The organism is Nitratireductor sp. ATLC21 (assembly GCF_057196525.1).
Map to the genome: position 1 here is coordinate 166,833 of NZ_JBXUOU010000003.1, position 112,789 is coordinate 279,621.

Below are 112,789 nucleotides of genomic sequence, written 5' to 3' on the forward strand. Positions count from 1 at the left end.
GCGGCCCTTTGCAGCGGCCTCGCCAAGAAGCAGCGCCGTGCCGGAGGGGGCATCGACCTTGTGACGGTGGTGCATTTCCAGCACCTCGATGTCGAAATCGGAGGCCTCCAGCGCGCGGGCGGCTTTTTCAACCAGAACGGCGAGAAGGTTCACGCCGAGGCTCATATTGCCTGATTTCACGATGGTGGCGTGATGCGCGGCGGCCTTGATCTTCGCTTCGTGTTCCGGTGCAAAGCCGGTGGTGCCGATCACGTGAACAATCTGCGCCTGGGCGGCATAGCCGGCAAACTCCACGCTGGAGTCCGGCGCGGTGAAATCCAGCACGCCATCGGCCTTCGCGAAGGCTGCCAGCGGGTCATCGGTAATGGCGACATTGATTGTGCCGATGCCCGCAAGCTCGCCCGCATCGCGGCCAAGAAAGGAAGAGCCCGGACGCTCCACGGCGGCTGCCACACGCAATCCGTCCATGGCATGCACGGTGCGGATGAGCGTCTGCCCCATGCGACCGGCCGCGCCGACGATGACAAGCCCCATATCGCTCATGTGTTCTGCTCCTGCGGCTCTGATGCGGTGGTGTTGGCGAGCAGATTCTCGCCCTTCTGGCTCTGCATCCGGTGGAAGCGTGCATAGATGCCATGTGGCTTGGCGAGAAGGCTCTCATGGGTGCCTTCCTCAACCAGATGCCCTTCTTCAAGCACGATGATGCGGTCCGAGTTAACGACAGTGGAAAGGCGGTGAGCGATGACCAGCGTGGTGCGGCTTTCCATGATGCCTTCCAGCGCCTGCTGGACACGTGCCTCGGACTCGTTGTCGAGTGCGGAGGTCGCCTCGTCGAGGAGAAGGATCGGCGCGTCGCGCACGATGGCCCGGGCAATGGAGATGCGCTGGCGCTGGCCGCCGGAAAGATTGGCGCCATTCTCGCCCACGAGCGTGTCATAGCCCTTTGCCTGCTGGCGGATGAACTCGTCGGCAAAGGCAAGTCTTGCTGCTTCCTCCACCTCCGCGTCGGTTGCGTCCGGGCGGCCATAACGGATGTTGTCGCGGATTGTGCCCTCGAACAGATAGGGCTGCTGCGACACATAGGCGATGGCATTGCGCAGCGAGCTCTTGGTGACGGCCGAAATATCCTGCCCGTCAATCTCGATCTTGCCGCCATCGAGATCGTAGAAGCGCTGGAGAAGCGCAAAGAGCGTGGACTTGCCGGCACCCGACGGGCCCACGATGGCCGTGGTTTCACCCGCCTTTGCAACAAAGCTGACGCCGTGCAGAACGGGCAGATCGTCACCGTAGGAAAAGGCGACCTTATCGAAGGTGACCGTGCCCTCACTGACCGAAAGCGTGCCTGCCCCCGGCGCATCGCGTTGCTGCGGCTCGGTGTCGAGAATCTCGTATATCATGCGCGCATTGACCAGCGCGCGCTCGAGATTGACCTGCACGCGGGCAAGCTTGCGCACGGGGTCATAGGCCAGAAGCAGAGCGGTGATGAAGGCGAAAACGGAGCCCGGCGGCTGCGCGCTGACGGATGCACGCCAAGCCGCGTAGCCTATCACGCCAGCAATCGCGAGGCCGGCCAGAAGCTCGGTGATGGGGCCAAGCCGCTCGGAGACGCGGGCGATCTTGTTGGAGCGGTCCTCGGCATAGGAAATCAGCCCTGACATTTTGTCCGAAAGCTGCTTCTCCATGGTGAAGGCCTTGATGATGGCGATGCCCTGAACCGATTCCTGCATGGCTCCCAGCAAGCGGGAGTTCACATCGACGGCCTCACGCGTGACGCGGCGCAGACGGCGCATCAGATAATTGACCGAATAGATGAGCGGCGGGCCAATGACCAAAGCGATGACCGAGAGCAGGGGGTCCTGCATCACCATGACAGCCACGAGGCCGATGAGCGTGACCAGATCTCGGGCAATGGAAGCGACGGTCATGTTGAGCAGGTCGCGGATGCCCGTCACGTTCTGGCTGATCTGAGCGGCAAGCTGGCCGGAACGCGTGGTGGTGAAATAGTCGATGCCAAGCCGCATGAGATGATCGAACATGCGCTGCTGGTAGCGGGCGACGATGTTGTTGCCGATCTTTGCCAGCATGACCGACTGGCCATAGGTGGCGAAACCGCGGATGGCGAAGGCAGCCACGATGGCGCCGCAAATCCAGCCGACCAGTTCCCAGCGCTGGCGATAGAACACCTCGTCGATGATGTCGCGCATGATCCACGCGCTGAAAGCGGTGGTCGCGGCGATGGCCAACATGCAGGCAATCGCGATCGCATAATGGCCGATATAGTCGCGACCGTTTTCCGCGAAGATGCGGCGAATGACAGGAAGAACGTCTCCCACATCCGCCTTGTTCTTTCCAAGCTTCAAAACATCCGTTCCTGTTCAGCCAAGCGGCCGGGCGTGAGCGGCCGCACTTTTTCAGCAACAGGCTATGCCCGTTCGACCGCACTCATGCAACGGTGAATCCTGCCCCGGTAGCCGCTTTCATGCGGTCTTCCAGCGCCGCCCCTGGGTTTCGATTCCGAAACGAACGGGTGTGCGGGCATAGGCGGCGAGGCCAACAAGAGCAGCTTTTGGGTGCGTGATGACGTAGACAGGAATGTCCTTTACCAGAGCTCCGTGTGGTGCCTTGTCTTCGAAAGCCGCTCGGAAATGGCCGTTCTTGAGCGTCGGAACGATTTTCTGCGCGATGCCGCCGCTCAGATACACGCCGCCCCGCGCCATGAAGATGAGCGCCATGTCGCCGGCAAGCCGCCCCAGATAGGTGACAAAGAGATCAAGCGTCTCGACCGCCACGGGATCGGACCCGTCGAGACCGGCGCTGCTGATCTCCGCAGGCGTCTCGTGAACCGGCTTCTTGCCGTCGGCAGCATTGATTGCACGGTAGAGATTCACCATGCCGCGCCCGCACAGGATCTGCTCAGCGGCAACGCGACCCTCAATACGCTCCAGATGCGGAAAAATCTCGAGATCGCGCTCGGAGCGCGGACCCATATCGACGTGCCCGCCTTCGCCCGGCACCGGAAACCAGGTGTGCTGCGCGTGAACCAGGCCGGCCATGCCAAGCCCTGTTCCGGGTCCAAGGACCACGCGACTGCCGGTGGCTTCCGACCTCCCGGGACAGACCATTTCCAGATTGTCGTCGTCGAGCGCAACGACAGCCAGCGCCTGGGCTTCGAAATCATTGATGACGATGATGTCGCTAAAACCCATCGTCTCCATCATCTTCCGCGGACGCACGACCCAGTCGCAGTTGGTCAGGTCGATCTCATCGCCCTCGACCGGACCAGCCACCGCCAGCACCGCCGATTGCGGGATGATCGAAGTACGATCAAGGATGGCGCTCTGGATGGCTTCGTCGATGGTCGCAAAGTCCGCGGTTTGCACCACCGGAAATGTTTTCGGCTCGGCGTTGGAGTCCACCAGAATGGCGAAGCGCGCATTGGTGCCGCCGATGTCGCCGATCAGGACGGGAAATCGCAGGGCTGTATCGTTCTCATTCTTGAAATGCATGGCACAGACTCTGACGATTTGCCGCTTCAAAGATAGGGGTTAAAGCGGAATTAAATCGGTTAAAGACGGAACGCAAGCGCGCCGACAGCAAAAAGTCTGCGCGCCTGCCGCATCCGTGCCGATTGGTTTTACTGAAACCCGGGCCTATTGGTCGGTCGGGGAACCCGTGCGGGCGGCATCGCCGAGAGGACACTGGCAGGGCTGGCGGGCTGGTAGCCGAGTACAGGCAGATCAGCCGCTGCAGCCTGCGGAACTCCCCCCTGACCGGCCACCGTCACCGCAGCTTCGGAATCCGGACTGGGCGCATCGAGAACAGCCCGACAGGCGGAGGGCAGAGCCGCCATGGTCATCACGTCCCGGGCTTTGGGCTTGGCGGGGCCCTTCGCCGGCCTCCATGGTTCATCTGTGAACCACCATGCAAGTGAATCATCGCACCCTTCGCTGCGAGGGGGCGGGCTTTGCGGTTTGCAGCCGGTAGAGCCAGCCGGGCAACCGATGCGGACATGAAAATGGTAGTGATGCCCCCAGAATGGCCTGATCTTGCTCAGCCAGGAGCGATCACCGCGCACGGTATCGCAAAGCTTCTTCTTGATACCCGGATGAACGAGAATTCGCTCGACTTCGGAATAACTTGCCGCGCGACGCAAAACCGCTTCGTGGGCGGGAGACCATTTTTTGTCGTCGACGTAGAGGGAATCGTTCTTCAGCATCGAGACGGCGCTGATGCGTTCGCGATCCGTCACACTCATGCGCTGGGCTGGCATCGGGGTGAACCAGATATCGGCATCCAGCCCGATCTGATGCGACGCATGACCGGAAAGCATGGGACCGCCGCGCGGCTGCGAAATGTCCCCGACGAGAAGCCCGCGCCAGCCGTCCTGCGCGGCTTCTCTCGACAAACGCTCCAGCAGTGAGATCAAGGCAGGATGCCCCCAACGACGGTTGCGCGAGAGGCGCATGGCCTGCCAGTGCGGCCCATCAGGTGCAATTGCAACGCCGCCCGAAAAACAGCCCTTGGAGTAAAAACCATAGGCTGCCGGCCGTGTGGCGGCCGGGAGTTTCTTGGCTCCAAAAAGCTCCTTGGCGAGAGGTTCGGCCTGAACGGAGGCAATTGTGGTGCAAAGGCCAAGCATGGCCAGGGCCACCAATTTGAAAGTCCGTTGGAATCGCATCGCTTCCTCGTTGTCAGCCCACCCGCGCGATCATCGAATCATAACATGCTTGCCATTCGCTTACCGCATTCGTTTACGAATCCGCTTCACGCCAGCTTCCGTCTGCCCACATGGTTTCGAGCGCGGCGCGATACTCGGGATGCCGCATCCGGTAGCCCGTGCCTTTGAGCCGTGCATTGGAGACACGTTTGCACTCGCCATAGAATGACCGCCCCATGGGAGAGAGGTCCGCGTCTTCGAATGATACTTCCGGCGGCGGCTCGCGGCCTGCCAGAGCGGCAGCATGGGCCACCACATCCTGTGGAGGCGATGGCGCATCATCGGTCACATTGAAGATGCCCGTTTCGAAACGGCGTGCAAGATGCGCCGTTGCGCCGGCGATGTCGTCCACGTGAATGCGATTGAACACCTGGCCCGGTTTGACGATGCGGTGTGCCTTTCCCGCCTCGAGACTGCAGAACGCATTGCGCCCCGGCCCGTAAATCCCGGACAGGCGGATGATGGCGACGGGCAGATTGAGCTCTGCGCCAAGTCTCATCCAGTCTTTCTCTGCGACCAGCCTCTGCTTCGAACGGTCGGAGACCGGGTCGCAGGCTGCGGTTTCATCCACCCATGCTCCGCCATGATCTCCATATACGCCGACTGTGGAGAGATAGCCGATCCATTTGAGCGAAGGCATCGCGTTGGAGATCAACTCGCGCCCGGCAGCCAGTACGGGATCGCCTTCAGCGTCCGGTGCTATGCTGACGATGAGATGCGTGGTGGAGGCCAGCGCATCTTTCGCTTCGGCAGGAATGGTGCCCTGAAACAAGTAGGGCACGATGCCCGCGCGCTTCAGGCTCTCGGCTTTATCGGCACTTCGCGTGGTACCGGCCACGAAGGCCGCTTCACCAGACACCTCGCGGGCGATGGCCCGACCGGAATAGCCTGCGCCGAAGATGAAGAATCGCTTGGTCATGATCGCCCGTCCCATTCAGCCTGTACCTGCGTGTCGCTCTCCTGCGGGCGCAAACGCGTTTCAATCGCCGTGAATGCCTCTTCATCAAGCAGTCGAGACAGCGCCCAGACGGCCGCTCCGCGCACCAGCGGTGAGCCATCTTCTGCGAGGCGCCTGCACTGGTCAACAAGACTGGCTTCGCCGGAATTGCCTGCCGCAATCAACACGTTTCGGATAAAGCGGTCGCGGCCGATGCGCTTGACCGGCGAGCCGGAGAAGAAGGCGCGAAAGCCGGCATCGTCCAGCTCGAGAAGCGTGGACAGCGGCGGCTCCTTCAGATCCTCGCGGGCCTGAAGCTTCGCCTCGGCGGCGCCTTGAGCAAACTTGTTCCACGGGCAGGCGGCCAGACAATCGTCGCAGCCATAGATGCGGTTGCCCATGGGGATGCGGAATTCGCGCGGGATCGGCCCCTTGTTCTCGATGGTGAGATAGGAGATGCAGCGCCGCGCATCGATCTGGTAGGGCGCGGGAAACGCGCTGGTCGGGCAGATGTCGAGGCAGGCACGGCAGGAGCCGCAATGGTCGCGCTCCGGCGCATCCGGGGCAAGCTCTGCGGTGGTGAAGACGGAACCGAGAAACAGCCACGAACCGAATTCACGGCTCACCAGATTGGTGTGCTTGCCCTGCCAACCAAGGCCGGCCTCGCGAGCCAGCGGCTTCTCCATCACCGGCGCGGTGTCGACGAAAACCTTCACATCCTCGCCAGTGCGGGCAGCGAGTTTGCCGGCAAGCTGTTTCAGCCGGCCCTTGATGACATCGTGGTAATCGCGGTTGCGTGCATAAACGGAGATCGCCGCCCGGTCCCGACGCTCCAGGATCTCAAGCGGGTTTTCGTCCGGGCCGTAGTTCATGCCCAGCATGATGACAGAGCGCGCCTGCGGCCACAGATCGCGCGGATGGGCGCGGCGGTCCGCCGTTTCCTCCATCCATTGCATGCTGCCGTGCCGGCCTTCCTTGAGGAAATGGCCAAGCTCGGCCGCCCGCGAGGGGGCACGCTCCGCCGAGGCCACGGCGACGGCATCGAAGCCCAGCGCGCGCGCCTCCCTTTCGACGAACGCGCGAAGCCTGTCGGCCTGCGCGGGTTTCATCAGAAATCCAGATCCGCGTAGTGAGAGACGGGGGAAAGCCCGCGCACGCGGTCAGCCAGAATGGAGCGGAAAGAGGGGCGCGATTTCATGCGGGTGTACCAGTCGCGCGCTGCCGGATAATCATTCCATTCGATCTCACCCAGATAATCCAGAACCGAGATCGTGGCGCCTGCCGCGAGGTCAGCATAGGAGAGACGTTTGCCGGCCATCCAGTCGCGTGTACCGGCCAGCCAGTTGGTGTATTTCATGTGCTGGCGCACATTGGTGCGGGCGGCTCGGATGGCTGCCGAATCCGGCGAACCGCCACCTTCCGAGCCAGCCATCTGCGGCTTGAGGGCGCGCTCGCGCACCAGATGCCGGGTCACATCAGCGTCGGCCTTGACGAGATACCAGTCAACCAGACGGCGAATTTCCGCGCGGTCGACAGAATCTTCCGCCATCAACCGCTTTTCGCGCTTCAGCGCCCCACGTGTCTCGTCGAGATACTCGGCGATGACCGTGGCGCCAACGATGGGATGATCGCCCTCCGCCAGAAGTACAGGAATGGTTCCGGCCGGATTGAGCGTGAGAAACTCCTCGCGCCGCGTCCATGGGCGTTCCTCGATGAGGGCGAGTTCCTCGCCATATTCGCCAAAGGAAAGCCGGATGAAACGGCAGGAAGCGTAGAGGGGATGATGAAACAGGGTCAGCATGCGGTCGCTTCTAACGGAAGGCTCTGGCCATTTCATGGCCTTGGCGGTAATTCTTCGATTACCTGATTCTGCAAGTACTCCCTTCTGCTATAGGGGGAGACGTATCTGCTGACAAGCAAGCCATGATTGAGGAGCTAACATGACGGATCAGACCATCGTGGGGGCCCTCCTTCTTGGCGTCCTCGAAGGACTGACGGAGTTCATTCCCGTCTCCTCGACCGGGCACATCCTTCTCGCCGGCCATTTCCTCGGTTTTGAATCCACCGGCAAGGCCTTCGAGGTTCTGATCCAGCTCGGCGCCATTCTGGCGATCCTCAGCGTCTATGCGGCGCGGCTCTGGCAGATGCTGATCGACCTGCCGCGCGATCCGGCCACGCGGCGCTTCGTCATCGGCATTCTGATCGCCTTTCTGCCGGCTGCAGTGATTGGCGTTCTGGCCTACAAGATCATCAAGACCGTGTTCTTTGAAACACCGCTTCTGATCTGCGTGATGCTGATTCTGGGCGGCTTTGTGTTGCTTTGGGTGGATCGCCGGGCAACGAAACCGCGCTATCACGACATCACGAAATTCCCGCTCTCCATGTATCTTGGCATCGGTCTGTTCCAGTGCCTTTCAATGATCCCGGGCACCTCGCGCTCGGGTGCGACGATCGTCGGCGGGCTGCTTATGGGAGCGGACAAGCGGTCGGCGGCGGAGTTTTCCTTCTTCCTCGCCATGCCGACCATGACCGGCGCTTTCGCCTATGATCTTTACAAGAATTACGATCTTCTCTCGGCAGCCGATGTGAAGATCATCGCCATCGGCTTCATCGCCGCCTTCTTTGCCGCGCTTATGGTGGTGCGCTGGCTGCTTGGCTACGTATCGCGGCGCGGCTATGCGCTGTTTGGCTGGTGGCGGCTGCTCGTGGGCAGTGTCGGGCTGATCGCACTGCTTGTGTGGGGTTGAGCCTGCCGAAATCGAAGTGTGGAATCCGGTTTTCAGATTGTTCCGCCTCGATTTTATGGCAGCGGTGTGGTGCGTGGTTCGACAAGCTCACCATGAGGGAAGTGGAGCATCGCGGAAAAGCCTGCTTCGGTGAGGTTACGGACGGGAACTGCAATCATCTACCTCCCTCATGGTGAGCTTGTCGAACCACGCACCCCATCAATGCCATGGCGGCGCATCCACATGAACACAGATCACCCATCCAACAAAAAAAACCCGGCGCGAGGCCGGGTTTTTCATGTCTGTGCAGACGGCGTATTAAGCAACGGCACCGTTGATCCAGGCCGAAAGCGCCGTCTTCGGTGCGGCGCCTACCTTCATGTCTGCCACTTCGCCGCCCTTGAACATCATGAGCGTCGGGATCGAGCGAACGCCATACTGCGCGGCGAGTTCCGGGTTCTCGTCAATGTTCACCTTGGCGATCTTGACCTTGCCACCAAGCTCGGCAGCGATCTCGTCCAGCGCGGGCGCGATCATCTTGCACGGGCCGCACCACTCGGCCCAGAAGTCGACAACCACGGGCTCGGACGCCTGCAGCACGTCGGACTGGAAATTGTTCTTGTCCGCCTTCACGGTGGCCATGGGAATTCTCCTTATCGGCAAATCTGTTCCACTAGATGTGGGGGTCGCGCGGGCACGCGTCAAGCTCTGTTGTGTCACGCCCGCGTGAGTCGTTCAAGCGCGTCTGCCAGACGATCCTCGGGCACCGGCAGCAGGGCCGGCGTTTCCGTGAACAGAAGCGCGGCCTCGACCCTGCGACCGGGATAAAGCGGTTTCAGGAGCTCCGCATAGAGCGCAAGCTGCGCGACATAGGCTGCGGGGGCTTCTTCCAGCGATGTTGGCGCGGGCCGGTTGGTCTTGTAATCGACGATGAGGACCGCATCATCGGTCACGGCCAGACGATCGATCTTGCCGGAAACGGCGTGGCGGCGTTTGCCAAGCGCGAGCTCGCCCATGACGGAAACTTCGGCGCGGGACCCGGGCGCAAAGATGGGCGCGAAGCGCGTATCCTCGAGGATCGCGCGCACCGAGTGCCGGACGGCCTCCCGCTGGGTATCACTCCATAAGCTGCCGACGCGATCGAGATAGCGGCCCGTTGCGGCCTCACGCTCTTCCTGCGGGCATTCGGGCAACAATTGCAAAAGCTTGTGAACCGCCAGACCGCGCTGGATGGCAAAGCCCGGCTTGCGCGCCTCATCGAGAACGGGAGAAAGAGGTGAAGAAACCGGCTCGTAATCTGCTTCGATCAGAGCGCCAGCACGCGACGGCGAGAGCGGGCGCGGCAGGTCGGCCGGCATGGGCGGCGGCGTGAGCAGGGCTTCGGGAAGCGCGGTTTTGGGCGCGGTCTCAGCGGGTTTCTCCGCTTCGGGCTTTACCGCCGGGGCATCGCTCACACGATAGCGATAGACCGGTGCGCAGATGGCGGGGCTCGCCCGTTCCTCCACCTGGTCGGCCCCGGAAAGCGCGGCGCGCACGACATTGAGCCAGGTCAATTCCTGGGGCTCGCGCTGGCCGTGATAGCCGCAGACGATCAGCCGGTCCTCGGCGCGCGTCATGCCCACATAGAGAAGGCGGCGGTATTCCTCCTCCGCCTTGATCTTCGCGTCGGCTTCAAAGGTGGCGGCCACCGTGTTGGAAACATCCTTGCCGGCGCGCCAGAGGAAACCCTTGCCCTGCCAGCCTTCGCCGCGCGGCGCGAAGGGCATGAGCTTGGGCAGATGCTGGGAGACGAAGGGCGCGCTGCCCGGATCGACCAGGAAAACCACCGGAGCCTCAAGACCCTTGGCGGCATGGACCGTCATGATGCGCAGCTCGTCTCGCGTCTGGTCCATCTCGCGCTTGATTTCCGGCGCCTGCCCTTCAAGTGCCGAAAGCAGCGCTTCGAGCCCGTTCAGCCCCGCCCGCTCTCCGGCGAGTGCGAAGGAGAGGAACTCGTCGAGAATGTCGTTTGCCTCATGGCCGAGCCGGGCAACGAAAAGCCGGCGCGCGCCCTCCCGCTCGCGTGTGCCCGTTAGAAGGCTCGCATAAAACTCGAAAGCCGGCTTGAACGCCGCCTCGTTCTGCCAGTTTTGCAGGGTCTCGACCATGCCGGCCACGACCGGATCTTCCAGCGCTTGCGCGCGCATGGCATCGAACAGCGGTACGGCGCGCCCGCGGTTCCAGGCCAGGCGGAAGAGGCGTTCCTCATCCATGCCGAAGAGCGGGCTTTTCAGCACCGCTGCCAGCGAGAGGTCGTCATGCGGCTGGAGCAGGAAACGGCCAAGGGCAATCAGGTCCTGCACGGCGATGTGTGCGGTGAGCCGCAGGCGGTCCGCGCCGGCGACATCTATGTGACGGTTTTTCAGGCTGCGCGAGAGCGCATGCACGAAACGGTCGCGCTTGCGCACGAGCACCAGCACATCGCCCGCCGTGAGGCGCTTGCCCGTGCCTTCGATGATCTCGCCATTGCGGATCCAGTCCTCGACGGTCTGTGCGATGGTTTCGGCCAGCCGCACGGCGGGTGCGGAGGCGTGGTCGATGGCTTCCGTCCAGTCTTCCGGCTCGTCCACCGCGACCGGCGCGATGGGCGACCAGACTTCCACATAGCCGGGCTGGCCCGCGCGAACCGCCAGATGCTCGATCGGCTCGGGATCGTGCGTCAGCCCCTGGGCCACATCGGCTTTCGAGAACACGAGATCGGCGGCGCGCAGCACATCCTCCGTGGAGCGGAAGGAATAGCGCAGGCGCAGGCGCTCGAAGCGGCGCTCGACCTCGCGCACCTTTTTCTCGAAAGCGCGGCCGCTCTCGCCGAAGGCAGCCGGCTCCGCACCCTGAAATGAATAGATGGACTGTTTTTCATCGCCCACGGCGAAGATGGTGCGCAGGAGGCCTTCGCGCGCACTTTCGCCGGCAAAAAACTCTTCCGCCAAAAGGCGCACGATCTGCCACTGCTCGGGGCTCGTGTCCTGCGCTTCGTCTATCAGCACATGGTCGATGCCCTTGTCGAGCTTGTACTGAACCCATGGCCCGGCATCGGCACGGGCCAGAAGGCGGATGGTGCGCATGATGAGATCGTTGAAATCGAGAAAGCCGCGCGCGCGTTTCAGACGCTCATAGCGGGCGATCATGCTATCAGCGATGACGAGGGCCGCACGCGTTGCCTCCAGCATGCGGAAGAGCGCCACGCGGTCGGCGGCATTGCGGATTGCCTCCGCCGCCTCGCCATAGCGCTCCACAATGCCCGGCAGGGCAGTGCGCAGCGCCTTTTTGAACGTGCTCTCGCCATAGACGCCGCCATCGGCCTTCAAAAAGCCCTTGCGCAGATGGTCGAGCCGGCGCAGCGGGTCCGCCTCCTCGAAGGCGCGGCTGGCATCGGGCACGATGCTCTTTAAAACCGTTTTGGCGTCGACGGCCTCAGCCTCGGCCACGAAGGCACGAAACGCACCGGCATCGAAGCCCGGAAGCGGCCAGATGGAGGCGGCAATCGATGCTGCCGTGTCATCGGGTGCGAAATCGAATTCCTCGAACAGGGCGCTGTAGGGCACCGGGTCGTTGCCGATTTCATCAATGAAGGCGCGCAAGCCATCGCGGCGGGCGATGATCTCCGACAAGAGCTCCTGCAAGCCGCTCTCGCCGCCGCGCTCCAGCACCTCGGCAAAGGCTTCGGCCAGCGCGCCATCCTCGCCGGCCGCACCGGACAGAAGATCGCGCCGCGCCTCGGCGAGAAGCGCCTCCTCCATCTGCGTGTCGAGCAGTTCGAAATGACCGGCAATGTTTGCCTCCAGCGGGAACTGGTGCAGGATCGCCTCGCAGAAGGCGTGGATCGTCTGGATTTTCAGACCGCCCGGCGTTTCCAGCGCGCGGGCGAAAAGCCGCCGCGCGCGGGCAAGCTTTTCACGGTTGGGCGCCTTGCCCTCCATCTTTGCGATCACATCGGACAGCGCTTCGTCGGGCAGGAGGCTCCAGCCGGCAAGATCGCGGAAGACGCGGTTGGCCATGTTGGCGGCGGCAGCGCGCGTGTAGGTGAGGCAGAGGATCTTGGAAGGGTCCGCCCCCTGCAAGAGAAGCCGGATCACGCGCTGGGCAAGCACATGGGTCTTGCCGGAGCCGGCATTGGCCGAGACCCAGGCCGATGTGGCGGGATCGGCTGCAAGCGACTGCGCCTTTATCGTGTCCTCGGGGATCAAGGGAAACTTTTTCATTCGTCCCCTCCGCTATCGCCCGCATCGCCACCGGCAGACCATTCGAGCACGCGCGCCAGATGATCGTAATCGCCATCCACATCGCCCTCGCGGAAGGGCAGGACGCGCGAGCGATAGCCCGTTTCAGGCTTGTGATAATGGGCGAGAAGCTGCCCCAGCCGCTCCCATGCCTCTTCGGCCATGCCGGGTGCAGTCTTGTCGCTGTCCTTCACGCGAAGGATTGATTCAGGCACCACCTCGCCATTGGCCTTGAGCCGCACATAGGCGAGGTCGCCAGGCTCGGCGGGACCGATATCGGCGAACGCGCCGCGCTGAAGCAGCGCCGCTTCCAGCGCAAGCTGCGGGGAAAGAAGCGTGTGCGCCTGCCGGCGCGACGGCGAGGCGCCGGTCTTGTAATCGAGGATTTCGGCGCTGCCATCGGCGCGGATGTCGATGCGGTCGGCGCGGCCTGAAAGGGTGAGGCCGAGCTTTGCCACCTCGATGGCCGAGGCGCGGATTTCTGCATGGCGCTTTGCGATGCCTTCGGCGCGACCGCGCTCCCACTCGATGACGGAGGCTGCCGTGCGCTCGAAGCGCGGCCACCAGACCGTTGCCACATCCTGCGGGAGACCGGCTTCGGCAAAAAGCTCGCGGCCAATGGCGATCAACCTGTCGAGCGCGTCGGGGGCCGTCGGATCCTCCACCTCCTTGATGAAGCGCTCCAGAACATCGTGAAAGAGATTGCCGCGTTCTGCGGCACCCGGATCGCGGATCAGCGGGTCAAGCGCGACAAGCGCCAATATGCGTTTTGCATAGACGGCATAGGGGTCACGCCGCAGCGTCTCGATCTCGGTGATGGAGAAGCGCGTGGGACGCGCCTCGACAGGTGGCGCTGGCTCGGGCCGGGGGGCGAAATCCTCGTCCGGCCTGTCGTCCAGAAGGCGCGCCCATGCGACCAGCTCCCGGCCGCGGGCACGCATGGTTTCGGCGACTTCTTTGCCAGCAAAAGCCGTGAGGCGCTGCAGCCAGCGCGAAGCGACAGCCGGCGCATCGCCGGCGCGGGCGGCGCGTGTCAGCACCACATTCTTCGTGCCCATCGCCATCATGAAATCATGCGCGGCCTGGCCGATGCGGCGCTCCGGCGGCTCCAGCGAAAGCTCGGCCTTCATCAGGCGCGACATGAAGCGGTCGGAGGAGGGAATGGCAGGCCAGGTGCCTTCATTCATGCCGCCCAGAACCATCGTGTCGACATGCAGAAGCCGCGCTTCGAGCGTGCCCCAGATGGCCACGCGCCTGTCTGCGCCCATGGTGGGTTTGACCACCTCGGTGGCGATCAGCGCGGCAAAGACCGCCGGCCACTCGGCGGCGTCGAAGGGCAGGGTGGTTTGCGAACCCACCAGACCGCGCAGGAAGGCGGCCATGGCCTGTCCGCGCTCGCCGTCATAGTAGTTGGTGAGGCTGCCATCTTCGGACCGGCCCAGCGCTTCGAGAGCCTCGACTGTCTCGCGCGCCATCTCGGGCACGCCGATGCCCGATTGCCCGCGAAGCGCAACCAGTGGGCGCAGCGCTTCGACCAGAGCACCGAGCACGGCGCGCGCTTCTGCCAGTGCGGCGTCGTTGACACGCGGGAACCAGAAGGGTTTGCGCGTGTCACGTTCCATCGCTTCCCAGCGGGCTTCAAAGAGCGCATCGAGCGTGGCGATGTCAGGCCGGCCCGTGCCACCGCGCAGCGCCACGAGCTCGATGGTCTCGGCGGCGCGGCGCACGCTGGCCCGCTTCAGCCCAAGCCGCAGCAAGGGATGTTTGAGCAGGGCCACCATGGCGATAGGCTCGCCGGGGCGGAATGCGGTTTCGAGCAGCAGCCGCGCAAGCGTTGCCGGCGGGGTATCGGCGAGCGGCGTGCCGCCGGAATCATCCGCCTCGATGCCGAAGCGACGCAACTCCACCGCGACACGCCGCGCCAGACCGCGATCGGGTGTGACGAGTGCCGCCGTTGCGTTCTCGTCGGTCAGCGCCAGACGCAGCGCAACGGCAATCGACAGCGCTTCCTCACGCTCGTTTGCGGTCTCCACCAAAGTCACGCCGGAAAGCGCATTCCCTTCCGTTGCATCGGCTGCAAGCGCCTGATTTTCGAGCCAGGCATCCGTGGTTTCGGCCGGGCGCAGGGTTTCGCTGACCAGTGCGCGGCGCAGGGCAAGCGGTGGGGCAGGCTCGCCAAGCTCGACCACCTCATCACGGGTGATGCCGATGGCGGAAAGCAGCTTCTTCAAGCCGGCCTGCGGATGGCCAAAGGCGGATGGCTCGTCCGCATCGCCCACCGCCTCCCAGGCCCGTGCGTCGAGCCGCGTGTCCAGACCAGGCAGGACCACGGCACCGTTTTCCAACCCGGCGATTGTCGCCAGCAACCGGGCCGTGGCGGGAATGGAACCGGTGGAACCGGCAGCGATGACCGGGCCTTTGTGCGCATGGGCCTTGAGGCGTGCGGCTTCTGCTGCCAGCATGGCATTGCGGTGTGCGGCGGGGTTGGAGCGGTCGAGCTCTTCAAGCAGTTTTGGCCAATGGGCGGTGACGATCTGAAGGAATTCGAGCGTCACCTGCCACCAATGCGCCAGCGCATCGGGCGCGAGGCTGGCAAGCTTCGTCCAGTCGGCTTCCTCGGTTTCGATCTCGTCCATCAAACCGGCGAGATCACGCGCGAGCCAGATGGAATCCGACGCCGAAGCCGGCACCACAACACCTTCCTCGAAAAGGGCGGCCACGTGGCCGGGCAGCCGCGCCTTCCACGCCTGCACCAGCGGTGCGAGCAGCAAGATGCGATCCAGCGCCTCTATCGGCGGGGCGAGATCGAGCGCGGTGGCACCCTCCGTATCGAACAGCGCGGCCTCCTCGTCGAACTCGCCCAGCGGGCGAATGACGGGAAGGATGGCGGATTGACCATCGAGCTTTCGCAGCAGGACATCGCGCAGGGCGCGGGCGGCACGGCGGGTTGGCAGATAGATGGTGACATCGGCCAGCGCCAGCGGATCGCCCGTGTGGCGAAAGCCCGGCACGAGCTTTCCACCGAACAGAGCTTCGACAAGCGTCTCCAGAAAGCCGACGCCGGGGGGAATGGAAAAGACGCGGCTTCTATCTTCAGCCAACATCGCTCTTCTCGGTGTGCATCGCCACCACAGCCTCGGCGGGCGCGATAGCGTCCGGCGTGCCGACGGTGATCCACGCGCCGTCCATTCTCATGCCGAAAAGCCGGCCCTTGGCTTCGGCGGCATCGAAATAGGCATTGAGAGACTGCGGCTCGTTGCCAGCACCGGCAAAGATGCGCGGGTGAAGCACGATCGCGCCGGCATAGATGACGCCGCCTTCCACGCCGCGATCACGGGTGAGGCGGCCTTGTGCATCCATGCTGTAATCGGTCGAGCCGGAATGACCCGTCGCCTGATCGGTGTCTGCAACCATGAGGAGAATATCCATGGTCTCAGGCTCCCAGGCAAGGGCCATGCGCTCGAGATTGGACGTGCCAGATTCAAGCCAGAACGTATCGGCATTGAGAATGAAGAAGGGCGCATCACCAAGATGCGGGAGGGCGCGGATGACGCCACCGGCCGAATCCAGAAGCTGTGTGCGCTCATCGGAAATGACGATCTTCGGCGCGGTGCGGCCTGCCAGATGCGCTTCCATATGGTCAGCGAGGTAGTGCACGTTCACCACGGCCGTCTCGACCCCGACACGCTCCAGCATGTCGAGCGCCCGGTCGATCAGCGTGCGTCCGGCGACCTTCACCAGCGGTTTGGGCATGGTGTCGGTGATGGGGCGCATGCGCTTGCCGAGCCCGGCGGCCAGAACCATCGCCTTCTTCGGGACTGTTCCGCTCATGCCTCGTCTCCGCTCAGGAAACCGGCTTCTTCATAGAATGTGCGCAGCTCGTCCAGCACGGGATGGCGCATTGCACGGCGAAGATAGGCGCGGATGCGCGGCAGGTGCTTGATGTAGAAAGGCTTGTGGTCGCGCTGCTCCAGCCGCACGAAGGTGCCGAGCAGCTTGGAGTTGCGCTGGGTGGCGCAGATCGCATAGGCCTCGTCGAAAGCTTCGCGATCGAACGGCCCCTGCTCGGCGCGGGCAGCGCAATAAGCCTCCACCACAGCGCGTTCCAGCGCCTCGGGCATGGTCACGCGGGCATCGAGCGCCAATGAGGCGACGTCATAGGCTGCCGGCCCGCACACCGCATCCTGCAAATCGATCAGCCCCAGCCGGTCGAAGCCTTCGCGCTCCGCCCGCCAGATCAGGTTTGGCGAATGAAAATCGCGCAGGACGAGATTTTTTTCGAAATGCTCAAGGCGCGCGAAGAGCCGGTTCCAGTGCTCCATATAGCCCGCGCGCTCCGCATCGTTTGCGGGGCGCCCGGCCATGAAGGGCATGTACCAGTCGGTCAGGAGGCTCACCTCGATGCCAAGCGCCTCGCGGTCATAGGGCGGCAGTTCATGGACAAGCTGATCGTTGACCGGCATCTCTTTTGGCCATGCGTCGCGGTGAAGAGCGGCGAGGAGGCGCGCAGCCTCCACATAGCGCTCAGTGACCGGCTCGCCTTCGGGCGAAAGAAACGGTGTCTCGCCGAGATGTTCGGTCAGGAGAAGCCCGGTTTCCAGATCCTGCGCATAGACCTGATAGGCCGAGAAACCGCGCGCACGAATGGCATTTGCCGTGGCCACGGAAGCGGCGACCGACTGCGCCAGGTGCGCGACCTGGCTATAGGGCCGCCCGCACTCAAGCAGCGGCTCATCACGGCGCTCCGGCGCATTCATCAGGATACGGCGAGCGCCGGTGCGTGTCGTCACCGTCTCGTAGGCACGCAGGGAGGCATCGCCCAGAAGGAATGCACGATGGGCGCGCGGCTCGCCGGCATTGTTGAGGAAATCACGGATGGCGAAGCTGCGCTCCAGCCGAAGCATCGCTTCCTCGGGCCCCGCCACCACCGCAAGCCGCCCTTCACCGCTGTCGTGCAGCTCAATGCGGATCGCATCGGCAAAACGCCCGCCCGCGCGCTCCGGCCATTCGACAAGCGCAACGCCATCGTCCGCCATCTCGAACAGGCCGAGCTCTTCCAGCTCGTCGGGGTCGGCCAGCCGATAGAGATCGAAATGATGCACGGGGATGCGCGCTTCATAGCTTTGCACCAGCGTGAAGGTGGGGCTTGGCACCTCCAGCTCCGGATTGTCGGCCAAGGCGCGGATGATGGAGCGGGCAAGTGTCGTCTTGCCGGCACCGAGATCGCCCTTCAGGGCCAGAATATCGCCGGCGCGCAAGGCCACGGCGATATCCTCGCCGAAAAGCGTGGTTGCGTCTTCATCCGGCAGGAAGCGTTCCAGAACGCGTGCTGTCATACGGTTTGGCTACTCTGCGGCGACCCGCGCCTGTGTCGGCGCGGAGGGGAACCGGCAGGTTACCGTGGTTCCGCGCCCTTCGCCCGTGTCGATGTGGACCGAGCCGCCATGCAGCTCAACGAAGCTCTTGACGATGGAGAGGCCAAGCCCCGCACCACGCCTGCGCCCGCCATTAACATGCGGCTCGAAACGTTTGAAGATGGTTTCCAGCACATCGGGTGCCATGCCCGGCCCATCATCATGCACGCTGAATTCCACCGCATCGTCATATTGCCGCGCAGAAAGCCGGATCGTGCTGTGCTCGGGCGCATAATTGGCCGCATTGGAAAGCAGATTGAAGAGCACCTGACGCACGCGGTTTTCGTCTGCATGGAAAACGAGCGCGGCATCGTCCATTTGCACGTCGAGCCGGATCTGGTGTTCGCGCAGGCGCTCCGATATGAGCCCGGCCGCAGCCTCGACCATGTCGCCGACCCTTACCTCGCCGATTTCCAGTTCCATGATGCCGGCGTCAACCGTCGCAAGGTCGAGAATGTCATTCACGACAGTGAGAAGCACGGAGGAGGAGGACCCTATGTGATCCAGGTACTCACGCTGCTTGTGATTGAGCGGACCCGTTTCCGGAAGGTTCAGGAGCTCGGTAAAGCCAATAATGTTCGTCAGCGGTGAACGCAGCTCATAGGAGACATGCTGCACGAAATCGTTCTTGAGCTTGTCTGCCTTCTGCAGCGCATCGTTCTTCTCTTTCAATGCGCGTTCCACGTTCACGCTGTCGGTCATGTCGACAAAGGTGATCATCACCTGGCCGTTGGGCAGCGGAATCGTGGCATGGCTCAATACCGACCCGTTAGAGAGCTCCACCTGACCATGCTGGCTGCGCCGCTCGTCATCGAAGCCAGTGACAGAGGCAACAAAATTGTGCCACGGGCTGTCCTTGGCCAGTGGGTCGCACACCGCACGGATGTCGGCAATATGTGCCTCGGGCGTGACAAGCTGGTCAGGCAGGTTCCAGATGCGCTGGAAAGCCGGATTGGACAAGCGCAGGCGTCCATCCGGGCCAAACACCGCGACGCCCTCGGTGAGATTGTCCAACGTTTCGCCTTGAACGCGCATCGCCGCATTGTAGCGGCTCTCGAGATCGAACTTCTCCGTCAAATTCTCGAAAACCCAGGTCACGCCACCCTTGGGCTGCGGATTGGCGATTACGCGGATCGTGCGTCCGTCGGGCAGGTGCCACCAGTGTTCCTGCGGCTTCATGCTGCGATAGGCGGACAGGAGCCCTTCCTTCCAGCGCCGCCATTCGGGCTGTTCGGCCAGCGTACCTTCGCTGCGTAGCCGGTCGAGCAGCAGAGCATTGTCGGGTCTGCTTTCGAGGAAAGGGGTATCGAGATCCCAAAGCTTCTGGAACGACTGGTTGAAGAAGCGCAGCTTCTGGTTCTCGTCGAAGATCGCCACCGCCGTTGTGAGCTGGTCGAGTGTGTCGGAATGACTCTGGACCGTGCTTTCAAATTCCCGGCGGATCGTTTCCACTTCGCTGATGTCCGCCGCGATGCCTGCCGAGCCATGACCGCCAGCATAATCGGTAACCGCAAAAACGCGCCGCTCGCCATGAACAACGGCGGACAGGGATTGCCGGAACACCTCATTGGCTTCGCGATGACGGCTGATGATTTCCTCCCGCGCCGACATGGGCAGGAACTCGACCTGTTCGCGCAGAACGGCATCGCTCGTGGAGGCATCCACCGCACCGGTGAACGCACGGTTGACCCAGGCCAGTTGTCCGGCCTTGTCGCGGAGCCAGAACGGCATGTCGAGCGCGTCGAGCAGGCCCAGAAGCGTGGCACGCTCAGACAAGAGATTGTCCTGCTCAAGCTGAAGACGTGCATGTTCTTCACGCACGCCGGCAAGCGAGACGAACCGTAGAACCGTGTGCTGGGCAGATTTCCGCCCCTGAGCCTCCAGCATCGTGCCGGATCTTGTTTCGATGGTCAGGTCGAAATTCTCTCCGGTCTCGCGCAGGGTGGCGAGTGCGCGGTCGAGAGCGGAGGCGGACCGCGGCATCATCCAACGTCCAAATGCCAGGAACGCGGAGCGCTCATCCGGCGCACCGCACCCAGGCGCAAGATCGCCCACAATCGCCGGCTTGTCCGAGCCGCCGCCCCAGACGACCGCGCGTTGATCCTTCAGATTGAGAAGAGCCTCGGAGCGGCCGAGTGCCCCGCTCAGCTCTGCGATCCGTGCACGGAGTTCAAGATTTTCAGAAGCAATGCGGGCGCGCTGACGGATCAACCAGATGGCAGAGAGAAATGCTGCGCCCATGACACCGGCAAAGACGGCGATCTGAATGACTTCGAGAGCGGTGACCGAAACGCCTGGCGCAAGCTGCGCAGCCGCCTGCGCGGCGGCCACGGTTGGCACGGCCACGCCCGTCGTCAGCGTCAGCAACCGCATCAGTCCCCGCACGATGCCCACTTTGCGCTGTCGGCCCTTAGGGCCCGTAGATCCGCCGTTCAGCGGGTCCAGCCCCGGCATGTCTTGTTCCTTCTCCGCCGCATGATCTGGCAAGACCGCCCCTTCCTTTCGCCAGGCCCACAGCCCGGAAGGTCAGCCGCCTCGCGAATCACAGCACTGTACCGCGTGAGCGAATCGCCGTGAAGAAGGGCGCGCGACAAAAATAATACCGGGCCAAAAGTCAATGGCCCGGTATCAATATATTGTGCCTTAGTTAATTTTACTTAATAGCGGTAGTGTTCCGGCTTGAACGGCCCCTGCGGCGTAACACCGATATAGGAGGCCTGTTCTTCCGAAAGCGTGGTCAGTTGAGCGCCCAGCTTGTCGAGATGCAGGCGCGCGACCTTCTCGTCGAGATGCTTCGGCAGAACGTAGACCTCGTTCTTGTACTGGTCGCCACGGACAAAAAGCTCAATCTGCGCCAGCACCTGATTGGTGAAAGATGCGGACATGACGAAGCTCGGATGGCCCGTGGCGTTGCCAAGATTGAGGAGGCGGCCTTCGGACAGGAGGATCATCCGCTTGTTGTCCGGGAAGGTGATCATGTCCACCTGCGGCTTGATGTTCGTCCATTTGAGATTGCGCAGGGCTGCAACCTGAATCTCGTTGTCGAAATGGCCGATATTGCCGACGATCGCCATGTCCTTCATCTTGCGCATGTGATCGATGGTGATGACATCCTTGTTGCCGGTCGTCGTGATAACGATGTCGGCGGTGGGAGCGGCGTCATCAAGCGTGACCACTTCGAAACCATCCATGGCGGCCTGAAGCGCGCAGATCGGATCGACTTCCGTGACCTTCACGCGGGCACCAGCGCCGGCGAGCGATTGGGCCGAGCCCTTGCCGACATCGCCATAGCCACAAACCACGGCCACCTTGCCGGCCATCATCACGTCAGTTGCACGGCGAATGCCATCCACCAGCGATTCCTTACAGCCATATTTGTTGTCGAATTTCGACTTGGTCACGGAATCGTTGACGTTGATCGCCGGGAAGGGGAGGAGGCCCTTCTTCTGGAGCTGATAGAGGCGGTTCACACCGGTCGTGGTCTCTTCCGTCACGCCCTTGATGGCTGCCTTCTGGCGCGCGAAGAAGCCCGGGGTCTCAGCCATGCGCTTCCTGATCTGCGCGAACAGGACTTCTTCTTCCTCGCTGCCCGGGTTGGACAGAACGTCCTCACCGGCCTCGGCGCGGGCGCCGATGAGGATGTACATGGTGGCGTCGCCGCCATCATCGAGGATCATGTTGGAGGGTTCACCATCGCTCCACTGGAAGATCTGGTCCGTATAGGTCCAGTACTCCTCAAGCGTCTCGCCTTTCACGGCGAACACAGGTGTGCCGCTCTCTGCAATGGCTGCAGCGGCATGGTCCTGCGTGGAGAAGATGTTGCAGGAGGCCCAGCGCACATCCGCACCCAGCGCCTTCAGCGTCTCAATAAGAACAGCGGTCTGGATGGTCATGTGCAAAGAACCGGAGATGCGCGCGCCCTTCAGCGGCTGCTCCTTGCCGAATTCCTCACGGCAGGCCATCAGGCCCGGCATTTCCGTCTCGGCGATCTCGATCTCCTTGCGGCCCCAGTCGGCCAGAGAAATGTCAGCGACCACATAATCCTTGTCAGCGCTCATTGGCGTACTCTCCGATTTTCATGAATCCGGGCGCCACGAACAGCAGGCCGGGCGCGAATGCTGGTGTCTGACTACCAGATCATGACGCCGCTCACAATGGATATAAAGAAATCTTTATTCGTGCATGTGTGAACCTAAATAGGGCTCAGCACTCTTCACCGAAGCGCTCTGCAATGAGGGTCTGCAGGGCGTCGAGCAATGCTTCCGCCTCCGGGCCGCTGGCGCTCACGCGGATCTTGCAGCCCGGACTCGCGGCGAGCATCATCAGCCCCATGATGGAGGTTCCGCCGACAGTAATGCCATCCTTCTCGACCTCGACGTCAGCATCGTGGCTTTCGACCATCTGCACGAACTTGGCCGAGGCTCGCGCATGAAGGCCGCGCTGGTTGACGATGCTGAACTCACGCGTCAACACTTCCGAAGACCGCGCCCGCGCAGAGATATCGTTTGTCTGGGCCTCGGTCATTTTCCGCTCAGCACCTGGCTTGCAACATTGATGTATTTGCGACCAGCGGCCTGCGCCTCCTCGAGTGCCTGCGCCATGTCGTCATTGGCGCGTGCGGAAGAAAGCTTGATGAGCATGGGCAGATTTACACCCGCGATCACCTCGACACGGCCAGCGTCCATCACCGAAATCGCGAGATTGGACGGGGTGCCACCGAACATGTCCGTGAGGATGATCACGCCTGAACCGGTGTCGGCACGCGCAACCGCGTCAACAATATCGCGACGGCGTTGCTCCATGTCGTCCTCAGCACCAATGGAAACCGTTTCCAGGTTTTCCTGATGGCCCACCACGTGTTCCACTGCGTGGCGGAATTCCTCGGCCAACTGGCCATGCGTCACCAAGACGAGCCCGATCATCGGCACATCATCCGAATGCTTGGTTTTGCGCTCGAGCCTGTCACGCGTTTACTCCATCCACTGGCTTCACGGGTCTGCCCGTTTATCCGGTTTTTCTTCACTTAGTGTTCAGACCTTGTCGGTCCACCCTTGTTGGAAGCAGGTCCGGAGACGCCCCAGTCCCGTCCTGCCCCAAAGCAAGAGCGCTATCTTGTCAACGCACAGGCCGTTGACAAGCCCAAAACTGCGGCGATTCGCCTAAATAAAGTTCAAACGGCGGCGCGACCCGGACCAAAAGGCGGCAATTGCAGGGTTGCGGCGATGGCGTGGACCGCCCTTCGTGCCTGTCGTTGCGGCAATACCACGCACGGAATCGCAATGTCCTCGCGGACAATCTCCGTTTCCTCGGAGATGCGAGGCGCCTTTCGCTCGTCGACCAGAATAATGGCAAGGTCGATCACCGTGGCAGGGACATGGTCCAGCTTTGCCGGTCCCAGGCCGCGCGCTTCGGCCAAACCGGCGATGGAAGAAGGGGCTCTTGCAATCAAGCGCCCCTCTCTTGTCGAGAGGCAGACCTGATCGTCTGAAACAAAGGCTGCAAAGATGCCTGCCGCCTGGAAAAAAGCGAGGGCCTCCAGAGCGAGCATCGTCTTGCCGCTGCCTGAGTGACCCTCGACCAATATTCCGGATCCGGCGACAACAATGGCGGTGGCGTGGCAGTTGGGCATTTCGGTCAGGCCTCGGCGGGCAGAGCCACAATGAAGCGGGCGCCCTTGATGTCACCAGGCTTCGCCCCGGCGATGTTCTCCGCCGTCAACGTGCCGCCGTGGGCCTCGATAATCTGGCGACTGATTGAAAGGCCAAGGCCGGAGTTTTGGCCGAACGCTTCGCCAGCGGGTCGATCCGTGTAAAACCGCTCAAAAATCCGATCGATATTCTCCACGCGAATCCCCGGCCCGTTGTCTTCCACGGTGAGGATGATGCGCTTGCCGGCGCGCGACAGGCGTACATCGATCCGTCCCGTTTTTTCCGGAACGAAAGAACGGGCATTCTCGATGAGATTCGTGATCACCTGCCCCAAACGCAAATCGTGTCCCTGGATGAAATAGGCCGCCGCTTCGCTTTCACCCTTCGGTTCGGCGGTGAAGGTGATCTCCACGGGCTTCTTCGTCGAACCTGCCTCCCGGATCGCTCCGACCAGATCGCCAACGAACCGCTTCAGTTCCACACGGTCTGCATCCTCGCGGGAAAGCTCCGCATCGAGCCGGGAGGCGTCGGAAATGTCAGTGATCAGTCGATCCAGCCGCCGCACATCGTGCTGGATGATTTCCAGAAGCCGTTCGCGTGAGCGCTCGTCTTTGGCAAGCGGAAGCGTTTCAACGGCGCTGCCCAATGAGGTCAACGGATTTTTCAGCTCATGGGCCACGTCGGCAGCGAAGCTTTCGATGGCATCAATGCGCGCATAGAGCGCCTTGGTCATATCGCGCAGAGCCGAGGACAAATTGCCGATCTCATCCTGGCGATGGGAAAAATCGGGAATTTCCTCTCGTGACCGTGCACCACGACGCACCCGCACCGCTGCCGCAGAGAGCCGCCGCAGCGGGTTCGCAATGGTGGAGGCAAGAAGCAGAGAGAGGATGGCCGTCACCAGAGCAGCGACAAAGAAAACGCGCAGAATGGCTTTGCGCTCGGCAGCCACGATCTTGTCGATGTCGCCACCCTGCGTCGACAGAAGCAATACGCCGAGGACAGCCCGGAAGCGCTGAATCGGTACTGCAACGGAGACAATCTGCTCGCCCTGTTCGCTGACGCGCACCACGTGGTTGGTGGTGCCGGTGAGTGCCCGCATCACCTCGGGATAGGCCACGCCGCTGCCTCCCGGCTGCTCTTTATAAACCGGCAGATCCCTGCGTCGGAAAATCTCTTTCATCCGCTGCCAGACCTGATCGAAAATGCTCGCATCGTCATCTTCAATGGACGGCAATTCGTAGCGAAGAACCTGTCCGAGATACTGAGAATCCAGCAGCAGGTTGGCGTCCGGATCATAGATGCGGGCGCGGGTGCGGGTTTGCGGTATGAGCCTTCGCAGAAGAGGGGCTACACGCTCCGGATTGATCGGGAAATCAAGGCTCTCCAACTGGTCGCCTCGCGGCGGAAGGCTTTGCCCCGCCTGCAGCTCGAGCAGCTTGTCCGGATCAACAAGGATGGAGTCGGTTTCCACCTCGGCGGAACTCGCTATGGCGCCAGCAATAATTTCGCCCTGAGTCATCAGGCTCTCAACGCGGGCGCTGATCAGCTCTTCGCGAAACTCGTTCAGATAGAGAACCCCGACAACCAGAACGCCGAGACCAGCAAGGTTGAGAAACAGGATACGCCGTGTGAGGCTCGAAAATACATAGTGGCCAAAAAGACGGCGCAGCGGCACGGCAAGCCGACCCAGAAAGGGCTGACCTGCTGGACGTGCGGTCTTCGAGGACCGCCGCTCCGTCTTTTCAGTTTCTGCACTCATCGCTACTGTCTTGCCGACGCGCGCGCCGGGCAACCGCATCTCCGGGATGACCCCAAGGTCTAGATCTCGCGGAAGCGATAGCCTACGCCATAGAGCGTTTCGATCATGTCGAACTCGCCGTCAACCGCCTTGAACTTCTTGCGCAGGCGCTTGATGTGGCTGTCGATGGTGCGGTCGTCCACATACACCTGCTCGTCGTAGGCCGAATCCATCAGGGCATCGCGGCTCTTCACCACGCCGGGACGCTGCGCCAGCGAATGCAGGATCAGGAATTCGGTGACAGTCAGCGTGACAGGCTGCCCCTTCCAGGTGCAGGTATGGCGTTCCTGGTCCATGACGAGCTGCCCGCGTTCCAGCGATTGCGACTGCTTGCCCGGGGTCTTTGCAGCGGTTTCTCGATTGCTCGCGCGGCGCAGAACGGCCCGGACACGCTCGACCAGAAGGCGCTGCGAGAACGGTTTGCGGACGAAATCGTCAGCGCCCATCTTCAGACCGAAGAGTTCGTCGATCTCGTCGTCCTTGGAGGTCAGGAAGATGACCGGGACATCGCTTTTCTGGCGCAGTCGGCGCAACAGCTCCATGCCATCCATCCGCGGCATCTTGATGTCGAGGATTGCAAGATTGGGCGGTCGGGCTCCAAGTCCCTCCAACGCCGAAACGCCGTCCGTATAGGTTTCGACCCGATAGCCTTCCGATTCCAGTGCTATGGAAACGGAGGTGAGAATGTTGCGGTCGTCATCGACAAGCGCGATTGTTGCCATATCCAGCGGCTCCCTCATGGGCATGTCGTCCCTATCTGCATCGATCGGCTGTGCAGATGCAGGACAAATTGGGTACAAAATGTGGCATATAAAGCCCCCCGTGTCACACGGGTGCTTCTCATGACACCTCCCGGCGCTGCGAAGCTGTGCAAATACTGGTCGAATCCAACCCGATTTAAACGATTTAAACGATTTTAAAAAATTTAAATCGATTAATGGTTTGATATCCCTCGCTTATTTGTGTTTTCAGCTTGGATCGCCTGCGCGGACAGGCATCTCAAGGGAAATCTGGTGGTTACGATGAACGAAACCGGCATGCGCAACCCGGCTTGCGGGATCGACAGCAATGGTCTGAAAACGACGGGCGCCGTCCATTATAATTTTCAGCCGGCTGCGCTTTATGAGGAGGCGATCCGTCGCGGGGAGGCGAAACTCACCGCAGATGGTGCACTGGTGGCCGAAACCGGCCAGCACACGGGCCGCTCCGCCAAGGACAAGTTCGTCGTGCGTACCGCCGAAACGGAGGATGCGGTCTGGTGGGACAACAACAAGCCCATCTCCTCCGAGCATTTCGAGACACTTCACGCCGATTTCATCGCCCATGCAGCTGACCGGGATCTGTTTGTGCAGGATCTTGTCGGCGGAGCCGATCCCGAAAACAGCCTGCCCGTGCGCGTCATCACGGAATATGCCTGGCATTCGCTGTTCATCCGCAATCTGCTCCTGCGGCCCGAGGTGGAGGCGCTTGCCTCCTTCGTGCCGGAGATGACGATCATCGACCTGCCATCCTTCCGCGCCGATCCCGCGCGCCACGGCTGCCGCACCGAAACCGTCATCGCTGTGGATCTGACGCGCAATATCGTTCTGATCGGCGGCACCTCCTATGCCGGCGAAATGAAAAAGTCGGTCTTCACCGCCCTCAACTACATTCTGCCGGCTAAGGGCGTGATGCCGATGCACTGCTCGGCCAATGTCGGGCCAGATGGCGATGCAGCTGTGTTCTTCGGCCTGTCGGGCACCGGCAAGACCACGCTTTCGGCGGATCCGTCCCGGACGCTGATCGGCGACGACGAGCATGGCTGGGGCGAGACCGGTCTCTTCAATTTCGAGGGTGGCTGCTACGCAAAGACGATACGCCTTTCTGAAGAGGCCGAACCGGAAATCTTTGCCACCACGCGCCGTTTCGGCACAGTTTTGGAGAATGTGGTTCTTGATGCAGAGCGCCGCCCGGATTTTGACGATGGCAGTCTGACCGAGAACACGCGCTGCGCCTATCCCCTGCATTTCATCCCGAACGCAAGCGAAACCGGTCGCAGCGGTCATCCGAACAACATTATCATGCTAACCGCGGATGCTTTCGGTGTTCTGCCGCCCATCGCAAAGCTCACACCGGCTCAGGCCATGTATCACTTCCTCTCGGGATACACAGCCAAAGTGGCCGGAACCGAAAAGGGCGTGACGGAACCCGAGGCCACCTTCTCCACCTGCTTCGGCGCGCCCTTCATGCCGCGCCATCCCTCGGAATACGGAAATCTGCTGCGCGACCTGATCGCCCGTCACGGTGTCGACTGCTGGCTGGTCAACACCGGCTGGACCGGCGGGGCCTATGGTGTCGGCAGCCGCATGCCCATCAAGGTGACGCGGGGCCTGCTCAACGCGGCCTTGAGCGGTGAGTTGAACGACGCGGAGTTCCGCACCGACCCGCATTTTGGCTTCGCCGTGCCGGTGGCGGTACCTGGGATCGAGAGCAGCGTTCTGGATCCGCGCTCCACCTGGTCTGACAAAGCAGCCTATGATGCGCAGGCTCGCCGGCTCGTCGGCATGTTTATCGACAATTTTGAGAAGTTCGAAACGCATGTGGATGCCACCGTGCGCGAAGCTGCGCCACAGATGGCGCAAGCTGCCGAATAACCCGGCCCACTTGCATCCCGCTTGCTGAATGCGCATGTTCAGGCCCGGTCGTTGAGACCGGGCCTTTTCATTATAGCGGACAGGAGCTATGGCCGAGGACGACCTCAACATCAGGGATGGCGTGACCGTTTTCGAGGACGAGTTGCAGGAGCAATTCATCCGGTCCTCCGGTCCCGGCGGTCAAAATGTCAACAAGGTAGCGACCGCGGTGCAACTGAGGTTCAACGCAAGGACAGCACGCGGCCTGCCGCAGCGCGTGCGTGAAAGGGTTCTGGAGCTTGCAGGAAGCCGTGCCACGAAAGAGGGCGAGATCGTCATTGAGGCAGGCCGCTACCGCACCCAGGAACTGAATCGCGCCGACGCACGCGACCGGCTCGCCCAACTCCTGACCCGCGCCGCCGAACCGCCGCCCAGACCCCGCAAGAAAACCAAACCCTCTCGTTCCGCGATAGAACGCCGGTTGAAGGCCAAAGCCGGTCGTTCATCGGTGAAGAAACTACGTGGGAAAATCAGTTTCGATTGAAATCGACATAGTCCCACCGTCGAATTCGCTACCGTAACTTTTGCCCAGCAACTGTTTTGCAGTTGAAATTTTGAGCTGATACACGTCAAATATCAGCGAATTCTAACTGGAGACATTTCCATGGGCATTTTCGATTTTGTCAAATCAGTCGGCAAAAAGCTCGGCATGGTGGACGAAGAGCCGCCGGCAGCAGACCAACTGAAGCAGGAACTCGATTCCCACAAGCTCGGCACCGACAAGGTCGATGTGGTCGTAGAAGGTGACAAGGTTGTTCTCAAAGGCGAGGTGGCTGACCAGTCGGCGTTTGAAAAGGCTGTCGTTGCGGTCGGCAACACGCTCGGCATTTCCAAGGTGGAGGCCGGCGAGCTCAAGGTCGCTTCAGCCGAAGCCAAGGCACCGGTCTTCTACACCGTGAAAAAAGGCGACAATCTCTGGAAGATTGCCGAGGCCAATTACGGCAAGGGCAAAGGTGCGAAATACACCGTCATCTTCGAGGCCAACAAGCCCATGCTTGACGATCCGGACAAAATCTATCCCGGCCAGGTGCTGCGTATTCCCGATCTCGCCGAGGCGTGATCGCAACTGTCATGATCTGGCATGAGACGGCGGCTTTCGGGTCGCCGTTTTTTGTTTGCAGGCGTAAGCTTCCTGAGTGAGGCTGTCTGTGTGATGCGTGGTTCGACAAGCTCACCATGAGGAGCGGGATTGGCTGCAAACCCCTCCATCATGTTCATGAACAGGCTTGCCCGACACCACCTTCCTCAAGGTGAGCTTGTCGAACCACGCACTCCATCAATGCAACGGTGCATCATGCACCTTACTCGGTTTAAGGAGATTTGATTGCCCACCCTGACCGAAGGCGTGATCCACCTGCCCGAATATCTCGACCGCCCGGCGCAGGAGGCGCTGCTCGGCGAGATACGCGCCGTGGTGCGCGAGGCGCCGCTGTTCGTGCCTGCCATGCCGCGGACCGGCAAGGAAATGAGTGTCCGCATGACCAATTGCGGCGCTCTCGGCTGGGTTACGGACAAGGAACGCGGATACCGGTATCAGGAGACGCACCCCGTCACCGGGAAGCCCTGGCCTGCCATCCCTGAAAGCCTTCTAGCCCTTTGGAATGAGGTGGCGGATTTCCCCGCTCCACCTCAAGCCTGCCTCGTCAACCACTATACCGATGGGGCAAAGATGGGCCTGCATCAGGATCGCGATGAAGAGGCCTTTGCCGCGCCTGTGGTCTCAGTATCGCTCGGCGATGCCTGCCTCTTTCGTGTCGGCGGCACGAAACGCAGCGACAAAACCTTGTCTGTCAGGCTCCAGTCCGGCGATGTGGTGGTGCTCGGCGGGGCAGGGCGACTTGCCTTTCACGGGGTCGACCGCATCTATCCGGGCACGTCGACGCTGCTCTCCGCTCCCGGCCGCATCAATCTGACCCTGCGGCGCGTCACAGCTTCCTGAGCGCGACCTCTTCGGTCAGGTGGTTGGCGCCTTTGCGCAGGATCAGGTCGGCGCGCGGCCTCGTCGGAAGAATGTTTTCACGCAGATTCTTGAGATTAATATTTTCCCAGAGTTGCTCGGCGATCGCGAGGGCGGCACTTGGTTTCAGTGTCGCATAACGATGGAAAAAGGACTCTGGGTTCTGGAACGCGGTCTCACGCAGCCGCATGAATCGGTCGACATACCATTGATGGATGAGATCTTCCGGCGCATCGATGTAAATCGAGAAATCAAAAAAGTCCGAAACAACCGGAACCGCTGTTCCATCCTGCGGCAGATCACGTGTCTGCAGCACATTGATGCCTTCGAAAATCAGAATATCCGGCCGGTCGATGGTGCGATATTCACCCGGCAGGACATCATAGGTAAGGTGCGAATAGAGCGGCGCCTGAACATTTGGCAGGCCGGCCTTGATGGCAGACAGAAACCGCAGCACCGCGCCGAGGTCGTAGCTTTCGGGGAACCCCTTGCGCTCCATAAGATTGTCACGCCGCAGAATCTCGTTGGGATAGAGAAAGCCATCCGTTGTCACCAGATCCACTTTCGGGCTGGAAGGCCAGCGGGCGAGCAGCTCCTTGAGCACGCGCGCAGTTGTGGACTTGCCGACCGCCACCGAACCGGCGATGCCGATGATGAAGGGTGATTTCACAACATCCTGGCTGTCGAAAAACGCCTGTCTTTGGCGAAACAGAAGCTGCGTGGCCTCCACATGAGCCGAAAGAAGCCGCGACATGGACAGATATATCCGGCGCACTTCTTCAAGATCGACGGGGTCGTTCAGCGAACGCAGTCGCCGAACCTCATCCTCGGTCAGGGTGAGTGGCGTGTCGGCGCGAAACTTCGCCCATTTCTCCGCCGTAAAAATGCGATAGGGGGAGTACTTCTCCCCTGAGACAAGCTGGTCCATGAAGTTCGCGGCCCCCTTCCTCGCCGCCATGGCTGTCGTCGCCTTCCGGGATCTCTGGCTATCGCTCATGCGCCAGATGATGCCATCCCGCGCAGAAACGATCTATCCCTTTCGCGATGCCTTTTCTTCCATCCCCGAGCGCGTGGTGCGTCGCTCGAGCTCGGACATCACCTCATCAAGCGTGACGCCCTCAAGAGCCAGGACCACCAACCAATGATAAAGAAGATCGGCGCTTTCGGAAATCAGCTCCTGCCTGTCGCGCGAGACAGCGGCGATCACCGTTTCAACGGCTTCTTCGCCCAGCTTCTGCGCGGCCTTGGGCGTGCCCTTTGCAAACAGCCTGGCCGTCCATGAGTTTTCGTCCCCCGAGCGCGCGCGCTCGGCGATGATGGCTTCCAGTCGGGTGAGGTCGAACTGGCTCATGCCTGCTCCGGGGTCTGCGCGGGGTCGAGCCGCATGGGAATGCCCGTCGAGGCCATATATGCCTTGGCCTCGCCGATCGTATGAGTGCCGAAGTGAAAGATCGAGGCGGCCAACACGGCACTGGCATGGCCCTCGCGCACGCCTTCGACGAGGTGATCGAGTGTACCGACGCCGCCGGAAGCGATCACCGGCGCACGCACCGCATCGGCTACGGCGCGGGTCAGAGGAATGTTGTATCCCGCCTTGGTGCCATCGCGGTCCATCGAGGTCAGCAGGATTTCGCCGGCGCCGAGATCGACCACCTTGCGGGCGAACTCCACCGCATCGATGCCGGTTGGCGTGCGCCCGCCATGGGTGAAGATTTCCCAGCGCAGCGGTTCGCCTTCGCCCGACACCTGCTTGGCGTCTATCGCCACGACGATGCACTGATCGCCGAATTTGTCGGCCGCGCGCGCCACCAGTTCCGGGTCCTTCACAGCTGCCGTGTTGATCGACACCTTGTCGGCTCCGGCGAGCAGAAGTTTGCGGATGTCGGAAACCTCGCGCACGCCACCGCCCACCGTCAGCGGCATGAAGCACTGTTCGGCAGTGCGCGCCACGACATCGAAGATCGTCTCGCGGTTGTCGCTGGAGGCGGTGATGTCGAGAAAGCAGAGCTCGTCTGCCCCGGCGGCATCATAGGCCTTCGCCGCTTCCACCGGATCGCCGGCATCGATCAGATCGACGAAATTGATGCCTTTGACGACGCGACCGTCTTTCACATCGAGACAGGGGATGACGCGGGCTTTGAGGGTCATGTGGTCTCCCCCCGCAACAGTTTCAGCGCCTCCGCCGGATCGATCCGCCCGTCATAAAGGGCGCGGCCGGAAATGGCGCCTTCGAGCTTCGCCGCTTCGGGCATGGTCATGCGCACGATATCGGCAATGGAGGCGAGGCCGCCCGAGGCGATCACGGGGATGGAGACCGCATCGGCGAGCTCTATGGTCGATTCCCAATTGATGCCGGTCAGAACACCGTCCCGGTCGATATCCGTGTAGATGATGGCGGCCACGCCCGCGCCTTCGAACCGGCGAGCCAGATCGATGGCTGAAAGATCGGAGGTTTCCGCCCAGCCTTCCACTGCCACCTTGCCGCCGCGCGCATCGATGCCAACGGCGATCTTACCCGGAAAGGCCCTGCAGGCTTCCTTCACCAGATCGGGATCGCGCACCGCCACGGTACCGAGGATCACGCGCGAGAGGCCCTTCTCGAGCCAGGCCTCGATATGAGCAAGCGTGCGGATGCCGCCGCCAAGCTGCACCGGGTTTTTCGTCGCTTTCAGGATCGCTTCGACGGCATCGCCATTGACACTCGCGCCGGCGAAGGCTCCGTTCAGGTCAACCACATGAAGCCATTCGAAGCCCTGCTCTTCAAAGCTGCGGGCCTGCGCGGCGGGATCCGCGTTGTAGACCGTTGCCTCGTCCATATCGCCCAGCTTGAGCCGAACGCACTGGCCGTCTTTCAGGTCGATGGCGGGAAAAAGGATCATATGTCAGACGCCCTCGATAATGCTGAGTCTGGCTTTGGAAACGGGTTGCCGGAACGTGATGGCATGCTGGTATTCCGGCGAGTGGTAGCAGGCGAGCGCCTGCTCATAGGATGAAAACTCGATGACCACCTGACGGTCGCCGGCCGGTTCCTCCGGCGCGACCGACTGTCCGCCCCGCACCAGAAATTTTGCGCCATATTTCTCAAAGGCCGCAGCGTTGGCTTCGATATATTTCCTGTAGCCCTCGAAATCGATGATCTCGACCTGCGCGATCCAGTAGCCTTTTTTGTCCGCTCCACTCATCACGGCCTCCAGCGAAGGAAATTGGCGATCAGGGCCAGGCCAAGCGCCTGGCTCTTTTCCGGGTGGAACTGCGTGCCCACCAGATTGTCCCGCGCGACCGCGGCAGTGATCGGCCCGCCATAGTCAGCGGTGGCGAGGACCTCCGCCTCATTGCGGGCCGCGAAGTGATAGGAATGCACGAAATAGGCGTGCAGACCGTCGGCTCCGGTGGGGATGCCGTCAAAGATCGGGTGCGAATGTTTCACGTGAATCGTGTTCCAGCCGATCTGCGGGATCTTCAGCTCCGGGTCGGACGGTGTCATCTCGACCACATCTCCGGCAATCCAGCCGAGCCCTTCCGTGACCGACTTTTCCAGCCCGCGTTCGCTCATGAGCTGCATACCGACGCAGATGCCGAGAAAGGGCCGCGCCTGTTGAATGGCAACATCCGTGATCGCCTCGACCATGCCCGGCACGGCATCAAGCCCCCGCCGGCAGTCGGCATAGGCACCGACACCCGGCAGAACAACCCTGTCGGCGGTGCGGACGGCATCGGCGTCTGCCGTCACGTTGATTTCGGCTGCGATGCCGTTCTCACGCGCAGCACGCTCGAAGGCCTTTGCGGCCGAGCGCAGATTGCCCGAACCGTAATCGATGATCGCAACCTTCATGGTCAACGCGCTCCAGGATAGGTGAAGAGACCAAGCGCCGGTTCGCTGGCACGGCCTGCAATCCTTGCCGGTCCCGGCGTTTCACGGAGAGCGGGAAGTGGTGTTTCCCTGCGGGCTTCCGGCTCGTCGGACAAGAGCCCGGCCATATAGCGGGTCTCGGCCTCGTCACGGTTTGCCGCATCAACCACTCCCCATTCACGCCAACCGCGCCGGGACAACATGGCAACACGCAAATTGCGCGCCTCGAGGGCAAGAAAAAGCGAGAGGCACAGCGAAGCGACCGTGGCAGGCGCAGACCAGCCTTCGAACGTCCCCATAGCGCCGATCAGAAGTGTAGCGGCAAGGGCTGCCAGTGCCTCCAGCCACATGCGGTGCCAGAGAAACCAGAGAAAGGGCATGATGAAAGCCAGCAGGGCAAAACCATCGCGCACCAGAATTGCTTGTTCCGGTCCCCCCTCGGGCGGCTCCATCACCACATAGCTTGCCATCGGCCTATCCCTTCAGGCTGCCCTTGGTGGAGGGTACGGCGTTGCCCTGGCGTGGATCTGCCTCACAGGCGGTGCGCAGCACACGCGCCACCGCCTTGAAACAGGTCTCGGCAATATGGTGACTGTTGGCGCCGTAATGGTTGGTCACGTGCAGGGTGATGCCGGCGTTTTGCGCCAGCGCCTGAAAGAACTCACGCACCAGCTCGGTGTCAAACGTGCCGATCTTCTGGGTCGGAAACGCCACCTCCCAGACAAGGAAAGGACGCCCCGAAACATCGATTGCAGCGCGTGTCAGGCATTCATCCATGGCAAGGTCGAGCGAAGCATAGCGGGTGATGCCACGCCGCTCGCCAAGCGCATCGGAGATCGCCTTGCCCAGCGCGATGCCGCAATCCTCGACCGTGTGGTGATCGTCGATGTGCAGATCGCCCTCAGCCTTGACCGCCATATCGATCAGGGAATGGCGGGAAAGCTGCTCCAGCATATGGTCGAAAAAGCCTACGCCGGTGGCCACATCAAAGCGGCCCTCGCCATCGATACTTACCTTGACTGAGATGGCTGTCTCGTTGGTCTTGCGGCTGACTTCGGCGGTGCGTTTGTTGCTGGAAGCCATGCTCTGTCCCTTTGCGCTGCGTGAAGGCCAGCCTTCTAGCAGCATGTTCGGGCAGCGCCAAGCACTCTCGCCAATCTCGGCTCTCGCGTTTGCATTCCACGATGTTCAACTTACATATTCGCTCTGACGGTGCCGTGCCTTTTCGGGCGGCACGAAAAGGAGTGTGCGATGAGCAACGAGAATTCCATGCACGCCACGACGATCGTCACTGTGCGCAAAGGCGGCAAGGTGGTGATCGCCGGAGACGGGCAGGTCAGCCTGGGCAACACCGTGATGAAGGGCAATGCGCGCAAGGTGCGCCGCATCGGCAAGGGCAATGTGATTGCCGGCTTTGCCGGGGCGACGGCCGATGCCTTCACCCTTCTCGAGCGGCTGGAGGCCAAGCTGGAACAATATCCCGAGCAGCTGATGCGCGCCTGTGTCGAACTGGCCAAGGACTGGCGTACGGACCGCTATCTGCGTCGCCTTGAGGCGATGATGCTTGTGGCCGATAAAAACATCACCCTGGCGCTGACAGGCAATGGCGATGTGCTGGAGCCGGAACAGGGCATCATGGCTATCGGTTCGGGCGGCAACTATGCGCTTGCGGCGGCGCGGGCGCTCTCCGACACCGACAAGGACGCCGAAGAAATCGCCCGCAAGGCAATGGAGATTGCGGCGTCCATCTGCATCTACACCAATGACAATGTCGTGGTGGAAACACTCGATGCCGGGTGATCCGGGGCAGATCGACTTCACCCCGGTCACGGCCGAGCATTATCCGCTCCTGCTTGACTGGCTCCACCGGCCGCATGTGCGGCGATGGTGGGGAGAACCTGAGACGGAGCTGGGATATATCCGCGATATGGTGGAAGGGCGTGATAGCTCCCGACCATTTCTGATCCTTCTGGATGGGGACCCGATTGGCTACATCCAGTACTGGTTTGTAGCCGACAACAGGGACCCGGAAATCCTCGCGGATGAGCCCTGGGTGGCCGAGTTGCCGCACGATGCCGTGGGCGTCGATTTGTCAATCGGCGAAGAAGCGCTTCTTTCACGAGGCATCGGCAGCCGCTCGGTGAACCAGATGGTCCAACGGCTTCTGGACGAGGGATACACCAACATCGTGATCGACCCGGAGCGTGAAAATAGCCGTGCCGTGCGTGCCTATGAGAAAGCGGGCTTTCGCCCGATTCCTCATCTCGAAGGACGCTCCGGAAGCGCTCTCATCATGCAATACGACAAGAAGAACGAGACGGACACATGACCACATTTTCCCCGCGCGAGATCGTTTCCGAACTCGATCGCTACATCATCGGCCAGAAGGATGCCAAGCGCGCCGTGGCTATTGCACTGCGCAATCGCTGGCGCCGGCAGCAGCTCGAACCCAAGCTGCGCGAAGAGGTGATGCCCAAGAACATCCTGATGATCGGCCCGACAGGTGTCGGCAAGACCGAAATTTCCAGACGTCTGGCCAAGCTCGCCGGTGCGCCCTTTGTGAAGGTGGAGGCCACCAAGTTCACCGAGGTCGGCTATGTGGGGCGCGATGTGGAACAGATCATCCGCGATCTGGTCGAAGTGTCCATCGGGCTGACGCGCGAAAAAATGCGCGAGAACGTCAAGGCGCGGGCTCATATGAACGCCGAAGAGCGGGTTCTTGAAGCGCTGGTTGGCAAAACGGCAAGCCCCGCCACGAAAGACAGTTTCCGCAAGAAGCTGCGCAACGGCGAACTGGACGACAAGGAAATCGAGGTGGAGGTCTCCGATTCCGGCGGCGGCATGCCCGGTTTTGAACTGCCTGGAATGCCCGGGGCCAATATTGGGGTTCTGAACATCAACGACATGCTGCAGAAAGCCATGGGCGGCCAGCAGACCAAAAAGCGCAAGACGACGGTCAAGGAATCCTACGAACTCCTGATCGCCGATGAATCCGACAAGCTTCTCGACCAGGACGAGGTGACCCAGCGGGCGCTGGAATCGGCGCAGAACGATGGCATCGTCTTTCTCGACGAGATCGACAAGATCGCCACAAGGGAAGGTGGCGTCGGAGCCGGCGTCTCGCGCGAAGGCGTGCAGCGCGACCTGCTTCCACTGGTGGAGGGCACGACCGTCGCAACGAAATACGGGCCGGTGAAGACCGACCATATTCTCTTCATCGCCTCCGGTGCGTTCCATGTCTCAAAACCCTCGGACCTGCTGCCCGAGCTGCAGGGTCGGCTCCCGATCCGCGTGGAATTGCGAGCGCTGGAGAAGGACGATTTCCGCCGCATTCTCACGGAAACCGAAGCGAGCCTCATAAAGCAGTATGTGGCGCTGATGGAGACGGAAGGCGTGACGCTGGAGTTCACCGACGATGCTATCGACCGGCTGGCGGCCATCGCTGTGGACCTCAACGCCACCGTGGAGAACATCGGGGCTCGCCGGTTGCAGACAGTGATGGAACGTGTGCTCGACGAGATATCTTTCGATGCTCCCGACCGGTCAGGCAGCGCGCTGAAGATCGATGCGGATTATGTCGATGAAAATGTCGGGGATCTGGCCAGAAATACGGATCTGTCCCGCTTCATACTTTAGGGTCAATCGAAATCATGGCCTTGCCTGGCAGGGCCATGAAGCCGGCTTCTCAAGTGTGACATCTCTGCCGCGGTCACGATGTCATCGCGCGCGGCCCACGAATGTCTCTCGACTTGCTGACAGGCTTTGCCTAACTTGCGCCCCATCCAAAAAAAGAATGCACCGGGGGCGCAAGCGGCGCGACATGGCATCACGGGCTCGATTGGTTATCGGCATTTGCGCCGGCTTGATGGGTGCTGGCGTTTTGCCCATCGCAGCGGCAAACCTGGTGCCGGAGGGCAATCGCAATACCGAGCAGCCCCCCATACCCGGCGTTTCGGCAAAACGCACCAAATCCGCGCAAACCACTTATGATGCCAAATATGGCAAGGTCTATCAGCTACTGAAGAACGATAGCGGACTGGTTTCGAAGATCCGCTCCATTTCCGCCCGATATCAGATCGACCCCGTTCACATGGTGGGCGCTATCGTCGGCGAACACACCTACAATGTGGATGCGTATGACCGCCTGCAGACCTACTATGTAAAAGCCATTTCCTACCTGAAGAGTGATTTCTCCTTCTCCCATGGCGGCGAAACCGTTGGGCAGTTCATCAACCGACCCGAATTCGCCGAATGCGAGAAGGAAAAAGGCAGCTACGAGCTATGGAGCTGCCGCGAGGCGGTTTGGGACAAAACGTTCCGCGGAAAGAGCGTGGACGGGAAAAAATGGCCCAACGATCGTTTCGGTGCGGTGTTCTTCCAGCCCTTTTATGCCGGGCAGACCTTTGGTATCGGCCAGCTCAACCCACTGACCGCACTCAAAATGACTGACATGGTGCACAAGGTATCCGGGTTCAGACGGATCAGCCATGACAACCCGCAGGAAGTTTACCAGACCATCATGGATCCGGATAAGTCGCTCGCCTATGTCGCAGCGACCGTGAAAAAGTCTATCTCCGCCTATAAGCGTATTGCCGATTTCGACATTTCCGGAAATCCCGGCATTACGGCGACGCTCTACAATCTCGGCAATCCCGAGGCGCGCGCCGCGCGGCTTGCTGCCGAAAATCGCGTGCGCAGGGCAAAAGGCCAGAAGATAAAATTTCCTGAAGAAAACTATTATGGCTGGCTGGTGAACGACAAACTGGACGAGCTGAAGGCGCTCTTCCAAGATTCCTGACGGCTTCTATTTTTTGCCGACCGCGCGGTCCCCGGTGATATCACGCAACTGCTTCAGCAACAGATCTATCTCGGCGTTCTTCAAAGAACCGATATGAGCCGCCAGAAGGTTGGCGAGTTCGGTGGCGTTGGGTGAAAGTCTTGCCGTGTCTACCACAACACGCGGGTGGGAAAGCTCCGCGATGCGCTGCATCTCGTCTGCGTCGTCCCATATCACATTAAAATAGCCTATGATCTTTTGAACCATCGCCCAATTGGGCGGGCTGGCGCGGCCATGTTCCAAAGACGAGAGATAGGCAGCGCTTACGCCAATGGCTGCTGCCATTTCCTTCTGACTAACCCCGCGCTCCCTGCGAAGCTGGCGGATTTTCTCACCAAGCGGTGTCACATCCCGCTCCCGTGTTTCCGCTTCAGGCGAACATAAAACGCACCGCCTCCACCATGCCGGCGACTGGCCTCATCAATGCCGCTCACAAGCGAGGAAAACGGCGGCGTTGCAAGCCACTGCGGAACGGCACGCCGCAACACGCCATCACTTCCGAAAGAAGCTCCCTTTCCGGTGATGACCAACACATGGCGCACACCATCCGCATGGGCGCGGCTGAGGAATGAAAGAAGAAGGCTATGTGCTTCGGGTTGCGTGAGCCCGTGGAGATCGACGCGGCCTTCCAAGGCAAGCCGGCCCCGTGCAAGCTTTGTATGGGTAGGCTTGTCTATTCGCCGTGTCGGATGGGCTTTCGGCGCAGGGGCCTCCTTGAGAACTGGCTTGAGAGAATTCTTACTGCCGGTGTTCTTTGCCACCAGGCGGGAAAGCTCTGCCATGGTTTCGTCGGTCGGCTCCGGCGCCTCTTCCAGCATCTTTCCCTTCAGCGGCTCGGTTGACCGCGCCACCCGGTTCCAAAGGATGCGGTCTTCCATGCTCAGGCGCTTGGGCGTGTGGCTGCTCATGGATCAGCCTCCCAGGAGCGTGCGTGGAACCAGTGCATAGAAATCCGCTTTGTGGCGGATGCCGCCAGCGATCTCTCCGGCCGCAGTTCCGCTACCGATGAAAAGATCGGCGCGTGCCTGACCTGTAATTGCCGAACCTGTGTCCTGTGCGATCATCAAGCGGCGAAACGGGCCATTATCCACTGCATGAAGATCCGGCGCGTCAATGAAAAAGGGGGTGCCAAATGTGTGAAGGAGGCGATCAACCGCGATCGAGCGACCGGGTGCCAGCTGAACCTTCGCGGCAGCGACCGGGCCCAATTCGCGATCACCCATTTCTGTTTCCCGAAAAAAGATGAACGAGCGATTCTGCCATAGAATCTCGTCGATCCGGTTCGGATTCTCCGAAAACCACGCGCGAATACTCTGCATTGTGACCGCATCTGGAGAAAGTTCGCCGCGTTCGATGAGCACCCTGCCTGCACCCGTGAAATGATGACCGGATTTGGCGGCGTAAGTGACACGCATCGCCGATCCGTCCTGGAGACGCAGGCGAGCAGCACCCTGGACATGGATGAAATAGGCATCGACCCTGTCATCCAACCAGACAAGCTCCAACCCGCGGCCCGTCAAGGCACCGCGATCGATTTCGCCGCGATCGTGAAAGGCGACAAGTCCGCGGTCCGTCTCCCTGGCAAACGCGAAATAGGGGTCCAGATCCGGCGGCCTGTTGCTGTCGTCGACATCAACCAGATCGTCCGGGCGCCGGTAAAGCGGGACATGGAAACGCTCGGTTTTGACGCGTGAAGCTTCGACTTCAGGTTCATAATAACCCGTCACAAAGCCTGGGCCGCCATCCTCCGACTTGATACGGCAGGGAATGAAATGACTTTCAAAAAAGGCGCGCGCTGACCGCTCATCGATATCCGGCATGGCGCGCGCTGCCGTGTACGCAGGGGCAAAGGCAGAAAGGACAATACCGAGAGAGCCCGAGCGATATGGCTTTGTCTCGACTTGGGTCGCCGAACGGGCAAAGGCACGAAAAGCCTCGAGAAGGGTATCCTGCCGCCATCCGGGCACATCGTCGAAGGAGCAGCGCTCAATGCCTGGCGAAAGCGCCGCAAAAGATGCGGCCGTGCACGACGCTTCGCCCGACAAGGATCAATCCTCGGCTTCGGTGGCGACAAGCTTCCAGTTAGGGTCGCGGGAACGCGTATCACGCGCGAAAGTCCAGACGTCCTTGACCTCAGCCACGGTCTCCGGATCACCGTCGATCACCTCGCCGGCGCTGTCGCGCGTGGCAGAGATGAGTTCGCTGACAATGCGCAAAGTGACATGTGCTTCGGAACCCTTCATCTCGGCTGCGATGATCGTCATGTCGTCAATGCCGACAAACGAGGATTCGATCTTCTCCTTGCGCTTCTCGCGTTCGTCGATGGCAGAGACAAAACCCTCGTATACCTCACGGGAGAGCAGGTTTTTCAGCGTACGACGATCACCATCGGCGAAAGCCATAACGATCATTTCGTAGGCCATTTTTGCGCCGTCAACGAAGCTCTTGGGCGCAAAGGAGGGATCCGCATCCCGGATGGCGCGCATTCCTTTGTTCAATTCGGTGCCAGGTTTTGCAACCTTGTCGATATCGGCGTAGATCTGATCGGGTTCCGCGGCACCCTTGCGACGGGGCAACGACACCACATTCTCCCCGTTGGCGCCCTGTTCTTTCCGGGATCCGTTGCGACCGGCCGTGTAGGGATCGAACGGTGGACGCTCATTGCCCGTGCGCCGGCCCAGCACATTGCGCAACTGGAAAAAGATCACCACAGCGGCAATCAGGAAGAAAATCGTGCCGAAATCGAAGAATTCCATAACGTCCAGCCAAACGAGCCACTGTGTTCCACAGCACCTGCCGGCTCGGGGCAGGCGCAGAGGCGACGGCATCCCGTCCCTAACGGAAATCATATAGAACGCAGAGAGCCATCATTCAAATTTCCGGTCAGAATACCTATGTTTTCTCAACTGGCCAGCATGGAACGGTCAGAATCGGCTGAAACACGCAACAAGGCTAACAGGTTCGTGCGCTTTTCCATCGTCCCCTTCCTGCTTCTCGCCATTCCGCTCGCTGAAATCGCGACTTTCGTCGTCGTCGGCAGCCAGATTGGCGTCTTCCCCACGCTCGGCCTGGTCGTTGTTACGGCTATTGCCGGCTCCATCCTGCTCCGGGTTCAAGGGTTTGGCGTTGTTCGTCGGATTCAGGAAACGATGAATGACGGCGGGGTGCCTGGCCGCGATCTTGTTCACGGCATGATGATCATGGTTGCCGGCGTGTTGCTGCTGACCCCGGGCTTTGTCACGGACACGCTGGGTTTCCTGCTCTTCGTTCCGGCTATCCGGGACGCGGGTTGGTCATTCCTGCGCAACCGCATCGTGATTTTGGGTGGTCCAGCATCTCCCCGCACGGATCGCGCCTCGGGCCGTCGGCGCGACCCCGATCCCCAGACAATCGATCTCACAGCGGACGATTACAGCGATACTGGAAACGACCGGTCACCATGGCGTAAACCCGATCAGGACTAGTTTCCGGACCCGGCGCCGCCTTGTCATGCGCCAATGCCCATGCTAGCGAGCAGGCAAATTCAAAAAAGGGGAGCCGTGGCGGCTGCCGAACCACGCTTGAGGAATAAACGCATGGCGAAAAAACCAGAAGAAAAGACCGAAGCTGCCAAGGCAGGCAATGGTGCTCAGCCCTCTCTCAATGTACTGACGCAGTATGTGAAGGATCTGTCCTTTGAGAGTCCAGGTGCCCCCCACTCCCTCCGCGGTCGTTCCGAGGCTCCAGCGATCAACATCAACGTCAATGTCAACGCCAACCCGCTTGGCGACACGGACTATGATGTGGTGCTGACGCTCAATGCCAAGGCCGAGGCAGAAGGCAAAGTCCTGTTCAATGTCGAGTTGATCTACGGCGGTGTCTTCCGGGTGGCCGGATTCCCTCAAGAGCACATGCTCCCGGTTCTCTTCATCGAGTGCCCGCGTCTGCTGTTCCCGTTTGCCCGCCAGGTCATTGCCGATACGACGCGTGCCGGCGGCTTCCCTCCGCTGATGATCGATCCGATCGATTTTGCCCGCATGTTCCAGCAGCGCGTTGCCGAGGAACAGGCGAAGGGGCAGGTTCAGGTTTCCTGAAGCAGAAAAATCCATGGTTTCAGACGGGGCGGTGCTTTCGAGTGCCGCCCCGTTTTGTTTTGAGAAGATTACTCTGGGCAGTACCCACCACCTTGCATATTGAGGCGGCGGTGTTCAGCTGCGCAAAGTGTGCCAGAGGGACTTTTCACCGAGCTTCTCGACCAGTGCCTCATGCGCTGCCCGCTCGGCTTCGCTGATCCTGGGGGGTAGGGGTACAGGTCTTGCTGAAACTCTGATCGAGCTATGGTTCGCATCCCGTCCCGCATCATGGCCACCGGATGAAACCTCAAGCCCCAGCGCAGCCTGCTTTCCACCGATAAGCTCGATGTAGACCTCGGCAAGAAGCTCGGCGTCGAGCAAAGCGCCGTGCTTGGTGCGGTGGCTGTTGTCGATCCCATAGCGGCGGCAGAGCGCATCGAGCGAATTCGGGCCCATCGGATGTTTGCGCCGTGCTATTGCCAATGTATCAACGACCAGCCCCGGATCCACAGGTGGCACGCCGAGGCGGTCAAATTCGGCATTGATAAAGCCGATGTCGAAATTGGCGTTGTGCGCGACGAGCTTTGCACCATCGATAAATTCCAGAAATTCATCGAGAATTGCCCCGAACACCGGTTTATCAGCCAGATCCGCATCGGAAATGCCGTGAACCGCCTGGGCTTCGGGGTGAACGGAGCGCCCCTGTGCATTGATGAAATGATGAAGTGAGCGGCCCGTCGGAAACCGGTTGTCCAGTTCGACACAGCCAAGCTCAATCACCCGGTCCTCATTGGGATCAAGGCCTGTGGTTTCTGTATCAAAAACGATTTCGCGCATTCCTACACTCCGAAGGTCGGACTAGATCAACATGCGCATCCGCCACGAAAGACGCAAGGCGGCGGTCAGGTTGGAACCTCATCCGCTGGGGAAAGTTCGCGTATCACGGCCCTCACAGCCTGTCGCGCCGGTTCCATACCCTCGCCCGTGTCGATAATGAAATCCGCGCGCCTGCGCTTTTCCGCATCGGGCACCTGTCGTGCGAGGATTGCCGCAAACTTTTCCTCCGTCATCCCGGGCCGGGCGAGGACACGTCTGCGTTGCTCTTCCGCAGAGGCAGTTACCACGACGATGCGGTCGACACGATCTTCCCCGCCGGTCTCGAAAAGAAGCGGTATATCGAGCACGACGATTGGTGTGGCATTCTCCCGGTGGCCGGCGACGAAATCATCGGCATCCTGACGCACAAGGGGATGGACGATCTCTTCCAGCGCTTTGAAGGCTTCCGGCTTGCCCATCACCGCTTCGGCAAGGCGGGCCCGGTCGACCGTGCCCTCGATCACGGTTCCGGGAAAGCGCGCCTCGATCAGCGGCGCGGCGACGCCAGTGTATAGACGATGCACCGCCGCATCGGCATCGTGAACCGGGATACCTTCGTCCATGAACATCTTGCCCGTGGTCGACTTTCCCATACCGATGGAGCCGGTCAGGCCGAGAACAACGGTCATGATGTCTCTCCGCCCGCTAGCACGTGCGTACGCAGTGCCTCCGTCACGCTCGGTCTAACACCGAACCAGCGCTCGAATCCGGGCACGGCTTGATGCAACAACATGCCGAGCCCGTCGATCGCTTTCAGCCCACGCTGTTCAGCTGCAGCGAGAAGATCGGTCTTCAGCGGGGCATATACAATATCGCTGATTATTGCGCTGCCCGGCAAAGGCTCGAGCGAAATATCCAGCACAGGCTGGCCGGTCATGCCGAGCGCGCTCGTGTTGACCAGAAGATCTGCATTGCGAAGGAGCGCAGGTATTTCCGCCCAGCCGTGAGCGCTGACGCCTGTGCCGAAGCGGGTCGAGAGTTCCTGCGCACGGGCAAGTGTGCGATTCACGATGCAGATTCTCTTGTAGCCGGCTTTTTGTATGGCATGAACGATGGCTCGGGCCGCGCCGCCAGCACCAAGCACAATTGCTGCTTCACCATCTTTCCAGCCCGGGGCGCCGGCGCTCAAATGTGCGGCAAAGCCGTAGGCATCCGTGTTTCCACCAATCAATTTGCCGGATTCAAACCAAAGCGTGTTGACCGCTCCAATCATCTCCGCCGCTTCATCGCGCCGGTGAACCGCGGCAAAAGCCGCTTCCTTGTGGGGCAGCGTGACGTTGCCGCCGGCATACCCAGAAGCCGGCAAATTCCTGAGAAAGGTAGCGAAATCAAGCGGAGCGACGTCCAGCTTTTCATAGCTGCCGTCGATGCCATGCTCGGCAAGCCAGAACCCGTGAATGAGCGGCGAACGGGAATGGGCGATCGGGTGCCCACAGACGAATGCGCGGATCTCAGCCATCAATGGCACCCAGGCTGCGAAGCTCGGCCAGCAGCGGCAACAGCGGAAGGCCAACTATGGTGAACGTGTCGCCTTCGATCTTCTCAAACAGCTGAATGCCTTCTCCTTCGATCTGGTAAGCACCCACACTCGAAAGTGCCTTTTCTCCCACACTGGAAAGGTGGCGACCAATGAAGCCGGGATCGAGATCACGCATGGTGAGACGCGCAACACCCACATGCCGCCAGATCACCTCACCGTCCCGCGCGATGACCACAGCGCTGTTAAGCTGATGCGTTCGGCCGGATAGTTTTAGAAGATGGCGGCGCGCGCCCTCCATATCAGCCGGCTTGTGAAAGACTTCATCACCCAGCGAAAGTGTCTGATCCGCGCCAATCACCAGCGCGCCCGGCTCACGTTCGGAGACATCGACGGCCTTGGCTTCCGCGAGGATCTGAGCCACTGTCTCGGGATCGGCACCGCTGCCCTCAAGAGTATTTTCCACGGCGCGCTCATCGATTTCCGCGCGTTCAACACGGAAGGCCACACCGGCATCGCGCAGCATTTTCTGGCGAAAGACACTGCCGGACGCCAGAATGATGTCGGTGTTGTCGGTCATGTCGTCACCCTCTGTTCTCCTTCGACTTCGCATATAATGCGAGAATGGCAGCAGCGGTTTCCTCGATCGAGCGGCGGGTTACATCTATCACCGGCCAGCCATGGCGTGCGCAGAGCTGGCGCGCATAGGCGATCTCCCGGGAAATGGTCACCCGGTCGGTATAGGGATTAAACGCGTTTTCATCCACCGATCCCAGAATCCGGTTCTGACGGATTTGCGAAATGCGTTCCGCAGATGCGACCAGCCCCACGATCAAAGGCCGCTTCGCATTGGAAAGCTGCTCCGGCAGCTTCATGTCCAGAACGATGGGCACATTTGCGGTCTTTACGCCCCTGTTAGCCAGATAGATGCTGGTTGGCGTCTTTGATGTACGGGAGATGCCCACCAGGATGACGTCGGCTTCCTCCACATCGAGTGGCAGTTGTCCATCATCATGATCCATTGTGAAGTTCAGCGCATCGATGCGATGAAAATATTGGGCGTCGAGCACGTGCTGAGCTCCCATGCGCCTTCCCGCCGGCGTGCCGAGATAAGACTGAAAGACCATCAGAACCGGCTCGAGCACGGATACACAGGGCAGGCCGAGCGCAGCGCAACCTTCATCCACCTGGCGGGCAAGCTTCTGGTCCACCACCGTATACAGCACGATGCCGGGCTCGCGCTCCACCTCGTCAAGCACACGAGCGAGCTGCTTCTCATTTCGAATCAGCGGGTAGATGTGCTCGATCGCCCGCGCGTCCTTGTATTGCGCGGCTGCGGCGCGTCCTGCGGCCAGCAGAGTCTCACCGGTCGCATCAGAAATCATGTGAAGATGGAAGAAGCGCTGTGGCTGTTGCACGGATTTTTGCCCCGCCATGTGGATGCCTGTTGATAACGCGGGCCCGAAAAAATGGCGAGGCCACACCCTTTGATAACTCCACCTGTTCTTCCACAGACAGGCCTCGTGTGAATTGAGATCGTCCCATGTGGAGAACAATCGACAATTCCTGAACCTTCCTTCACTGTCCACCGGGCGAGGTCAACCCAAATTGCTGCAGCCTATTGAATCTGTGTGCTGAATCCGCATTATCCCCGTTCTTCTGAAGATGTGCGTTTCTGTGAGGCGCGGCAATAAGACCGGGCTCGCGATGCGCAAAACCGTGGACAGATTTGAATCCACATTACAAACAGAGTCTAAGAATCAGAAGAATCTTCAGATCTGTAATTATCTTTTGAATCCTGACTGTGGAGCAGCCTGATGGGGCAGCGGAAAATCCTCGATGTGCTTAGAGGCGAGACGGTGTTTCCGCCTCCCGTCTGGATGATGCGCCAGGCCGGACGATATTTGCCGGAATACCGGGAAGTCCGGAAGCAGGCAGGGAGCTTTCTCGATCTCTGTTACAACCCCGATCTGGCAGTGGAAGTGACATTGCAGCCGATCCGTCGTTTCGGGTTTGATGCATCGATCCTCTTTTCCGACATTCTCGTCGTGCCGCATGCGCTCGGCCGCGACCTGCGCTTCGAGGAGGGCAGAGGTCCGCTTCTGACGCCAATCGATGCTAGCGGTATCGCAAAACTTGAGACATCGGGTTTTCACGATCATCTGGCGCCGGTCTACGAAACGGTGCGGCGGCTTCGCAGGGAGCTTCCCGATGAAACGACACTGCTCGGATTCTGCGGAGCGCCCTGGACGGTGGCGACCTACATGATTGCCGGGCATGGCACACCGGACCAGGCACCGGCCCGCATGTTCGCGCTTGAGCAGCCGGAGGCCTTTTCCACGCTGATCGACTGCCTTGCAGACTGTTCCGCCGAATATCTGATCCGCCAGATCGACGCCGGCGCTGATGCGGTACAGATTTTCGATTCCTGGGCGGGCGTTCTCGATGAACTGTCTTTCGAGCGGTGGTGCGTGAAGCCGGTGGCACGGATGGTGGCCAAGGTGCGGGAAAAGCATCCAGACACACCGATCATCGGCTTTCCTAAGGGAGCAGGCACGCTTTACGCAGGCTATCGCCGGGAGACGGGCGTGACGGCACTCGGGCTCGACTGGACGGTTCCTCTGGGCACAGCGCGCCGCCTGCAGGCCGAGGGGGCGGTTCAGGGCAATCTGGACCCTCTGAGGCTGATTGCCGGCGGAGAGGCGCTCCACGAGGGCGTGGACGCGATTGTGGAGGCGCTGCGGCATGGCCCGTTCATCTTCAACCTTGGGCACGGCATCACGCCGAAGACGCCCATTGAGCATGTGGAAGCAATGCTGAAACAGATTCGGGAGGCCGATTGATGGCTGCGAGCGATACAAGCGGCAAGAAGGCTGCAGGCCGGGCTTTCGCGGCGCTGGCGATCTTCATCGGTCTGACAGCGCTTCTGTTTTTCTATAATCCGTCCGGTTTCTATCCCTGGGCCAAGGCCATTCATGTGATCGCGGTGATCGCCTGGATGGCGGGTATGCTCTACCTGCCGCGTCTCTTCGTTTATCACGCGGATGCCGCGCCGGGATCGGAGACATCAGAAACTTTCAAGATCATGGAGGGGCGCCTCTTACGGCTGATCATCAACCCGGCGATGATGGTCACCTGGGTACTGGGTCTGTGGCTTGCCTGGAACGGCTTCGGCTTATCCGGTGGGTGGCTGCATGCCAAGATCGGGCTGGTGGTCGCTATGTCCGGTGTGCACGGTTATTTCTCGGCATCTGTTCGCCGGTTTGCCGCCGACCAGAACACGAAGCCGGCGCGTCATTGGCGTATAATGAACGAAGTGCCGACGGTTCTGATGATCGTCATCGTTATCCTTGTTATCGTCAAACCCTTCTGATACGGGTTTTTGAAAGACCGCCCGTGAGATGAAACCGGGAAAGCCGTCTTGCCCTTTGGCATAGACGGCGGTAAGAGATGGTTCCTTCCTTTTTGTCCGGTTCCACGAATATCTTCCGTTTCGAGTGAAGCCGGCCGGCACCAAATACGCCTACCTCCACCTTTTCCGTTGCCTTTCCAGAGTCCGCACATGCAGGAAATGAAACTCCAAGAGCTGAAAAGCAAATCGCCAACCGATCTCATTGCGTTCGCAGAATCGCTCGAGGTCGAAAACGCCAGCATCATGCGCAAGCAGGAGCTGATGTTCGCGATCTTAAAGAAGCTCTCCACCCAGGATATCGAGATTATCGGTGAGGGTGTTGTCGAAGTGCTGCAGGATGGCTTCGGCTTTCTCCGCTCGGCAACAGCCAACTACCTGCCCGGTCCCGACGATATCTACATCTCCCCCTCGCAGATCCGCCGTTTCTCGCTGAAAACCGGCGATACGGTCGAGGGTCCGATCCGCAGCCCCAAGGAAGGCGAGCGCTACTTCGCCCTTCTCAAGGTCAACACGATCAATTTCGAGGATCCGGAAAAGATCCGCCACAAGATCCATTTCGATAACCTCACTCCGCTCTATCCCGATGAGCGGCTGAACATGGAAATCGAAGATCCGACAAAGAAAGACCTGTCGGCGCGTGTGATCGATCTGGTGGCGCCGCTCGGCAAGGGGCAGCGTGGCCTGATCGTCGCGCCGCCGCGCACGGGTAAGACGGTTCTTCTGCAGAACATCGCCCATTCGATCACGTCCAATCACCCGGAATGCTTCCTGATCGTGCTTCTGATCGACGAGCGTCCGGAAGAAGTGACCGACATGCAGCGCTCGGTGAACGGTGAAGTGATTTCCTCCACCTTTGACGAGCCGGCCTCGCGCCATGTGCAGGTTGCCGAAATGGTCATCGAGAAGGCGAAGCGTCTGGTCGAGCATGGCCGCGACGTGGTTATCCTGCTCGATTCGATCACCCGCCTCGGCCGTGCCTACAACACGGTGGTGCCGTCCTCAGGCAAGGTGCTGACGGGTGGTGTTGATGCCAACGCGCTACAGCGACCGAAGCGCTTCTTCGGTGCAGCGCGCAACATCGAAGAGGGCGGTTCGCTGACGATCATCGCAACCGCGCTGATCGATACGGGCAGCCGCATGGACGAAGTGATCTTCGAAGAGTTCAAGGGAACGGGCAATTCCGAAATCGTTCTCGATCGCAAGGTTGCAGACAAGCGCATCTTCCCGGCTATCGACATTCTCAAGTCTGGTACCCGAAAGGAAGACCTGCTCATTCCGCGGCAGGACCTGCAGAAAATTTTCGTTCTGCGCCGCATTCTGGCGCCGATGGGCACCACGGATGCCATTGAATTTTTGAACGACAAATTGAAGCAAACCAAGACGAATTCTGAGTTCTTCGATTCCATGAACACTTGATCGGTTTGCGCTTTTCGCAGATCGTTTTGAGAAGTGTAAGGCGGCGCTGCTGTGCCGCCTTTACTGTTTGTTCACCAAGAAGTCGGTGCCTGGCTGGCTTGGCGCAGGGCGGCGTCTAACGCCTCAGGCGTCTCAAAGGGCGGCAGGCAGACTTTCCCGATGCAGAGATAGGCCGCTCTCTTTTCAGCGTTGATGCTCATGCCGTCTGGTAGGCTTTGAGGACGGTCATCGGTGATGACAATGTCGAACCGGGATGGATCCAGGTATCGATTCGCTACCGGAACGAAAACGCGCTGATTGTCAGGCTCAACCATAAGAAGCTTTTTGGACATCTCAACCAGTGCCGAGGCGTAGACGACGCCCGCCTGGCCATAGGCTTGTCTGACTGTTCGGCCCAGAGCAGACTCTGCCACGTCTGAAACATGGTTGTTAAGCGTTTCGTGGGAAAGCATTGAGAGGGCCAGGAGGGCCTCAATGATCTGGCTGGTAGCGGATGGTATGGCTTCATCCACGTCTCCGCGTATCCGCATAGGCAGGTCCGCTGCATCGCTCGCCGTAAGATAATAGCCTGTTCCGCTCTCATCGAGGTACCAAGAGCGAAGTTTGTCAGCCCAATCATTTGCCTGTTCGAGAAAATCTTGCTCTCCGGTTGATTGAAAAAGCGATGCCGCGGCGGAAATCACGCAGGCGTAATCGCTCGAGAGACCAGGAAAAACCGCTTTTCCCCCGCGTAGGCTGTGCGGAAGACGCCCATCTCGCATCGATTCGCTTACGAAACGAAAAGCCTGTCGCGCGGCGTTCAACCAATCTGGGCGTTGGAGCAGACGTGCTGCCTCTGCAAGTGCACTGATCGTGAGACCATTCCAATCAACAAGGACTTTATCGTCGCGGCCGGGTTGGTCACGCTTCTGTCTTGCAGTGAGAAGCTTATCCAGCATGGATCGCAGCTGCGTTTCCCGTACCGCGCCGAGATATTGAGGTTGATGGCGGCGGTGAAGGATCGGATCTCCCTCCCAATGCTCTGGACTGGCCAAAGAGAAGGTTTCGAAGAAGACGTGCGCCTGATTGCCCAGGACGTCCGCAATCTGCGCTTTCGTCCAAAGATAGGTTTTTCCTTCAACACCACGAGTATCGGCATCAAGACTGGAGGCGAAGGCGCCACTCTCCAAACGCATCTCGCGCAGCAGCCAGGCAACAGTCTCTTCGATTCGGATGCGGAACAACTCGTTCGCTGTTTCGCTATAAGCCCAGCAAAGCAGGCGCAGGAGCTGAGCATTGTCGTACAGCATCTTCTCGAAATGGGGAACAAGCCAGCGCTCGTCAGTCGAGTAGCGTGCCAGCCCACCGCCGACATGATCGTAAATCCCGCCAGCCAGCATCGCTGTGAGACTTTCGATCACGGCGGATCTATGGTCATCAGCCCGGCTCAGCCACAGCGTGCGCATGAACGGGGCGTTGGGAAACTTGGGAGCACCACGCAAGCCGCCCAGATCCTTATCGATCATCGAATGGATCTTGGCGGCAAGCGACTCAAGTGCTGTGCGCGGCGAAACGGGACCTCGTGCATCGGATGCAAGTTGCGCTTTCACGTGAGCGCTGAGTACGCTGGCACTTTTCAAAAGCTCGCTTTGCTTGTTCTGCCAGGCTTCATTCACCGCGTGCAGAACTTGCTGGAAACCTGGCCGTCCATACTGCTGCCTTGGAGGGAAATATGTGCCGCCCCAAAAAGGCTGTGCGTCGAAATCGAGGAACATCGTCAACGGCCAGCCGCCTTGCTCTCCCATCGCGGAAAGCGAAGCCATGTAGATCTGGTCGATCTCCGGCCGCTCTTCCCTATCAACCTTGATGTTGACGAAATAGCGGTTCATCACCTCTGCGACTTGGGGATCTTCAAAAGACTCATGTGCCATCACGTGGCACCAGTGACAGGCCGCGTAGCCAACGGAAAGCAGAATTGGCTTGCCTGTTTCCCGTGCCTCCCGTAGGGCATTTGCGGTCCAGGGCCTCCAGTGAACGGGATTATCCTTGTGCTGGAGCAGATACGGACTTGTCTCGTCCGCCAGAAGATTTTTTGCGGGCAGCGGCATGGCGGCTCCTTGCACATCGAACGGTTATGGAAAATATCTAGCCCTGACTTCAGCGCCACGGTAAGGCGCTTTCCACGCGAGAGCAAACGACATGAGAGAAACCATATTCGCACTCTCGAGCGGTGTTTTGCCATCAGGCGTCGCCGTCGTGCGATTGTCGGGCCCAGGTGCAGCCGATGCGCTCGTATCGTTGGCAGGTGAGAGGCCTCACCCGCGTCGTGCTACGCTAAAAACCTTGCGAGATCAGGACGGCGTTGTTCTGGACAAGTCTCTTATTCTGTTCTTTCCGGGGCCACACAGTTTTACCGGTGAGGATTGTGTTGAGCTGCATCTTCATGGCGGGCGCGCAGTCGTGAGAGCTGTGCTGGAGACGCTCTCTCGCCGAAAAAACTTCCGAATGGCAGACGCCGGTGAATTTACGCGGCGCGCTTTTCTGAACGGGAAGTTCAATCTCACGGAGGCCGAAGCACTTTCGGATCTGATCGCCGCGGAGACAGAAACACAGCGCCGCTTCGCCCTGTCTAACTCGGAGAATCGCCATAGGGCTCTCTATGATGGATGGCGGAGAACGCTCATTCAGACCCGGGCGATGATCGAAGCGGAGCTGGATTTTTCGGACGAGGAAGATGTTCCGGGCTCCGTTGCCGATCAAGTGTGGAAAGAGGTCGACACTCTGCGAAATTCGCTGAAGCGACATGCAGCCGGTTATCGCACCGCTGAGATCATCAGAGAGGGGTTTCGTGTGGTTATTCTCGGCGCTCCGAATGCCGGAAAATCGAGTCTGCTGAATACCCTCGCGCGCCGTGACATAGCCATTGTCACAGAGGAACCAGGCACCACGCGTGATGTTCTCGAGGCCAGTCTGGACATTAACGGCATCAAAGTCATCGTCACGGACACAGCCGGGATTCGCGCGAATCCCGGCAGGGTAGAAGCCATGGGTATCGATCGCGCGATTGATCGCGCACGCGAAGCCGACCTTCTCTTGCTGCTGGAAGATTGCAATGAGCCCGTTCCGGTGGAGATCCCTCATGTGACTTCAAGCTTGAGAGTAGGAAACAAGATCGATCTGGCTTCCGATGTCCCGCTCAAAGGCCGGTATGATTTCGTTATCTCGGCACGCACAGGCGAGGGGATTGATAAACTTCTGGACAAGGTGCGTTCTCTCGCGACATCGGCAACCGAACGGGCGGGGGAGACACTTCCCTTCCGCGAGCGGCACGTGCAGCTGATCCTGGATGCGGCAACGCACGTTGAACGCGCGGCGGAAGGGCAGGATCTGCCACTCGAGCTTCGCGCTGAGGAGTTGAGACTGGCCGCCGACTCGCTTGGACGTATTACCGGTGCGATTGATGTGGAAGATCTACTCGATACGATCTTCTCGCAGTTTTGCATCGGCAAGTGATTCACGTGAAACAAGTCAGGTTCTGATCTTCGGATGACTCACGTGAAACAATAGAGAGCAGCCACGGTGTGACTCACGTGAAACATTCGCCACCCATCTTCAGTTCTGCGAAACAATGTTTCACGTGAAACGAGCGCATTTCGCAAGTGGCTTGACTGCGTGGGCAGAAAGAGACATGTCTGCCCTCCTCATTCCTGAAGAGTCCGGTGGGAGAGTCCGGGGCCTTGCGGGCCTTTCACAATGCCCTGGACGGCCGTTTGGAACCGCACAATGACGAACAGCAAATATGATGTAATTGTTATCGGAGGTGGACACGCTGGTACCGAAGCGGCGTCTGCTGCAGCGCGATCCGGTGCCAGGACCGCGTTGGTCACGCTGCATTTCGATACGATCGGGGCGATGTCCTGCAACCCGGCTATCGGAGGGTTGGGTAAAGGCCATCTCGTGCGGGAGGTGGATGCACTTGACGGTATTATGGGCCGCGCGGCAGATGAAGCAGGAATTCAGTTTCGACTGCTCAATCGCCGCAAGGGCCCCGCTGTGCGCGGACCGCGGACGCAGGCGGACCGAAAACTCTATCGAAACGCCGTCCAGAAAGCGATCAAGGCAACCCCCAATCTCGACGTCATTGAAGGGGAAGCGTTGGAGCTTCAGATCAGCGCGGGCCGGATTACCGGGCTTGTGGTGTCCGGTGAACGCCATTTGATCTGTGGCGCTGTGGTTCTGACGACAGGAACTTTCCTGCGCGGTCTTATCCACATCGGGGAGAAGACTTTCCCTGCGGGGCGTATGAATGAACAGGCAGCTCAGCGTCTTTCGATTTCCATGGAAGCAGCAGGCTTTCGTCTGGGCCGCCTGAAAACCGGGACACCTCCGAGACTCGATGGACGGACCATCGATTGGGCGTCGCTTGATATGCAGCCGGCGGATGACGAGCCCACACCTTTCTCCTTGCTGACGGAACGGATCTCCAATCGTCAAATCGAATGCGGCATCACGCGTACGACCAACGAGACTCACGCGGTTATCCGCGCGCATCTTCATCGCTCTGCTATGTACTCTGGTGCCATTGATGGCATAGGGCCGCGTTATTGCCCCTCAATTGAAGACAAGATCGTCAAATTTGGTGATCGGGAGGGGCATCAGATATTTCTCGAGCCGGAGGGGCTCGGTGACCATGTCGTGTATCCCAACGGTATCTCCACATCTCTGCCGGAGGATGCGCAGCTCGCTCTACTGAAAACGATCCCGGGGCTGGAACATGCGGTCATGCTGCAGCCCGGTTACGCCATCGAGTATGATCATGTGGATCCACGCGATCTGGAGCCCACGCTCGAGACGCGACGGGTTCGTGGCCTTTTCCTGGCGGGCCAGATCAACGGTACAACAGGTTATGAGGAGGCCGCGGCGCAAGGGATACTCGCAGGCCTCAACGCCGCGCGTTTTGCATCAGATGGGCAGATGATCACACTCGGGCGGGCCGATGCTTATATCGGGGTTCTGGTCGATGATCTGGTGACTCGCGGGGTGAGCGAACCCTATCGCATGTTCACGTCGCGAGCAGAGTTTCGCCTGTCCCTGCGCGCTGACAATGCAGATACACGCCTGACGCCGCTGGCAATTCGCCTCGGTATTGCCTCTCAGGAGCGGACGAAGAAATTCGAAGCGCTGGAAGGGGCTTTGTCTATGACACGTGAACTTCTTCAAAGCCGGGATATCAGCCCCAATGAAGCGGCGCGACACAGCATCAATCTCAATAAGGACGGGGTGCGTCGCTCGGCCTACGAGCTCTTATCCTATCCGGATATGAGCATAAGCCGGCTTATAAAAATATGGCCGGACTTCTCAAGTATCTCCTCGGATCTCGTGGAAAGAATTGAAACGGAAGCACGGTATGCGGTCTATCTTGACCGGCAGGGCGCCGACGCGGCCATGTTGCGCCGCGAGGAGGCACGCTTGATTCCGCCAGAGTTGATGTTTGATTCCATCGCAGGGCTTTCGAATGAGCTCAAACAGAAGCTCAGGGAGCGACGACCCAGGAGCATCGCTGATGCTCAGCGGATCGATGGCATGACTCCGGCTGCATTGGCGCTGATACTTGCCAGTTTGCGTCAGTTTGAGAACCGCCGGGGCGCAGCCTGATGGAATCAGCGCAATTTTCGCGACTATCGGAGGTGGCAGGGCCGGTTTCACGTGAAACATATGAACGGCTGGTCGCGTTTGAAAGCGTTTTCCGACGTTGGTCAAGGCGAATCAATCTGGCTGCGCCGTCGACGTTGAACGATCTTTGGGAGCGGCATATCCTCGATAGCGCGCAGTTGCTTCGCCTCGCACCTGAGGCACTGCGTTGGCTGGATGTGGGCTCGGGCGGCGGCTTTCCGGGGGCGGTGATGGCCATTCTGCTGGCGGACAAGCCGGGTGCGGAGGTGCATCTGGTTGAAAGCAACAGAAAAAAAGCTGCGTTCCTGATCGCAGCCCTTAATGAAGTGGGTGTTTTCCCCCGTGTTCATGCAAAACGAATCGAAGACTGCTACGACGTTGTTCCGACGCCGCAAATAGTTACAGCACGGGCCCTGGCGTCGTTGCCGCTGCTGATCGAGCTGACGGAGCCCTGGCTAAGAACTGGAGCAAGAGCTCTCTTTCACAAAGGCCGGGATTACCAGCGAGAAGTCGAAGAAAGCGGTAACACGTGGCGATTCGATCTGATAGAACATGAGGATAAGGTTGATGCGGCAGCCATCATTCTCGAGGTGAGCAACCCGGTTCGGCGATAGCCGGCTTTGCCGTAGGGCCTTTCAGTAGGATCAGATCGGGGTAGCAGCAGCGATGAACAGCGGTACGCGAATCATCACAGTCGCAAACCAGAAGGGTGGGGTCGGCAAAACGACAACGGCCATCAATCTCGCTACGGCGCTGGCCGCGATCGGCGAGAATGTTCTCGTGGTTGATCTTGATCCTCAGGGTAATGCCAGCACGGGATTGGGTATTGACCGTCAACAGAGGCTGATGTCTTCCTACGATGTCCTGACGGGCAATGCGGGCGTTCTCGAAGCTGCCATGGAAACCGCAGTTCCTGGTCTTTCTATTGTGGCATCCACTCTTGATCTTCTCGGTATCGAGATGGAGATATCCAGTGCCCCGGATCGCGTCCTCAAATTGCGCAACGCGCTGAATGCCGATGGCATTCCTTATTCCTACGTTCTGATCGACTGCCCGCCATCGCTCAATCTCCTCACGTTGAACGCCATGGCGGCGGCAGATTCCATCCTGGTGCCGCTGCAGTGTGAATTCTTTGCGCTGGAAGGGTTGAGCCAGTTGCTTGAGACAGTCGAACAGGTGCGCGGATCGATCAACCCGCATCTTGGCATTCAGGGGATCGTTCTTACCATGTTCGATCGGCGCAACAACCTTGCCAATCAGGTGGTGGAGGATGTGCGCGCGCATATGGGCGACACGGTCTATGACACGATCATCCCGCGCAACGTCCGGGTTTCTGAGGCGCCGTCCTATGGAAAACCGGCAATTCTTTATGATCTGAAGTGCTCAGGTAGTCAGGCTTATCTGCAGCTTGCGTCTGAAGTGATCCGACGGGAGCGCCGTCTGCGCGCTGCGTAGGTCGGATGCGGAGACGTTCGCAGGAAAACTGAGTTATTGGTTGATGGTGTTGTGACATGAACGAAGATCCCTCACGCAAGCGCCTGGGGCGCGGTTTGGCCGCGTTGATTGGCGAGATGGACAAGCCGGAAACCGAGCAGAAGGAGGCTGTACGGGCCGATCGCTCTGTTCCGATCGAATTCATTTCTCCCAACCCGCGTAACCCGCGCCGGCAGTTTGCGGAGAGTGATCTGAGTGATCTTGCGCAGTCGATCCGCGAACATGGCATCGTGCAGCCGGTGGTTGTCCGTTCCGGGGATGCCCCAGGCCGTTTCGAGATCATCGCTGGTGAGCGTCGCTGGCGGGCTGCGCAGCGCGCCGGCCTCACGGAAGTGCCGGTGATTTTGCGTGAGGTGGACGACAAGGCAGCGCTGGAACTTGCCATCATCGAGAATGTTCAGCGTGCGGATCTCAACCCTTTGGAAGAGGCCCGGGGCTATCAGCAGCTTATCGATGAGCATAACTACACGCAGGCTGATCTTGGTCAGGTGATCGGCAAGAGCCGCAGCCACGTCGCCAACACATTGCGCCTTTTGAAGCTGCCGGACGCGATTGGTGACCTGATTGTGGACGGATCCCTGTCGGCCGGCCATGCACGCACATTGGTCACGGCGGAAGACCCTGTCGCTCTAGCGCAGCGCATTGTTGAGGACGGACTTTCCGTCCGACAGGCGGAAGCGTTGGCGGCCGCCCCACATGGCGAGGAGAAGACGCCTCGGTCCCCCAAGAAGGACAAGGATGCCGATACGCTGGCGCTGCAGAAACTTCTGAGCGATCGGACCGGGCTCAAAGTCGTGATCAATCATAACGAGCGAGGAGGCGAAATGCGGATTGCCTATCGTTCTCTCGAGCAATTAGACGAGTTGTGTCGGCTTCTTCAGCAATGAACTTCGGGGCATCCTCCGTCGGGTAGATACGCTTAGCGCCCGAATAAATGCGAAAACGAGAAGAGGCCGAGTTCAGGGCGTTTCCATGAAACGCTGAGCAGTTCCGCATGTGCGGAGAAGGGAACCTGGTCCGTCCCCTTGACGCTGCCTTCCGAACACGCCGGAAAGCATCTCGGGAATAAACTTTCGTTATCGTTCAGTATTTTACATGGTTATCAATGCGTTAACGACGGGCTCGGGCGCCCTCCACCGTGAGGGCAAGCAGTGCTTGGCGGGTGATTGACCCGGCAAGTGAGGGTTTTTGACGCGTGCGCAAGATCGTCGCCTGCAGCCGCTCAGCCGCATTCTGCAATGCGATGCCGCTCCAGCGAGCAAGCGCATTCTCGACGGTCTTTCGTCGTGAGAAGAAGATTGGAGGGCGAGCTCCGGCCACCGCAGCACTGGCAGTCACGCCCTTGGTGTCCATCGCTTGGCGCATGATCTGCAGGGCATGTATCTGTCGGAGCGTGGCAGAAAGTACAAGAAAAGGTGGGTTGCCGGCGGCGAGAAAGCGCTGAAAGGCGATGTCAAACGCCTGGAAGCGGCCGGAAATAACCGCGTCAACGGCCTCATCCGCACTTAGACCGGCCACATCCCCAATGAGAAGCCGAATATCCTCGGGGTTTACCTCTTTGGCGGCAGCACAATAGAGGGTCAGCTTTTCCAGCTCACCACGGGTCGCGAGACGGTCGCCGCCGAGGTTGGCTTTCAACAGCTGGCGCGCTTCCAGCGAAATCGTGAGTCCTGCAGCACCAAGAGTTTCATCGATCACGGTGTCGATACCGCGGCCATCGTCTGCGTAGCAGGGCAATGCCATGGCGCTTGCGCCCCGCTCCACTGCCGAACGCAGAGAGGAACCTTTGCGAAGATCGCCGGCCTCAATGAGAATAGTACAATCGGTTGGGGGTTCCGAGATGAGTGTGGTGACGTCGCTCACCAAAGCCTTCTGGTTTCCTGCGCCTTTTACCCAAATCAGACGCTGGTCGGAAAACATCGGCACCGTTTGGGCTTCATCGGCAAGCCGGCCGGGCTGTTGCTCTACCTCACTTGCCTCCATACGCACGACAGTGAAAGGGTCATCCAGCGGCAGACCCGACCCTGTGGCGAAGCGTTTTGCACGCTCACTGACGAGCCCGCGATCCGGCCCGTATATCAAAACGATCCGGTAGACCTGCTCGGGCCTTGCCAGCCAGCGATCGACTTCATGCGCTTTCTTCTGTCCCATCTCGGCTGAATACCACAGCAGACCGCCAAGAGCATCAGCGAAAAGGGAGCGATTGTCGTCGCGTTGTGCGTGGTTCCGCGCCGAGCTTCTTCCTCTCGAGGGGGCTACTGAAACGCTGGAAGCCCATTCATTTCGTATGCATTTGAAACCTTTACCACATACATCGGATCGCGCGACAGGTGTCGGATTGATGGGGTCTCATTGTTTAACTTACAGGGATACAGCTCGCCTGGTGTGGCTGTCCGTTCTTTGCGGAGGTGGTCAATCCCCTCGAAGATATTTGCATATGCATTCTTTTTCAGTTAGACCATACTGGGCCGCGTGTGATGTTCTGCAGCGGTCCCAAACGTTTTTGGGAGGAGACCTATGAGCCAGTCCATTATGAGCGAATTTGCGGACCAGTTGCTGTCAGGCAAAGTCGAGGTTGTCGACCTTTCGGCGGTGTTGGGCCCCAACACACCCCTTCTAAAGCTTCCACCGGAGCTTGCTGTTGATACGCCCAAGATCGAGATCCACAAGATCTCTGCTTACGACGATAATGGTCCCTGGTGGGCCTGGAACTGGCTCAAGCTTGGCGAACATTCGGGCACGCATTTCGATGCCCCGATCCATTGGATTACCGGACGCGATCATCCGGATGGCTCCACGGACACGATTGACCCCAAGAATTTTGTAGCGCCGGTTAATGTCATCGATTGTTCCAAGGAAACGGCGGAGAATCCCGATTTTCTTCTGACAGCGGATCACATCAAGGCCTGGGAGGCCGAACATGGTGAAATTCAGAAGGGTGAATGGGTGGTGTTGCGCAGTGACTGGTACAAGCGCAATGGCTCGGAAGAAAGCTTTTTGAACGCGGATGAAACAGGCCCGCATTCACCGGGACCAACACCCGAAGCGATCACCTACCTGCTTGACAAGGGGATCATCGGCTGGGGCAGCGAGACGATCGGCACCGATGCCGGCCAGGCCGGTGGAATGGAGCCTCCATTCCCCGCGCACAACCTTCTACACATGGCCAATCGCTATGGTCTTGCCAGTCTCGCCAATCTGGACAAATTGCCGCCGAAAGGAGCGATTCTCATAGCAGCACCACTTAAAATCGAGCATGGCACGGGAAGTCCCTGTCGGGTGCTGGCGCTCGTGGCGCGCAGCTAGGTTCGCGCTTTCGTGCTGAGTCTTCACAACATGATCACGGGCAGCGGTATTACGCGCTGCCCGCCTCTGCGAGGGAGCCTTCAGGCTGGTCGGACTATCCTATTCCGATGTCATGGAGTTTAGGTCGGCATTTCAGCCTTCCTGTCGGCGGAGAGACTTTGATGGACGAACGCTTGGATAGCAGGAATTCGAGAATTGAAACGCTGGGCCAAATGGGGCTCCAGCAATTCGCGCCCTATCTGATGAACCGCATTATGGGTCGCTACAATGCGACCCTGCGGCAGGATTTGCGCCGACAGGGATTGACGGTGCCGCAAGTCCGGGCGCTCGCAGTTCTTGCGGTCGGCGATGGCATGTCGATCAACGAGCTCTCTGTCTACACAGTGATTGAACAATCGACCATGAGCCGTACGCTTGATGCGTTGGAGGCGCAGGGTTTGGTCCGCCGCGAGGCCTGCCAGGACGATAGCCGTACACGAAATATCTTCCTCACAGACAAAGGGCGGGAAGAGTTCAATCGGGCTTGGCCGGCCATGCACAACGCGTTCTCCGAGATGTTCAGGGACATTGATGACGCGGAATATGCAGCCTTCGTTGCAACGCTTCAGAAAATCCTGGGCAACATCAGAAAGCACAATTTTTAGCAAGCTTGAACGCGGCACTGAGCTGCGCCGCTAGCGACGGGAGACTGGATTATGGCTGAACGTTCGTTTGTGAAGGAGGTCCAGAAGCTTAGGCTTGGGGCCGGCGAGACCTTTCACGGCGAAGGCATTCTCGCCATCACCAAGGCGCTTTTGCAATGCGGTGTGGGCTATGTGGGCGGCTATCAGGGCGCGCCGATCAGTCATTTGATGGACGTTCTGGCCGATGCACAGGACATTCTGGGCGAGCTCGGCGTCCATTTCGAGGCCAGCGCCTCGGAGGCGACGGCAACCGCCATGCTGGCGGCTTCGGTGCATTATCCCATTCGCGGCGCTTGCACGTTCAAATCGGCTGTTGGTCTCAATGTAGCGTCGGACGCCCTTGCCAATCTTGCTTCAGGCGGTGTGACCGGCGGTGCGCTCATCATCGTTGGCGAGGATTATGGTGAAGGCTCTTCCATCATGCAGGAGCGTAGCCATCCCTTCGCCATGAAGAGCCAGGTCTGGCTGCTCGACCCGCGACCCAACCTGCCCTCCATCGTCAAGGCCGTGGAGGACGGCTTCGAGCTGTCAGAGGTGTCAAACACGCCGGTCATGCTGATGGTGCGCATTCGCAGCTGCCATGTGACCGGCAGTTTCGAGACGAAAGACAACAAGCGCCCAGAGATGACGGTGGCGGATGCGCTGGAAAATCCGCGGCGCGACACCAACCGCATCGTCCTGCCGCCCGCCTCCTTCCTGCATGAGAAGGAGAAGGTGGAGAAGCGCATGCCTGCGGCAGTCGATTTCATCCGCTCGCGCAAGATCAACGAATTTTTCGGGCCAGAGCGGGGCAAGGCCGGCATCATCCTGCAGGGCGGCATGTACAACAGCGTCATCCGGGCGCTGCAGCGCATCGGCCTTGCCGATGTCTATGGCGAGACGGATGTGCCGCTCTATGTGCTCAACGCCGTTTATCCGCTCATCGATGACGAGGTGATCGACTTCTGCGAGGACAAGGACTCCGTCCTGATCGTGGAGGAGGGGCAGCCCAACTATCTTGAGCAGGCCATCGCCTCAATGATGCACAAGAAGGGCGTCGATACCCGCATTCTTGGCAAGGACATTCTCCCCATGGCGGGTGAATATACCGGCCAGGTGATGCTGGATGGCATCAGCGCCTATCTGCGTGCCAATGCACCGGAATTGCTGACCGCGCAGGTTCTGGCCCCCAATGCGCCGGGCGAAAACACCCTGGCAGCGGATCTCGCCAAGGTGGTTCCGGGCCGGCCGCCGGGGTTTTGCACGGGCTGTCCCGAGCGCCCGATCTTCGCCGCCACCAAGCTGATCGAACAGGAGCTCGGACCGCACCACATCTCTTCGGATATCGGCTGCCATCTGTTCTCGATCATGCCGCCCTTTGAGCTTGGCGCGACAACGATGGGCTATGGACTCGGGCCGGCTTCTGCATCTGCGTTCAATTCGCCGGACGCGAAACGGCGCTCGATCTCCTTCGTCGGCGATGGGGGTTTCTGGCACAACGGGTTGACGTCATCCATCGGCAATGCGGTCTTCAACGAGAATGACGGTGTCATCGTCGTGGTCGACAACTTCTATTCGGCGGCGACTGGCGGGCAGGACATTCTCTCTTCCCGTGCCAACAACCCCACCAAGTCGACGAAACATCCGATCACCGATGCGGTGAAGGGGATGGGCGTGAAATGGGTTCGGCATATCGACCGCACCTATGATGTGACCAAGGTGCGAGCGGCGCTGCGCGAGGCGCTGACGACAAAGGAGAAGGGGCCAAAGGTGATCGTGGCCTCCTCCGAATGCATGCTCAACCGCCAGCGCCGGGAAAAGCCCCTCACCGCAAAGGCGATCTCCGGCGGCGAGCGGGTGGTGAAGCCGCGTTTCGGCGTCGACGAGGATGTCTGCACCGGCGATCACGCCTGTATGCGGCTTTCGGGCTGTCCGTCGCTTTCGGTCAAGAAGCTGGATGATCCGTTGCGTGACGACCCGGTGGCCTCGATCGATCACACCTGCGTGGGCTGCGGCAATTGCGGTGAGGTGGCCGATGCGGCCGTTCTCTGTCCGTCCTTCTATCGTGCGGATGTGGTGCACAATCCCGGCTGGTGGGATCGTTTCGCCAACAGGGTGCGCAGCACGGTGACCGGCTTTCTGCAAACCCGCCGCGAAAAGCGGCGCCTGACATTCGCAGACGCTTGAGGGAACGACCATGGCCAAGCGTATGAAAGCAAAAGAAGAGCAGAAAATCATCAAGCTCGCCATCCTTGCCGTGGGCGGGCAGGGCGGCGGTGTTCTCACCAACTGGATCACCGATGTGGCCGAGCGCAACGGCTACCTCGCACAGGCAACATCCGTTGCCGGCGTGGCTCAGCGCACCGGGGCGACGATCTATTATGTGGAGATGTGTCAGGATACCGGTCGCCGGCCGGTTTTCTCGCTGGCGCCGGCGCAGGGCGACATCGACATTCTGATTGCTGCCGAGCTGATGGAGGCGGGGCGTGCGGTGATGCGCGGCTTCGTGACGCCCGACCGCACCACGCTGATTGCCTCAGCGCACCGCATCGCAGCCGTTTCAGAGAAGATCGAACCCGGTGACGGGCGCGCGGATTCGCCCACCGTTCACCGGAATGCGCGCGAAGCGGCGAACCGCTATATCTGTTTCGACATGGAGAAGGTGGCTGTCGAAGCCGGCTCAGTGATCTCATCGAGCCTGTTTGGCGCACTCGCGGGCTCGGGCGCGCTGCCATTTCCGCGCGACAGTTATGAAGAGACCATCGCAGCGTCAGGGCGTGGTGTGAAAGCCAGCCTTGCCGCATTCGGCAAGGCGTTCGACCTCACGGTATCCGGTGCCGGTGTGGAAGAAGGCCCCCCGGATGCCGCACCCGCTTCGAAGCAAATCGCCGTGGATGGACCGCAGAAGCTTGTGGCGCGGTGGAAAGCGCTTGCTGCCCGTGCGGGGGCGTATCCCGAACCAGTGAGGGCCATGGCGCTCGCCGGGCTGCGCAAGGTCGTTGATTACCAGGATCTTGCCTATGGCGCGGAATATCTCGATCGGCTCGATGAGGCCTTGGCGCTGGACAGCGCGGAAAAGGGTTTTGCGTTGGGAGAGGCTGCGGCAAAGCATGTGGCAAACGCCATGTGCTATGACGACATTCTGCGCGTGGCCGATCTCAAAACGCGAACTGCGCGCGCTGAGCGCATTCGCAAGGAGATGAAAGTCGGCGAGGCGCATGTTCTGCAGGTGACGGAGTTCTTTCACCCGCGCGTGGAAGAATTCTGTGGCACGCTGCCGGCGGGGCTTGGCCGCTTCATCGAAAACAGGCCGGGACTTGCCCGCTGGGTCGACCGGCGCATCAATCGCGGAAGGCGGATCCGGACCGACAGCCTGTTCGGCTTCGGCTCTCTCTGGCTGATCGGCACACTGCGGCCATGGCGCCGCTCGCTGCTGCGTCATCAGGTGGAGAAAGCGCATCTGGAGCGCTGGTATGCGCTGGCGCTCGACACGGCGCAGCGCGACTATGCGCTTGCGGTGGAAATTCTCAACTGCCGACGGCTCATCAAGGGTTACAGCGACACCCATGTGCGCGCGCATTCCAAGTTCGACCGCGTGCTCTCAGGTCTGCCCTTGCTGGAGGGCCGTGAGGACGCGGCAGACTGGCTGCGGCGGCTGCGCGAAGCTGCGCTCAAGGACGAAAAAGGCGAGATGCTCGACGGGGCGCTCAAGACGGTGGCGACGCTGGAAGCGGCCTGAGCACATTCTGCGTGGGGGGGCGGGGCCATGCCGGAAACGGCGTGGCCTCTTTCATGTGCTGGCACTGGCATTTGCGGGGACTGGTCTTGCCCGCGCCGCCATTCCTGATATTAGTCGCCTCGACTTCCAAGGCTCCGGTGTGCGGAGCCGGCCGGCCATGCCGTACCTCTCATACCGGGAAAGACCATGACGAAACTCAAAGACGTGAAAAAGGTGGTGCTTGCCTATTCGGGCGGCCTCGATACCTCGATCATCCTCAAATGGCTGCAGACGGAGCTAGGCGCGGAAGTGGTGACCTTCACCGCCGATCTTGGCCAAGGGGATGAGCTGGAGCCGGCGCGCAAGAAGGCGGAGATGCTCGGCATCAAGGAAATCTACATCGAGGATGTGCGCGAGGAATTCGTGCGCGATTTCGTGTTCCCCATGTTCCGCGCCAATGCAGTCTATGAGGGCGTCTATCTGCTGGGCACGTCGATTGCACGCCCGCTGATCTCCAAGCGTCTGGTGGAAATCGCGGCCGAAACCGGGGCTGACGCCATTGCCCACGGTGCGACCGGCAAGGGCAACGACCAGGTGCGCTTTGAGCTTTCCGCCTACGCGCTAAATCCAGACATCAAGGTGATCGCGCCGTGGCGCGACTGGGAATTCAAGTCCCGCACCGATCTCATCAACTTTGCCGAGGCGCATCAGATTCCGGTGCCGAAGGACAAGCAGGGCGAGGCACCGTTCTCCGTCGATGCAAATCTTCTGCACTCCTCCTCGGAAGGCAAGGTGCTTGAAGATCCGTGGATCGAGCCACCGGAGTATGTTCACCAGCGCAGCGTTTCGCCGATGGATGCGCCCGACGAGCCGACGGAAATCACCATCTCCTTCAAGGCGGGTGACGCTGTTGCCATCAATGGCGAGGCGCTTTCGCCGGCAACGCTGCTCAAGGCGCTGAACGATCTTGGCCGCGACAATGGCATTGGCCGCCTCGACCTCGTTGAAAACCGCTTTGTGGGCATGAAGTCTCGCGGTGTCTATGAGACGCCCGGCGGCACCATTCTTCTGGCTGCGCACCGGGCCATGGAGTCCGTCACGCTCGACCGTGGTGCAGCGCATCTGAAGGATGAGCTGATGCCGCGTTATGCGGAGCTGATCTACAATGGCTTCTGGTTCTCGCCCGAGCGCGAGATGCTGCAGGCCGCCATCGACAAGAGCCAGGAGGACGTGGAAGGCGAAGTGCGCCTGAAACTCTACAAGGGCAATGTGATCGTGACCGGACGCAAGTCCGACAAGTCGCTCTATTCCGACGCTCTCGTCACCTTTGAGGACGATCAGGGCGCTTACGACCAGAAGGATGCTGCCGGCTTCATCAAGCTGAATGCCTTGCGCCTGCGTACGCTGGCCGCAAGGAAGCGGGGCCGTTGATCGTTCCAGCATTTGGATAATGAAAAAGCCGGCTGTGAGGCCGGCTTTTTTGTGTGTTTAGCAGCAGGCGGCAGGGTTTGGCATCTGCCGGCCCTTCGCTATTGCTCCGGGCGTTCGTCGCTCAAAAAGCCAAATCGCTAGATTTTTTGCCCGCTACGCGGGACGCTCCTCACCCATCGATTTCCTTGGCCATGATGGCGATGGCCTGCTGGTAGACGCTCGCCGCGTTCCAGCCCTGAATGGCGCGGAAGTTCGGCTGTCCCGGCTGATAGCCGGCACCGCGCTGCCAGCCATGAGCCCGCAGAAAGTTTGCGGTGGAGGCGAGCGCGTCAGCGCTGGAACGGATCATGTCAACTCGGCCATTGCCGTCACCATCGACGCCATATTTCAAAGCGTTGCCCGGCAGGAACTGGGTCTGGCCGATCTCGCCATGGGCGGCGCCCCGTGCGTCAGGGTGTAGCATTCCACGGTCTACCATGGTCAATGCGCCATAGAGATGGCCTGTAAAGAAGTCGGAACGACGGCAGTCATAGGCGAGCGTGGCAACCGCTGAAACGATATTCTGATTTCCGAGAAAGCCACCAAAGCCCGTTTCCATGCCCCATATCGCGATCAGCGGGCCGGCAGGAACACCGTAGCGCTTCTCGATATTGGCGAAGAGACGAGCATATTTCTTCTTCATCCCCTTGCCGCGCGATATGATTGCGTTCGAACCCCGCTTCTGCATGAACGAATTCAGCGATAGCTTGAAGCTCTTCTGTCCGCGATCCGCAGCGATGGTCTTGCTGGCATACCGGGTCTTCGCCAGCGCATTGAGGCCGCGCTGGCCGATACCGCGTGACGCCGCTTCCTGGCTGAACTGCGCCTTCCAGGCCTCAAAGCCCCCAGCGTTGTTGCCACACTGTGCGGCGGAGGCATGCCCCGCCATGAGAAGTGAGGCGCTAACCGCAGCGGCCAGGACCACCGCTCTTCCCCCGAAAGCCATGTTGCTCTCCTTAAGATAAATGATGGCTATATAATGTGATGCTGCCAGCGATTACACAACATGTCGGCGGTCGCAAGCGTTGAGTTTCCTAGCATAGCGGTCATTACCGAACCCTTTCGCGACAAAAATCGTCTCATTTGTGGTTGTCCTTTGCGGAACTGATCGCGGTCCGGTCCGTTTTGAGCCCCAGTTGAAACCGACTGGAGATGAGTCATGAATACGATGCTTCTCAAAAGTACAGCTGCTGGTGCAGCTCTTCTGGCCTTGACCGGTGTTGCCGGTGCCGAGGTGCTTGCCAGAGCAACGGCCGACCTCAACATTCGCTCAGGACCGGGCCCGCAATATCCCATCGTTGGCGTTATTGGCGTGAATGAGGAAGCCGAAATCGAAGGTTGTCGGGAAGGCAGCAAATGGTGCGCAGTCAACCATGCCGGTGTGGATGGCTGGGCTTACTCGGACTATCTGACAGCGCCATTCGAGGGCGGTGAGGACTATGTGGTGGTGACCGAACGTCCAGCCGAGGCGTTGCCCTCGGTCTCCTTTGAAGCGACCTCGAGTGTGGAAGTCGAACCTGTTCGTGGAGAACTGATTGGCCGTAAAACGGCTATCGGCACCGTGGAACCTATCGCCCCACCTCCAGCAGAAGTCGCAACTTACATTCAAAGCAACCAGGTTGAACCTGTCTATCTGGAAGGCGAGGCAGTGGTCGGAGCCGTTGTTCCGGAAACGGTGGAGGTGCGTGAGATCCCCGACTACGAATACCGCTATGTCTATGTGAACCAGCAGCCGGTCCTGATCGAGCCGGAGACGCGTCGCATCGTCTATGTCGTGCGGTAACCGGTAGATTCGGCACCTAATTGATTAATCGGCTAATTGTAACGCGCTGCGGCGATATTCTCGCCGCAGCGCTTTCTTGATTGATCTTTTGCGGACACTTGACGCAAGGCACCAAAAGCGGCAATTTAACACTTATTATTAGCCAGCTAATTTATAACCTTCTCCCGATCTGGCACCACTCGTTGGCTTTTCGCCATGAATGTCTGTTTTCCGGCGGGGTCTGCGTGTGAGGGTGCTGCGTTCATGCGGGATTATTTCAAGAACAGGAATTTCTATGAAAGCTCAAGACGGAGTTAGACCGGCAGGCGCCTCTCTATTGACGATCATCATGGCTGCCATCATCGTTTATTCGTTCTCCCGCCCGGCTGAGGCGGCCCATCAGGATAGCTACAGCCTTCTGTCACCTCCATTGTCCGCTGACCCTCACGGCGCATGGGTGGTGACTGCACCTGGTACTGCGAGCAGCGCGCCTCTGCCCGCGCAACATCCTCTCCTTACCACCGCTGAGCCGATCGAGCGTCAGGTTGCATCCAGCTGGTTCATTGTCTGGCTGGCTGCGCGATACTATCCTGGCTTCTGCGAGGACCTTCCCACTCATCTCCTGGAGATGTGTGGGGAAGAGAAACGAAAAGCAGAACTGGAGAGACGCCATCCCTTGGAAGCAAGACACTGAGAGCCTTGGTCTGCCGACCGCAACGAGAGGCAAACAACGCTTTTTCTTGACTCCGGAGACGATTTCCTGTCTACAAGCGCGAAATTCCGCGACGAGTGACAACTCCGAGCAGCCGACCAGGGCACCTTTCGATAGAAAGTAGCGATCCTGGAGGTCAACACCCGGCAGCGCGATGCGCCCCCGGGTGCTTTTCGGCTTTGCGCGATATTTGAAGCTCAGGCGCGGATGCATTACCTCTCGCATGACCACGAAAGATGCGAGACATGAGGAACGCGGATGTTTGAATCGCTTCAGGAACGCCTTGGTTCCATCCTGAATGGCCTGACGGGCCGCGGTGCGCTGTCGGAGGCGGATGTCTCTGCGGCCCTGCGCGAGGTGCGCCGTGCGCTGATCGAGGCGGATGTGGCGCTCGATGTTGTGCGTTCCTTCACCGACCGGGTGCGCGAGAAGGCTGTCGGCGCCGAGGTTCTGAAATCGATCAAACCCGGCCAGATGGTCGTCAAGATCGTTCATGACGAACTGGTCGAGATGCTGGGCACCGAGGGCGAGACCATCGACCTCAACGCACCGGCACCGGTTGTCATCATGATGGTCGGTCTGCAGGGCTCCGGTAAAACCACCACCACCGGCAAGATTGCCAAACGCCTGACCGAGAAGCAGGGCAAGAAGGTGTTGATGGCGTCGCTCGACACGCGCCGCCCCGCCGCCCAGGAACAGCTCAAGCAGATCGGCGAGCAGACCGGTGTCGCGACGCTGCCGATCGTTGCCGGCCAGACGCCGGTGGAAATCGCCAAACGCGCCACGCAGGCGGCCCGCCTCGGCGGCCATGATGTGGTTATCCTCGATACGGCCGGTCGTACGCATATCGACGAGCCGCTGATGGTCGAGATGTCGGACATCAAGAGCGCGTCGAACCCGCACGAGATCCTTCTGGTGGCCGACTCGCTCACCGGTCAGGATGCCGTCAATCTCGCCAACAACTTTAACGACCGTGTCGGCATCACCGGCCTCGTCCTGACCCGTATGGACGGTGACGGGCGCGGTGGTGCGGCGCTCTCCATGCGCGCTGTCACCGGCAAGCCCATCAAGCTGATCGGTGTTGGTGAAAAGATGGATGCGCTCGAGGAGTTCTATCCCAAGCGCATCGCCGACCGCATTCTGGGCATGGGCGATATCGTTTCGCTGGTCGAGAAGGCCTCCGAGACCATCGATGCGGAAAAGGCCGCGGCGATGGCCAAGAAGATGCAGGCCGGCAAGTTCGACCTGAACGATCTCGCCGAGCAGCTGCGCCAGATGCAGAACATGGGTGGCATGGGCGGCATCATGGGCATGATGCCGGGCATGGGGAAGATGAAGGACCAGATGGCCGCCGCCGGTCTCGACGACAAGATGTTCGGCCGTCAGATCGCCATCATCCAGTCGATGACGCCGAAGGAGCGCGCCAATCCTGAGCTGCTCAAGCACAGCCGCAAGAAGCGCATTGCCGCCGGCTCCGGCACGGATTCGGCGCAGATCAACAAGCTTTTGAAGATGCACCGCCAGATGGCCGACATGATGAAGGCCATGGGTGGCAAGGGCCGCAAGGGCGGCATGATGCGTGGCCTCATGGGCGGCATGGCGCAGAAGATGGGGCTCGGTGGCATGCCGGGTGGTCTTGGGGGAGGTATGCCCGATCTGTCCAAGATGGATCCGAAGCAGCTTGAGGCTCTGCAGAAGCAGGCAGAAGCCGCGGGCCTTGGCGGCGGTCTGCCCAAGGGCGGTTTGCCGAAGGGCCTTCCGGGAATGCCGGGTGGCGGCTTGCCGGGTCTGCCTGGCGGTCTGCCCGGACTGCCGAAGAAGAAGTAAGGGAATCCGATGAGCGACAACACGGATCAGGCCATGGCAAAGCTTCTCGAGCTGCGCGCTTCCATCGACAACATCGATGCCGCACTCGTTCACATGCTGGCGGAGCGCTTTCGCTGCACCCAGGCTGTCGGGCATCTTAAGGCCGTTCACGATCTGCCGCCGGCGGATCCAGCGCGTGAGGAGCGTCAGATCGCGCGCCTGCGCCGTCTTGCCGATGACGCCAATCTCGATCCGGATTTTGCGGAAAAGTTTCTCAACTTCATCATCCGCGAGGTGATCCGCCATCACGAGGCGATTGCCGAGGAGCATGGCAACGGTTCAAAGGGCGATGGGAACGCTTGAGCATGACACCGGTCCTTGAAAGCGAGCGCTTGATCCTGCGCGGCTGGCAGCGGGACGATTTCCCTGCGTATGCGGCCTTTTGCGCGGATCCTGAGCGTACACGCCATATTGGGGGGCCGAAAAACGGGTTTGAGTCGTGGACAAGCTTTTCATCCATGGCCGGTGCTTGGGCGCTGAACGGCTATGGCATGTTCGCTGTTCAGGTGAAAGACACGGATGCGGTGGCCGGCTGTGTGGGTTTGTGGCACCCACCACTGCTTGATGAGCCTGAGCTGGCATGGAGCCTTTATGCCGGTTTCGAGGGCAAGGGTTACGCGGTTGAGGCGGCCCGCCGTGTGCAGGTCTGGGCGGCTGAAGACCTGAAACTGCCGCCGCTTATGAGCTTCGTCCATCCGGACAATCTGGCCTCACAGGCCGTTGCCAAGAGGCTGGGTGCCGAGCCCATGTCTCCCACTGAACTGCGCGGCGAGCCGCGCCTGAGATTCCGGCACGTGTTGCCGGCTTGAAAGCCATTATCGAAAGGAAGAAACCATGGCACTGAAAATTCGTCTGGCCCGTGCGGGCTCCAAGAAGCGTCCTTACTATCATGTGGTTATCGCCGATGTGCGCAGCCCGCGTGACGGCCGCTTCATCGAGAAAGTCGGCTCCTGGAACCCGATGCTCCCCAAGGATGGTGAGCGCGTCGTTCTCAACGAAGAGCGCATCAAGCATTGGCTCGCAAACGGAGCCCTGCCCACCGACCGTGTTCTTCGCTTCCTCGATCAGGCTGGCATCGCCAAGCGTCCGGAGCGCAGCAACCCGAACAAGGCGAAGCCCGGCAAGAAGGCACAGGAGCGTCTTGACGCCGCCAAGCAGGCCGAGGAAGACGCAAAGGCAGCTGCAGCCGAGGCTGAAGCCGCCGCCGAGGCACCGGCTGAAGAGGCCGCTGCAAGCGAGTAAGCTTTGCAGACATGGCTATTGAAGATGGCGGGTCGAAAGGCCCGCCATTTTTTGTTTTGAGATGTGGTGTGACGCTATCCGAGATGGCGCTCGCCCCTCACCCTTACCCTCTCCCCGCTCGCGGGGAGAGGGAGGCATCCACGTTGCGGCCATCCTCCTTCTCCCCGTATGCGGGGAGAAGGTGCCGGCAGGCGGATGAGGGGCCAGCGCCGGCCTCGTCACACAAACACCGCGCAAAAGAAAAAGCGGGCCCGAAGGCCCGCTTTTCTCATTCTTCAATCGAAGAACTCGCCTTGTCTCGGGCAGCTTTCTTCTTCGGCTGGATCAGGCCCTTGGCGACCAGAAGTTCGGCGATCTGCACCGTGTTGAGAGCAGCACCCTTGCGCAGATTGTCGGAGACAACCCAAAGCGCCAGCCCGTTGTCGACCGTGGGGTCTTCACGCAAGCGGCTGATATAGGTGGCGTCTTCGCCGGCGCTCTCGTAAGGCGTCACGTAGCCGCCGTCCTCGCGCTTGTCGATCACCTGGCAGCCCGGCGCTTCGCGCAGGATCTCGCGTGCCTCGTCAGCCGTGATCGGCTTCTCGAATTCAAGGTTCACCGCTTCCGCATGGCCGATGAACACCGGCACGCGCACACAGGTTGCCGTGAGCTTGATCTTCGGGTCGAGCATCTTCTTGGTCTCGGCGACCATCTTCCACTCTTCCTTCGTAAAGCCGTCTTCCATGAAGACGTCGATATGGGGAATGCAGTTGAAGGCGATGCGTTTGGTGAATTTGTTGGTCGAGATCGGATCGGCGACGAAAACGGCGCGCGTCTGCTCGAACAGCTCGTCCATGCCTTCCTTGCCCGCGCCGGAAACCGACTGATAGGTGGACACGACCACGCGCTTGATGGTCGCTGCCTCATGCAGCGGCTTGAGCGCGACCACGAGCTGAGCGGTGGAGCAGTTCGGATTGGCGATGATGTTCTTTTTGGTAAAGCCCTCGACCGCGTCAGGGTTCACTTCGGGAACGATCAGCGGCACGTCCTGATCGTAACGCCAGGCCGACGAATTGTCGATCACGACGCAGCCCTGCTTTCCGATTTTCGGCGAATACTCCTTGGAGACCGAGCCGCCTGCCGACATCAGGCAGATGTCGGTGTCGGAAAAGTCATAGGATTCGAGCGCTTTCACCTTCAGCGTCTTGTCGCCGTAGGAAACCTCGGTGCCGACTGAACGGCGGGAAGCAAGCGGGACGATCTCGTCTGCCGGGAAGCCGCGCTCTTCGAGGATATTGAGCATTTCGCGGCCGACATTCCCCGTGGCGCCGGCGACAGCTATCTTGAAACCCATCTGGTTTGTTACTCCTGTCTCTCTCCGCTTGGCTTTTATTTGAAGGCCTGCATCTGGCAGGCACCTTCTCCCCGGCTGGGCCCGGGGAGAGAACGAGCAGCCGAGGCGTCAGACCGTTTTGGTCGTCGTTTTGGCTGTCGTTTTGGTAAAGCGGAAACCGACGCTGCCGTTCCCGGCCGCGTTCAAAAAACTTTGTGCTGATGGCGCTTCATGGTGCGCGCACATGGCAAAGGGGTCTCCGTTTCCGGGCGTTGTTTTACGCTGAATCGGGCGCAAGTCAACGAAATAGCACGAGCGGCCGGCATTGCCGGCCGCAAAGAGGCCTTAGGCGAGCGCCTTGTATTTGGCGACAATGGCGTCACCCATGGCGGTGGTTCCGACTTCGGTCATGCCCTCGGACATCAGGTCCTTCGTGCGGAGGCCGTCGTCCAGAACCGAAGCGATGGCCTTCTCCAGCCGATCCGCTTCCTCGACCATGTTGAACGAGTAGCGCAGGCACATGGCGAATGAGGCAATCATGGCGATCGGGTTTGCGATGCCCTGGCCGGCGATGTCCGGTGCGGAACCATGTACCGGCTCGTAGAGCGCCTTGCGCGAGCCTGTTTTCTCGTCCGGTGCGCCGAGCGAAGCCGAAGGCAGCATGCCGAGCGAGCCGGTGAGCATGGCGGCAACGTCAGACAGCATGTCGCCGAACAGATTGTCGGTGACGATGACGTCGAACTGCTTGGGCCAGCGCACGAGCTGCATGCCGCCGGCATCAGCCAGCATATGCGTCAGCTCGACGTCGGAATACTTCGCCTTGTGCGTGTTGGCGACGACCTCTTTCCAGAGTACGCCCGACTTCATGACGTTGTGTTTTTCCATGGAGCAGACCTTGTTGCTCCGCGTGCGCGCCAGCTCGAAGGCGACGCCGGAAATGCGCTCGATCTCGTAGGTGTCGTAGATTTGGGTGTCGATGCCGCGCTTCTGGCCATTGCCGAGGTCGATGATCTCCTTGGGCTCGCCGAAATACACGCCGCCGGTCAGCTCGCGCAGGATCAGGATGTCGAGCCCTTCGACGACTTCCGGTTTGAGAGAAGAGGAGGCAGCCAGCGCCGGGTAGCAGATCGCGGGGCGCAGGTTGGCGAACAGCTCCATCTCCTTGCGCAGGCGTAGAAGGCCGGCTTCGGGCCGAACCTCATAGGGCACGCCATCCCATTTGGGGCCGCCGACCGCGCCGAACAGAACGGCATCCGCCGCCATGGCCTTGTCCATATCGGCATCGGAAATCGACTGGCCGTGCGCATCATAGGCGCAGCCGCCCACCAGCCCTTCCTCGGTCTCGAACCCGGCATTGAAGTCGGTGTTCATCATGTCGATGAGTTTCTTGACCTCGGCCATTGCCTCGGGGCCGATGCCATCGCCGGGGAGGAGAAGAAGTTTGCGCGTTGCCATGAAAAGCCTCTCGAACTGGTAATTCGAGGGTCTTGCTAATCCGCCGCGCCCGATTGCGCAAGGCTGTTGCCGTACGAAGCGGTACGGTTGCGCTTCAGCGCGGTCACCTCGATCTCGATCTTCATCTCCGGTTCGTTCAGCTCGCAGACGATCATCGTCGCTGCTGGCCGGACATCGCCGAAGGCTTCGCCCAGGATCGGAAAGACACGGGACACATAAGAGCGGCTGGTTACGTAGTAATGCGCGCGCACCACATCGGCGAGCTCGAAGCCGCCCTCGGTCAGCGCTGCGCGAATGGTGGAAAGGCAGTTGCGTGTCTGCTCTTCCACACTGTCGGGCATGGCCATGGTGGTATAGTCATAGCCCGTGGTGCCGGAGACGAAGCACCATTCTCCATCTACGACCGCGCGGCTGTAGCCTGCGGTCTTCTCGAAGGGAGACCCCGTGGAGATGAGGCGGCGCTGGCCGCCTCTATCATCCCGGTCTACGCCCACGGATGGCTTTCCGTGTACTTGTTCTCGAAGGTCTCGATGGCCGGGGCCTTCTCCATGGTGAGGCCGATGTCGTCGAGGCCGTTCAGCAGGCAGTGCCGCTTGAAGGCGTCGATCTCGAACTTCACCACGCCGCCATCTGGGCCGCGGATTTCCTGCTCTTCCAGATCGACGGTCAGGGTCGCATTGGCGCCGCGCTGCGCGTCGTCCATCAGCATGTCCAGTTCTTCCTGGCTGACCTTGATGGGCAGAATGCCGTTCTTGAAGCAGTTGTTGTAGAAAATATCCGCGAAGCTGGTGGAAATGACACAGCGAATGCCGAAGTCGAGCAGAGCCCATGGGGCATGCTCGCGGCTTGAGCCGCAGCCGAAATTGTCGCCGGCAACGAGAATGCTGGCATTGCGGTAAGCAGGCTTGTTGAGCACGAAGTCGGGGTTCTCGGAACCGTCCTCGTTGAAACGCATTTCGGCGAAAAGCCCGGCGCCGAGGCCGGTGCGCTTGATCGTCTTGAGATAATCTTTCGGGATGATCATGTCGGTGTCGACATTGACGATCGGCATGGGCGCGGCAACGCCCGTCAGCTTGATAAACTTGTCCATGAATCCTGGTCCGTTGTCTGCGCGGCCATTTTATCTGCCGCCTCTCCATACACAAGCCGCCCCCGCAAAGCAAAGCTCTCTTGCGCCGAAAGCGCGGCTGGGCCATGAAACGCATATGCACCATCACCCAGCACAGCTTCGCCGATCCGTTCTCTACGTGCCCGCCAGCAATGAAAAAGCGCTGGTCAAAAGCGCAACGCTTGGCTGCGACGCGGTGATCTATGATCTGGAGGACGCCGTCGGACCGGAGGAAAAGCTCGACGCGCGGGAGCGCCTGCGCGATTTCCTGAACGGCGGAGACCGCCCGCATTGCGAGGTCGTGGTGCGCATCAATGCGCTGAAGAGTATCTGGGGGACGGAGGATCTTCTCGCTGCGCGCGCGGTAAAGCCCGATGCCATTCTCCTGCCCAAGGTGAATGGCCCCCGCGACATTCTCGACGCGGATGCCGCCCTTGATGAAACCGATGCCCCACGCAGCCTGAAACTCTGGGCCATGATCGAGACACCGCGCGCCGTGCTCAATCTGGGGCCGATCGCGGAGCTCGGGCGCGATCCGGCTGCGCGCCTCGCCTGTCTCGTTGCCGGGACGAATGACCTTGCCAAGGAAACCGGGGTCGCCCTGACCGAAGACCGCCGCTATATGGCGCCGTTTCTGTTTCAACTGGTCATGGCGGCGCGCGCCGGAGGTATTTCAGTGCTTGATGGTGTGTCCAACGACTTTCGCGATCTCGATACATTTGAGGATAGCTGCCGGGAAGCGCGCTCGATGGGGTTCGACGGCAAGACGCTCATCCACCCGGCACAGATCGCGCCGGCCAATGCGGTTTTTGCACCTTCCTCCGAAGCCATTGCCGAGGCCGAGGCCATCGTTGCCGCCTTCGCAGATCCCGAAAACGCCGGGCGCGGCGTGATTTCGCTCAACGGGCGCATGGTGGAACGTCTGCATCTGGAGATGGCTCAGACATTGCTCGAGCGCGCCAGTGCAATCAGATTGAAAGTGCAATCAGACTGAAAGAGAGTGGGGAGACGGCCCGATGAGACTCTATCGTTTTTTGACCGGCCCGGACGATGCAAGCTTCTGTCACAAGGTGACGGCTGCTCTCAACAAGGGCTGGCTGCTCCACGGTTCCCCCAGCTATGCCTATGATGCCGAGGCCAAATCCATGCGGTGCGGACAGGCGGTCTACAAGGAGGTCGAAGGGGTGGAGTACACACCCGAGATGAAGCTCGGGGAATATTGAGTCAGGCCACAGCCTCTTCGATACGCGCCATATCATCATCGGTCAGGCCGAAATGGTGGCCGACTTCATGAATGAGAACGTGGTTGATGATGTCGCCCAGCGTCTCCTCATTTTCGGCCCAGTAATCAAGAATGGCGCGCCGGTAAATCGTGATGCGGTTCGGCCCTTCGCCGGTGGCGGGGTTCCAGCGTTCAGCGATGCCGCGCCCCTCAAACAGACCGAGGAGGTCGAAAGGCGTCTCCAGGGCGAGATCGTCCATGATTTCCTCGGTGGGGAACTCCGCCACCTGAATGATGATCTCGCCCGTTAGCTGACGAAACTCCTCGGGAAAATTTGCATAAGCTTCGAGCGCTAAAAGCTCCATCTCCTGAAGCGAAGGCGAAAGCTGGTTTTCCCAGGCCCGTGTCTGATAGATGCGTGCCATTCCTAGTCCTTTGAAGCGCCATATAGCGGTTTATGTGACCGGTTTCGAGAGTGAAATGCGCCTTTGCGTTCGGCGTCAGATGCCAAAATTCAAAATTTGGCCGAAGTCTCGCGCCCTGATAAAGAGCAAATGGGGCGAAGAACAGCCCTGTTGTCTATTGCGAAAGCGAGATTGGAATGTTTTTGCGAACTATTCTCGGCGGCGTTCTAGCGTTGCCGTTTCTCATGGCGGGGCACGCTTTTGCGTTTGGTCCCGCGACAGCGCCAACAGCCGGCTTTGCCAAACAGAATGGTGGTCACGTTGTTCTTGTCCAGGCGGGCGATCCACGGGTCAGCGGCCTGGAAGAGCAGGTCCGTGAACTCAATGGACGTGTGGAAGAGCTGAACTTCCAGATTCTGCAGATGCAGGATCAATTGCGTCGCATGCAGGAGGATAACGAGTTCCGTTTTCAGGAGTTGGAAAAAAACGGCGGATCGGGAGCAGCGCCGGCAGGGGGGCTTTCCGACCAGCGTACCGAGCGGCTGCCGCCTTCGAATAGCCCGGAGGGCAATCTGAACGGTGGAACCCAAAGTGCATCACGGGACGCGCCGACCGTTGGTGAACCACCACGAACGCTCGGCAGCGTTCGTTTCGATGCAAATGGTAATATTGTCGGCGGAGAAGTCGGCGAGCCCATCGATCTCACCCGCTCGGGTGAGATTGGTCCGATCGGACAAGGTGACCAGATGGCCTCGCTTCCCTCTGCGGATGACCCGGAAGAGCTCTACAGGAACTCCTACGAATTCATTCTTTCGGGCGATTACAAGACGGCGGAAGCCGGCTTCCGTCAGCATATTGACCGCTTTCCAAGCGATACCCGTACACCGGACGCGCATTTCTGGCTCGGAGAGTCGCTTCTTGGGCAGGACCGTTATCGCGATGCAGCGGAGATCTTTCTGCGCGCAAGCCGGGAGTATCCAAATGCCGACAAGGCGCCTGATATGCTTCTCAAGCTCGGCATCTCGCTTGCTGCGATGAACCAGCGCGACGTGGCCTGTGTCACCTATAACGAAATTGGCCAGAAATACCCTGATATCTCCACGGCGCTGCGCGAGCGCGTGAAGCAGGAACAGGCGCTCGCGGGTTGTTGAACCCGGTGATGCAGCCAGATCCGCGACAGCTTTTCGACGGTATCGCATTCTCCCGGCATCATGGTGTGGTTGCAGCGGTCTCCGGCGGTGGCGATTCCCTCGCTCTACTTCTTCTTCTTCAGGAATTCCTCGATTCACAGGCAGATGCTCCGGCTCTTACAGCCGTGACGGTCGATCACGCGCTAAGGGCGGAAGCCGCAGATGAGGCGCGCTTTGTTGCCGGGCTTTGCGCCTCCCGCGGCATCGCACACCGCACGATGGTCTGGCGCGGCGAAAAGCCGGCGACGGGCCTCTCGGCCGCTGCGCGCGCGGCTCGGCTGGAGCTTCTTGCGCAGGCGGCGCAGTCAGTCGGGGCAGGGCTTGTCTTTACGGGCCATACCCGGGATGACCAGGCCGAGACGGTATCCATGCGTACTGCGCGCGGCACCGGACGTGGTGGTGCCGGCATTGCCCCGGCTTCACTCCACAACAGCGGAATCTGGTTTGTGCGGCCATTGCTTGCCTGCGGACGGGCGGAGCTCCGCAATTATCTGGCGAAGCAGAACATTCGCTGGATCGATGATCCGACCAATGATGATCCAGATTATGAGCGCGTGCGTGTGCGCCGCTCACTGACTCCTGAACGGGTAGCAGAATGCGTTGCAGAAGCTGACGATGTCGCTAGCGAGCGTCGTTTGCTTGGAATGCGTGCGGCGCGGATAATCGACGATCATGTACGCCGGATGGCGCCGGGGCTCTATCGGGTTGATCCGGCTCTTGTGGAAGACACGGACAGTGCGGGGGCGCTCTATGCCTTGAGGGTCCTGGCAGCGATGGTCGGAGGCGCGTCCCACTTGCCGGCCGAGAACGCATCGGAGCGCGTCTTTGCCGCGCTGCGGGACGGCGTTTGCGCCACATTGTCGCGGTCCGTGATCGACTATCGTTCCAGCGGCGTCTATCTTCACCGTGAACGGCGCAACCTGCCCGTCAGAATGCGTGTTAGGCAGGGGATGCTCTGGGATGGGCGCTATCGGATCACCGATGGCGACGGTCTGCATGTGGCTCCATTCGGGGGCGTCGCACGCGATCATCCAGCCGAGGCAGACCCTGATCTGCCCCAGGATCTTCAATTTGCAGCACAATTTGCCGAGCCGGCCCTGTGGCGCGGCGATGCATTGATCGGGGCGGCCCTGGATGCGGATGGAGGGGTCAAGGTCGGTGTACCTGCGCCCTGGGCGACGCTGCTTCCCTCCTTCGACGTTGATGTGGCGAAGGCCCTTATCCGTCTGTTGGGCGGGAAAACTGTTCTCGCCTTGCCTTGAGCGCACCACATTCAGTGACGAAGCTTAACCTAAAGGCGAGCTGGTGCAGTGCTTCGGCTTGGCAAGAAAGCGCCGGCTCCCTATGTTAATTCAGACCATGAAAAACGGACGATCGCCGGGCTACGGCGAGTATGCGGGACTTATATGAATCCGAATTACAGAAACTTTGCGCTCTGGGCGATTATCGCCGTCCTGCTGATTGCGCTCTTCAACCTGTTCCAGGCTCCCCAGCAGCGCGGTGCGACGCGCGATATTGCGTATTCGCAGTTTCTGGAAGAGCTTTCCTCGGGAAGCATTGAATCGGTGACGATCACCGGTGATCGCATCACCGGCACCTATACGGGCAATCGCACACCCTTCCAGACCTACTCGCCGGGCGATCCCTCGCTTGTGCAGCGCCTGGAAGAACGCGGCGTGACGATCAATGCGCGTCCTGAAACCGACGGTTCCAATTCTTTCCTCGGCTATCTCGTGTCGTGGCTGCCGATGATCCTGATCCTGGGCGTGTGGATCTTCTTCATGCGCCAGATGCAGTCGGGCTCGGGCCGGGCGATGGGCTTCGGCAAATCCAAGGCCAAGTTGCTGACGGAAGCCCATGGCCGCGTCACCTTCCAGGATGTGGCTGGCGTCGATGAAGCCAAGGAAGACCTTGAGGAAATCGTCGAGTTCCTACGCGATCCGCAGAAATTCCAGCGTCTCGGCGGCAAGATCCCGCGTGGCGTGCTGCTTGTCGGCCCGCCCGGAACCGGCAAGACGCTTCTTGCCCGCTCGGTGGCGGGTGAGGCCAATGTGCCGTTCTTCACCATTTCTGGTTCGGATTTCGTGGAAATGTTCGTCGGTGTCGGCGCGTCCCGCGTACGCGACATGTTCGAACAGGCCAAGAAGAACGCGCCCTGCATCATCTTCATCGACGAAATCGATGCGGTCGGTCGTCATCGTGGTGCCGGTCTCGGCGGCGGTAACGACGAACGCGAGCAGACGCTGAACCAGCTTCTCGTCGAGATGGATGGCTTCGAGGCCAATGAAGGCATCATCCTGATTGCCGCCACCAACCGTCCGGACGTGCTCGACCCCGCGCTTCTGCGTCCGGGCCGTTTTGACCGTCAGGTCGTGGTGCCGAACCCGGATGTGGCCGGCCGCGAGAAGATTCTCAAAGTGCATGTGCGCAATGTGCCGATGGCGCCGAATGTCGACTTGAAGGTCGTTGCGCGTGGAACGCCGGGCTTTTCCGGTGCCGACCTCGCCAATCTCGTCAACGAGGCTGCTCTGATGGCAGCGCGGCGCAACAAGCGTCTGGTCACCATGCAGGAGTTCGAAGACGCCAAGGACAAGGTGATGATGGGTGCCGAGCGCCGCTCACACGCCATGACCCAGGAAGAAAAGGAACTCACCGCCTATCACGAGGCCGGCCACGCCATTGTCGCACTCAATGTGCCGAAGGCTGATCCTGTCCACAAGGCGACGATCATTCCGCGCGGTCGAGCTCTCGGCATGGTCATGCAGCTCCCCGAAGGCGACCGCTATTCGATGAGCTACAAGTGGATGATATCGCGTCTGGCCATCATGATGGGCGGACGTGTGGCCGAAGAACTCAAATTCGGCAAGGAGAACATCACTTCAGGCGCTTCCTCGGACATCGAGCAGGCGACGAAGCTCGCCCGCGCCATGGTTACGCAGTGGGGCTTTTCCGACGAACTCGGCCAGGTGGCCTATGGCGAGAACCAGGAAGAGGTCTTCCTTGGCCATTCCGTGGCGCGTCAGCAGAACATGTCGCAGGAGACGCAGCAGAAGATCGACAGCGAAGTGCGCCGCCTGATCGACGAAGCCTATGCGACAGCGCGCGATATCCTGACCAAGAAGAAGAAGGGTTGGATCGCCATCGCCGAAGGGCTGCTGGAGTATGAGACGCTTTCGGGCGACGAAATTCAGGCGCTGCTCAAGGGTGAGAAGCCTTCGCGCGATTCCGGCGACGATACGCCCCCGTCTCGCGGTTCGGCTGTGCCAAAGACCGGCACCCGATCCCAGGGGCAGAAGAAGGGTGGCGACGAGCCTGAGGGTGGTATGGAGCCGCAGCCGCAGGGCTGAGCCTGCTCTGTGGACCATATAGCCATTGTTGAGAAAAGCCGTGAACGTCGTTTCGCGGCTTTTTTCGTGCGCAGCCATGTGAGACAGGCCAGATGGCGGGCTCTGGCATCCTGTCTTGTTAATTTGCCTTTAAGTATAATTCGCAAGCAGACGTTTAGTCGAAAAGCGTTACACTGCCTCACAGAATTTGATGCAAACGAGTGCTGCTCTTATGGCAAAGAGTGACTGGGGGATGCCGCTTTGACGAGAAAACCAGACAAAGTGCGCCAGACGGGCAGCAAGGGAAAAATGACAAAAAAATACTTTGGTACCGACGGGATTCGCGGGCGTGCGAACCGGTTCCCGATGACGGGCGAGATCGCGATGAAGGTCGGCATGGCAGCAGGCCTTTCGTTTCAGAACGGGAGCCATCGCCACCGCGTGGTGCTCGGCAAGGATACCCGGCTTTCCGGCTATATGATCGAAAACGCCTTGGTTTCCGGTTTCTGTGCCGCCGGCATGGATGTGTTTCTGTTGGGGCCGATACCCACGCCCGCAGTGGCCATGCTTGTGCGTTCGCTGCGCGCCGATATCGGCGTGATGATTTCAGCTTCCCACAATCCCTATTACGACAACGGTATCAAACTCTTTGGACCCGATGGCTACAAGCTGTCGGACAAGATCGAGGGCCGTATCGAGGCGATGCTCGACAAGGAAGTCGAGTTGGCGCTTGCCGACAATGGCGGACTTGGCCGGGCCAAGCGCGTCGACGGGGTTCACGATCGTTACATCGAATTCGCCAAGCGTACCTTGCCACGCTCCATGTCCCTTTCCGGGCTGCGCATTGTGGTCGATTGTGCCAATGGTGCCGCCTATAAGGTTGCACCTGCCGTTCTCTGGGAACTCGGGGCCGAGGTCGTTGCCATCAATGTTGAGCCCAACGGTGTCAACATCAATGAAGATTGCGGATCCACACATCCTCTCGGCCTCGCCAAGAAGGTGCATGAGGTGCGGGCTGACATCGGCATCGCACTCGATGGCGACGCGGACCGCGTCGTGATCGTCGATGAAAATGGCACGGTGATCGATGGCGACCAGATCATGGCGCTCATCGCGCAATCCTGGCACAAGGCGGGAAAGCTCCAGGGCGGCGGCGTTGTCGCGACAGTCATGTCCAATCTCGGGCTGGAGCGTTTCATGGGGGATCTGAAGCTCGATCTGCACCGCGTAAAGGTTGGTGACCGCTATGTGGTTGAACGCATGCGTGCCAACGGGCTGAACGTTGGCGGTGAGCAGTCAGGTCACGTTGTTCTCTCGGATTTCTCGACCACGGGCGACGGGCTGGTTGCGGCACTGCAGGTGCTTGCCTGCATTAAGCGGGAGAACCGCCCTGCCAGCGAAGTCTGCAAAAAGTTCGAGCCTGTCCCACAGCTCCTGAAGAATGTGCGCATCTCCGGCGGGAAGCCACTCGAATCGGCTCCGGTGAAGTCGGCCATCGCCGAAGCGGAAGCCCGGTTGGGTGGCAAGGGGCGGCTTGTCATCCGGCCGTCCGGCACCGAGCCGCTCATCCGCGTGATGGCGGAGGCGGACGATCCGGCACTGGTTGAGAGCGTGGTCGATGACGTCATCAACGCGATTGCAGACTCCAAGAACGCGGCCTGACGCGACAGAAGAGAGACAGCAGAGACGCCGGCGCTGAGCGCCGGCTTTTTTTTGCGTTTCGCGCGGTTGGCCAAGCTGACACAGGACCGAACTCTAGCCGCCCGGACACCGGATGGCTCATTCCCGATCCGGCCACTTCCCGCAAAACGTGCATGGTGAACGTGGTTAAGGCTTAAGGTTAAGCCGTATTTAACTTTTTTGCTCAAATACTCCCGTCGAGTTGCAATTTGCCACTGTGCCCAGGGGGGCGCGGCAACGCCAAGGATGGGATGTTATGTTGAAGTCTATGAAGGTCTTCGGGGCGGCCTTGCTGCTAAGTGCTCCGACCGCCGGCTATGCTGCGGATCTGTATGAGCCACCGATCATCGAAGCTCCCGAACCTCTGCCGCCGGTGGTCCAGCCGGCCCCGTCCTTTGGCGGCTGGTATATTCGCGGCGACATCGACTACCACTGGTCGAAGCTGCGTGGTACCGAATACATCACCTATGGTCCCGCACCGGGTGGTCTTCGCGGCGGAACAGCCTCGTTCGACACGACCGATCTCAAGGGCGCCATGTCGCTCGGTGCCGGTATCGGCTACCAGATCAACAAGTACCTCCGGACGGACTTGACGGCCGACTATTGGTTCAAGTCCGACTTCACCGGCTCCACCTCCGGCGACTGCGGCGGTAGTCCCTGCGTGTCCACGGACACGTCGGCTTACAGCGCTTGGCTCCTGATGGCCAATGCTTATGTCGATCTCGGCACCTATTACGGCTTCACCCCCTATGTGGGTGCAGGTATTGGTGGCGCCTACATCATGTGGGATGATCTGACGAACTCGATATCGGGCGGCAGCACCACCGTGCATGAGGGCTCCAGCAACTGGCGTTTCGCCTACTCGTTGATGGCCGGTACCTCTTACTGCCTCACCGAAAACCTCAATCTCGATATGGGCTATCGCTTCACGCGCGTCGCAGGCGGCCGCATGTTCGAATATGCGTCTGGCGTTGCACCCGGTTTTGACGACGGCTTCAACGTGCACGAAGCACGTGCCGGTTTGCGGTATCAGTTCGGCGGCAGCTCCAACTGCGCGCAGCCGCAGGTGGTCAGCTACGACCCGCCGCCGTTTGAACCGCCGGTTTACAAATAGAATCAGCGATTTGGCTTTTCGCACCGCCCGGCTTTGCGCCGGGCGGTTTTTGTTTGCGCGGTAACCCGATGTTAGCCTTAACCTCGGCTTAACCCGGATGGTTAACAATGATCTCCAACAGCGGCGGGGGCAGCGTTTATCCGTCGCATTTTGCGGAGTTCGGATTATGCGCACCATCACCCGTCTGTTTGCTTCCTCGGTATGCCTGACGCTGATTTCGATCGGCACGGTTGCTGCCGCTGACTACGATCCACCCATCATCATCGATCAGGCGCCTGATGTGGTGCCGGTGGAGATTGGTAGCGGCTGGTATCTGCGCGGCGATATCGGCTATTCGCTGAAGACAGAAGCGAAGGACCCCTTCACCTATCGGACCTTTGACGGCGCCAGCTATGGGTCAGCTTCATTCGACAATGTTTCGCTGTCCGATAATTTCACCTTTGGTATCGGCGCCGGCTACTCCTTTACAGACTGGCTTCGTGCCGATGTGACACTGGATCGATTCTCAGCCGATTTCAGCGGTTCTACCTCGAGCGCCACTCCATGTCCCGGAAGCCCGGTCGGTACCACCTGTCGTTCTGAAGATTCGTCCGAGGTAACCGGCTATTCGATGCTTCTGAATGGCTATGTTGATCTCGGCACCTTTGTCGGCTTCACGCCTTATGTGGGTGCTGGTGTTGGCTACACCTATCTCCGCTGGGACGATCTGACCAACAGCTCATACTGTGTGGGTGGCGCCTGTGCGTCGCCAGCGCTGGTGGGAACAGCCACGCACTCCGGTGAGTCTGACTGGCGCTTCACCTATGCTCTGATGGCTGGCGTTTCCTATGACTTCTCCAACAATATGAAAGTCGATCTGGGCTATCGCTATCGCAATATCGATGGTGGTGACATGTTTGGTTGGGATGCAGCCACGGCAGGAGCAGGAGCAACCGGCATCCAGGGGACTGACAGCGGCCTTTCCATGCATGAGATCAAGGTTGGCCTGCGCTACGAGCTCTGGTGAGCACAGCCAGACAACCGGCTGAATGATAACGAGACCCCGCTGCCACAGCGGGGTTTCGTCCATTCAGCGAGCTGTCGACCAGCCGAACCAAAGAGCGACGAGTGCGAGCAGCGCGGAAAGCGTACGCCGCGCGATGCGTTCCCGACGCGGATCGGTCAAAAACGGTTGTAGCCGGCTGGCCAATACGACAATCAGACCGTGAATCAGTGTTGCGATGCCCACATAAATCAGCGTCAGAACCAGGGTCTGCGGGGTGAGCGATAGTGACGGATTGACGAAAGTGGGCAGCACCGCAATGTAGAAAACGGCCGCTTTCGGATTGAGCAGATTGGTGACCAGTCCGCGGAGAAAATGCTGTTCGTCCGGCCGGTCGCCCGCCGAGACCACGTCGCTGCCCTGCCGCCACCCATCCCATGCGAGGTAGAGCAGGAACACAACCCCGGCCCAACGCAGAGCCTCATAGAGCAGCATGGATGCCTGGATGATCTGTGCGACACCAAGCGCTGCGACAATACCGACGATGCCGAGCCCTAGCGCGACACCGGCGACGGTGGCAAAACCTGCTCGGCGGCCCTCCGACGCGGATATTAGCGCCAGATAGGCCATGTTGGGACCCGGGGTGAGCTCGATCAGCGTCGATGCCAGAGCGAATGAGGCGATGACGGTCAGATCGAGTTCCCAGAAGGTCATGACATCAGTGGGCTTCATCCCAGTTGTTCGCGGCGCGCGCTTCCACCTGAAGAGGAACGGAAAGCGCGCGCGCTGGCAGAGCCGCGTTCTCCATCACCTCGCAGATGACGGGGATGGCCTTTTCCACCTTGCTCTCCGGCGCTTCGAAGATCAGCTCATCATGGACCTGGAGCAGCATCTGAACGTCTTCGAGGCCTGCATCAGCAAGTGCGTCTTCCATACGGGCCATGGCGCGGCGGATAATGTCGGCTGCCGAGCCCTGGATGGGAGCGTTGATCGCCGCACGTTCGTTGAAAGCGCGCAATTGCGGATTGGATGAGCGAATTTCAGGATAATGCGCGCGCCGCCCGAAGATCGTCTCCACATAGCCGCGTTCCTTTGCCTTGGCCTTGGTGGAATCCATGTAATCCTTGATGCCGGGGAAACGTTCGAAATAGCGTTTGATATAGGCGCTGGCCTCTTCACGCGGAATGCCGAGCTGATTGGCCAACCCGAACGCCGAAATACCGTAGATGATACCGAAGTTGATCGCCTTGGCGCGGCGGCGCACCTCCGGCGGCATGCCCTCAATCGGTACATCGAACATTTCGGAAGCCGTCATGGCGTGAATGTCCAGCCCGTCGGCAAAAGCCTTCTTCAGTTCTGGGATATCGGCGACATGGGCAAGCACACGCAGTTCGATCTGGCTGTAGTCGGCCGAGATCAGCCTGGCGCCCTCAGGTGCCACGAAGGCGGTGCGGATTTTGCGGCCTTCCGTGGTGCGGATCGGGATGTTCTGCAGGTTCGGTTCGGACGATGAGAGGCGTCCAGTCGTGGTGGAAGCAAGTGCGTAAGAGGTGTGCACCCGCTTGCTTTCAGGGTTGATGTAGCCTGGCAAAGCATCCGTGTAGGTGGATTTGAGCTTGGTCACCTGACGCCAGTCGACGATCTTGCGCGGGAGCTCATGGCCCGCGGCTGCGAGGTCTTCGAGCACCTGCGCCGAAGTCGACCATTGGCCGGTCTTGGTCTTGCTGCCGCCCGGCAGGCCCATCTTGCCGAACAGGATCTCGCCAAGCTGCTTGGGTGAGCCGATGGTGAATCGCTCCCCGGCCAGCTCGTAGATTTCATCCTCTATGCCTGCGGCCGTCTGGGCGAAATCGCCGGAAAGCCGCGAGAGAATTTGCCGGTCGACGGCAATGCCGCGATGTTCCATGCGGCTAATTACCGGGATCATGGGCCGTTCAAGCCGTTCATAAACGGAAACGAGGCCTTCAGCGGCAAGTCGCGGTTTCAGCACCTGCCAAAGCCGCAAGGTGATGTCGGCATCCTCGGCGGCGTAGGCGGTGGCCCGCTCCAGTTCGACCATGTCGAATGTCACCTGCTTTCGGCCCGTTCCCGTCAGTTCCTTGTAGGGAATGGGTGTGTGGCCGAGCCAGCGTTCGGAAAGCGCATCCATGCCGTGGCTCACCGTGCCATGGCTGCCGGTTCCGGCATCGAGCACATAGGAGATGAGCATGGTGTCGTCGACACCGACGATCTCCACGCCCAGCCTATACATCAACAGCCAGTCGTATTTGAGGTTCTGGCCGATCTTGAGCACGGCCGGGTCAGCCATGATGGCGCGGATCGCCTCCAGCGCATCCTTCTGTGCAATCTGGTTCTCAATCAGCCCGCCACCCAGGAGATCGCCGTCTCCGCTCTTGTGGTTAAGGGGCACATAGGCGGCGCGACCCGGCCTGGTGGCTAGCGAGAAACCGCACAGCTCCGCCTGCATTGGGTCGAGAGATGTGGTCTCGGTGTCGAAGGCGAGGATACCGGTTTCATAGGCCTCTTCCATCCAGGTTTTCAGTGTGTCCAGATCTCGGATGCATTCGTAGCCGGCGTGATCGAAGGACTGGGCTGCACCTGCTTCAGCGATACTGGCTGCCAGTTTTGCAGGTGTTGCCGTATCATCTGCGCCGGCCTCCGAAGCGGGATCCAGATCCGGACCATGGGCGCTCTCGCCCGCTTCGACCTCCACATGCGCGGCCTCGATCTCCGCCACTTCGGCTCCGGTGGCCTCGGCAACGCGGCGGGTCAGTGTGGAGAACTCCATCGCCTTCAGAAAGCCGATCAGCTTCGGTCCATCGGGTGGAGCCAGCTCGAACGTGTCGATCCCGTGCTCGACCGGTACGTCGATCCTGAGCTTCACCAATTCACGGGAAATGCGTGCCTTTTCGGCGAATTCGATCAGGTTTTCGCGCCTTTTGTTCTGTTTTATCTCATTTGCGCGAGAAAGCAGCGTGTCGAGATCACCATATTCTTCGAGCAGTTGTGCGGCCGTTTTCGGACCGATCCCGGGGACGCCGGGGACGTTGTCCACCGAATCGCCGGTCAGCGCCTGAAGATCGATCATCTTTTCAGGCGGGACGCCCCATTTCTCGATCACTTCCGGAACCCGGATCTCACGATCCTTCATCGGGTCATACATCGAGACCTGATCGGTGACGAGCTGCATCAGGTCCTTGTCGGAGGAGATGATGGTCGTTTCAGCACCTGCTTCACTCGCCAGCCTGGCATAGGTGGCGATGAGGTCGTCGGCCTCGAAACCCGCCATCTCGATACAGGGAAGATCGAAGGCCTGTGTCGCTTCGCGGATCAGGCCGAACTGCGGCACCAGGTCTTCGGGCGGCTCAGAGCGGTTGGCCTTGTATTCCGGGTAGAGGTCGTTGCGGAAGGTTTTCGAGGAATGGTCGAAAATCACCGCGAAATGCGTCGGTGTGACGCCGACATCCGTGTCACGCGCGTTTTGCAGCAGTTTCCAGAGCATGTTGCAGAAGCCGGCCACGGCGCCGACGGGAAGTCCGTCGGATTTTCGGGTCAGCGGGGGCAGCGCATGATAGGCGCGGAAAATATACCCCGAGCCGTCTACGAGAAAGAGATGATCGCCTTTTTTCATGGCTGTACGGGTAGCGCGGCGGGGGGAGCCTGTCCATGGAAAAGGGGGTGTTCAGCGCCTTTTGGAGAAGCGTGCTGACATGGTCGGACGCGACCTACCGCTTTCTATCACGCGTTTGTTACGAAGATGTAATGTCCGTGCCCTTGAATAGCCACGTTCAGATACGAAATATCAGGAAGCGGCAATTTCCGCCGTTGTCCGGCCTAGGCTCGTCCCCCGCCTTTTCCGGACGAAATAGCGGCAGCCTTATCCCCCCTCTCCGGGCTGCCGCGGTGTTTCAAGCATGGCCGCCGTGGTTTCCCCTCCACCACGGCGGCTCTTGATTTCAGGGGGCTAGGTTCTCCTGCGCTTTCTGCCGTACAGTTCCAATCGATGATGCACGATGTCATAGCCCAGCGCGCGGGCAATCTCCTCCTGCAGTTCCTCAATCCTGTTTGAATGGAATTCGATGACATCACCTGTGTCGATGTCGATCAGATGGTCATGATGATCGCCATCGGCCTGTTCGAAGCGGGCGCGTCCACCTTCGAAGGCATGGCGATGGATGGCGCCCATCTCTTCGAGAAGCTTCATGGTGCGGTAGACAGTGGACAGCGAGATGCTCGAATCCACCGCGGAGGCGCGCTGGAATATTTCCATTGCGTCGGGATGATCGTCCGTCTCCGTCAAAATGCGCAGAATAACCTTGCGTGGCCGGGTAATGCGAACACCGGCGCGGCGCAATTCCTTCTCGTAATCCGGCTTGTGACTGGCGTGCTGATTCATGGAGCAACTATGCGCCAGATGACAACCAGTTGCAAAGATTCCATCTGTTCTCACTCAAGTTCGCTCCCAAGGAATCCATGCCATCTCTGAGTGTGGCGGTTTTTATTGCAAACGATTTGCAATTGCATTGACGAGCCAAGAAATACGTCCTAGCTTCATACGGACACAGTAGTTCGATGTGCCTCAGGGGATATTCATGCGTTTAGCCAAGGGATTGGCCACTTTCATCGTCGCAACACTCACCGCTACCTCCGCCTTCGCTCAGGATGAGCGCTTCAAGGCGGTCACCACCTTCACCGTAATTGCGGATATGGCACGCAACGTTGCGGGCGATGCAGCAGTGGTCGAGTCCATCACGAAACCCAATGCCGAGATCCACAACTACCAGCCGACTCCGGGTGACATTCTGCGGGCGCAGGATGCCGACCTCATTCTGTGGAACGGGCTTAATCTCGAGCTCTGGTTCGAGCGCTTCTTTCGCAATCTCAGGGACGTGCCAAGCGTGGTGGTGTCGGAGGGCGTTGAGCCGATGGGCATTGCTGAAGGTCCCTATACGGGCAAGCCCAATCCCCATGCCTGGATGTCGCCCAGTGATGCGCTGACCTATGTGGACAACATCCGTGATGCGTTTTCGAAATATGATCCGGAGAATGCCGAGATTTACGCGAGGAATGCGGAAGTATACAAAGCGCAGTTCAAAGCGGTTGTGGACCCCATCCGCAAAAGGCTTGAAGCCATTCCCGAGGAGCACCGGGTTCTGGTCACCAGTGAAGGCGCGTTCAGCTATCTTGCCCGCGACTTCGGGCTGAAGGAGCTCTATATCTGGCCCATCAATGCCGACCAGCAGGGCACGCCGCAGCAGGTGCGTCACGTGATCGATCAGATCCGTGAAACCAAGGCTCCGGCCGTTTTCAGCGAGAGCACGGTTTCTCCCGACCCGGCGCAGCAGGTGGCGCGTGAAACCGGTGCGAAATATGGCGGGGTTCTCTATGTCGACTCGCTGAGCGACGCGAGCGGTGAGGTGCCCACCTATCTGGACCTACTGCGTGTCACGAGCGAGACGATCGCCGAAGGGCTGAGTGGGCAATGAACGCACCTGTCATCACCAAAGACAAAAAACCGGCGGCTGAATCCGCCGGTATCGATGTGCAGGATGTGACCGTCACTTATCGCAATGGTCATACGGCATTGCGTGACGCCAGTTTTTCCATCCCGGCGGGGACGATCGCCGCGCTCGTCGGCGTTAATGGCAGCGGCAAATCCACACTGTTCAAGGCGATCATGGGTTTTGTGCCCCTCGCCAGAGGAGAGGTGTCCATTCTCGGCCAGCCGGCAGGCCGTGCGCTCAAGCGCAATGTCGTTGCCTATGTGCCGCAAGCCGAAGAAGTGGACTGGAACTTTCCCGTTCTTGTCGAGGACGTTGTGATGATGGGGCGCTACGGCCACATGAATTTCATGCGCTGGCCGCGCCGGCATGATCATGAAATGGTGGCCTCCGCGCTCGAGCGGGTCGGCATGTCCGATTATCGAAAGCGCCAGATCGGTGAACTTTCCGGCGGCCAGAAGAAGCGCGTCTTTCTGGCACGTGCGCTGGCGCAGGAAGGGCGGGTCATCCTGCTCGATGAGCCGTTCACCGGTGTCGATGTGCGCACGGAAGAATCCATCATCGCGCTTCTGAAGGCCTTGCGCGAGGAAGGGCATGTCATGCTGGTCTCGACGCACAATCTGGGCAGTGTGCCACGCTTTTGTGATCGGACCGTTCTGATCAACCGCACGGTGCTGGCTTCCGGGCTCACACCGGAAGTCTTCACCCGCGCCAATCTGGAAAAGGCATTTGGCGGTGTGCTGCGCCAGTTCACGCTTGGCGGGGCGGATCTGCATGAAGACGCAGAAGAGGATTCCCGCAAGCTTACGGTTCTGACCGATGATGAGCGTCCCTTCGTCATTTATGGCGATGAGGACGGTTCCTCGGAAGCGGGTGACAGGAAATGAGCGCTTCTCTGCTCGAACCCTTCTCCTATGGCTATATGGTCAACGCCATGTGGGTGAGCGCGCTGGTGGGAGGTGTCTGCGCGTTTCTCTCGGCTTATCTGATGCTCAAGGGCTGGTCGCTGATCGGCGATGCGCTCTCGCATTCCATCGTGCCAGGCGTAGCCGGGGCCTATATGCTGGGTCTGCCGTTTTCCATCGGCGCGTTCTTTGCCGGCGGGCTTGCGGCCGGTGCGATGTTCTTTCTCAATCAGCGCACCAAGCTGCGCGAGGATGCGATCATCGGCCTGATTTTCACGTCCTTTTTCGGCCTTGGGCTCTTCATGGTCTCGCTTTCGCCAGCGGCGGTGAACATACAGACGATTGTTCTGGGCAATGTTCTGGCGATCACGCCATCAGACACGTTGCAGCTTGTCATCATTTCCAGCGTCACACTGCTGGTGCTTGCGTTCAAGTGGAAGGACCTGATGGTCGCGTTTTTCGACGAAAACCATGCGCGCTCCATCGGCCTCAACCCGGGCTTTCTGCGGCTCATCTTCTTTACGCTTCTGAGTGCCTGCACGGTGGCCGCCATGCAGACGGTGGGCGCCTTTCTCGTCATCGCCATGGTGGTGACACCGGGGGCGACGGCGTATCTGCTGACGGACCGCTTTCCGCGGCTCGTGGCGATTGCCGTGGCGATAGGCGCGCTCTCAAGCTTTATCGGCGCCTATGCGAGTTATTTCCTCGACGGGGCCACGGGCGGGATCATTGTCGTGCTGCAGACATTTGCATTCTTGACGGCCTTTGTCCTTGCGCCGAAGCACGGGCTTCTCGCTTCGCGCAGGCGGGCGCGTGAAGCGCTGGAAGGCGACATGCGGGAGATGGGCGCATGAGCGGGTTCATCGATGCGCTGATGCTGCCCTTCGCGTTTCCCTTCATGCAGCAGGCCTTCATTATCTCGGTGTTGATTGCCGCGCCCATGGCGCTGCTCTCGTGCTTTCTGGTGCTCAAGGGTTGGTCGCTGATGGGCGATGCGGTCAGCCATGCGGTTCTGCCAGGCGTGGTGGTTGCCTATATTATCGGCATACCGTTGGCGCTCGGCGCTTTCGTGGCCGGCATGACCTGCGTGGTGGGCATCGGCTATCTGAAGGAAAACAGCCGGGTGAAGGAAGACACGATCATGGGGGTGGTCTTCTCCGGCATGTTCGGGCTCGGCCTGCTGCTCTACACCAAAATTCAGACCGAGGTGCATCTCGACCATATCCTGTTCGGCGACATGCTGGGCGTGACGTGGGGAGACATCGCGCAGACGGGGATTATCGCGCTTTTCGTCTGCGTGGCGATCGTGCTCTTTCGCCGGGATCTGCTTCTGAATGCGTTCGACGGACAGCACGCCAAGGCAATCGGCCTGCCGGTGCGGGTGCTGCATTACGGGCTTCTGGCCATCCTCTCGCTGACCATCGTGGCGGCGCTCACGGCGGTGGGGATCATTTTGGCGATCGCGCTTCTGATCGGGCCTGGGGCCGTGGCCTTTCTGCTGGTCAGGCGGTTTGACAGGATGCTGCTGGTCAGCCTGGCGGTGGCGCTGTTCTCGTCGTTCTTCGGCGTTTATCTGAGCTTCTTCTTCGATAGCGCGCCGGCGCCGACAATCGTGCTTTTGATGACGGGGCTGTTCCTGGTTGCGTTCGTCTACACGCTGCGCCGCAATGCGCGTGAAGATGCGGCGCGGGAGGTGGACGGCAACGAACTGGGCGTGGGGCGATGAAGCTTGTCGGTACGGCGCCAGGCACCCTCGCCCTTCGACGAGCTCAGGATGAGGTTTGCTGGAAGCTCCGTGCCTTCTTCAAACGTGAAACGAGCACGCAGAAATATACACCCTACGTAGCGCTACCGCTTTTCTGAGCGGGTTAAAGAGCCCTCATCCTGAGCTTGTCGAAGGGCGAGGGCGCTTGGCTCCGGAGCAATGTGCTTGCGCCGAGCGTCGTTGGGCTAATCGGGCAGGACCGCCGTGGCCTCGATTTCCACCTTCGCTTCGTCCTCGATGAGCGCGGTGACCTGAACCACGCTCATGGGCGGGAAGTTGCGGCCCATGACGGAGCGATAAGCCTCGCCCAGTTCGCGCAGGCGGGTGGAATAGGCCTGCTTGTCGGTGATGAACCAGGTGAGCCGCACCACATGCTCAGGCCCGGCGTCAGCTTCTTTCAAAAGCGTGACGATGTTTTCCAGCGCTTGCCTGACCTGACCGATGAAATCGTCCGTCTCGAACACCTGTTCGCTGTTCCAGCCAATCTGGCCTCCAAGAAAAATGGTGCGGCCCTTTGCGATCACTCCATTGGAATATCCCTTGGCGGGAACCCAGTTCTCGGGCTGGAGAATCTGGTGAAGCGGGACAGTCATGCTATTTCCTTCATACTTGGTAGAAACAGGCGTGGTCACACGCCGAGAAAGCGCTCCTGGATCTCATCCGTGAGTGCTGAGGGTGCACCGGTCCATGCGGTGCGGCCTTTTTCGAGAATGACGCAGCGATCCGCCACGGGCAAAAGCTCGCTCAGCGTCTTGTCGACGATCAGGATCGACTGGCCTTCCGCGCGGATGGCGCGGATGGCGCGCCAGATATCCTGACGGATCACCGGGGCAAGCCCTTCGGTCGCCTCGTCGAGAATGAGCAGGCGCGGATTGGTGGCCAGCGCCCGGCCAATGGCGAGCATCTGCTGCTCGCCGCCAGAAAGTGTGCGCGCATATTGATCACGCCGCTCCGCCAAGCGCGGGAACAGCGCGTTCACGCCATCGAGCGTCCACTTGCCCGGACGGGCAGCGGCGAGGACGTTTTCTTCCACCGTCAGGTTCGGGAAGCAGCGGCGACCTTCCGGCACCAGCCCGACACCCAGCCGCGCGATGCGGTGCGGCTTGAGGCGCATGATATCTTTGCCGGCAAAGTTTATGCTGCCTGACTGTGCGGGCGTGAGGTGGCAGACGGAGCGGATCGTCGTCGTCTTACCCATGCCGTTACGGCCCATCAGCGCCACTGCCTCGCCTTCCTCGACCGAAAGATCGACGCCGAAGAGCGCCTGCGATTTTCCGTAGAAGGTTTTCAGATCCCGGATGTCGAGCAGCTTCATGCGCCGTCTCCCAGATAGGCTTCGCGCACGGCGGGATGATTGCGGATGTCGTCCACCGTGCCGGTGGCGATGATGCGCCCATAGACGAGGACCGAGATGCGGTCGGCAAGGGCGAAGACGGCGTCCATGTCATGCTCGATCAGGAGGATCGGCGCTTCGGCTCGAAGGCCATCAAGGAAACCGGTGAGCGAGTGCGAGCCCTCCGGCCCCATGCCGGCCATGGGCTCATCCAGCAGAAACGCCTTTGCGCCGAGCGCCAGGGCGATGGCGATTTCGAGCTGGCGGCGTTCGCCGTGGGAAAGCTCGGCGGCGGGCACGTCGGCGCGGTCCGACAGGCCGACGCGGGCGAGCGCTTCATGAGCGGGCTCAGTCAGGCTCGTGTCGTGCATGACGGGTTTGAAGAAACGGAAGCTGGAACCCTGTCGCGCCTGCACCGCGAGCATCACATTGCGCAGGGCGGAAAATTCGGGCGCCAGCGAGGAAACCTGAAATGTGCGCCCCATGCCAAGCCGTGCGCGGGCGGCCACATCGAGCGGTTTCACATCGCGGCCCTCGAAGCGGATTTCGCCGCTGTCCGGCTTCAGCGAGCCGGCAATCTGATGAATGAGGGTCGATTTGCCGGCACCGTTCGGGCCGATCAGGGCGTGGATTTCACCCGGCCTGAGATCGAGGCTCACGCCATCAGTCGCCTTCAGCGCGCCGAAGCTTTTCTTCAAGTCGCGGATGTCGAGGATCGGTTCAGCCATGCCGCGCCCTCCCGGCCAAGAGGCCCATTACGCCGCCGCGGGCAAACAGCACCACGGCCAGAAGGATGAGGCCGAGGAAAAACTGCCAGTGCTCGGTGATGCCGCCCAGCGCGAACTCGAAAAGGACGTAGACGATGGCCCCGGCCAGTGGTCCGGCCAGACGTCCGACACCGCCGATGATAATCAAAACGATCAGCTCGCCCGACATGTGCCAGGAGAACATGGAGGGGCTGACAAAGCGGTTGAGGTCTGCGAAGAGCGCGCCGGCAAGGGCGGTCATCATGGCGGAGATGACGAAGGCCACCAAACGCATCCTGAACGGGCCGATGCCGACGGCGGCAAGCCGCGTATCGTTCTGTCGCCCGGCCTGAAGTGCAGCACCGAAGCGGGAATCCCGTATCAGCGCGAAAAAGACGAGGCCGATCACCAGAAGGCCAAAACAGATGAGGAAGAAGCTCATCGGGGCGAGTGTGTTCGTGCCGGGGAAGGTGTTGCGGACATAGATCGACAGACCATCCTCGCCTCCATAGGCGGGCCAGGAGATGGCGAAATAGTAGATCATCTGCGCGAAGGCTAGGGTGATCATGATGAAGTAGACGCCGGAGGTCCTGAGAGAAATCAGGCCGATCAGGACGGCGATGAGCCCGGCGGCGATGGCGCCGGCGATCCAGATCACGATCATCTGGTTGGTGCCGGGAAGGCCGAAGGCAAGCGGCTCGCTGTTGAAGGCGTGGGTAGCGAGAATGCCCGCCGCATAGCCGCCAATGCCGAAGAAGGCGGCATGGCCGAAGGAGACCAGACCGCCGAGGCCGAGCGCGATGTTGAGCCCGGTGGCGGCGAGGCCGAGGATCGCCATGCGGGTTGCCAGGGTGATGTAGAAGGTCTCGCCCATCGCCTGCGCGATGAAGGCGGCGGCGAGGAGGCCGGCGACGATGAGGATGCTGAAGACTGTTTCGCGTGTCATGTGCGGCCCCTCACGCATTCGCCGCGAACAGGCCCTGGGGCCTGAAAGCGAGGATGAGGGCCATGACGATGTAGATCAGCATGGAGGCGAGCGCTGCGCCGACGGTTGCGGCTTCGGAATTGGGCATGAACAGGCCGAAGACATGCGGCAGCAGAAAGCGGCCCAGCGTTTCTGTCAGCCCCACCAGAATGGAACCGACCAGCGCACCCTTGATGGAGCCGATGCCGCCAATGACGATGACCACGAAAGCGAGGATCAGCACCGGTTCGCCCATGCCCACCTGCACCGACTGAAGCGCGCCCACCATGGCGCCGGCCAGACCGGCAAGGGCGGCACCCAGCGCGAAAACCAGCGTGTAGAGCGTGCCGATGTCGATGCCGAGTGCGCCGATCATTTCGCGGTCGGATTCACCGGCGCGAATGCGCATGCCGAGCCGCGTCTTGCCGATCAGGAGATAGAGTCCCACGGCCACCGCAATGCCGACGCCGATCACTGCGAGACGGTAGATGGGGTATTGCGCGCCACCGGGCAGGTGCACCGCGCCGGAAAGAAGCTGCGGAATGTCGAGATAGAGCGGGAAGGAGCCGAAAACCCAGCGCGTGCCCTCGGAGAAGATGAGGATCAGCGCGAAGGTGGCGAGCACCTGGTCGAGATGGTCGCGTTCATAGAGCCGTCTTATGACGAGGATTTCGACGAGCGCGCCGGCGGCGGCTGCGGCGGCAAGGCTGGCGACAAGTCCCAGCCAGAAGGAGCCGGTCGCTGCGGCCACGGTCGCGCAGGCAAATGCGCCGACCATGAAGAGCGAACCATGCGCAAGGTTGATGAGCCCCATGACGCCGAAGATCAGCGTCAGGCCGGCGGCCATCAGGAACAGCATCACGCCGAACTGCAGGCCATTCAGGATTTGCTCTATGAGAAGGGTCAGGGACACGGGGAATTTTCACCGTCTGGTTTTTGGGGAGGAGCGCTGCGTGGACGCCTCCCTCTCCCCGTTCACGGGGAGAGGGTGAGGGTGAGGGGCTGCGCCATGATCTGCAAACATGGGCGCCCGCCCCTCATCCGCCTGCCGGCACCTTCTCCCCGCCAGCGGGGAGAAGGAGGCTGTCCTACATCTTGCACTCGGCCGCGTAGGCGTCCTTGTGATCGGTGAATGCGGTGGCCACGATCTTGTTGGTCAGCGTGTCGCCGTCCTTTACCACCTCGCGGACATAAAAATCCTGGATTGGGTGGTTGTTGGTGTTGAAGGAGAATTTTCCGCGAACGGAATCAAAATCCGCTTCCTTCAACGCCGCGCGGAAGGCGTCCTTATCCTTCACGCTTGCCTTTTCGGCGGCGGAGAGGATCAGATTTGCCGTATCATACCCCTGCGCGGCATAGACGGAGGGCAGGCGGCCATAGGCTTCCTTGAAGCCTTCGACGAAAGCCTTGTTGGCCTCATTGTCGAGATCATAGGCCCAGGAGGCGGTGTTTTTCACCCCAAGCGCCGCATCGCCAATGGCGGGCAGCACATCCTGGCTGAAGGAGAAAGCAGGTCCCAGCAGCGGCAGGCCGACGCCCGACTGGGCATACTGCTTGGTGAAGGCAATGCCCATGCCGCCCGGCAGGAAGATGAACACCGAATCCGCACCCGATGCGCGGATCTGGGCGATCTCGGCGGCATAGTCCGTCTGACCGAGCTTGGTGTAGACCTCACCCGCCAGTTCACCCTTGTAGAAGCGCTTGAAGCCGGTCAGCGAATCTTTGCCGGCCGGATAGTTGGGCGCCATGATGAAGGTCTTCTTGTAGTCCTTGTTGGCGGCCTCGCCCATCGCCTCGTGGAAATTGTCGTTCTGGTAGGCGACGTTGAAATAGCTCGGGCTGCAACCGGCACCGGCCAGCGCCGAGGGGCCGGCATTGACCGACAGATAGATCACATCCTGCGCCGTGGCCGACGGCACGACCGCCATGGCGAGGTTCGACCAGATGATGCCGGTCATCAGGTCCACCTTGTCGCTCTGGATCATCTTGTCGGCGATCTGGACCGCAAGTTCCGGCTTCTGGGCGTCGTCTTCAATAACGACATCGACTTCCTTGTTGCCGGACTGCTCGATGGCGAGCATGAAACCGTCGCGGGCATCAATGCCAAGGCCTGCGCCGCCGCCCGAAAGCGTGGTGATCATGCCGATCTTGATCGGTTCTGCGAATGCGTTTCCGGCGACGCTTGCCGAAAGGGCAAGCAGGCTTGCTGCAAGTAGCTTTCTCATGTGTGGTCTCCCAATCGTTCCCTTGTCATTGACGCCACGATCCGCGGCTTTGTTACCCGTGCCCCGCTACATGTCCGTTCGAACTCTCCAGAGCTCGGGGAATAGTTCCACATCCAGCATCTTGCGCAAGTAGGAAACGCCGGATGTGCCGCCGGTCCCGCGTTTCAGCCCGATGATCCGTTCGACGGTGGTCACGTGGTTGAAGCGCCAGCGGCGGAAATAGTCTTCGAAATCAATCAGTTTTTCGGCCAGCTCGTAAAGCGCCCAATGTGCATCGGGTCGCGCATAGACCGCCTTCCATGCGGCCTGAACCTGTTCATTGGACTCGCGCTTCTCACGCCAGCTCGTCCGCTCCGCATCGGGGCCAATGTCGAAACCGTTGCGCGCCAGAAGCTGCAGCGCCTCGTCATAGAGGCTGGGCTCGGCCAGAATCTCTTCAAGCCGCGCCGTAATCTGCGGCAGATCGGAGTGCGGCTTGAGCATGGCAAGATTTCTATTGCCGGCCAGAAACTCGATGGAGCGATATTGCCACGACTGGAAGCCCGAGGACTGGCCAAGCGCATCGCGGAAGGTGGAATACTCGCTGGGCGTCATGGTGCGCAGCACGTCCCAGGCGCTGTTCAACTGCTCGAAGATGCGTGCCACGCGGGTCAGCATCTTGAAGGCCGGGCGCAGGCGGTCTTCGGCGATGGCAGCGCGTGCGGAGCGGATCTCGGTGATGGCGAGTTTCATCCAGAGCTCGGAGGTCTGGTGCTGGATGATGAACAGCAGCTCATCACGCGCCTCAGACAGGGGTTCCTGCGCATCGAGGATCTTTTCCAGATGCAGATAGTCGCTGTAGGACATGGGCGGCTTGATATCCGCTGCCCTGTCGTCGTCGAGCTCCGGCTGGCTTGCCATGGTCAGTTTTTCTCCCGCAGGCGGAAACGCTGGATCTTGCCCGTCTCGGTCTTCGGCAGAGCGTCCAGAAACTTGATGGAACGTGGATACTTGTAAGGCGCGATTGCTGCCTTCACGTGGTCCTGAAGGCGTTTCACAGTGAGCTCATCGCGCGCGACCCCTTCGGCCAGAACCACATGGGCTTCGACAATCTGTCCGCGCTCCTCGCTCGGTGCGCCGATGACGGCGCATTCCATGACGTCGGCATGGGCAAGCAATGCCGCTTCCACCTCGGGACCGGCGATGTTGTAGCCGGCAGAGACGATCATGTCGTCGGAGCGGGCTGCGAAATGGAAGCGGCCGTCTTCATCCTGATAAAAGCTGTCGCCCGTCAGATTCCAGCCGTCACGGACATACTCCTTCTGCCGTTCGTCGGCCAGATAGCGGCAGCCGGTCGGGCCGCGCACGGCCAGACGCCCGGTCTCGCCGCGCGGCAGTTCGTTCATGTCTTCGTCCACGATGCGCGCTTCATAGCCGGTCACCGGGCGGCCCGTGGTGGCGGGATGGCGATCATCGAAACGGTTGGAGATGAAGATATGCAGCATCTCGGTGGCGCCAATACCGTCGAGGATCGGTTTGCCGGTCTTTTGCGTCCACGCCTCGAACACGGGGCCAGGCAAGGTCTCGCCCGCTGAAACCGCAACGCGGAGCGAGGAAAGATCCGCGCCCTCGTCCATCGCCGCCATCATGGCGCGGTAGGCGGTGGGAGCAGTGAAGCTCACCGTGGCACGGTATTTTTCGATGATCTCGATCATGTTGGGCGGGGTGGCGCTTTCGAGCAGTGTCGCCGTTGCGCCAAAACGCAAGGGAAAGATCGCCAGACCGCCAAGCCCGAAGGTGAAGGCGAGCGGTGGCGAGCCGACGAAAACGTCCTCGGGCGTGACCTGAAGGACTTCCTTTGCATAGGCATCGGCGATGATCAGCAGATCGCGATGGAAATGCATGGTCGCCTTGGGCGTGCCGGTGGTGCCGGAGGTGAACCCCAGAAGCGCGACATCGTCACGACCGGTTTTGACGGCATCGAACTGAACAGGCTTGTCGAGGGCGATGCGGTCGAGTTCGGCGTCGAAATTGGCGGTGCCGTCGAAGCCGACGACCTTTTTGAGGAACTTGCTCTCCTTCGCGCAGGCGACGAGCTCGTCCTTGATGCGCGTGTCGCACAGGGCAAGACCGATCTCGGCCTTGTCGACGATCTTGGCGAGCTCGCCGGCGCGCAGCATCGGCATGGTGTTGACCACCACTGCGCCGGCTTTTGTGGCGGCCAGCCAGCAGGCGACCATGGCGGGGTTGTTGGCCGAGCGGATGAGGATGCGGTTGCCCGGCTTGACGCCGTAATCCTCGACCAGCGCGTGGGCGAGGCGGCTCGTCCAGTCCGCCAGTTCCTTGTAGGTGCGGCGGCGGCCATTGCCGATCAGCGCCACACGGTCGCCGAAACCGCGCTCGACCATGCGGTCGGTCAGTTCGACGCCGGCATTCAGATAGTCGGGGTATTCAAAACCATCGAGCTGGAATTTTGGCCATTGATCCACGGGCGGGAGGTTATCCCGCGCAAATGTGTCTGTGTGACCCGTCGGTCCGAGCATGTGTTCACCCTCATTTTATCTGCCGTGCAATGACGACTTTCTGGACGTCTGATGCGCCCTCATAAATGCGGAGCGCCCTGATCTCCCGGTAAAGGCTCTCCACGATATGCCCGCGGCGCACACCATCGCCGCCATGAATTTGCACCGCCTTGTCGATGACCTGTTGCGCGCGGTCGGTGGCAAACAGTTTTGCCATGGCCGCTTCGCGGGTCACGCGCGGCGCGCCCATGTCCTTGGTCCATGCGGCGCGGTAGATGAGAAGGGCCGCGGCATCCACATCCAGCGCCATGTCCGCGATGTGGCCCTGCACCATCTGCAGGTCAAACAGCGGTGCGCCAAAAAGCTCGCGGCTGCCTGCCCGGTCCAGTGTTTCGTCCAGCGCGCGGCGTGCGAAGCCGAGTGCGGCGGCACCCACAGTTGAGCGGAACACATCGAGCACCGACATGGCGATCTTGAAGCCTTCGCCCGGCTTGCCGATCAGTGCGGAGGCCGGCACGCGCACATCGTTGAAAGAGAGCCGCGCCAACGGATGCGGCGCGATCACGTCCAGACGTTCTGCGACCTCCAGCCCCGGCGTGTCCGCAGGGACGAGAAAGGCGGAGATGCCCTTCGCGCCCGGCGCTTCGCCGGTGCGGGCAAAGACCGTGTAGAGATCGGCGATGCCACCATTGGAAATCCAGGTCTTTTCGCCTGAAAGCACATAATCATCGCCATCGCGGGTGGCGGTCATGTCCATGTTTGCGACGTCCGAACCGGAGCGTGGCTCGGAAAGGGCGAAGGCGGATATAGCCTTGCCGGCGCGGGTCCTGTCGAGCCATCGCTGCTGTTCGGGCGTGCCGAACAGGCTGATCGCGCCGGTGCCGAGCCCCTGCATGGCGAAGGCGAAATCGGCCAGCCCGTCATGACGGGCCAGCGTTTCGCGCGTCAGGCAAAGCGTGCGCACATCGAGCGGGCCGGGATTGGCGGTGTCGAGCGCGGTGGGCTTCAGGAAGCCGGCTTCGCCGAGCCGCGCAACGAGGTCGCGGCAGGCGGCGTCCACATCGCTGTGGTCGACGGGGAGGTTTTGGGCGCACCATGCGTCGAGTTTATCGGCCCAGTCGCGGTGGCGCTGTTCGAAAAAGGGCCAGTCGAGGAAGGAGCGGTCAGGCATCAATCCCCCTCAAATACCGGTTTTTCCTTGGCGACGAACGCCCGGTACGCCCGCTCGAAATCCTTTGTCTGCATGCAGATGGCCTGGGCCTGGGCTTCTGCCTCGATGGCCTGTTCGAGACCCATCGACCATTCCTGATTAAGCTGCGTCTTGGTGATGCCGTGCGCAAAGGTCGGCCCGGCAGCGATCCGCGAGGCCGTGGACAACGCTTCCGCTTCCAGTGCGTCGGTGGCCACGAGCCGGTTATAGAAACCCCAGCGCTCGCCTTCTTCGGCGCTCATGGAGCGGCCGGTGTAAAGCAGCTCCGCCGCACGGCCCTGACCGATGATGCGGGGCAGCATGGCGCAGGCGCCCATGTCGCAGCCGGCGAGCCCGACGCGGGTGAACAGGAAAGCCGTCTTCGCCTCCGGTGTGGCGAGCCGCATATCCGAAGCCATGGCGATGATCGCCCCGGCCCCCACCGCCACGCCGTCGACCGCCGAAACGATCGGCTTGTTGCAGGCGATCATGGCCTTGACCAGATCGCCGGTCATGCGCGTGAAGGCGAGCAGGCCCTTCATGTCCATATCGACCAGCGGGCCGATGATGTCGTGCACATCTCCACCCGAGCAGAAATTGCCGCCATTGGGCAGGAACACCACGGCATCCACATCATCCGCATAGGGCAGGGCGCGGAATGTGTCGCGAAGTTCCGCGTAGGACTCGAAGGTGAGCGGATTCTTGCGGTCTGGCCGGTCGAGCTGGATCAGCGCGACATTGCCTTCCATACGCCAGATGAAGTGTTTCGGTTTCAGGCCTGCCATCGTGCTCATACGCCGCCCTCCCAATTGCTTTCGAATGTCTTGAGTGTGCCGGCGAGCGCCCGTGCCTCATCCTCCGGCAGACTGCCGAGAAGCTCGTCGACCCAGCGCTCATGCGCTTCGGCCATCGCCGCGAAGGCTTCCTTGCCGGCCGGTGTCAGCTTGATGATGGAGGTGCGGCGGTCGCCATCGCGCTTGGTGCGACTGGCCAGACCATCCGTTACCAGGCGTTCCACGATGCCCGTCACATTGCCGTTCGAGACCAGAAGGAAGCGCGATATGTCGCTCATCGCCATGCCTTCGGGAGCGCGATCAAGCGCGGACAGCACATCGAAGCGGGGCAGGGTCGTGTCGAAGCGGGTCTTGAGCCTTTCGCGCAGAACGGCTTCGATGAGGCGCGAGGCGCGCAGAATCCTGATCCAAAGGCGCAGGCGTTCCTTTGCCGGTGCGCCGCTGCGGACGGAAGCCAGGGGGGCGCTTACCATGTTTCACCTCCAGATATGGAAATCGACTGGCCGGTGACCGACGAGGCGGCCGGACTGACGAGCCACAATGCCGCCGCCGCCACTTCATCCGGCTGGATCAGCCGGCCATGGGGATTGGCTTCGACAAAACCCTTGCGGGCTTCTTCGTGGCTGCGCCCGGTCTTCTCGACCACGCGCTCGATGGATTCTTCCAGCATCTCGGTTTCGACATAGCCCGGGCAGATGGCATTGACCGTGACGCCGGTCTTGACCAGCTCCACGGAAAGCGCCCGCATGAGCCCGATGACGCCGTGCTTCGATGCGACATAGGGCGCGACATAGGCATAGCCCTTGAGGCCAGCCACGGAGGCGACGAAGATGATGCGTCCGCTGCCGCGTTTTGCCATGGGAGAAAGGGCGGGCTTCACTGTGAGGAACGCGCCGGTCATGTTGACGTCGAGGATGCGGTTCCAGTCTTCGAGCTTCGTGCGATGGGCGGGCGCGCTGGATGCGGTGCCTGCATTGGCAATGACGATGTCGAAGGGGCCACGGGCGTCTTCCGCCGTTTCATAGAGGGCCTGCATGGAGGCTTCGTCGGTTACATCGGCGGTCAGGGGGTGGATGCGTTCATGCCGCGCGGCGACTTTTTCGAGAGGCTCGGCCCGCCGCCCACAGATTGTAACGTTGATGCCGGCTTCCGCGAGGGAGAGCGCAATCGCTTCGCCGACGCCCGTTCCGCCGCCTGTCACGAGTGCGTGGCGTGAACTGGTCATTGTGCTGGCCTTTTCCTTGAAGTCTGGCGATGCCCCTCATCCGCCTGCCGGCACCTTCTCCCCGCACGCGGGGAAAAGGACGAAGCGGCGACGTCTATGCCCCCTTCTCCCCGTTCGCGGGGAGAAGGTGAGGATGAGGGGCAGAGCCGGCATTCGGAAAACATCGTCACACCTTCCCCGTCATCTGTTCGGCCCGCTCGGCGAGCCGGTAGAGCTGATCGCGGCCTGGCAGATAGGGATCGGGCCAGGTTACGCCGCGATCACCGAGTGTTGCCGCAGCGTGGAGCGTCCAATAGGGATCGGCCAGATGCGGGCGGGCGAGGCAGACGAGGTCGGCGCGGCCGGCCATCAAGATCGAATTGACGTGGTCGGGCTCGTAGATATTGCCGACGGCCATGGTCGCCATGCCGGTCTCGTTGCGGATGCGGTCGGAGAAGGGCGTCTGGAACATGCGTCCATAGACGGGGCGGGCGCGCTTCGAGGTCTGGCCTGCCGAGACGTCGCAGATGTCGACGCCGGCTTCCTGCAGCATGCGGGCGATCTCGACGGCCTCCTCCGGCGTCACGCCTTCATCGCCGACCCAGTCATTGGCAGAAATGCGCACCGAGATGGGTTTGTCGTCGGGCCAGACAGCCCGCACCGCATGGAAGATCTCCAGTGGAAAGCGCATGCGGTTCTCAAGGCTTCCGCCATATTCATCCTCGCGCCGGTTGGTGAGCGGCGATATGAAGGACGACAGGAGATAGCCATGGGCGCAGTGCAGTTCGAGCATGTCGAACCCGCAACGCTCGGCCATTTCAGCAGCGGAAACGAACTGGTCGCGCACCATGTCCATATCGGCGCGATCCATGGCCTTGGGTGTCTGGTTCTTTTCTGACCAGGACACATCGGAGGCAGCCAGAAGCGGCCAGTTGCCTTCTTTCAACGGCGCGTCCATTTCCTCCCAGCCAAGCTGGGTGGAGCCCTTCGGACCGGAATGGCCGATCTGCGCGCAGATCTTCGCATCCGTTTCCCGATGAACGAAATCGACGATGCGTGTCCACGCGGCTTCGTGCTCGGGCTTGTAGAAGCCAGGGCATCCGGGCGTGATGCGCCCCTCGGGGCTGACACAGGTCATCTCAATATAGACAAGGCCTGCGCCGCCTTTGGCGCGCTCGCAATAATGCACCATGTGCCAGTCGGTCGGGCAGCCGTCGACAGCCTTGTACTGGGCCATGGGTGAGACCACGACGCGGTTTTTCAGCGTAAGACCGCGCAGCTTGTAGGGCGCGAACATGGGCGGGCGGGGGGCATTGTCTTCGGCACCGGCCTGCTGCTGGAACCAGCTTTCGGCGCCTGAGAGCCATTCGGGGTCGCGCAGGCGCAGGTTCTCATGGCTGATGCGCTGCGAGCGGGTGAGCAGCGAATAGTTGAACTGCACCGGATCGAGATCGAGATAGCGCTCCACCTCCTCGAACCATTCCAGCGAGTTGCGCGCCGCCGACTGAAGACGCAGGACTTCCAGACGCCTTGCATCCTCGTATTTGTCGAAGGCTTCCTTCAGCGTCGGCTCGGTGTGGAGATATTCGGCCAGGGCAATGGCACTCTCGAGCGCCAGCTTGGTGCCTGAGCCGATGGAGAAGTGGGCGCTGGCGGCGGCGTCGCCCATCAGCGCGATGTTTTCGTGCGACCAGCGCTCGCAAAGGACACGCGGGAAGTTGATCCACGCTGACCCGCGAATGTGGTTGGCATTGGTCATCAGGCTGTGGCCACCCAGATGATCCTTGAAGATCCGCTCGCAGACGGCGATGGATTCCTGCTGGCTCATCTCGCCAAAGCCGAATTTCTCCCAGGTCTCCGGGCCGCATTCCACGATGAAGGTCGCGGTGTCGTCGTCGAACTGGTAGGCGTGTGCCCAGACCCAGCCATGCTCGGTCTTTTCGAAGATGAAGGTGAAGGCGTCGTCGAATTTCTGATGCGTGCCGAGCCAGACGAACTTGCACTTGCGCACGTCGATGTCGGGCTTGAACACATCCGCAAATGTGGTGCGGGTCTTGGAGTTCAAGCCATCGGCCGCCAGCACCATGTCGTATTCGGCCATGAAGGGGCGGGGGTCGTCGATCTCAGTCTGAAACTGGAGATTGATGCCAAGCTCGCGGGCGCGTTCCTGCAGGAGGATGAGGAGGCGCATGCGGCCGATGCCACAGAAACCGTGTCCCGTTGAGAGGGTGCGCACGCCCTGGTGCACCACGGCGATGTCGTCCCAATAGGCGAAATGTTCGCGGATGCGTTCGGCGCTTACCGGATCGTTTTCAGCCAGATTGTCGAGGGTCTCGTCGGAAAGAACCACGCCCCAGCCGAATGTGTCGTCTGGCTTGTTTCGTTCAAAAACCGTGATGTCGTGAGCCGCATTCCGCAGCTTCATCGAGATTGCGAAGTAGAGGCCTGCCGGGCCCCCGCCGAGAACAGCAACTTTCATGCTCGCGCTCCTTCCTCCCAGGATCGCTTAACACCTGGCCTTATAAGCTCGGAGCATTGCACCGGAGAAACGATATTTCAAGTATGAAATTTTAAGGTTGAAATATATCCGGTCTGGACGCAGTCTACACGACGCAGTGTGATGATGACAGAATACCCCGGCAAGGCCAAGCAGGGTGTTTCGGCATCGGCAGATGGAGGGGCGCGTGTTCTATCATCAGATCAACGATTGGGACGATGCTTATGCCAATGGAGCAAACATCCCACGAGGAGACCGATGGCCTGGCGTTTGGGTAGAACCCGCGCAGGCCTATCGCGATGGGCTTTCGGCTGCAGGACGCGCCGAACTCGACCTGCCCTATGGCGATGGTGCGCGCAATCGGTTTGATCTTTTCCTACCGGAGGGCAAGCCAGCCGGGCTCGTGGTCTTCATCCATGGTGGCTTTTGGTTGAAGCTCGACAAAAGCTACTGGTCGCATCTGGCTGCCGGCGCGGTGGATAGTGGTTACGCGGTTGCCATGCCGTCCTACACGCTGTGCCCCGAAAATTCGATCTCAGGCATCGTGCGCGAGATCGGCGATGCCGTGTGTGCCGCGGCAAAGCGCGTTGATGGCCCCCTCATCCTGACCGGACATTCGGCAGGCGGTCATCTCGCATCCCGCATGGCGTGTGAGACGTCGCCCCTGCCCGCAGAGGTGCGGGCACGCCTTCGTCATGTTCTGTCCATTTCCGGGGTGCATGATCTGCGTCCGATGATCAACACCGCCATGAACGAGAATCTTAAGATCACGCCTGAAGAGGCGCGGGCTGAAAGCCCGGCCTTGCTGGCGCCTTTGCCAGGCGTCAGGCTGACTTGCTGGGTCGGAGCTTCGGAGCGAAGCGAATTCCTGCGCCAGAATGCGTTGCTTGCGAATGTCTGGATCGGTCTTGGCGCAAACACGGCCGCTGTGGAAGAACCAGACCGTCATCATTTCGATGTCATTGACGGCCTCGCGGATTCCGACCATCAGATCGTCCGCTGTCTGTTGACAGCGTAAGTCTGTGGGCCAAGTCTGGCCAGATCCTGTTTAGAATCCGCTCCATGGAGCCCCTATGAGACCTGTTTTCGTTCAATTGCGCTGCAAGCCCGGCAAGACCTATGAGGTGGCCGATGAACTCTACAAGCGCGAAATCGCCTCCGAACTTTACTCCACCAGTGGCGATTACGACCTCCTCATGAAGGTCTATATCGATGATGGCGTGGATATCGGCAAATTCGTCAGTGAGAACATTGCCAACGTGCCGGGTATTCGCCGCTCGCTCACCACGTTGACCTTCAAGGCGTTCTAGAAAACAAACGCCTTGGCGCGGGGTCTCTCTTGCGATACGAACCAACAATCTAAATCGGTTCGCATCTGGGAGGCGTCGGTGAAACGGTCGAAAGTCAATGAGATTCTGCGTGAGGGCGATGCATTCATCCGCTCGTTCGGCTACGTGATGCCGCCCTTCGCGGATTGGACTCCCGATGAGATGAAGCGGAGGCGCGATTCGATCGGCGGGATCGTGGACGCAAGCCTTGGCTGGGACATTACCGATTATGGCCGTGGCGATTTTGATCGATGCGGACTTTTCCTGTTCACGGTTCGCAACGGCAATCAGGAAGATTTGAAGCACGGGCGAGGCATGCTTTATGCCGAGAAAATCATGATCTCCCGGCGGGACCAGCTCGCACCGATGCATACGCATGCGATCAAGGCTGAAGACATCATCAATCGCGGCGGCGGTACGCTTTGCCTGGAACTGTTTGCCTCGGATGCCGAGGGAAACATTGATAGGACAGCACCTGTCAGTGTGCCGACGGATGGAGTGATGCGCCGCTTGGATGCTGGCGGTGTCTTGCGATTGGAGCCCGGTGAAAGTGTAACGCTGTTGCCTGGCACATGGCATGCCTTCTGGGGTGAGAAGAAGGATGTGCTGATCGGTGAGGTTTCCACCGTCAACGATGACGTTACGGACAATATCTTTGCTGATCCGGTTTCGCGTTTTTCCGACATTGAGGAAGACGAAGACCCCTATCGACTGCTGGTCTCCGATTACCCACGCTGGCTCTGAGGGAACCTGCACGGCGGTGTGCCCGTTGCCTTCCGTGGCAGAACATGTTTTCTGCGCGACGACGAGACGGGATTGAACCATGAATTTGAGCATCATGGCTCGGCCGACAAAGGGCGAAGCCAGAATTCACTTGATTACCGCTGTGGCGCTCGTGGCGGCGTTTGTCCTGCAGACTCCGCTTTTCGCACAAGGCTTGCAGCGGGAAGAAGCGATCGACGCAATCGTCGGCTCCGAGGTGAAAACCGAGGAGGTGGAAGCGGAGTCGGCGAGCAGCCGCATTCTGGCGGCGATAGACGCCACTGCCGCGAATGCCGAGCGGGTGCGCAAGACCTTCTCGCTTGACGAAATTGACATTGTTTTTCTTCCAGATCTGGAAGAAAAGGATAGCCGCATTTCCTCCGCCATTGCCGAAAACGAACAGCAGATAGCGATGTTGCGGGAAGCCATAGAGGGAAGTGCCCTCTTTTTTCACGCCGTCGATTCGCGCTCCATCCCGTTGAGGGATGTGGTTGCCCTGGAATATGCCGAACGCGGTGGGGTGACGATCTTCGTGAAGGGTGGTGCCAACGGAAACTGACTGTGCGGCATCGGCGGATATGCACCACATACACTTGCCGCACGCCGCGCTTTGGTTTCTTATGGCTCCAAATTGTTGAGAGTAAAGCGCGGACGCCTTGCCCATGGCATCCCAGCCAGCGCAAAAGTGGTCCGAGGAGATGGTTCATGAATGCTGAAGCCAGTTTGAGCACCGATGAAATCGGCAAGACAATCCTGGAAAAGATCAAGACGCATGCACAGGATGATGTCGAGACCATCACGCTGGACACGCCCCTGGCTGATCTCGGCATTCACTCTCTCGAGCTCACCGAGATCATTTTTGATGTGGAAGATGAGTTCAACATCGAAGTCGAGATGAACACGGCTGAGGCCTGGGAGAGCATGGAGACGGTGAAAGATATTGTCGCCGCCGTTCGCGAACTGGTGGATGCCAAAAAATAAATGACAGCGCCGCGCATCGTCATAACCGGCATCGGCGGCATCTGTGCGCTTGGAACCGACGTCCCGTCCATCTGGTCTTCAATGCAGGCCGGGCGACAGGCTATCGGGCCGATAACCACTGCTCCGCTTCATGAACTGAAAGTTCGGATAGGCGCTGAAATCAAGGAATTGCCCGAGCACGGGATTGACCGCAAGCGGCTTGTGACAATGGACCGATTCAGCCTTCTTGCGGCGATTTCCGCGCAGGAGGCTCTCGCGCAGTCGGGTTTTGCGGTGAATGACGGGAACACACATCGCGTGGGCGCTGTGGTCGGCACGGGAGTTTGCGGCTGGGAAGCCATCGAAGACAGCTACCGCGCCATCCTTCTGGAAGGAAAACCGCGTACCGGCATTTTTACCGTTCCGCGCGTAATGCCAGGCGCCGCCGCCGGACAGGTCAGCATGACACTTGGTCTGCGTGGTCCTGTTTTTGGCGCCACATCCGCCTGTTCCTCGTCCAACCATGCGATATTGGCGGCTGCCGACCAAATCAGGCTCGGCCGTGCGGACGTGATGCTTGCTGGCGGTTCTGATGCGCCTCTCATTTACGGGATTCTGAAAGGGTGGGAAGCGCTGCGGGTTCTCGCGCCCGAGACCTGCCGCCCGTTTTCAGCCGACCGCAATGGTCTGGTGCTAGGGGAGGGCGCCGGCATCGCGGTGCTCGAAACACTGGAGCATGCTCAGGCGCGGGGTGCGAGAATTCTTGCCGAACTGGCCGGTGGCGGCATGTCGGCCGATGCCTCCGACATTGTGGCTCCCACGGTGGAGGGTCCGGTCTCAGCCCTGAAAGCGTGTCTGCACGAAGCCGGCCTTTTGGTCGAGGATGTGGATTACATCAACGCGCATGGCACCGGCACCAAGGCCAACGACAAGATCGAGACGGAGGCGATCAAGCGTGTGTTTGGAAAGCATGCGCCAAGGCTCTCCGTGTCTTCCACCAAGTCGATGCATGGGCATTGCCTCGGGGCATCCGGTGCCCTTGAATTGATCGCCGGTGTGATGGCTATCCAGGACGGGGTGGTGCCTCCCACCGCCGGCTATCGGGAAAACGACCCCGATTGCGATCTGGACGTGACGCCCAACGAGGCGCGCAAGCGAGACGTGCGTGTCGCTTTGAGCAACAGCTTTGCATTCGGCGGCACCAATGCAGTGATCGCGGTCAAGGCAATGGAGTAATGCCCGCAAAAGTGGCGTCGGGCTTGCCTTCATAAACCTGATAATCTAAATCCACATTATTTGGTGGCGGTTGTCGGCCGCTGTCCGGCAGCGTTTTCTTGCGCTGCCGGTGATCTGGATTGGACGAGAGGGGAAGTCACATGAAGCGTCGTTTACTCATCGGTACCGCACTCGCAGCCGTCATGGCCTCGCCGGCTGTTGCAGCCGAGCCGCAGGAGGTGGTTTCCACCTATGCAGACATTGCGCTGGCCACCTATGAAGACAGCCTTGAGACCGCGAAAGCTCTGCGCGAAGCGGTGAACGAGCTGGTGCAGAGCCCGTCAGAAGAGACCATGACTGCCGCCCGTGAGGCCTGGCTCGCGGCGCGTGTTCCCTACCAGCAGAGCGAGGCTTATCGCTTTGGCAACGCGATTGTCGATGAATGGGAAGGCAAGGTGAACGCCTGGCCGCTCGATGAGGGCCTGATCGACTATGTCGACGCCAGCTACGGCACGGAATCCGATGCCAACGAATTCTACACGGTCAACGTGGTCGCCAATGACAAGGTGAGCGCCGGCGGTACGGAGATCGATGTCTCGGAGATTACGCCAGAGGTCATCCAGTCGCTTCACGAGGTGGGTGGCATTGAGGCGAATGTTGCAACGGGCTATCACGCCATCGAGTTTCTTCTCTGGGGGCAGGATCTTAACGGAACGGATGCTGGCGCCGGCGCGCGCTCCCACACCGATTTCGATGCGGACAACTGCACCGGCGACAATTGCGACCGTCGTGGACAATATCTTCAGGCCGCTGCCGACCTCCTGGTTACCGATCTGGAAGAGATGGTGGCCAACTGGCAGACCGATGGCGAGGCGCGCGCGGAGGTGACGGCTGACCCGAAGGCCGGCCTGACCGCCATGCTGACGGGGCTCGGATCGCTTTCCTATGGCGAGCTGGCAGGCGAGCGCATGAAGCTGGGCCTGCTTCTGAACGATCCCGAAGAGGAGCACGACTGCTTCTCCGACAACACGCACAACAGTCATTATTATGATCTCGTCGGCATCCGGAATGTCTATTTCGGTTCCTATGAGCGCGTGGATGGATCCAAGGTCGAAGGTCCGAGCCTTGCGGACCTGGTGTCGGAGAAGGACCCGGCGCTGGCGGAGGAGATG

At 60.3% G+C, this 112,789-nt stretch carries 108 protein-coding genes (2 of these 108 only partly in view); 48 read left to right on the forward strand and 60 right to left on the reverse strand.

The window, feature by feature from the left end:
• From dapB to AC2CHD_RS15255, 7 genes are all read right to left on the reverse strand, one after another.
• Nucleotides 1-543: the 5' portion of a 4-hydroxy-tetrahydrodipicolinate reductase gene (gene dapB, locus AC2CHD_RS15225; RefSeq protein WP_484554373.1), read on the reverse strand. Its footprint begins 270 nt before the window's first position; the window shows 543 of its 813 coding nt (coding positions 1-543); its start codon is at nt 541-543; its stop codon lies off the left edge, out of view.
• The gene (locus tag AC2CHD_RS15230) at nt 540-2,360 is read right to left on the reverse strand and encodes an ABC transporter ATP-binding protein (protein ID WP_484554374.1); all 1,821 of its coding nucleotides are present in this window, start codon (nt 2,358-2,360) and stop codon (nt 540-542) included. Before AC2CHD_RS15230 ends, dapB begins: the two co-directional genes overlap by 4 nt.
• Before the next feature lie 117 nt (nt 2,361-2,477).
• Nucleotides 2,478-3,506 carry a glucokinase gene (locus tag AC2CHD_RS15235; RefSeq protein WP_484554375.1) on the reverse strand — a complete coding sequence of 343 codons (1,029 nt, stop codon included), beginning with the start codon at nt 3,504-3,506 and terminating at the stop codon, nt 2,478-2,480.
• 128 nt (nt 3,507-3,634) lie between these two features.
• Nucleotides 3,635-4,678, reverse strand: a complete 1,044-nt coding sequence (gene mepA / locus AC2CHD_RS15240) for a penicillin-insensitive murein endopeptidase (protein ID WP_370633372.1) — start codon at nt 4,676-4,678, stop codon at nt 3,635-3,637.
• A 73-nt stretch (nt 4,679-4,751) separates the two neighbouring features.
• Complete coding sequence (locus tag AC2CHD_RS15245) at nt 4,752-5,636, reverse strand: SDR family oxidoreductase (RefSeq protein ID WP_484554376.1); 885 nt, start codon at nt 5,634-5,636, stop codon at nt 4,752-4,754.
• Complete coding sequence (queG, locus tag AC2CHD_RS15250; RefSeq protein WP_484554377.1) at nt 5,633-6,763, reverse strand: tRNA epoxyqueuosine(34) reductase QueG; 1,131 nt, start codon at nt 6,761-6,763, stop codon at nt 5,633-5,635. Before queG ends, AC2CHD_RS15245 begins: the two co-directional genes overlap by 4 nt.
• Complete coding sequence (locus tag AC2CHD_RS15255; RefSeq protein WP_065816731.1) at nt 6,763-7,455, reverse strand: glutathione S-transferase family protein; 693 nt, start codon at nt 7,453-7,455, stop codon at nt 6,763-6,765. The genes queG and AC2CHD_RS15255 overlap by 1 nt, the downstream gene beginning before the upstream one ends.
• Nucleotides 7,456-7,594: 139 nt before the next feature.
• On the opposite strand from AC2CHD_RS15255, the gene AC2CHD_RS15260 reads away from it, so the two are divergent.
• The gene (locus AC2CHD_RS15260) at nt 7,595-8,401 is read left to right on the forward strand and encodes an undecaprenyl-diphosphate phosphatase (protein WP_229449415.1); all 807 of its coding nucleotides are present in this window, start codon (nt 7,595-7,597) and stop codon (nt 8,399-8,401) included.
• Nucleotides 8,402-8,698: 297 nt separating this feature from the next.
• Here the strand turns inward: AC2CHD_RS15260 and trxA are convergent, their stop codons facing one another.
• The 12 genes from trxA to AC2CHD_RS15320 form a co-directional block, all read right to left on the reverse strand.
• Nucleotides 8,699-9,022 (reverse strand): thioredoxin, encoded by a 324-nt coding sequence (gene trxA / locus AC2CHD_RS15265; protein WP_007009092.1) that lies wholly within the window; start codon nt 9,020-9,022, stop codon nt 8,699-8,701.
• A 74-nt stretch (nt 9,023-9,096) separates the two neighbouring features.
• Entirely contained in the window at nt 9,097-12,621 is a 3,525-nt protein-coding gene (gene addA / locus AC2CHD_RS15270; protein ID WP_484554378.1) for a double-strand break repair helicase AddA, read from the reverse strand.
• On the reverse strand, nt 12,618-15,743 hold the full coding sequence (gene addB / locus AC2CHD_RS15275) for a double-strand break repair protein AddB (RefSeq protein ID WP_484554379.1): 3,126 nt from the start codon (nt 15,741-15,743) through the stop codon (nt 12,618-12,620). The genes addA and addB overlap by 4 nt, the downstream gene beginning before the upstream one ends.
• Entirely contained in the window at nt 15,733-16,470 is a 738-nt protein-coding gene (locus tag AC2CHD_RS15280; RefSeq protein WP_484554380.1) for a nucleotidyltransferase family protein, read from the reverse strand. Before AC2CHD_RS15280 ends, addB begins: the two co-directional genes overlap by 11 nt.
• Complete coding sequence (tsaE, locus tag AC2CHD_RS15285) at nt 16,467-17,975, reverse strand: tRNA (adenosine(37)-N6)-threonylcarbamoyltransferase complex ATPase subunit type 1 TsaE (RefSeq protein ID WP_484554381.1); 1,509 nt, start codon at nt 17,973-17,975, stop codon at nt 16,467-16,469. The genes AC2CHD_RS15280 and tsaE overlap by 4 nt, the downstream gene beginning before the upstream one ends.
• Before the next feature lie 9 nt (nt 17,976-17,984).
• Nucleotides 17,985-20,507, reverse strand: coding sequence for a sensor histidine kinase (locus tag AC2CHD_RS15290; RefSeq protein WP_484554382.1), 2,523 nt, complete (start codon nt 20,505-20,507; stop codon nt 17,985-17,987).
• Nucleotides 20,508-20,710: 203 nt separating this feature from the next.
• Nucleotides 20,711-22,111 (reverse strand): adenosylhomocysteinase, encoded by a 1,401-nt coding sequence (gene ahcY / locus AC2CHD_RS15295; RefSeq protein ID WP_229449421.1) that lies wholly within the window; start codon nt 22,109-22,111, stop codon nt 20,711-20,713.
• A 145-nt stretch (nt 22,112-22,256) separates the two neighbouring features.
• Complete coding sequence (locus tag AC2CHD_RS15300; protein ID WP_484554383.1) at nt 22,257-22,577, reverse strand: HPr family phosphocarrier protein; 321 nt, start codon at nt 22,575-22,577, stop codon at nt 22,257-22,259.
• Nucleotides 22,574-22,975, reverse strand: a complete 402-nt coding sequence (locus AC2CHD_RS15305) for a PTS sugar transporter subunit IIA (RefSeq protein WP_223022234.1) — start codon at nt 22,973-22,975, stop codon at nt 22,574-22,576. The genes AC2CHD_RS15300 and AC2CHD_RS15305 overlap by 4 nt, the downstream gene beginning before the upstream one ends.
• A gap of 248 nt (nt 22,976-23,223) precedes the next feature.
• Nucleotides 23,224-23,682, reverse strand: coding sequence for an HPr kinase/phosphorylase (locus tag AC2CHD_RS15310; RefSeq protein WP_484554384.1), 459 nt, complete (start codon nt 23,680-23,682; stop codon nt 23,224-23,226).
• Nucleotides 23,683-23,687: 5 nt separating this feature from the next.
• Nucleotides 23,688-25,463: a stimulus-sensing domain-containing protein gene (locus AC2CHD_RS15315; protein ID WP_484554385.1), complete on the reverse strand. Its 1,776-nt coding sequence runs from the start codon at nt 25,461-25,463 to the stop codon at nt 23,688-23,690.
• 59 nt (nt 25,464-25,522) lie between these two features.
• On the reverse strand, nt 25,523-26,224 hold the full coding sequence (locus AC2CHD_RS15320) for a response regulator transcription factor (protein WP_229450074.1): 702 nt from the start codon (nt 26,222-26,224) through the stop codon (nt 25,523-25,525).
• A 300-nt stretch (nt 26,225-26,524) separates the two neighbouring features.
• Here AC2CHD_RS15320 and AC2CHD_RS15325 point away from each other — a divergent pair, with 300 nt between their 5' ends.
• From AC2CHD_RS15325 to AC2CHD_RS15340, 4 genes are all read left to right on the forward strand, one after another.
• Nucleotides 26,525-28,135: a phosphoenolpyruvate carboxykinase gene (locus AC2CHD_RS15325; protein ID WP_484554386.1), complete on the forward strand. Its 1,611-nt coding sequence runs from the start codon at nt 26,525-26,527 to the stop codon at nt 28,133-28,135.
• A gap of 88 nt (nt 28,136-28,223) precedes the next feature.
• Nucleotides 28,224-28,658, forward strand: coding sequence for an alternative ribosome rescue aminoacyl-tRNA hydrolase ArfB (gene arfB, locus AC2CHD_RS15330; RefSeq protein ID WP_484554387.1), 435 nt, complete (start codon nt 28,224-28,226; stop codon nt 28,656-28,658).
• Between the two features lie 120 nt (nt 28,659-28,778).
• Entirely contained in the window at nt 28,779-29,234 is a 456-nt protein-coding gene (gene lysM, locus AC2CHD_RS15335) for a peptidoglycan-binding protein LysM (RefSeq protein WP_484554388.1), read from the forward strand.
• Between the two features lie 264 nt (nt 29,235-29,498).
• Nucleotides 29,499-30,113, forward strand: coding sequence for an alpha-ketoglutarate-dependent dioxygenase AlkB family protein (locus AC2CHD_RS15340; protein WP_484554389.1), 615 nt, complete (start codon nt 29,499-29,501; stop codon nt 30,111-30,113).
• On the opposite strand, the gene coaA is transcribed toward AC2CHD_RS15340, so the two are convergent.
• The 8 genes from coaA to hisB all read right to left on the reverse strand — a co-directional run bounded on the left by coaA (nt 30,100) and on the right by hisB (nt 35,064).
• A complete protein-coding gene (coaA, locus tag AC2CHD_RS15345; protein ID WP_229450075.1) occupies nt 30,100-31,059 on the reverse strand; it encodes a type I pantothenate kinase in 960 nt (319 codons plus the stop codon). The two genes, AC2CHD_RS15340 and coaA, sit on opposite strands and share 14 nt — an antisense overlap.
• 102 nt (nt 31,060-31,161) lie before the next feature.
• On the reverse strand, nt 31,162-31,482 hold the full coding sequence (locus AC2CHD_RS15350; protein ID WP_484554390.1) for a phosphoribosyl-ATP diphosphatase: 321 nt from the start codon (nt 31,480-31,482) through the stop codon (nt 31,162-31,164).
• Entirely contained in the window at nt 31,479-32,279 is an 801-nt protein-coding gene (hisF, locus tag AC2CHD_RS15355) for an imidazole glycerol phosphate synthase subunit HisF (RefSeq protein ID WP_484554391.1), read from the reverse strand. Before hisF ends, AC2CHD_RS15350 begins: the two co-directional genes overlap by 4 nt.
• Nucleotides 32,276-33,010 (reverse strand): 1-(5-phosphoribosyl)-5-[(5-phosphoribosylamino)methylideneamino]imidazole-4-carboxamide isomerase, encoded by a 735-nt coding sequence (gene hisA / locus AC2CHD_RS15360; protein WP_484554392.1) that lies wholly within the window; start codon nt 33,008-33,010, stop codon nt 32,276-32,278. The genes hisF and hisA overlap by 4 nt, the downstream gene beginning before the upstream one ends.
• 3 nt (nt 33,011-33,013) lie before the next feature.
• A complete protein-coding gene (locus AC2CHD_RS15365; protein ID WP_484554393.1) occupies nt 33,014-33,313 on the reverse strand; it encodes a DUF1330 domain-containing protein in 300 nt (99 codons plus the stop codon).
• Nucleotides 33,313-33,963, reverse strand: a complete 651-nt coding sequence (hisH, locus tag AC2CHD_RS15370; RefSeq protein WP_484554394.1) for an imidazole glycerol phosphate synthase subunit HisH — start codon at nt 33,961-33,963, stop codon at nt 33,313-33,315. The genes AC2CHD_RS15365 and hisH overlap by 1 nt, the downstream gene beginning before the upstream one ends.
• 2 nt (nt 33,964-33,965) lie before the next feature.
• A complete protein-coding gene (locus AC2CHD_RS15375; protein ID WP_484554395.1) occupies nt 33,966-34,451 on the reverse strand; it encodes a DUF2628 domain-containing protein in 486 nt (161 codons plus the stop codon).
• A 4-nt stretch (nt 34,452-34,455) separates the two neighbouring features.
• The gene (gene hisB, locus AC2CHD_RS15380) at nt 34,456-35,064 is read right to left on the reverse strand and encodes an imidazoleglycerol-phosphate dehydratase HisB (protein ID WP_484554396.1); all 609 of its coding nucleotides are present in this window, start codon (nt 35,062-35,064) and stop codon (nt 34,456-34,458) included.
• A gap of 168 nt (nt 35,065-35,232) precedes the next feature.
• On the opposite strand from hisB, the gene hslV reads away from it, so the two are divergent.
• The 4 genes from hslV to AC2CHD_RS15400 all read left to right on the forward strand — a co-directional run bounded on the left by hslV (nt 35,233) and on the right by AC2CHD_RS15400 (nt 38,779).
• On the forward strand, nt 35,233-35,781 hold the full coding sequence (hslV, locus tag AC2CHD_RS15385) for an ATP-dependent protease subunit HslV (RefSeq protein ID WP_229449437.1): 549 nt from the start codon (nt 35,233-35,235) through the stop codon (nt 35,779-35,781).
• Nucleotides 35,771-36,310 (forward strand): GNAT family N-acetyltransferase, encoded by a 540-nt coding sequence (locus tag AC2CHD_RS15390; protein WP_484554397.1) that lies wholly within the window; start codon nt 35,771-35,773, stop codon nt 36,308-36,310. Before hslV ends, AC2CHD_RS15390 begins: the two co-directional genes overlap by 11 nt.
• A complete protein-coding gene (gene hslU / locus AC2CHD_RS15395; RefSeq protein WP_484554398.1) occupies nt 36,307-37,617 on the forward strand; it encodes an ATP-dependent protease ATPase subunit HslU in 1,311 nt (436 codons plus the stop codon). The genes AC2CHD_RS15390 and hslU overlap by 4 nt, the downstream gene beginning before the upstream one ends.
• Before the next feature lie 184 nt (nt 37,618-37,801).
• A complete protein-coding gene (locus tag AC2CHD_RS15400) occupies nt 37,802-38,779 on the forward strand; it encodes a DUF1402 family protein (RefSeq protein WP_484554399.1) in 978 nt (325 codons plus the stop codon).
• 6 nt (nt 38,780-38,785) lie between these two features.
• Here AC2CHD_RS15400 and AC2CHD_RS15405 read toward each other — a convergent pair whose 3' ends face one another.
• Genes AC2CHD_RS15405 through AC2CHD_RS15420 form a run of 4 tightly spaced genes read right to left on the reverse strand, consistent with a single transcriptional unit; the run spans nt 38,786 to nt 41,574 of the window.
• Complete coding sequence (locus AC2CHD_RS15405) at nt 38,786-39,166, reverse strand: helix-turn-helix domain-containing protein (RefSeq protein WP_484554400.1); 381 nt, start codon at nt 39,164-39,166, stop codon at nt 38,786-38,788.
• Nucleotides 39,163-39,726 (reverse strand): Smr/MutS family protein, encoded by a 564-nt coding sequence (locus AC2CHD_RS15410; protein ID WP_484554401.1) that lies wholly within the window; start codon nt 39,724-39,726, stop codon nt 39,163-39,165. Before AC2CHD_RS15410 ends, AC2CHD_RS15405 begins: the two co-directional genes overlap by 4 nt.
• Nucleotides 39,727-39,729: 3 nt before the next feature.
• Complete coding sequence (mltA, locus tag AC2CHD_RS15415; protein ID WP_484554402.1) at nt 39,730-40,863, reverse strand: murein transglycosylase A; 1,134 nt, start codon at nt 40,861-40,863, stop codon at nt 39,730-39,732.
• A gap of 3 nt (nt 40,864-40,866) precedes the next feature.
• Entirely contained in the window at nt 40,867-41,574 is a 708-nt protein-coding gene (locus tag AC2CHD_RS15420; protein WP_229449442.1) for a Tim44/TimA family putative adaptor protein, read from the reverse strand.
• A 207-nt stretch (nt 41,575-41,781) separates the two neighbouring features.
• Here AC2CHD_RS15420 and AC2CHD_RS15425 point away from each other — a divergent pair, with 207 nt between their 5' ends.
• Nucleotides 41,782-42,282, forward strand: coding sequence for an FxsA family protein (locus AC2CHD_RS15425; RefSeq protein WP_484554740.1), 501 nt, complete (start codon nt 41,782-41,784; stop codon nt 42,280-42,282).
• 111 nt (nt 42,283-42,393) lie between these two features.
• Nucleotides 42,394-42,891, forward strand: a complete 498-nt coding sequence (gene secB / locus AC2CHD_RS15430) for a protein-export chaperone SecB (protein WP_484554403.1) — start codon at nt 42,394-42,396, stop codon at nt 42,889-42,891.
• Between the two features lie 114 nt (nt 42,892-43,005).
• Here secB and dnaQ read toward each other — a convergent pair whose 3' ends face one another.
• The 5 genes from dnaQ to AC2CHD_RS15455 form a co-directional block, all read right to left on the reverse strand.
• Complete coding sequence (gene dnaQ / locus AC2CHD_RS15435; RefSeq protein WP_229449444.1) at nt 43,006-43,707, reverse strand: DNA polymerase III subunit epsilon; 702 nt, start codon at nt 43,705-43,707, stop codon at nt 43,006-43,008.
• A 65-nt stretch (nt 43,708-43,772) separates the two neighbouring features.
• Nucleotides 43,773-44,375: a dephospho-CoA kinase gene (coaE, locus tag AC2CHD_RS15440; RefSeq protein ID WP_229449445.1), complete on the reverse strand. Its 603-nt coding sequence runs from the start codon at nt 44,373-44,375 to the stop codon at nt 43,773-43,775.
• Nucleotides 44,372-45,205, reverse strand: a complete 834-nt coding sequence (locus AC2CHD_RS15445) for a shikimate dehydrogenase (protein WP_484554404.1) — start codon at nt 45,203-45,205, stop codon at nt 44,372-44,374. The genes coaE and AC2CHD_RS15445 overlap by 4 nt, the downstream gene beginning before the upstream one ends.
• Entirely contained in the window at nt 45,198-45,803 is a 606-nt protein-coding gene (locus tag AC2CHD_RS15450) for a Maf-like protein (RefSeq protein WP_484554405.1), read from the reverse strand. The genes AC2CHD_RS15445 and AC2CHD_RS15450 overlap by 8 nt, the downstream gene beginning before the upstream one ends.
• 4 nt (nt 45,804-45,807) lie before the next feature.
• Nucleotides 45,808-46,641, reverse strand: a complete 834-nt coding sequence (locus AC2CHD_RS15455; protein ID WP_484554741.1) for a pyruvate, water dikinase regulatory protein — start codon at nt 46,639-46,641, stop codon at nt 45,808-45,810.
• A gap of 399 nt (nt 46,642-47,040) precedes the next feature.
• Here AC2CHD_RS15455 and hemE point away from each other — a divergent pair, with 399 nt between their 5' ends.
• The 3 genes from hemE to rho all read left to right on the forward strand — a co-directional run bounded on the left by hemE (nt 47,041) and on the right by rho (nt 50,051).
• Nucleotides 47,041-48,066, forward strand: coding sequence for a uroporphyrinogen decarboxylase (gene hemE / locus AC2CHD_RS15460; protein WP_484554406.1), 1,026 nt, complete (start codon nt 47,041-47,043; stop codon nt 48,064-48,066).
• A complete protein-coding gene (gene hemJ / locus AC2CHD_RS15465; protein ID WP_484554407.1) occupies nt 48,066-48,596 on the forward strand; it encodes a protoporphyrinogen oxidase HemJ in 531 nt (176 codons plus the stop codon). The genes hemE and hemJ overlap by 1 nt, the downstream gene beginning before the upstream one ends.
• Before the next feature lie 189 nt (nt 48,597-48,785).
• The gene (gene rho, locus AC2CHD_RS15470; RefSeq protein ID WP_025029315.1) at nt 48,786-50,051 is read left to right on the forward strand and encodes a transcription termination factor Rho; all 1,266 of its coding nucleotides are present in this window, start codon (nt 48,786-48,788) and stop codon (nt 50,049-50,051) included.
• Between the two features lie 71 nt (nt 50,052-50,122).
• Here the strand turns inward: rho and AC2CHD_RS15475 are convergent, their stop codons facing one another.
• Entirely contained in the window at nt 50,123-52,138 is a 2,016-nt protein-coding gene (locus AC2CHD_RS15475) for a thioredoxin domain-containing protein (protein ID WP_484554408.1), read from the reverse strand.
• Nucleotides 52,139-52,229: 91 nt separating this feature from the next.
• Here AC2CHD_RS15475 and mnmE point away from each other — a divergent pair, with 91 nt between their 5' ends.
• The 5 genes from mnmE (at nt 52,230) to AC2CHD_RS15500 (ending at nt 58,084) form a co-directional block, all read left to right on the forward strand.
• Nucleotides 52,230-53,543, forward strand: a complete 1,314-nt coding sequence (gene mnmE / locus AC2CHD_RS15480; RefSeq protein ID WP_484554409.1) for a tRNA uridine-5-carboxymethylaminomethyl(34) synthesis GTPase MnmE — start codon at nt 52,230-52,232, stop codon at nt 53,541-53,543.
• A 270-nt stretch (nt 53,544-53,813) separates the two neighbouring features.
• Nucleotides 53,814-55,685, forward strand: coding sequence for a tRNA uridine-5-carboxymethylaminomethyl(34) synthesis enzyme MnmG (mnmG, locus tag AC2CHD_RS15485; protein ID WP_484554410.1), 1,872 nt, complete (start codon nt 53,814-53,816; stop codon nt 55,683-55,685).
• Entirely contained in the window at nt 55,685-56,317 is a 633-nt protein-coding gene (rsmG, locus tag AC2CHD_RS15490; protein ID WP_229449454.1) for a 16S rRNA (guanine(527)-N(7))-methyltransferase RsmG, read from the forward strand. The genes mnmG and rsmG overlap by 1 nt, the downstream gene beginning before the upstream one ends.
• A gap of 52 nt (nt 56,318-56,369) precedes the next feature.
• Nucleotides 56,370-57,158, forward strand: a complete 789-nt coding sequence (locus AC2CHD_RS15495; protein ID WP_484554411.1) for a ParA family protein — start codon at nt 56,370-56,372, stop codon at nt 57,156-57,158.
• Between the two features lie 56 nt (nt 57,159-57,214).
• A complete protein-coding gene (locus tag AC2CHD_RS15500; protein ID WP_484554412.1) occupies nt 57,215-58,084 on the forward strand; it encodes a ParB/RepB/Spo0J family partition protein in 870 nt (289 codons plus the stop codon).
• A 223-nt stretch (nt 58,085-58,307) separates the two neighbouring features.
• Here the strand turns inward: AC2CHD_RS15500 and holA are convergent, their stop codons facing one another.
• Entirely contained in the window at nt 58,308-59,348 is a 1,041-nt protein-coding gene (gene holA / locus AC2CHD_RS15505) for a DNA polymerase III subunit delta (protein ID WP_484554413.1), read from the reverse strand.
• 366 nt (nt 59,349-59,714) lie between these two features.
• On the opposite strand from holA, the gene AC2CHD_RS15510 reads away from it, so the two are divergent.
• The 5 genes from AC2CHD_RS15510 (at nt 59,715) to AC2CHD_RS15530 (ending at nt 66,314) form a co-directional block, all read left to right on the forward strand.
• Nucleotides 59,715-60,503 carry a cyclase family protein gene (locus AC2CHD_RS15510; protein ID WP_484554414.1) on the forward strand — a complete coding sequence of 263 codons (789 nt, stop codon included), beginning with the start codon at nt 59,715-59,717 and terminating at the stop codon, nt 60,501-60,503.
• A 161-nt stretch (nt 60,504-60,664) separates the two neighbouring features.
• On the forward strand, nt 60,665-61,147 hold the full coding sequence (locus AC2CHD_RS15515; RefSeq protein ID WP_229449459.1) for a MarR family winged helix-turn-helix transcriptional regulator: 483 nt from the start codon (nt 60,665-60,667) through the stop codon (nt 61,145-61,147).
• Between the two features lie 51 nt (nt 61,148-61,198).
• Nucleotides 61,199-63,352, forward strand: a complete 2,154-nt coding sequence (locus AC2CHD_RS15520; RefSeq protein ID WP_484554415.1) for a thiamine pyrophosphate-dependent enzyme — start codon at nt 61,199-61,201, stop codon at nt 63,350-63,352.
• A gap of 10 nt (nt 63,353-63,362) precedes the next feature.
• Nucleotides 63,363-64,904: an indolepyruvate oxidoreductase subunit beta family protein gene (locus AC2CHD_RS15525; protein ID WP_484554416.1), complete on the forward strand. Its 1,542-nt coding sequence runs from the start codon at nt 63,363-63,365 to the stop codon at nt 64,902-64,904.
• A 186-nt stretch (nt 64,905-65,090) separates the two neighbouring features.
• Nucleotides 65,091-66,314, forward strand: a complete 1,224-nt coding sequence (locus AC2CHD_RS15530) for an argininosuccinate synthase (RefSeq protein ID WP_229449462.1) — start codon at nt 65,091-65,093, stop codon at nt 66,312-66,314.
• A 169-nt stretch (nt 66,315-66,483) separates the two neighbouring features.
• On the opposite strand, the gene AC2CHD_RS15535 is transcribed toward AC2CHD_RS15530, so the two are convergent.
• On the reverse strand, nt 66,484-67,299 hold the full coding sequence (locus tag AC2CHD_RS15535; protein WP_229449463.1) for a lytic murein transglycosylase: 816 nt from the start codon (nt 67,297-67,299) through the stop codon (nt 66,484-66,486).
• 213 nt (nt 67,300-67,512) lie between these two features.
• Between AC2CHD_RS15535 and AC2CHD_RS15540 the strand changes: the two genes are divergently transcribed.
• From AC2CHD_RS15540 to rpsP, 5 genes are all read left to right on the forward strand, one after another.
• Entirely contained in the window at nt 67,513-68,136 is a 624-nt protein-coding gene (locus AC2CHD_RS15540; protein ID WP_484554417.1) for a DUF1236 domain-containing protein, read from the forward strand.
• A 949-nt stretch (nt 68,137-69,085) separates the two neighbouring features.
• Entirely contained in the window at nt 69,086-70,654 is a 1,569-nt protein-coding gene (gene ffh / locus AC2CHD_RS15545) for a signal recognition particle protein (RefSeq protein WP_484554418.1), read from the forward strand.
• Between the two features lie 9 nt (nt 70,655-70,663).
• A complete protein-coding gene (locus AC2CHD_RS15550; protein WP_484554419.1) occupies nt 70,664-70,996 on the forward strand; it encodes a chorismate mutase in 333 nt (110 codons plus the stop codon).
• 2 nt (nt 70,997-70,998) lie between these two features.
• Nucleotides 70,999-71,502, forward strand: coding sequence for a GNAT family N-acetyltransferase (locus AC2CHD_RS15555; protein WP_484554420.1), 504 nt, complete (start codon nt 70,999-71,001; stop codon nt 71,500-71,502).
• Nucleotides 71,503-71,527: 25 nt separating this feature from the next.
• Entirely contained in the window at nt 71,528-71,935 is a 408-nt protein-coding gene (gene rpsP, locus AC2CHD_RS15560) for a 30S ribosomal protein S16 (RefSeq protein ID WP_484554421.1), read from the forward strand.
• Nucleotides 71,936-72,203: 268 nt separating this feature from the next.
• On the opposite strand, the gene AC2CHD_RS15565 is transcribed toward rpsP, so the two are convergent.
• The 4 genes from AC2CHD_RS15565 to leuD all read right to left on the reverse strand — a co-directional run bounded on the left by AC2CHD_RS15565 (nt 72,204) and on the right by leuD (nt 75,792).
• Complete coding sequence (locus tag AC2CHD_RS15565; RefSeq protein ID WP_484554422.1) at nt 72,204-73,268, reverse strand: aspartate-semialdehyde dehydrogenase; 1,065 nt, start codon at nt 73,266-73,268, stop codon at nt 72,204-72,206.
• Between the two features lie 324 nt (nt 73,269-73,592).
• Nucleotides 73,593-74,702: a 3-isopropylmalate dehydrogenase gene (gene leuB / locus AC2CHD_RS15570; protein WP_484554423.1), complete on the reverse strand. Its 1,110-nt coding sequence runs from the start codon at nt 74,700-74,702 to the stop codon at nt 73,593-73,595.
• A gap of 35 nt (nt 74,703-74,737) precedes the next feature.
• On the reverse strand, nt 74,738-75,196 hold the full coding sequence (locus AC2CHD_RS15575; RefSeq protein WP_484554424.1) for a RidA family protein: 459 nt from the start codon (nt 75,194-75,196) through the stop codon (nt 74,738-74,740).
• A complete protein-coding gene (gene leuD, locus AC2CHD_RS15580; RefSeq protein WP_229449472.1) occupies nt 75,187-75,792 on the reverse strand; it encodes a 3-isopropylmalate dehydratase small subunit in 606 nt (201 codons plus the stop codon). The genes AC2CHD_RS15575 and leuD overlap by 10 nt, the downstream gene beginning before the upstream one ends.
• 115 nt (nt 75,793-75,907) lie before the next feature.
• On the opposite strand from leuD, the gene AC2CHD_RS15585 reads away from it, so the two are divergent.
• Together AC2CHD_RS15585 and AC2CHD_RS15590 are read left to right on the forward strand one after the other, a co-directional pair.
• Nucleotides 75,908-76,804, forward strand: coding sequence for an HpcH/HpaI aldolase/citrate lyase family protein (locus AC2CHD_RS15585; protein WP_484554425.1), 897 nt, complete (start codon nt 75,908-75,910; stop codon nt 76,802-76,804).
• A 22-nt stretch (nt 76,805-76,826) separates the two neighbouring features.
• A complete protein-coding gene (locus AC2CHD_RS15590; RefSeq protein ID WP_229449474.1) occupies nt 76,827-77,033 on the forward strand; it encodes a DUF1737 domain-containing protein in 207 nt (68 codons plus the stop codon).
• A gap of 1 nt (nt 77,034) precedes the next feature.
• Here the strand turns inward: AC2CHD_RS15590 and AC2CHD_RS15595 are convergent, their stop codons facing one another.
• Nucleotides 77,035-77,457 carry a metallopeptidase family protein gene (locus tag AC2CHD_RS15595; protein WP_484554426.1) on the reverse strand — a complete coding sequence of 141 codons (423 nt, stop codon included), beginning with the start codon at nt 77,455-77,457 and terminating at the stop codon, nt 77,035-77,037.
• Nucleotides 77,458-77,633: 176 nt separating this feature from the next.
• Here AC2CHD_RS15595 and ybgF point away from each other — a divergent pair, with 176 nt between their 5' ends.
• From ybgF to AC2CHD_RS15625, 6 genes are all read left to right on the forward strand, one after another.
• Nucleotides 77,634-78,587 carry a tol-pal system protein YbgF gene (gene ybgF / locus AC2CHD_RS15600; protein ID WP_229449476.1) on the forward strand — a complete coding sequence of 318 codons (954 nt, stop codon included), beginning with the start codon at nt 77,634-77,636 and terminating at the stop codon, nt 78,585-78,587.
• Nucleotides 78,588-78,595: 8 nt separating this feature from the next.
• Entirely contained in the window at nt 78,596-79,888 is a 1,293-nt protein-coding gene (gene tilS / locus AC2CHD_RS15605) for a tRNA lysidine(34) synthetase TilS (RefSeq protein WP_484554427.1), read from the forward strand.
• Nucleotides 79,889-80,032: 144 nt separating this feature from the next.
• A complete protein-coding gene (ftsH, locus tag AC2CHD_RS15610; protein WP_484554428.1) occupies nt 80,033-81,973 on the forward strand; it encodes an ATP-dependent zinc metalloprotease FtsH in 1,941 nt (646 codons plus the stop codon).
• A 288-nt stretch (nt 81,974-82,261) separates the two neighbouring features.
• Nucleotides 82,262-83,614 (forward strand): phosphoglucosamine mutase, encoded by a 1,353-nt coding sequence (gene glmM, locus AC2CHD_RS15615; protein ID WP_223022176.1) that lies wholly within the window; start codon nt 82,262-82,264, stop codon nt 83,612-83,614.
• A gap of 274 nt (nt 83,615-83,888) precedes the next feature.
• On the forward strand, nt 83,889-84,746 hold the full coding sequence (locus AC2CHD_RS15620) for an outer membrane protein (RefSeq protein ID WP_229449479.1): 858 nt from the start codon (nt 83,889-83,891) through the stop codon (nt 84,744-84,746).
• Between the two features lie 166 nt (nt 84,747-84,912).
• The gene (locus tag AC2CHD_RS15625) at nt 84,913-85,752 is read left to right on the forward strand and encodes an outer membrane protein (protein ID WP_484554429.1); all 840 of its coding nucleotides are present in this window, start codon (nt 84,913-84,915) and stop codon (nt 85,750-85,752) included.
• Nucleotides 85,753-85,815: 63 nt separating this feature from the next.
• Here the strand turns inward: AC2CHD_RS15625 and AC2CHD_RS15630 are convergent, their stop codons facing one another.
• The 3 genes from AC2CHD_RS15630 to AC2CHD_RS15640 form a co-directional block, all read right to left on the reverse strand.
• A complete protein-coding gene (locus tag AC2CHD_RS15630) occupies nt 85,816-86,460 on the reverse strand; it encodes a LysE family translocator (protein WP_484554430.1) in 645 nt (214 codons plus the stop codon).
• Nucleotides 86,447-89,359: a DNA polymerase I gene (polA, locus tag AC2CHD_RS15635; protein ID WP_484554431.1), complete on the reverse strand. Its 2,913-nt coding sequence runs from the start codon at nt 89,357-89,359 to the stop codon at nt 86,447-86,449. The genes AC2CHD_RS15630 and polA overlap by 14 nt, the downstream gene beginning before the upstream one ends.
• Nucleotides 89,360-89,692: 333 nt before the next feature.
• Entirely contained in the window at nt 89,693-90,124 is a 432-nt protein-coding gene (locus tag AC2CHD_RS15640) for a Fur family transcriptional regulator (protein WP_229449483.1), read from the reverse strand.
• 196 nt (nt 90,125-90,320) lie between these two features.
• Here AC2CHD_RS15640 and AC2CHD_RS15645 point away from each other — a divergent pair, with 196 nt between their 5' ends.
• From AC2CHD_RS15645 to AC2CHD_RS15660, 4 genes are read left to right on the forward strand one after another with little or no spacing between them, the layout of a single operon-like run.
• Nucleotides 90,321-91,214: a metal ABC transporter substrate-binding protein gene (locus tag AC2CHD_RS15645; RefSeq protein WP_484554432.1), complete on the forward strand. Its 894-nt coding sequence runs from the start codon at nt 90,321-90,323 to the stop codon at nt 91,212-91,214.
• On the forward strand, nt 91,211-92,116 hold the full coding sequence (locus AC2CHD_RS15650; RefSeq protein WP_229449485.1) for a manganese/iron ABC transporter ATP-binding protein: 906 nt from the start codon (nt 91,211-91,213) through the stop codon (nt 92,114-92,116). The genes AC2CHD_RS15645 and AC2CHD_RS15650 overlap by 4 nt, the downstream gene beginning before the upstream one ends.
• Nucleotides 92,113-92,988 carry a metal ABC transporter permease gene (locus AC2CHD_RS15655; protein ID WP_484554433.1) on the forward strand — a complete coding sequence of 292 codons (876 nt, stop codon included), beginning with the start codon at nt 92,113-92,115 and terminating at the stop codon, nt 92,986-92,988. The genes AC2CHD_RS15650 and AC2CHD_RS15655 overlap by 4 nt, the downstream gene beginning before the upstream one ends.
• The gene (locus AC2CHD_RS15660; RefSeq protein WP_484554434.1) at nt 92,985-93,860 is read left to right on the forward strand and encodes a metal ABC transporter permease; all 876 of its coding nucleotides are present in this window, start codon (nt 92,985-92,987) and stop codon (nt 93,858-93,860) included. The genes AC2CHD_RS15655 and AC2CHD_RS15660 overlap by 4 nt, the downstream gene beginning before the upstream one ends.
• Before the next feature lie 224 nt (nt 93,861-94,084).
• Here AC2CHD_RS15660 and AC2CHD_RS15665 read toward each other — a convergent pair whose 3' ends face one another.
• The 13 genes from AC2CHD_RS15665 to AC2CHD_RS15725 all read right to left on the reverse strand — a co-directional run bounded on the left by AC2CHD_RS15665 (nt 94,085) and on the right by AC2CHD_RS15725 (nt 107,334).
• Nucleotides 94,085-94,492, reverse strand: coding sequence for a RidA family protein (locus AC2CHD_RS15665; RefSeq protein WP_484554435.1), 408 nt, complete (start codon nt 94,490-94,492; stop codon nt 94,085-94,087).
• Between the two features lie 35 nt (nt 94,493-94,527).
• Nucleotides 94,528-95,214 carry an ABC transporter ATP-binding protein gene (locus AC2CHD_RS15670; RefSeq protein WP_484554436.1) on the reverse strand — a complete coding sequence of 229 codons (687 nt, stop codon included), beginning with the start codon at nt 95,212-95,214 and terminating at the stop codon, nt 94,528-94,530.
• Complete coding sequence (locus AC2CHD_RS15675) at nt 95,211-95,960, reverse strand: ABC transporter ATP-binding protein (RefSeq protein WP_484554437.1); 750 nt, start codon at nt 95,958-95,960, stop codon at nt 95,211-95,213. The genes AC2CHD_RS15670 and AC2CHD_RS15675 overlap by 4 nt, the downstream gene beginning before the upstream one ends.
• A complete protein-coding gene (locus AC2CHD_RS15680; RefSeq protein WP_484554438.1) occupies nt 95,953-96,924 on the reverse strand; it encodes a branched-chain amino acid ABC transporter permease in 972 nt (323 codons plus the stop codon). Before AC2CHD_RS15680 ends, AC2CHD_RS15675 begins: the two co-directional genes overlap by 8 nt.
• A 10-nt stretch (nt 96,925-96,934) precedes the next feature.
• Entirely contained in the window at nt 96,935-97,855 is a 921-nt protein-coding gene (locus tag AC2CHD_RS15685; RefSeq protein ID WP_459438834.1) for a branched-chain amino acid ABC transporter permease, read from the reverse strand.
• A gap of 175 nt (nt 97,856-98,030) precedes the next feature.
• Entirely contained in the window at nt 98,031-99,167 is a 1,137-nt protein-coding gene (locus tag AC2CHD_RS15690; RefSeq protein ID WP_484554439.1) for an ABC transporter substrate-binding protein, read from the reverse strand.
• A 66-nt stretch (nt 99,168-99,233) separates the two neighbouring features.
• Entirely contained in the window at nt 99,234-100,067 is an 834-nt protein-coding gene (gene kynA, locus AC2CHD_RS15695; RefSeq protein ID WP_065816803.1) for a tryptophan 2,3-dioxygenase, read from the reverse strand.
• Between the two features lie 2 nt (nt 100,068-100,069).
• Nucleotides 100,070-101,689, reverse strand: a complete 1,620-nt coding sequence (locus tag AC2CHD_RS15700) for an AMP-binding protein (protein ID WP_484554440.1) — start codon at nt 101,687-101,689, stop codon at nt 100,070-100,072.
• 10 nt (nt 101,690-101,699) lie between these two features.
• On the reverse strand, nt 101,700-102,839 hold the full coding sequence (locus AC2CHD_RS15705) for an acyl-CoA dehydrogenase family protein (protein WP_484554441.1): 1,140 nt from the start codon (nt 102,837-102,839) through the stop codon (nt 101,700-101,702).
• A complete protein-coding gene (locus tag AC2CHD_RS15710) occupies nt 102,839-103,651 on the reverse strand; it encodes an enoyl-CoA hydratase family protein (RefSeq protein ID WP_484554442.1) in 813 nt (270 codons plus the stop codon). Before AC2CHD_RS15710 ends, AC2CHD_RS15705 begins: the two co-directional genes overlap by 1 nt.
• Nucleotides 103,648-104,124, reverse strand: coding sequence for a MarR family winged helix-turn-helix transcriptional regulator (locus AC2CHD_RS15715; RefSeq protein WP_007010704.1), 477 nt, complete (start codon nt 104,122-104,124; stop codon nt 103,648-103,650). The genes AC2CHD_RS15710 and AC2CHD_RS15715 overlap by 4 nt, the downstream gene beginning before the upstream one ends.
• On the reverse strand, nt 104,118-104,876 hold the full coding sequence (locus AC2CHD_RS15720) for an SDR family NAD(P)-dependent oxidoreductase (protein WP_484554443.1): 759 nt from the start codon (nt 104,874-104,876) through the stop codon (nt 104,118-104,120). The genes AC2CHD_RS15715 and AC2CHD_RS15720 overlap by 7 nt, the downstream gene beginning before the upstream one ends.
• A gap of 166 nt (nt 104,877-105,042) precedes the next feature.
• On the reverse strand, nt 105,043-107,334 hold the full coding sequence (locus AC2CHD_RS15725) for a bifunctional salicylyl-CoA 5-hydroxylase/oxidoreductase (RefSeq protein ID WP_484554444.1): 2,292 nt from the start codon (nt 107,332-107,334) through the stop codon (nt 105,043-105,045).
• Between the two features lie 205 nt (nt 107,335-107,539).
• On the opposite strand from AC2CHD_RS15725, the gene AC2CHD_RS15730 reads away from it, so the two are divergent.
• The 7 genes from AC2CHD_RS15730 to AC2CHD_RS15760 all read left to right on the forward strand — a co-directional run.
• On the forward strand, nt 107,540-108,370 hold the full coding sequence (locus AC2CHD_RS15730) for an alpha/beta hydrolase (protein WP_484554445.1): 831 nt from the start codon (nt 107,540-107,542) through the stop codon (nt 108,368-108,370).
• Nucleotides 108,371-108,425: 55 nt separating this feature from the next.
• Nucleotides 108,426-108,662: an Lrp/AsnC ligand binding domain-containing protein gene (locus AC2CHD_RS15735; protein ID WP_007010700.1), complete on the forward strand. Its 237-nt coding sequence runs from the start codon at nt 108,426-108,428 to the stop codon at nt 108,660-108,662.
• Nucleotides 108,663-108,740: 78 nt separating this feature from the next.
• Nucleotides 108,741-109,424, forward strand: coding sequence for a D-lyxose/D-mannose family sugar isomerase (locus tag AC2CHD_RS15740; protein ID WP_229449499.1), 684 nt, complete (start codon nt 108,741-108,743; stop codon nt 109,422-109,424).
• A 79-nt stretch (nt 109,425-109,503) separates the two neighbouring features.
• A complete protein-coding gene (locus AC2CHD_RS15745; protein ID WP_484554446.1) occupies nt 109,504-110,001 on the forward strand; it encodes a hypothetical protein in 498 nt (165 codons plus the stop codon).
• A gap of 146 nt (nt 110,002-110,147) precedes the next feature.
• Nucleotides 110,148-110,423 carry an acyl carrier protein gene (locus AC2CHD_RS15750; RefSeq protein WP_223022149.1) on the forward strand — a complete coding sequence of 92 codons (276 nt, stop codon included), beginning with the start codon at nt 110,148-110,150 and terminating at the stop codon, nt 110,421-110,423.
• Nucleotides 110,424-111,638, forward strand: a complete 1,215-nt coding sequence (locus AC2CHD_RS15755; RefSeq protein ID WP_484554447.1) for a beta-ketoacyl-[acyl-carrier-protein] synthase family protein — start codon at nt 110,424-110,426, stop codon at nt 111,636-111,638. It begins immediately after the preceding gene.
• 140 nt (nt 111,639-111,778) lie between these two features.
• Nucleotides 111,779-112,789 carry the 5' portion of an imelysin family protein gene (locus tag AC2CHD_RS15760; RefSeq protein WP_484554448.1) on the forward strand. The gene runs 246 nt beyond the window's last position, so only the first 1,011 of its 1,257 coding nucleotides appear in the window; its start codon is at nt 111,779-111,781; its stop codon lies beyond the right edge, outside the window.

What these genes read in the sequence shown, in the direction of transcription:
- AC2CHD_RS15235 (WP_484554375.1), bottom strand. Translation starts at nt 3,506, where the DNA reads ATGCATTTCAAGAATGAGAACGATACAGCCCTGCGATTTCCCGTCCTG.
- mepA (WP_370633372.1), bottom strand. Translation starts at nt 4,678, where the DNA reads ATGCGATTCCAACGGACTTTCAAATTGGTGGCCCTGGCCATGCTTGGC.
- AC2CHD_RS15245 (WP_484554376.1), bottom strand. Translation starts at nt 5,636, where the DNA reads ATGACCAAGCGATTCTTCATCTTCGGCGCAGGCTATTCCGGTCGGGCC.
- queG (WP_484554377.1), bottom strand. Translation starts at nt 6,763, where the DNA reads ATGAAACCCGCGCAGGCCGACAGGCTTCGCGCGTTCGTCGAAAGGGAG.
- AC2CHD_RS15255 (WP_065816731.1), bottom strand. Translation starts at nt 7,455, where the DNA reads ATGCTGACCCTGTTTCATCATCCCCTCTACGCTTCCTGCCGTTTCATC.
- AC2CHD_RS15260 (WP_229449415.1), top strand. Translation starts at nt 7,595, where the DNA reads ATGACGGATCAGACCATCGTGGGGGCCCTCCTTCTTGGCGTCCTCGAA.
- trxA (WP_007009092.1), bottom strand. Translation starts at nt 9,022, where the DNA reads ATGGCCACCGTGAAGGCGGACAAGAACAATTTCCAGTCCGACGTGCTG.
- addA (WP_484554378.1), bottom strand. Translation starts at nt 12,621, where the DNA reads ATGAAAAAGTTTCCCTTGATCCCCGAGGACACGATAAAGGCGCAGTCG.
- addB (WP_484554379.1), bottom strand. Translation starts at nt 15,743, where the DNA reads ATGTTGGCTGAAGATAGAAGCCGCGTCTTTTCCATTCCCCCCGGCGTC.
- AC2CHD_RS15280 (WP_484554380.1), bottom strand. Translation starts at nt 16,470, where the DNA reads ATGAGCGGAACAGTCCCGAAGAAGGCGATGGTTCTGGCCGCCGGGCTC.
- tsaE (WP_484554381.1), bottom strand. Translation starts at nt 17,975, where the DNA reads ATGACAGCACGCGTTCTGGAACGCTTCCTGCCGGATGAAGACGCAACC.
- AC2CHD_RS15290 (WP_484554382.1), bottom strand. Translation starts at nt 20,507, where the DNA reads ATGCCGGGGCTGGACCCGCTGAACGGCGGATCTACGGGCCCTAAGGGC.
- ahcY (WP_229449421.1), bottom strand. Translation starts at nt 22,111, where the DNA reads ATGAGCGCTGACAAGGATTATGTGGTCGCTGACATTTCTCTGGCCGAC.
- AC2CHD_RS15300 (WP_484554383.1), bottom strand. Translation starts at nt 22,577, where the DNA reads ATGACCGAGGCCCAGACAAACGATATCTCTGCGCGGGCGCGGTCTTCG.
- AC2CHD_RS15305 (WP_223022234.1), bottom strand. Translation starts at nt 22,975, where the DNA reads ATGATCGGGCTCGTCTTGGTGACGCATGGCCAGTTGGCCGAGGAATTC.
- AC2CHD_RS15310 (WP_484554384.1), bottom strand. Translation starts at nt 23,682, where the DNA reads ATGCCCAACTGCCACGCCACCGCCATTGTTGTCGCCGGATCCGGAATA.
- AC2CHD_RS15315 (WP_484554385.1), bottom strand. Translation starts at nt 25,463, where the DNA reads ATGAGTGCAGAAACTGAAAAGACGGAGCGGCGGTCCTCGAAGACCGCA.
- AC2CHD_RS15320 (WP_229450074.1), bottom strand. Translation starts at nt 26,224, where the DNA reads ATGGCAACAATCGCGCTTGTCGATGACGACCGCAACATTCTCACCTCC.
- AC2CHD_RS15325 (WP_484554386.1), top strand. Translation starts at nt 26,525, where the DNA reads ATGAACGAAACCGGCATGCGCAACCCGGCTTGCGGGATCGACAGCAAT.
- arfB (WP_484554387.1), top strand. Translation starts at nt 28,224, where the DNA reads ATGGCCGAGGACGACCTCAACATCAGGGATGGCGTGACCGTTTTCGAG.
- lysM (WP_484554388.1), top strand. Translation starts at nt 28,779, where the DNA reads ATGGGCATTTTCGATTTTGTCAAATCAGTCGGCAAAAAGCTCGGCATG.
- coaA (WP_229450075.1), bottom strand. Translation starts at nt 31,059, where the DNA reads ATGGACCAGCTTGTCTCAGGGGAGAAGTACTCCCCCTATCGCATTTTT.
- AC2CHD_RS15350 (WP_484554390.1), bottom strand. Translation starts at nt 31,482, where the DNA reads ATGAGCCAGTTCGACCTCACCCGACTGGAAGCCATCATCGCCGAGCGC.
- hisF (WP_484554391.1), bottom strand. Translation starts at nt 32,279, where the DNA reads ATGACCCTCAAAGCCCGCGTCATCCCCTGTCTCGATGTGAAAGACGGT.
- hisA (WP_484554392.1), bottom strand. Translation starts at nt 33,010, where the DNA reads ATGATCCTTTTTCCCGCCATCGACCTGAAAGACGGCCAGTGCGTTCGG.
- AC2CHD_RS15365 (WP_484554393.1), bottom strand. Translation starts at nt 33,313, where the DNA reads ATGAGTGGAGCGGACAAAAAAGGCTACTGGATCGCGCAGGTCGAGATC.
- hisH (WP_484554394.1), bottom strand. Translation starts at nt 33,963, where the DNA reads ATGAAGGTTGCGATCATCGATTACGGTTCGGGCAATCTGCGCTCGGCC.
- AC2CHD_RS15375 (WP_484554395.1), bottom strand. Translation starts at nt 34,451, where the DNA reads ATGGCAAGCTATGTGGTGATGGAGCCGCCCGAGGGGGGACCGGAACAA.
- hisB (WP_484554396.1), bottom strand. Translation starts at nt 35,064, where the DNA reads ATGGCTTCCAGCAACAAACGCACCGCCGAAGTCAGCCGCAAGACCAAC.
- hslV (WP_229449437.1), top strand. Translation starts at nt 35,233, where the DNA reads ATGAGCAACGAGAATTCCATGCACGCCACGACGATCGTCACTGTGCGC.
- AC2CHD_RS15390 (WP_484554397.1), top strand. Translation starts at nt 35,771, where the DNA reads ATGCCGGGTGATCCGGGGCAGATCGACTTCACCCCGGTCACGGCCGAG.
- hslU (WP_484554398.1), top strand. Translation starts at nt 36,307, where the DNA reads ATGACCACATTTTCCCCGCGCGAGATCGTTTCCGAACTCGATCGCTAC.
- AC2CHD_RS15400 (WP_484554399.1), top strand. Translation starts at nt 37,802, where the DNA reads ATGGCATCACGGGCTCGATTGGTTATCGGCATTTGCGCCGGCTTGATG.
- AC2CHD_RS15410 (WP_484554401.1), bottom strand. Translation starts at nt 39,726, where the DNA reads ATGAGCAGCCACACGCCCAAGCGCCTGAGCATGGAAGACCGCATCCTT.
- AC2CHD_RS15420 (WP_229449442.1), bottom strand. Translation starts at nt 41,574, where the DNA reads ATGGAATTCTTCGATTTCGGCACGATTTTCTTCCTGATTGCCGCTGTG.
- secB (WP_484554403.1), top strand. Translation starts at nt 42,394, where the DNA reads ATGGCGAAAAAACCAGAAGAAAAGACCGAAGCTGCCAAGGCAGGCAAT.
- dnaQ (WP_229449444.1), bottom strand. Translation starts at nt 43,707, where the DNA reads ATGCGCGAAATCGTTTTTGATACAGAAACCACAGGCCTTGATCCCAAT.
- coaE (WP_229449445.1), bottom strand. Translation starts at nt 44,375, where the DNA reads ATGACCGTTGTTCTCGGCCTGACCGGCTCCATCGGTATGGGAAAGTCG.
- AC2CHD_RS15445 (WP_484554404.1), bottom strand. Translation starts at nt 45,205, where the DNA reads ATGGCTGAGATCCGCGCATTCGTCTGTGGGCACCCGATCGCCCATTCC.
- AC2CHD_RS15450 (WP_484554405.1), bottom strand. Translation starts at nt 45,803, where the DNA reads ATGACCGACAACACCGACATCATTCTGGCGTCCGGCAGTGTCTTTCGC.
- hemE (WP_484554406.1), top strand. Translation starts at nt 47,041, where the DNA reads ATGGGGCAGCGGAAAATCCTCGATGTGCTTAGAGGCGAGACGGTGTTT.
- hemJ (WP_484554407.1), top strand. Translation starts at nt 48,066, where the DNA reads ATGGCTGCGAGCGATACAAGCGGCAAGAAGGCTGCAGGCCGGGCTTTC.
- rho (WP_025029315.1), top strand. Translation starts at nt 48,786, where the DNA reads ATGCAGGAAATGAAACTCCAAGAGCTGAAAAGCAAATCGCCAACCGAT.
- AC2CHD_RS15475 (WP_484554408.1), bottom strand. Translation starts at nt 52,138, where the DNA reads ATGCCGCTGCCCGCAAAAAATCTTCTGGCGGACGAGACAAGTCCGTAT.
- mnmE (WP_484554409.1), top strand. Translation starts at nt 52,230, where the DNA reads ATGAGAGAAACCATATTCGCACTCTCGAGCGGTGTTTTGCCATCAGGC.
- mnmG (WP_484554410.1), top strand. Translation starts at nt 53,814, where the DNA reads ATGACGAACAGCAAATATGATGTAATTGTTATCGGAGGTGGACACGCT.
- rsmG (WP_229449454.1), top strand. Translation starts at nt 55,685, where the DNA reads ATGGAATCAGCGCAATTTTCGCGACTATCGGAGGTGGCAGGGCCGGTT.
- AC2CHD_RS15495 (WP_484554411.1), top strand. Translation starts at nt 56,370, where the DNA reads ATGAACAGCGGTACGCGAATCATCACAGTCGCAAACCAGAAGGGTGGG.
- AC2CHD_RS15500 (WP_484554412.1), top strand. Translation starts at nt 57,215, where the DNA reads ATGAACGAAGATCCCTCACGCAAGCGCCTGGGGCGCGGTTTGGCCGCG.
- holA (WP_484554413.1), bottom strand. Translation starts at nt 59,348, where the DNA reads ATGGGACAGAAGAAAGCGCATGAAGTCGATCGCTGGCTGGCAAGGCCC.
- AC2CHD_RS15510 (WP_484554414.1), top strand. Translation starts at nt 59,715, where the DNA reads ATGAGCCAGTCCATTATGAGCGAATTTGCGGACCAGTTGCTGTCAGGC.
- AC2CHD_RS15515 (WP_229449459.1), top strand. Translation starts at nt 60,665, where the DNA reads ATGGACGAACGCTTGGATAGCAGGAATTCGAGAATTGAAACGCTGGGC.
- AC2CHD_RS15520 (WP_484554415.1), top strand. Translation starts at nt 61,199, where the DNA reads ATGGCTGAACGTTCGTTTGTGAAGGAGGTCCAGAAGCTTAGGCTTGGG.
- AC2CHD_RS15525 (WP_484554416.1), top strand. Translation starts at nt 63,363, where the DNA reads ATGGCCAAGCGTATGAAAGCAAAAGAAGAGCAGAAAATCATCAAGCTC.
- AC2CHD_RS15530 (WP_229449462.1), top strand. Translation starts at nt 65,091, where the DNA reads ATGACGAAACTCAAAGACGTGAAAAAGGTGGTGCTTGCCTATTCGGGC.
- AC2CHD_RS15535 (WP_229449463.1), bottom strand. Translation starts at nt 67,299, where the DNA reads ATGGCTTTCGGGGGAAGAGCGGTGGTCCTGGCCGCTGCGGTTAGCGCC.
- AC2CHD_RS15540 (WP_484554417.1), top strand. Translation starts at nt 67,513, where the DNA reads ATGAATACGATGCTTCTCAAAAGTACAGCTGCTGGTGCAGCTCTTCTG.
- ffh (WP_484554418.1), top strand. Translation starts at nt 69,086, where the DNA reads ATGTTTGAATCGCTTCAGGAACGCCTTGGTTCCATCCTGAATGGCCTG.
- AC2CHD_RS15550 (WP_484554419.1), top strand. Translation starts at nt 70,664, where the DNA reads ATGAGCGACAACACGGATCAGGCCATGGCAAAGCTTCTCGAGCTGCGC.
- AC2CHD_RS15555 (WP_484554420.1), top strand. Translation starts at nt 70,999, where the DNA reads ATGACACCGGTCCTTGAAAGCGAGCGCTTGATCCTGCGCGGCTGGCAG.
- rpsP (WP_484554421.1), top strand. Translation starts at nt 71,528, where the DNA reads ATGGCACTGAAAATTCGTCTGGCCCGTGCGGGCTCCAAGAAGCGTCCT.
- AC2CHD_RS15565 (WP_484554422.1), bottom strand. Translation starts at nt 73,268, where the DNA reads ATGGGTTTCAAGATAGCTGTCGCCGGCGCCACGGGGAATGTCGGCCGC.
- leuB (WP_484554423.1), bottom strand. Translation starts at nt 74,702, where the DNA reads ATGGCAACGCGCAAACTTCTTCTCCTCCCCGGCGATGGCATCGGCCCC.
- leuD (WP_229449472.1), bottom strand. Translation starts at nt 75,792, where the DNA reads ATGGACAAGTTTATCAAGCTGACGGGCGTTGCCGCGCCCATGCCGATC.
- AC2CHD_RS15585 (WP_484554425.1), top strand. Translation starts at nt 75,908, where the DNA reads ATGCACCATCACCCAGCACAGCTTCGCCGATCCGTTCTCTACGTGCCC.
- AC2CHD_RS15590 (WP_229449474.1), top strand. Translation starts at nt 76,827, where the DNA reads ATGAGACTCTATCGTTTTTTGACCGGCCCGGACGATGCAAGCTTCTGT.
- AC2CHD_RS15595 (WP_484554426.1), bottom strand. Translation starts at nt 77,457, where the DNA reads ATGGCACGCATCTATCAGACACGGGCCTGGGAAAACCAGCTTTCGCCT.
- ybgF (WP_229449476.1), top strand. Translation starts at nt 77,634, where the DNA reads ATGTTTTTGCGAACTATTCTCGGCGGCGTTCTAGCGTTGCCGTTTCTC.
- tilS (WP_484554427.1), top strand. Translation starts at nt 78,596, where the DNA reads ATGCAGCCAGATCCGCGACAGCTTTTCGACGGTATCGCATTCTCCCGG.
- ftsH (WP_484554428.1), top strand. Translation starts at nt 80,033, where the DNA reads ATGAATCCGAATTACAGAAACTTTGCGCTCTGGGCGATTATCGCCGTC.
- glmM (WP_223022176.1), top strand. Translation starts at nt 82,262, where the DNA reads ATGACAAAAAAATACTTTGGTACCGACGGGATTCGCGGGCGTGCGAAC.
- AC2CHD_RS15620 (WP_229449479.1), top strand. Translation starts at nt 83,889, where the DNA reads ATGTTGAAGTCTATGAAGGTCTTCGGGGCGGCCTTGCTGCTAAGTGCT.
- AC2CHD_RS15625 (WP_484554429.1), top strand. Translation starts at nt 84,913, where the DNA reads ATGCGCACCATCACCCGTCTGTTTGCTTCCTCGGTATGCCTGACGCTG.
- AC2CHD_RS15630 (WP_484554430.1), bottom strand. Translation starts at nt 86,460, where the DNA reads ATGAAGCCCACTGATGTCATGACCTTCTGGGAACTCGATCTGACCGTC.
- polA (WP_484554431.1), bottom strand. Translation starts at nt 89,359, where the DNA reads ATGAAAAAAGGCGATCATCTCTTTCTCGTAGACGGCTCGGGGTATATT.
- AC2CHD_RS15640 (WP_229449483.1), bottom strand. Translation starts at nt 90,124, where the DNA reads ATGAATCAGCACGCCAGTCACAAGCCGGATTACGAGAAGGAATTGCGC.
- AC2CHD_RS15645 (WP_484554432.1), top strand. Translation starts at nt 90,321, where the DNA reads ATGCGTTTAGCCAAGGGATTGGCCACTTTCATCGTCGCAACACTCACC.
- AC2CHD_RS15650 (WP_229449485.1), top strand. Translation starts at nt 91,211, where the DNA reads ATGAACGCACCTGTCATCACCAAAGACAAAAAACCGGCGGCTGAATCC.
- AC2CHD_RS15655 (WP_484554433.1), top strand. Translation starts at nt 92,113, where the DNA reads ATGAGCGCTTCTCTGCTCGAACCCTTCTCCTATGGCTATATGGTCAAC.
- AC2CHD_RS15660 (WP_484554434.1), top strand. Translation starts at nt 92,985, where the DNA reads ATGAGCGGGTTCATCGATGCGCTGATGCTGCCCTTCGCGTTTCCCTTC.
- AC2CHD_RS15665 (WP_484554435.1), bottom strand. Translation starts at nt 94,492, where the DNA reads ATGACTGTCCCGCTTCACCAGATTCTCCAGCCCGAGAACTGGGTTCCC.
- AC2CHD_RS15670 (WP_484554436.1), bottom strand. Translation starts at nt 95,214, where the DNA reads ATGAAGCTGCTCGACATCCGGGATCTGAAAACCTTCTACGGAAAATCG.
- AC2CHD_RS15675 (WP_484554437.1), bottom strand. Translation starts at nt 95,960, where the DNA reads ATGGCTGAACCGATCCTCGACATCCGCGACTTGAAGAAAAGCTTCGGC.
- AC2CHD_RS15680 (WP_484554438.1), bottom strand. Translation starts at nt 96,924, where the DNA reads ATGACACGCGAAACAGTCTTCAGCATCCTCATCGTCGCCGGCCTCCTC.
- AC2CHD_RS15690 (WP_484554439.1), bottom strand. Translation starts at nt 99,167, where the DNA reads ATGAGAAAGCTACTTGCAGCAAGCCTGCTTGCCCTTTCGGCAAGCGTC.
- kynA (WP_065816803.1), bottom strand. Translation starts at nt 100,067, where the DNA reads ATGGCAAGCCAGCCGGAGCTCGACGACGACAGGGCAGCGGATATCAAG.
- AC2CHD_RS15700 (WP_484554440.1), bottom strand. Translation starts at nt 101,689, where the DNA reads ATGCTCGGACCGACGGGTCACACAGACACATTTGCGCGGGATAACCTC.
- AC2CHD_RS15705 (WP_484554441.1), bottom strand. Translation starts at nt 102,839, where the DNA reads ATGCCTGACCGCTCCTTCCTCGACTGGCCCTTTTTCGAACAGCGCCAC.
- AC2CHD_RS15710 (WP_484554442.1), bottom strand. Translation starts at nt 103,651, where the DNA reads ATGAGCACGATGGCAGGCCTGAAACCGAAACACTTCATCTGGCGTATG.
- AC2CHD_RS15715 (WP_007010704.1), bottom strand. Translation starts at nt 104,124, where the DNA reads ATGGTAAGCGCCCCCCTGGCTTCCGTCCGCAGCGGCGCACCGGCAAAG.
- AC2CHD_RS15720 (WP_484554443.1), bottom strand. Translation starts at nt 104,876, where the DNA reads ATGACCAGTTCACGCCACGCACTCGTGACAGGCGGCGGAACGGGCGTC.
- AC2CHD_RS15725 (WP_484554444.1), bottom strand. Translation starts at nt 107,334, where the DNA reads ATGAAAGTTGCTGTTCTCGGCGGGGGCCCGGCAGGCCTCTACTTCGCA.
- AC2CHD_RS15735 (WP_007010700.1), top strand. Translation starts at nt 108,426, where the DNA reads ATGAGACCTGTTTTCGTTCAATTGCGCTGCAAGCCCGGCAAGACCTAT.
- AC2CHD_RS15745 (WP_484554446.1), top strand. Translation starts at nt 109,504, where the DNA reads ATGAATTTGAGCATCATGGCTCGGCCGACAAAGGGCGAAGCCAGAATT.
- AC2CHD_RS15750 (WP_223022149.1), top strand. Translation starts at nt 110,148, where the DNA reads ATGAATGCTGAAGCCAGTTTGAGCACCGATGAAATCGGCAAGACAATC.
- AC2CHD_RS15755 (WP_484554447.1), top strand. Translation starts at nt 110,424, where the DNA reads ATGACAGCGCCGCGCATCGTCATAACCGGCATCGGCGGCATCTGTGCG.